General features: G+C 72.7%; 93 protein-coding genes and 3 tRNA genes (2 of these 96 only partly in view). 46 read left to right on the top strand and 50 right to left on the bottom strand.

Translation table 11 applies throughout. The features are described 5' to 3' along the window. A protein-coding gene (locus AC07A4_RS08725) for a sensor histidine kinase (protein WP_478594920.1) crosses the window boundary here: on the bottom strand, positions 1 to 126 show its 5' end (the start). The gene continues 1,029 nt to the left of window position 1, outside the view; 126 of the gene's 1,155 nt are visible here — the first part of the coding sequence; it begins with the start codon at positions 124 to 126; the stop codon falls past the left edge of the window. 144 nt (positions 127 to 270) lie between these two features. On the opposite strand from AC07A4_RS08725, the gene AC07A4_RS08730 reads away from it, so the two are divergent. From AC07A4_RS08730 to AC07A4_RS08750, 5 genes are all read left to right on the top strand, one after another. Continuing rightward, a complete protein-coding gene (locus tag AC07A4_RS08730) occupies positions 271 to 903 on the top strand; it encodes a hypothetical protein (RefSeq protein WP_478594922.1) in 633 nt (210 codons plus the stop codon). Further along, the gene (locus AC07A4_RS08735) at positions 900 to 2,048 is read left to right on the top strand and encodes a PAS domain-containing sensor histidine kinase (RefSeq protein WP_478594925.1); all 1,149 of its coding nucleotides are present in this window, start codon (positions 900 to 902) and stop codon (positions 2,046 to 2,048) included. Before AC07A4_RS08730 ends, AC07A4_RS08735 begins: the two co-directional genes overlap by 4 nt. Next, complete coding sequence (locus AC07A4_RS08740) at positions 2,045 to 2,722, top strand: response regulator transcription factor (RefSeq protein ID WP_478594927.1); 678 nt, start codon at positions 2,045 to 2,047, stop codon at positions 2,720 to 2,722. The genes AC07A4_RS08735 and AC07A4_RS08740 overlap by 4 nt, the downstream gene beginning before the upstream one ends. A gap of 416 nt (positions 2,723 to 3,138) precedes the next feature. Next, complete coding sequence (gene wecB, locus AC07A4_RS08745; RefSeq protein WP_478594929.1) at positions 3,139 to 4,287, top strand: non-hydrolyzing UDP-N-acetylglucosamine 2-epimerase; 1,149 nt, start codon at positions 3,139 to 3,141, stop codon at positions 4,285 to 4,287. A gap of 45 nt (positions 4,288 to 4,332) precedes the next feature. Further along, on the top strand, positions 4,333 to 5,685 hold the full coding sequence (locus AC07A4_RS08750) for a glycosyltransferase family 2 protein (RefSeq protein ID WP_478594932.1): 1,353 nt from the start codon (positions 4,333 to 4,335) through the stop codon (positions 5,683 to 5,685). An 81-nt stretch (positions 5,686 to 5,766) separates the two neighbouring features. On the opposite strand, the gene AC07A4_RS08755 is transcribed toward AC07A4_RS08750, so the two are convergent. Next, positions 5,767 to 8,391, bottom strand: a complete 2,625-nt coding sequence (locus AC07A4_RS08755) for a valine--tRNA ligase (RefSeq protein ID WP_478594935.1) — start codon at positions 8,389 to 8,391, stop codon at positions 5,767 to 5,769. 164 nt (positions 8,392 to 8,555) lie between these two features. Between AC07A4_RS08755 and AC07A4_RS08760 the strand changes: the two genes are divergently transcribed. After that, positions 8,556 to 9,515 carry a hypothetical protein gene (locus AC07A4_RS08760; protein WP_478594938.1) on the top strand — a complete coding sequence of 320 codons (960 nt, stop codon included), beginning with the start codon at positions 8,556 to 8,558 and terminating at the stop codon, positions 9,513 to 9,515. Between the two features lie 57 nt (positions 9,516 to 9,572). Further along, positions 9,573 to 10,580 (top strand): hypothetical protein, encoded by a 1,008-nt coding sequence (locus tag AC07A4_RS08765; protein ID WP_478594940.1) that lies wholly within the window; start codon positions 9,573 to 9,575, stop codon positions 10,578 to 10,580. A gap of 110 nt (positions 10,581 to 10,690) precedes the next feature. On the opposite strand, the gene clpX is transcribed toward AC07A4_RS08765, so the two are convergent. From clpX to AC07A4_RS08790, 5 genes are all read right to left on the bottom strand, one after another. Continuing rightward, complete coding sequence (clpX, locus tag AC07A4_RS08770) at positions 10,691 to 11,977, bottom strand: ATP-dependent Clp protease ATP-binding subunit ClpX (RefSeq protein WP_030673850.1); 1,287 nt, start codon at positions 11,975 to 11,977, stop codon at positions 10,691 to 10,693. Between the two features lie 198 nt (positions 11,978 to 12,175). After that, on the bottom strand, positions 12,176 to 12,847 hold the full coding sequence (locus tag AC07A4_RS08775) for an ATP-dependent Clp protease proteolytic subunit (RefSeq protein ID WP_478594944.1): 672 nt from the start codon (positions 12,845 to 12,847) through the stop codon (positions 12,176 to 12,178). A gap of 105 nt (positions 12,848 to 12,952) precedes the next feature. Then, complete coding sequence (locus tag AC07A4_RS08780) at positions 12,953 to 13,558, bottom strand: ATP-dependent Clp protease proteolytic subunit (protein WP_478595912.1); 606 nt, start codon at positions 13,556 to 13,558, stop codon at positions 12,953 to 12,955. A gap of 355 nt (positions 13,559 to 13,913) precedes the next feature. Next, entirely contained in the window at positions 13,914 to 15,323 is a 1,410-nt protein-coding gene (tig, locus tag AC07A4_RS08785) for a trigger factor (protein WP_478594946.1), read from the bottom strand. Positions 15,324 to 15,508: 185 nt separating this feature from the next. Then, positions 15,509 to 15,585, bottom strand: a tRNA-Pro gene (locus tag AC07A4_RS08790). 147 nt (positions 15,586 to 15,732) lie between these two features. Between AC07A4_RS08790 and AC07A4_RS08795 the strand changes: the two genes are divergently transcribed. Beyond that, positions 15,733 to 15,803 (top strand) — tRNA-Gly (locus AC07A4_RS08795). A 100-nt stretch (positions 15,804 to 15,903) separates the two neighbouring features. Here the strand turns inward: AC07A4_RS08795 and AC07A4_RS08800 are convergent. Continuing rightward, positions 15,904 to 18,024, bottom strand: coding sequence for a protein kinase domain-containing protein (locus AC07A4_RS08800; protein WP_478594948.1), 2,121 nt, complete (start codon positions 18,022 to 18,024; stop codon positions 15,904 to 15,906). Between the two features lie 40 nt (positions 18,025 to 18,064). Continuing rightward, on the bottom strand, positions 18,065 to 18,259 hold the full coding sequence (locus AC07A4_RS08805) for a hypothetical protein (RefSeq protein ID WP_478594951.1): 195 nt from the start codon (positions 18,257 to 18,259) through the stop codon (positions 18,065 to 18,067). Positions 18,260 to 19,051: 792 nt separating this feature from the next. Between AC07A4_RS08805 and AC07A4_RS08810 the strand changes: the two genes are divergently transcribed. Continuing rightward, entirely contained in the window at positions 19,052 to 20,251 is a 1,200-nt protein-coding gene (locus AC07A4_RS08810; RefSeq protein ID WP_478594953.1) for an acyltransferase family protein, read from the top strand. 205 nt (positions 20,252 to 20,456) lie between these two features. Here AC07A4_RS08810 and AC07A4_RS08815 read toward each other — a convergent pair whose 3' ends face one another. From AC07A4_RS08815 to AC07A4_RS08825, 3 genes are all read right to left on the bottom strand, one after another. Further along, positions 20,457 to 22,904: an FtsX-like permease family protein gene (locus AC07A4_RS08815; protein WP_478594956.1), complete on the bottom strand. Its 2,448-nt coding sequence runs from the start codon at positions 22,902 to 22,904 to the stop codon at positions 20,457 to 20,459. After that, positions 22,901 to 23,731: an ABC transporter ATP-binding protein gene (locus AC07A4_RS08820; protein WP_478594959.1), complete on the bottom strand. Its 831-nt coding sequence runs from the start codon at positions 23,729 to 23,731 to the stop codon at positions 22,901 to 22,903. The genes AC07A4_RS08815 and AC07A4_RS08820 overlap by 4 nt, the downstream gene beginning before the upstream one ends. Before the next feature lie 261 nt (positions 23,732 to 23,992). Further along, the gene (locus AC07A4_RS08825) at positions 23,993 to 25,177 is read right to left on the bottom strand and encodes a PP2C family protein-serine/threonine phosphatase (protein WP_478594961.1); all 1,185 of its coding nucleotides are present in this window, start codon (positions 25,175 to 25,177) and stop codon (positions 23,993 to 23,995) included. 164 nt (positions 25,178 to 25,341) lie between these two features. On the opposite strand from AC07A4_RS08825, the gene AC07A4_RS08830 reads away from it, so the two are divergent. After that, the gene (locus AC07A4_RS08830; RefSeq protein ID WP_478594963.1) at positions 25,342 to 26,577 is read left to right on the top strand and encodes a GNAT family N-acetyltransferase; all 1,236 of its coding nucleotides are present in this window, start codon (positions 25,342 to 25,344) and stop codon (positions 26,575 to 26,577) included. On the opposite strand, the gene AC07A4_RS08835 is transcribed toward AC07A4_RS08830, so the two are convergent. Together AC07A4_RS08835 and AC07A4_RS08840 are read right to left on the bottom strand one after the other, a co-directional pair. Further along, a complete protein-coding gene (locus tag AC07A4_RS08835) occupies positions 26,574 to 27,410 on the bottom strand; it encodes an Fpg/Nei family DNA glycosylase (RefSeq protein WP_478594965.1) in 837 nt (278 codons plus the stop codon). The genes AC07A4_RS08830 and AC07A4_RS08835 overlap by 4 nt on opposite strands. Positions 27,411 to 27,577: 167 nt before the next feature. After that, positions 27,578 to 28,063 (bottom strand): ribose-5-phosphate isomerase, encoded by a 486-nt coding sequence (locus AC07A4_RS08840; protein WP_478594968.1) that lies wholly within the window; start codon positions 28,061 to 28,063, stop codon positions 27,578 to 27,580. 225 nt (positions 28,064 to 28,288) lie between these two features. Here AC07A4_RS08840 and AC07A4_RS08845 point away from each other — a divergent pair, with 225 nt between their 5' ends. After that, on the top strand, positions 28,289 to 29,740 hold the full coding sequence (locus AC07A4_RS08845) for an amino acid permease (RefSeq protein WP_478594971.1): 1,452 nt from the start codon (positions 28,289 to 28,291) through the stop codon (positions 29,738 to 29,740). A 276-nt stretch (positions 29,741 to 30,016) separates the two neighbouring features. Next, on the top strand, positions 30,017 to 31,330 hold the full coding sequence (locus AC07A4_RS08850) for an FAD-binding oxidoreductase (RefSeq protein ID WP_478595915.1): 1,314 nt from the start codon (positions 30,017 to 30,019) through the stop codon (positions 31,328 to 31,330). On the opposite strand, the gene AC07A4_RS08855 is transcribed toward AC07A4_RS08850, so the two are convergent. Then, positions 31,314 to 31,907, bottom strand: a complete 594-nt coding sequence (locus tag AC07A4_RS08855) for a biotin transporter BioY (RefSeq protein ID WP_478594973.1) — start codon at positions 31,905 to 31,907, stop codon at positions 31,314 to 31,316. The genes AC07A4_RS08850 and AC07A4_RS08855 overlap by 17 nt on opposite strands. 246 nt (positions 31,908 to 32,153) lie before the next feature. Here AC07A4_RS08855 and AC07A4_RS08860 point away from each other — a divergent pair, with 246 nt between their 5' ends. From AC07A4_RS08860 to AC07A4_RS08870, 3 genes are all read left to right on the top strand, one after another. Beyond that, a complete protein-coding gene (locus AC07A4_RS08860) occupies positions 32,154 to 33,605 on the top strand; it encodes an amino acid permease (protein ID WP_478594975.1) in 1,452 nt (483 codons plus the stop codon). Between the two features lie 286 nt (positions 33,606 to 33,891). After that, positions 33,892 to 35,298, top strand: coding sequence for an amino acid permease (locus AC07A4_RS08865; RefSeq protein WP_478594977.1), 1,407 nt, complete (start codon positions 33,892 to 33,894; stop codon positions 35,296 to 35,298). A 226-nt stretch (positions 35,299 to 35,524) separates the two neighbouring features. Next, positions 35,525 to 36,175: a superoxide dismutase gene (locus tag AC07A4_RS08870; RefSeq protein WP_478594979.1), complete on the top strand. Its 651-nt coding sequence runs from the start codon at positions 35,525 to 35,527 to the stop codon at positions 36,173 to 36,175. A gap of 151 nt (positions 36,176 to 36,326) precedes the next feature. On the opposite strand, the gene AC07A4_RS08875 is transcribed toward AC07A4_RS08870, so the two are convergent. Next, entirely contained in the window at positions 36,327 to 36,980 is a 654-nt protein-coding gene (locus AC07A4_RS08875) for a mycothiol-dependent nitroreductase Rv2466c family protein (RefSeq protein WP_478594981.1), read from the bottom strand. A 145-nt stretch (positions 36,981 to 37,125) separates the two neighbouring features. Here AC07A4_RS08875 and pepN (AC07A4_RS08880) point away from each other — a divergent pair, with 145 nt between their 5' ends. Next, positions 37,126 to 39,699, top strand: a complete 2,574-nt coding sequence (gene pepN / locus AC07A4_RS08880) for an aminopeptidase N (protein WP_478594982.1) — start codon at positions 37,126 to 37,128, stop codon at positions 39,697 to 39,699. 203 nt (positions 39,700 to 39,902) lie between these two features. On the opposite strand, the gene AC07A4_RS08885 is transcribed toward pepN (AC07A4_RS08880), so the two are convergent. Then, positions 39,903 to 40,985 (bottom strand): S1 family peptidase, encoded by a 1,083-nt coding sequence (locus AC07A4_RS08885; protein ID WP_478594984.1) that lies wholly within the window; start codon positions 40,983 to 40,985, stop codon positions 39,903 to 39,905. A gap of 311 nt (positions 40,986 to 41,296) precedes the next feature. On the opposite strand from AC07A4_RS08885, the gene AC07A4_RS08890 reads away from it, so the two are divergent. Continuing rightward, positions 41,297 to 42,394, top strand: coding sequence for a hypothetical protein (locus AC07A4_RS08890; protein ID WP_478594986.1), 1,098 nt, complete (start codon positions 41,297 to 41,299; stop codon positions 42,392 to 42,394). A 153-nt stretch (positions 42,395 to 42,547) separates the two neighbouring features. Here the strand turns inward: AC07A4_RS08890 and AC07A4_RS08895 are convergent, their stop codons facing one another. From AC07A4_RS08895 to AC07A4_RS08910, 4 genes are all read right to left on the bottom strand, one after another. Beyond that, the gene (locus AC07A4_RS08895; protein WP_478594989.1) at positions 42,548 to 43,705 is read right to left on the bottom strand and encodes a serine hydrolase domain-containing protein; all 1,158 of its coding nucleotides are present in this window, start codon (positions 43,703 to 43,705) and stop codon (positions 42,548 to 42,550) included. Between the two features lie 55 nt (positions 43,706 to 43,760). Beyond that, positions 43,761 to 44,921, bottom strand: coding sequence for a serine hydrolase domain-containing protein (locus AC07A4_RS08900; RefSeq protein WP_478594991.1), 1,161 nt, complete (start codon positions 44,919 to 44,921; stop codon positions 43,761 to 43,763). Between the two features lie 126 nt (positions 44,922 to 45,047). Beyond that, the gene (locus AC07A4_RS08905; protein ID WP_478594993.1) at positions 45,048 to 46,802 is read right to left on the bottom strand and encodes a TIGR03767 family metallophosphoesterase; all 1,755 of its coding nucleotides are present in this window, start codon (positions 46,800 to 46,802) and stop codon (positions 45,048 to 45,050) included. Positions 46,803 to 47,148: 346 nt separating this feature from the next. After that, the gene (locus AC07A4_RS08910; RefSeq protein WP_478594996.1) at positions 47,149 to 47,715 is read right to left on the bottom strand and encodes a CGNR zinc finger domain-containing protein; all 567 of its coding nucleotides are present in this window, start codon (positions 47,713 to 47,715) and stop codon (positions 47,149 to 47,151) included. A 137-nt stretch (positions 47,716 to 47,852) separates the two neighbouring features. Here AC07A4_RS08910 and AC07A4_RS08915 point away from each other — a divergent pair, with 137 nt between their 5' ends. The 4 genes from AC07A4_RS08915 (at position 47,853) to AC07A4_RS08930 (ending at position 53,367) form a co-directional block, all read left to right on the top strand. Then, the gene (locus AC07A4_RS08915) at positions 47,853 to 48,317 is read left to right on the top strand and encodes a VOC family protein (RefSeq protein WP_478594998.1); all 465 of its coding nucleotides are present in this window, start codon (positions 47,853 to 47,855) and stop codon (positions 48,315 to 48,317) included. A 41-nt stretch (positions 48,318 to 48,358) separates the two neighbouring features. Beyond that, positions 48,359 to 49,237 (top strand): pyridoxamine 5'-phosphate oxidase family protein, encoded by an 879-nt coding sequence (locus tag AC07A4_RS08920; protein WP_478595001.1) that lies wholly within the window; start codon positions 48,359 to 48,361, stop codon positions 49,235 to 49,237. 56 nt (positions 49,238 to 49,293) lie between these two features. Continuing rightward, a complete protein-coding gene (locus AC07A4_RS08925; RefSeq protein WP_478595003.1) occupies positions 49,294 to 49,740 on the top strand; it encodes an NUDIX hydrolase in 447 nt (148 codons plus the stop codon). A gap of 345 nt (positions 49,741 to 50,085) precedes the next feature. Then, complete coding sequence (locus AC07A4_RS08930) at positions 50,086 to 53,367, top strand: S8 family serine peptidase (RefSeq protein ID WP_478595004.1); 3,282 nt, start codon at positions 50,086 to 50,088, stop codon at positions 53,365 to 53,367. An 82-nt stretch (positions 53,368 to 53,449) separates the two neighbouring features. Here AC07A4_RS08930 and AC07A4_RS08935 read toward each other — a convergent pair whose 3' ends face one another. From AC07A4_RS08935 to AC07A4_RS08945, 3 genes are all read right to left on the bottom strand, one after another. Beyond that, positions 53,450 to 54,946 carry a M28 family peptidase gene (locus AC07A4_RS08935; RefSeq protein ID WP_478595006.1) on the bottom strand — a complete coding sequence of 499 codons (1,497 nt, stop codon included), beginning with the start codon at positions 54,944 to 54,946 and terminating at the stop codon, positions 53,450 to 53,452. A gap of 185 nt (positions 54,947 to 55,131) precedes the next feature. After that, positions 55,132 to 55,911 carry a hypothetical protein gene (locus AC07A4_RS08940; protein WP_478595009.1) on the bottom strand — a complete coding sequence of 260 codons (780 nt, stop codon included), beginning with the start codon at positions 55,909 to 55,911 and terminating at the stop codon, positions 55,132 to 55,134. Next, complete coding sequence (locus AC07A4_RS08945; RefSeq protein WP_478595010.1) at positions 55,908 to 56,435, bottom strand: RNA polymerase sigma factor; 528 nt, start codon at positions 56,433 to 56,435, stop codon at positions 55,908 to 55,910. The genes AC07A4_RS08940 and AC07A4_RS08945 overlap by 4 nt, the downstream gene beginning before the upstream one ends. Before the next feature lie 272 nt (positions 56,436 to 56,707). Here AC07A4_RS08945 and AC07A4_RS08950 point away from each other — a divergent pair, with 272 nt between their 5' ends. Then, on the top strand, positions 56,708 to 57,718 hold the full coding sequence (locus AC07A4_RS08950; RefSeq protein WP_478595012.1) for an aspartate-semialdehyde dehydrogenase: 1,011 nt from the start codon (positions 56,708 to 56,710) through the stop codon (positions 57,716 to 57,718). 290 nt (positions 57,719 to 58,008) lie between these two features. Next, entirely contained in the window at positions 58,009 to 58,515 is a 507-nt protein-coding gene (locus AC07A4_RS08955) for a DUF1203 domain-containing protein (RefSeq protein WP_478595014.1), read from the top strand. 7 nt (positions 58,516 to 58,522) lie between these two features. Here the strand turns inward: AC07A4_RS08955 and AC07A4_RS08960 are convergent, their stop codons facing one another. Further along, on the bottom strand, positions 58,523 to 59,425 hold the full coding sequence (locus AC07A4_RS08960) for a LysR family transcriptional regulator (RefSeq protein WP_478595017.1): 903 nt from the start codon (positions 59,423 to 59,425) through the stop codon (positions 58,523 to 58,525). Positions 59,426 to 59,547: 122 nt separating this feature from the next. Between AC07A4_RS08960 and AC07A4_RS08965 the strand changes: the two genes are divergently transcribed. Continuing rightward, positions 59,548 to 60,732, top strand: a complete 1,185-nt coding sequence (locus AC07A4_RS08965; protein WP_478595019.1) for an MFS transporter — start codon at positions 59,548 to 59,550, stop codon at positions 60,730 to 60,732. Positions 60,733 to 60,742: 10 nt separating this feature from the next. On the opposite strand, the gene AC07A4_RS08970 is transcribed toward AC07A4_RS08965, so the two are convergent. After that, entirely contained in the window at positions 60,743 to 61,177 is a 435-nt protein-coding gene (locus AC07A4_RS08970; RefSeq protein ID WP_478595021.1) for an ATP-binding protein, read from the bottom strand. A 235-nt stretch (positions 61,178 to 61,412) separates the two neighbouring features. Here AC07A4_RS08970 and AC07A4_RS08975 point away from each other — a divergent pair, with 235 nt between their 5' ends. Next, positions 61,413 to 62,264 (top strand): helix-turn-helix domain-containing protein, encoded by an 852-nt coding sequence (locus AC07A4_RS08975; RefSeq protein ID WP_478595023.1) that lies wholly within the window; start codon positions 61,413 to 61,415, stop codon positions 62,262 to 62,264. 9 nt (positions 62,265 to 62,273) lie between these two features. Further along, positions 62,274 to 62,486, top strand: a complete 213-nt coding sequence (locus tag AC07A4_RS08980; protein ID WP_478595025.1) for a DUF397 domain-containing protein — start codon at positions 62,274 to 62,276, stop codon at positions 62,484 to 62,486. On the opposite strand, the gene AC07A4_RS08985 is transcribed toward AC07A4_RS08980, so the two are convergent. The 5 genes from AC07A4_RS08985 to AC07A4_RS09005 form a co-directional block, all read right to left on the bottom strand. Then, on the bottom strand, positions 62,443 to 63,729 hold the full coding sequence (locus tag AC07A4_RS08985; protein WP_478595027.1) for a flavin-dependent oxidoreductase: 1,287 nt from the start codon (positions 63,727 to 63,729) through the stop codon (positions 62,443 to 62,445). The genes AC07A4_RS08980 and AC07A4_RS08985 overlap by 44 nt on opposite strands. Then, positions 63,726 to 64,496, bottom strand: a complete 771-nt coding sequence (locus tag AC07A4_RS08990) for an ABC transporter ATP-binding protein (RefSeq protein ID WP_478595029.1) — start codon at positions 64,494 to 64,496, stop codon at positions 63,726 to 63,728. The genes AC07A4_RS08985 and AC07A4_RS08990 overlap by 4 nt, the downstream gene beginning before the upstream one ends. Positions 64,497 to 64,626: 130 nt before the next feature. Continuing rightward, entirely contained in the window at positions 64,627 to 65,385 is a 759-nt protein-coding gene (locus tag AC07A4_RS08995; protein WP_478595031.1) for an ABC transporter permease, read from the bottom strand. Beyond that, positions 65,385 to 66,326, bottom strand: a complete 942-nt coding sequence (locus AC07A4_RS09000; protein ID WP_478595033.1) for an ABC transporter permease — start codon at positions 66,324 to 66,326, stop codon at positions 65,385 to 65,387. Before AC07A4_RS09000 ends, AC07A4_RS08995 begins: the two co-directional genes overlap by 1 nt. Next, on the bottom strand, positions 66,323 to 67,285 hold the full coding sequence (locus AC07A4_RS09005; RefSeq protein WP_478595036.1) for an ABC transporter substrate-binding protein: 963 nt from the start codon (positions 67,283 to 67,285) through the stop codon (positions 66,323 to 66,325). The genes AC07A4_RS09000 and AC07A4_RS09005 overlap by 4 nt, the downstream gene beginning before the upstream one ends. 311 nt (positions 67,286 to 67,596) lie before the next feature. Between AC07A4_RS09005 and pepN (AC07A4_RS09010) the strand changes: the two genes are divergently transcribed. Continuing rightward, positions 67,597 to 70,164, top strand: a complete 2,568-nt coding sequence (gene pepN / locus AC07A4_RS09010) for an aminopeptidase N (RefSeq protein WP_478595038.1) — start codon at positions 67,597 to 67,599, stop codon at positions 70,162 to 70,164. A gap of 321 nt (positions 70,165 to 70,485) precedes the next feature. Here pepN (AC07A4_RS09010) and AC07A4_RS09015 read toward each other — a convergent pair whose 3' ends face one another. Next, the gene (locus tag AC07A4_RS09015) at positions 70,486 to 71,406 is read right to left on the bottom strand and encodes an EamA family transporter (protein WP_478595041.1); all 921 of its coding nucleotides are present in this window, start codon (positions 71,404 to 71,406) and stop codon (positions 70,486 to 70,488) included. Positions 71,407 to 71,516: 110 nt separating this feature from the next. Between AC07A4_RS09015 and AC07A4_RS09020 the strand changes: the two genes are divergently transcribed. Next, entirely contained in the window at positions 71,517 to 72,101 is a 585-nt protein-coding gene (locus AC07A4_RS09020) for a MarR family winged helix-turn-helix transcriptional regulator (protein WP_478595043.1), read from the top strand. 119 nt (positions 72,102 to 72,220) lie between these two features. Here the strand turns inward: AC07A4_RS09020 and AC07A4_RS09025 are convergent, their stop codons facing one another. Genes AC07A4_RS09025 through AC07A4_RS09035 form a run of 3 tightly spaced genes read right to left on the bottom strand, consistent with a single transcriptional unit; the run spans position 72,221 to position 74,886 of the window. Beyond that, on the bottom strand, positions 72,221 to 72,460 hold the full coding sequence (locus tag AC07A4_RS09025) for a hypothetical protein (RefSeq protein ID WP_478595045.1): 240 nt from the start codon (positions 72,458 to 72,460) through the stop codon (positions 72,221 to 72,223). Positions 72,461 to 72,520: 60 nt separating this feature from the next. After that, complete coding sequence (gene malQ, locus AC07A4_RS09030) at positions 72,521 to 74,641, bottom strand: 4-alpha-glucanotransferase (RefSeq protein WP_478595048.1); 2,121 nt, start codon at positions 74,639 to 74,641, stop codon at positions 72,521 to 72,523. 8 nt (positions 74,642 to 74,649) lie between these two features. After that, the gene (locus tag AC07A4_RS09035; protein WP_478595050.1) at positions 74,650 to 74,886 is read right to left on the bottom strand and encodes a hypothetical protein; all 237 of its coding nucleotides are present in this window, start codon (positions 74,884 to 74,886) and stop codon (positions 74,650 to 74,652) included. Between the two features lie 441 nt (positions 74,887 to 75,327). Here AC07A4_RS09035 and AC07A4_RS09040 point away from each other — a divergent pair, with 441 nt between their 5' ends. Further along, positions 75,328 to 78,282: a beta-N-acetylglucosaminidase domain-containing protein gene (locus AC07A4_RS09040; protein ID WP_478595052.1), complete on the top strand. Its 2,955-nt coding sequence runs from the start codon at positions 75,328 to 75,330 to the stop codon at positions 78,280 to 78,282. Between the two features lie 106 nt (positions 78,283 to 78,388). Here AC07A4_RS09040 and AC07A4_RS09045 read toward each other — a convergent pair whose 3' ends face one another. Continuing rightward, positions 78,389 to 78,925 (bottom strand): HNH endonuclease, encoded by a 537-nt coding sequence (locus tag AC07A4_RS09045; RefSeq protein ID WP_478595055.1) that lies wholly within the window; start codon positions 78,923 to 78,925, stop codon positions 78,389 to 78,391. 288 nt (positions 78,926 to 79,213) lie between these two features. Between AC07A4_RS09045 and AC07A4_RS09050 the strand changes: the two genes are divergently transcribed. From AC07A4_RS09050 to AC07A4_RS09110, 13 genes are all read left to right on the top strand, one after another. Further along, entirely contained in the window at positions 79,214 to 80,302 is a 1,089-nt protein-coding gene (locus tag AC07A4_RS09050) for a mechanosensitive ion channel family protein (protein WP_478595057.1), read from the top strand. A gap of 295 nt (positions 80,303 to 80,597) precedes the next feature. Further along, a complete protein-coding gene (locus AC07A4_RS09055; protein WP_478595060.1) occupies positions 80,598 to 81,779 on the top strand; it encodes an ROK family transcriptional regulator in 1,182 nt (393 codons plus the stop codon). 83 nt (positions 81,780 to 81,862) lie between these two features. Next, positions 81,863 to 83,203 (top strand): ABC transporter substrate-binding protein, encoded by a 1,341-nt coding sequence (locus tag AC07A4_RS09060; protein ID WP_478595063.1) that lies wholly within the window; start codon positions 81,863 to 81,865, stop codon positions 83,201 to 83,203. Positions 83,204 to 83,216: 13 nt separating this feature from the next. After that, positions 83,217 to 84,149: a carbohydrate ABC transporter permease gene (locus AC07A4_RS09065; RefSeq protein WP_478595066.1), complete on the top strand. Its 933-nt coding sequence runs from the start codon at positions 83,217 to 83,219 to the stop codon at positions 84,147 to 84,149. A 7-nt stretch (positions 84,150 to 84,156) separates the two neighbouring features. Continuing rightward, positions 84,157 to 85,068 carry a carbohydrate ABC transporter permease gene (locus AC07A4_RS09070; protein WP_478595069.1) on the top strand — a complete coding sequence of 304 codons (912 nt, stop codon included), beginning with the start codon at positions 84,157 to 84,159 and terminating at the stop codon, positions 85,066 to 85,068. Positions 85,069 to 85,075: 7 nt separating this feature from the next. Then, positions 85,076 to 86,341 (top strand): 6-phospho-beta-glucosidase, encoded by a 1,266-nt coding sequence (locus AC07A4_RS09075; protein WP_478595072.1) that lies wholly within the window; start codon positions 85,076 to 85,078, stop codon positions 86,339 to 86,341. Then, the gene (locus AC07A4_RS09080) at positions 86,332 to 87,309 is read left to right on the top strand and encodes an N-acetylglucosamine kinase (protein ID WP_478595074.1); all 978 of its coding nucleotides are present in this window, start codon (positions 86,332 to 86,334) and stop codon (positions 87,307 to 87,309) included. The genes AC07A4_RS09075 and AC07A4_RS09080 overlap by 10 nt, the downstream gene beginning before the upstream one ends. Before the next feature lie 504 nt (positions 87,310 to 87,813). Next, the gene (locus tag AC07A4_RS09085) at positions 87,814 to 89,277 is read left to right on the top strand and encodes a hypothetical protein (protein ID WP_478595077.1); all 1,464 of its coding nucleotides are present in this window, start codon (positions 87,814 to 87,816) and stop codon (positions 89,275 to 89,277) included. 44 nt (positions 89,278 to 89,321) lie between these two features. Then, complete coding sequence (locus AC07A4_RS09090) at positions 89,322 to 90,359, top strand: glutamate ABC transporter substrate-binding protein (RefSeq protein WP_478595079.1); 1,038 nt, start codon at positions 89,322 to 89,324, stop codon at positions 90,357 to 90,359. A gap of 85 nt (positions 90,360 to 90,444) precedes the next feature. After that, on the top strand, positions 90,445 to 91,767 hold the full coding sequence (locus AC07A4_RS09095) for a hypothetical protein (RefSeq protein ID WP_478595081.1): 1,323 nt from the start codon (positions 90,445 to 90,447) through the stop codon (positions 91,765 to 91,767). Continuing rightward, entirely contained in the window at positions 91,760 to 94,360 is a 2,601-nt protein-coding gene (locus AC07A4_RS09100; protein WP_478595084.1) for a serine/threonine-protein kinase, read from the top strand. The genes AC07A4_RS09095 and AC07A4_RS09100 overlap by 8 nt, the downstream gene beginning before the upstream one ends. Before the next feature lie 2 nt (positions 94,361 to 94,362). Further along, positions 94,363 to 95,757, top strand: a complete 1,395-nt coding sequence (locus tag AC07A4_RS09105; protein ID WP_478595085.1) for a protein phosphatase 2C domain-containing protein — start codon at positions 94,363 to 94,365, stop codon at positions 95,755 to 95,757. A gap of 126 nt (positions 95,758 to 95,883) precedes the next feature. Beyond that, complete coding sequence (locus AC07A4_RS09110) at positions 95,884 to 97,227, top strand: vWA domain-containing protein (RefSeq protein ID WP_478595087.1); 1,344 nt, start codon at positions 95,884 to 95,886, stop codon at positions 97,225 to 97,227. A gap of 413 nt (positions 97,228 to 97,640) precedes the next feature. Here AC07A4_RS09110 and AC07A4_RS09115 read toward each other — a convergent pair whose 3' ends face one another. Beyond that, positions 97,641 to 97,811, bottom strand: a complete 171-nt coding sequence (locus tag AC07A4_RS09115; protein ID WP_478595962.1) for a hypothetical protein — start codon at positions 97,809 to 97,811, stop codon at positions 97,641 to 97,643. Here AC07A4_RS09115 and AC07A4_RS09120 point away from each other — a divergent pair. Further along, entirely contained in the window at positions 97,732 to 99,759 is a 2,028-nt protein-coding gene (locus tag AC07A4_RS09120) for an FHA domain-containing protein (protein WP_478595917.1), read from the top strand. The genes AC07A4_RS09115 and AC07A4_RS09120 overlap by 80 nt on opposite strands. 45 nt (positions 99,760 to 99,804) lie before the next feature. On the opposite strand, the gene AC07A4_RS09125 is transcribed toward AC07A4_RS09120, so the two are convergent. Continuing rightward, positions 99,805 to 100,794: a methyltransferase domain-containing protein gene (locus AC07A4_RS09125; protein ID WP_478595089.1), complete on the bottom strand. Its 990-nt coding sequence runs from the start codon at positions 100,792 to 100,794 to the stop codon at positions 99,805 to 99,807. A gap of 85 nt (positions 100,795 to 100,879) precedes the next feature. On the opposite strand from AC07A4_RS09125, the gene AC07A4_RS09130 reads away from it, so the two are divergent. Further along, a complete protein-coding gene (locus AC07A4_RS09130) occupies positions 100,880 to 101,284 on the top strand; it encodes a globin (RefSeq protein WP_478595091.1) in 405 nt (134 codons plus the stop codon). Between the two features lie 65 nt (positions 101,285 to 101,349). On the opposite strand, the gene AC07A4_RS09135 is transcribed toward AC07A4_RS09130, so the two are convergent. The 7 genes from AC07A4_RS09135 to AC07A4_RS09165 form a co-directional block, all read right to left on the bottom strand. Further along, the gene (locus AC07A4_RS09135) at positions 101,350 to 102,036 is read right to left on the bottom strand and encodes a DUF8010 domain-containing protein (protein ID WP_478595094.1); all 687 of its coding nucleotides are present in this window, start codon (positions 102,034 to 102,036) and stop codon (positions 101,350 to 101,352) included. Beyond that, positions 102,033 to 102,467, bottom strand: coding sequence for an acyl-CoA thioesterase (locus AC07A4_RS09140; RefSeq protein ID WP_478595096.1), 435 nt, complete (start codon positions 102,465 to 102,467; stop codon positions 102,033 to 102,035). The genes AC07A4_RS09135 and AC07A4_RS09140 overlap by 4 nt, the downstream gene beginning before the upstream one ends. A 1-nt stretch (position 102,468) precedes the next feature. Further along, positions 102,469 to 104,133, bottom strand: a complete 1,665-nt coding sequence (ettA, locus tag AC07A4_RS09145) for an energy-dependent translational throttle protein EttA (protein WP_478595098.1) — start codon at positions 104,131 to 104,133, stop codon at positions 102,469 to 102,471. Positions 104,134 to 104,313: 180 nt separating this feature from the next. Beyond that, a complete protein-coding gene (locus AC07A4_RS09150; protein WP_478595919.1) occupies positions 104,314 to 105,714 on the bottom strand; it encodes an LAETG motif-containing sortase-dependent surface protein in 1,401 nt (466 codons plus the stop codon). A 309-nt stretch (positions 105,715 to 106,023) separates the two neighbouring features. Then, positions 106,024 to 106,614, bottom strand: coding sequence for a single-stranded DNA-binding protein (locus tag AC07A4_RS09155; RefSeq protein ID WP_478595101.1), 591 nt, complete (start codon positions 106,612 to 106,614; stop codon positions 106,024 to 106,026). Positions 106,615 to 106,841: 227 nt separating this feature from the next. Continuing rightward, complete coding sequence (locus AC07A4_RS09160; RefSeq protein WP_478595103.1) at positions 106,842 to 108,866, bottom strand: YfjP family GTPase; 2,025 nt, start codon at positions 108,864 to 108,866, stop codon at positions 106,842 to 106,844. A gap of 5 nt (positions 108,867 to 108,871) precedes the next feature. Further along, the gene (locus AC07A4_RS09165) at positions 108,872 to 110,497 is read right to left on the bottom strand and encodes a dynamin family protein (protein ID WP_478595105.1); all 1,626 of its coding nucleotides are present in this window, start codon (positions 110,495 to 110,497) and stop codon (positions 108,872 to 108,874) included. A 308-nt stretch (positions 110,498 to 110,805) separates the two neighbouring features. On the opposite strand from AC07A4_RS09165, the gene AC07A4_RS09170 reads away from it, so the two are divergent. Beyond that, a tRNA-Arg gene (locus AC07A4_RS09170) sits at positions 110,806 to 110,878 on the top strand. A 186-nt stretch (positions 110,879 to 111,064) separates the two neighbouring features. On the opposite strand, the gene AC07A4_RS09175 is transcribed toward AC07A4_RS09170, so the two are convergent. The 5 genes from AC07A4_RS09175 to AC07A4_RS09195 form a co-directional block, all read right to left on the bottom strand. Continuing rightward, positions 111,065 to 111,379 carry a hypothetical protein gene (locus AC07A4_RS09175; RefSeq protein WP_478595108.1) on the bottom strand — a complete coding sequence of 105 codons (315 nt, stop codon included), beginning with the start codon at positions 111,377 to 111,379 and terminating at the stop codon, positions 111,065 to 111,067. 282 nt (positions 111,380 to 111,661) lie between these two features. Then, positions 111,662 to 112,045 (bottom strand): RRQRL motif-containing zinc-binding protein, encoded by a 384-nt coding sequence (locus tag AC07A4_RS09180; RefSeq protein ID WP_478595111.1) that lies wholly within the window; start codon positions 112,043 to 112,045, stop codon positions 111,662 to 111,664. Next, positions 112,045 to 113,103 carry a DUF2637 domain-containing protein gene (locus tag AC07A4_RS09185; RefSeq protein WP_478595114.1) on the bottom strand — a complete coding sequence of 353 codons (1,059 nt, stop codon included), beginning with the start codon at positions 113,101 to 113,103 and terminating at the stop codon, positions 112,045 to 112,047. Before AC07A4_RS09185 ends, AC07A4_RS09180 begins: the two co-directional genes overlap by 1 nt. Further along, positions 113,096 to 113,425 carry a hypothetical protein gene (locus AC07A4_RS09190; RefSeq protein WP_478595117.1) on the bottom strand — a complete coding sequence of 110 codons (330 nt, stop codon included), beginning with the start codon at positions 113,423 to 113,425 and terminating at the stop codon, positions 113,096 to 113,098. The genes AC07A4_RS09185 and AC07A4_RS09190 overlap by 8 nt, the downstream gene beginning before the upstream one ends. Then, entirely contained in the window at positions 113,422 to 113,754 is a 333-nt protein-coding gene (locus AC07A4_RS09195) for a hypothetical protein (protein WP_478595119.1), read from the bottom strand. Before AC07A4_RS09195 ends, AC07A4_RS09190 begins: the two co-directional genes overlap by 4 nt. An 832-nt stretch (positions 113,755 to 114,586) precedes the next feature. Here AC07A4_RS09195 and AC07A4_RS09200 point away from each other — a divergent pair. After that, positions 114,587 to 114,934, top strand: partial view of an XRE family transcriptional regulator gene (locus tag AC07A4_RS09200; RefSeq protein ID WP_478595121.1) — the beginning only. The gene runs 660 nt beyond the window's last position; only the first 348 of its 1,008 coding nucleotides appear in the window; it begins with the start codon at positions 114,587 to 114,589; its stop codon lies beyond the right edge, outside the window.

The following is a 114,934-nucleotide window of genomic DNA, read 5'->3' on the forward strand; positions in this document are numbered from 1 at the left end:
GGACAGACAGGCGAGCGCGGTGAGACCATCGAGGACCCGGGGTTCGCGTGCGCAACGCCGAGCGAGGCGGCGACACCTGGCCACCGCCTGACTGAGCGCCGTAGCAGCGGCGGGCCGGTCCTGCATATCCTCTCCATCATCGCTGAGGTCTTTGCCTCGGCACATCAGACTTTCGGCCCTCCTGCCCGTGGCGCCCCGCCCGTACGACAACGGGTGTACTCCCCGGCGCGGCTGCCCCGCCACCGCGCGCCCCGGCGTTCCAATCGGACCATGTGGTATGCCCAGAATCCGGGTCGCCGGACCCGTCAGCTCGCCGGTGACGCGGCCGCCCTGCTGTGGACCGCGCTGTGGACCGCCGCCGCGCTCGTCGCCTACCGGCTTGCCGTGCTGCTCACCCGCCCCGGCCCCGACTCGGGCGTCGCCTCCTCCGGGTCGCCCGCCGCGCGCCTGCCCGTCGTCGGCGACGACGTGGGCGCCGCCCTGCGCTCGGTGGTGGGCTTCGCCGACGCCGTCGACCCGATGACGCTGCGCGCCGGGCTCGCGGTGACCGCCGCGAGCCTGTTCCTGCTGCCCATCGCCCTCGTCCTCGTCGCCTGGCTGCCGCGCCGCGCGCGCTGGGTGCGGCAGGCGGCCGCCGCCCGTGAGCTCGCCGCCTTCGCCAACGGGCGCGAGCTGCTCGCCCTGCGCTCGCTCCTGCGCCCCCTGGACGAGGTGGCCGCGACCGCCGCCGCCCTCGGCGACGCCACCCCCGGCAGCCTCGCCGAGGGCTGGCGCCACGCCGACCCACGCACCCTCGACGCGCTCGCCGACGCCGAACTGGAACGGCTCGGCCTCGACCCCGCACCCGGCCTGGAGCCGCCCGGCCCGCTCCTCGCCTCGCCCGCGGGCCGGTCGCCCGCATGACGGCGGAGCCCCGGGGGCTGCACGCCCCCTTCTCCGAGGCCGTCCTTCGGGCGATCCCGCTGGGGGCGCTGCTCGTCGGGGACGACGGCCGGATCGTGGCGTCCAACCCGCAGTTCGCGGAGATCTGCGGGCTGCACGACGTCGACACCTCCACCGGGGCGCCCGCCGACCCCGTCGCGGACGCCGTGGCGCGGCTGCTGCCCGACGACTCCGCCCCCTCCCCGCGGACACTGCGCAGCCAGTTCGTCCGCAAGGCCGAGGTACGCCTGAGGGACGGCCGTACGCTGCGCCGCAGCAGGCAGCCCATCGACGCGGGCGAGCTCCGCCTCGGCGTGCTGTGGCTCGTCGAGGACGTCACCGAGCAGCTCCGGTACGAGGCCGATCTGCACCGGCACATCGACACCCTGAACGAGCTGGCCCGCGAGCGCGCCGAGTTCGCCGCCCGCACCTCGCACGAGCTGCGCACCCCCCTGTCGACGATGCTCACCTTCTGCGAGCTGCTCACCGACCCCGGCCTGGGCGCCCTCGACGAGGCGCGGCGCGAGTACCTGGACACGATCCGGCGCGCGGCCACCCGGATGCGGGACATGGCCGACGGCCTGCTGCACCGGTACGCGCAGGCCGCGGGCGGCGCCCCGCCGTCCTTCGCGCCGCTCGACCCCGGCCCGCTGCTCACCCGCCTCGTGCACGACATCACCCCGTGGGCCACCCGTGACGGCGTCTTCGTCGCCCTCGACCTGCCCGGCGGCGAGCGGCCCGGGCTGGTCGCCGACGCCGGGCAGCTGGAGCGGGCGCTGACCGCGCTGCTCGACAACGCCGTGAAGTTCACCCCCGCGGGCGGCACCGTCACCGTCACCGCCCGGCCGCACCCCGGACCCGACGGCGCCGAGGGCTGGCGGATCACCGTGGCCGACAGCGGCATCGGCATCCCCAAGGAGTTCCACGAGGAGGTCTTCACCGAGTTCGTACGCGCCCCGAACGCCCGCCGCGGCGGCTACCCGGGCACCGGGCTCGGCCTGAGCGTCGTACGGGACGCCGTGCGGCTGCACTCCGGGACCACCGCCGTGCACAGCGCCGAGGGGCACGGCACCGGCGTCGAGGTGTGGCTGCCCCTGTCCGGGCCGCCCGGGACCGGCGCGGCATGACCCGGCTGCTGCTCGTCGAGGACGACCCCGACCTGGGGCTCGCCCTGCGAGTGCTCTTCACCCGCGCCGGGTACGAGGTGGTGGCCGCCGACGACGGCCAGGAGGCCCTGCGGCTGCTGTTCGCCCGGCGGCCCGCCCTGATGGTGCTCGACCTGGTCCTGCCCGGCCTGGACGGCTGGGACGTCCTTGACCGCACCCGGGACCTCACCGACCTGCCCGTGCTCATCCTGTCCGGCCGCACCAGCCCCGCCGAGCGCGTCCGCGGCCTGCGCTCCGGCGCCGATGACTACCTCTGCAAGCCCTTCGACCACGTGGAGCTCCTCGCCCGCGTCGAGGCGCTCCTGCGGCGCTCCAACCCCGAGCAGTGGCGCGGCGACTACGTGGAGGCGGGGCTTCGGCTCGTGCCGGAGCGGCGGTCGGCCGTGTGGCAGGGCCACGAGACTCGGCTGAGTGCCATCGAGTACCGGCTGCTCGAGGTCCTCGTCCGCAACCGGGGGCGGGTCGTCACCACCGAGCAGCTGCTCGACCTCGTCTGGGACGATCCCGGTGGGGGCGGGCGGGAGCGGGTGAAGTTCGCGGTGCTCCGCCTGCGGCGCAAGCTGGCCGTCGGTGAGGGGGCCGACCCCTTGGAGTCGGTGCGGGGCCTCGGCTACCGCTACCGCGGCGAGGGCTGACCCTCGCGGGGCGCCCCAGGCCCGCCCCTTCCCGAACCATGGGGCTCCGCCCCCTGTCACCCCCGAAAAGCATCGGCCTTCGGCCTCGTCCTCAAACGCCGGACGGGCTGAATCGTGCCGGTTGCGGCGACAGTTCTAGCCCGTCCGGCGTTTGAGGACGAGGCGCGGAGCGCCGAAAGGCTTTGAGCGGGGGAACGGGGGCAGCCGCACCCGGATCGGGAAGGGGCGGGCCTGGGGCGCCCCGCGAGGGACCTTGGTCCCGGCGGCGGGGGACCTGTGGGCCAGGGCCTTCGGCCCGAAAAGGCGCGGCCGCGGGCGCCGCAACCGTTGGGCAACCGAACACGAGCCGCCCCCGCAACCCACACCCCACAAGCTCCTGGTTCCGCCCAGCCACCCCCGCCCCGCCAGGAGCCCCGTTGCACGCCGCCCCCACCCTCCCGCCCCGCTCCGTCGCGGTCGTCATCGGCACCCGCCCCGAACTGGTCAAGATCGCCCACCTGGTCCGCCTCCTCGGCCCCGCCGCGCACCTCGTCCACACCGGCCAGCACTACGACGCCGCCCTGTCCGGCCAGTTCCTCACCGAGCTCGGCCTGCCGGAGCCGACGCTGCTTGAGGGCGTCGGCGGCAAGCCCCGCGCCGTCCAGATCTCCTCGGCCCTGGCGCAGCTCGACGCCCTGTTCGCCGAGGAGCCGCCGCTGGCCGTGGTCGTCCAGGGCGACACCAACGCGGCCCTCGCGGGGGCCCTGGCCGCCAACGCCCGCTCCCTCCCCCTCGTGCACGTCGAGGCGGGCCTGCGCAGCCACGACCGGGCGATGCCCGAGGAGCACAACCGGATCGTCATCGACCAGCTCGCGGACGTGCTGTGCGCGGCCACCGAGGACAACCGCGACCTGCTGCGCGCCGAGTCCGTCCCGGCCGGGCGGATCACCGTCACCGGCAACACCGTCGTCGAGGCCGTCCAGGAGCACCTGCCCGCCGCCGACGAGCGCGCCGCGCTGCTCGCCGCCCACGGCGTGAGTGCCGACCAGTACGTCCTCGCCACCGCGCACCGGCCCGAGAACACCGACGACCCGGACGCGCTGCGCGCCATCCTGACCGAGCTCTCCGCGCTCGCCGCCGACCTTCCGGTCCTCTTCGCCGTGCACCCGCGCACCCGCGCCCGCATCGAGGCCGCCGGGCTCACCCCGCTGCTCGCCCCGCTCACCGAGCTGGCGCCGCTCGGCTACGGCGCGTTCCTGGCCCTGGCCCGGCACGCCGCCGTCATCGTGTCCGACTCCGGCGGCATCCAGGAGGAGACCACCGTCCTCGGCCGCCCCCTGGTCGTCGTGCGGCGCTCCACGGAGCGGCCCGAGGCGATGGACGCCGGTTTCGCCGACCTGGTCGCCCCGGGCCGGGAGATCGGCCGCGCGGTGCGCCGCCGCCTCGCCGAAGGCCGGGCGGGCCTCGACCACCTGGCCGCGCTGCCCTCGCCGTTCGGCGACGGCCTGGCCTCCCAGCGCATCGCCGTCCTGCTCGGCGCGCTCGCCGCGGGCCGCACCGAGCGCGAGCTCATCCCCGCCGCCTGACCCCGCTCCGCTCCTCCCCCGTCCCCCCACGCGTACGAGGCCCGCATGCTCACCCCCACCGTCCTGCTCTACGTCCTGCCCTTCTTCCTCCTCGCCTGCTTCCTGCTGTACTGGGCGGGCGCCCGGCACGCCTACGTCCGGCGCCCCGAGACGCCCGAGGGCGACTCCGCGCCGTTCGGCTGGCACTTCTTCGTGCCGTGCCGGGACGAGGAGACCGTCATCGGCACCACCGTCAGCCAGCTGCGGGCCGACTTCCCCGCCGCGCACGTGTGGGTCGTCGACGACGACAGCGAGGACGCGACGGCGGCCGTCGTGACCGCGATCGCCGACCGCGACAGCCGGGTGCACCTGGTCTCGCGCCGCCGCCCCGACGCCCGTATCGGCAAGGGCGCCGCCCTCAACTCCGCGTACGCGGCCCTGAACGCGTTCCTGCCCAAGGACACCGACCGCGCCCAGGTCGTCGTCTGCGTCGTGGACGCCGACGGGCGGCTCGCGCCCGACGCGCTCGCCCGTGTCAGCGGCACGGCCGGGTTCGGCGACCCCGAGGTGGGCGGCGTGCAGGTCAGCGTGCGGATGCGGAACGTCGACGACGAGCGCCTTCCGCTGCCCGAGCGCGGCCGTCTCGCCAACGCCGTGGCGCGGCTCCTGGTGCGCATGCAGGACATGGAGTTCGCCGTGTCCAACGCGGGCATGCAGCTCCTGCGCGGCCGCACCGGCTCCGTGGGCCTCGGCGGCAACGGCCAGTTCACCCGTCTGACCGCGCTCGACCACATCGCCGCCGCCGAGCGCCGCCCCTGGCAGCGCGACGCGCTCCTGGAGGACTACGAGCTGGGCCTGCACATGATCCTCGGCGGCTACCGGGTGGCGCACATCGCCGACACGTACGTCTCCCAGGAGGGCCTGCCGCGCCTTCGCCGCTTCCTCACCCAGCGCACCCGCTGGGCGCAGGGCAACCTCCAGTGCGTGCGGTACGCGCCGCGCATCGTCTCGTCCCGGCACTACTCGGGCCGCGGCGTCCTGGAGACCCTGTACACGTTCATGCAGCCGCTCGCGCACGTCGCGACGCTGGTGCTCAGCCTGCTGCTGCTCGGTCTTGTCGTGGTCGGCGGCTCGCTCAGCGACGCCTTCCTCAGCGCCTGGCCGCTGATCCTGGTCCTGTCCGCGTTCTCGGTCCTTCCGTTCGTGGCCTGGGGCCCGCTCTACCGCCGTGACTTCGCGCCCGACCGCTCCCGGCTCACGGGCCTGCTGTGGGGTCTCGCGCTGTGGGTGTACGCGTACCACGTGTTCATCGTGGCGGCGCGCGGCTTCCTGCGGCTCCTGCGCGGCCGCAACGGCTGGGCGAAGACGCGGCGCAACGCGGAGGCGGTCGGTACGGGACCCGTCGCCACGGAGGCGTAACGGCCGCGGGGGGCATGCGAAAGGCGCCCGGAACTCCAGTGAGTTCCGGGCGCCTTTCGCATACGTACGAGGCGAACCGCCTTACGCCGCCGGGAGGCTGTCCAGCTGGGCCCGGAGGCGGGCGATGTCCTCGTCGGCCTTGGCGAGGCGGCCGCGGATCTTGTCGACCACCTGGTCCGGGGCCTTCGCGAGGAACGCCTCGTTGCCGAGCTTGGCGGTGGCCTGCTGGCGCTCCTTCTCCGCGGCGGCCAGGTCCTTGGCGAGGCGCTTGCGCTCGGCCGCCACGTCGATCGTGCCCGACAGGTCGAGCGCGACCGTGGCGCCCGCGACCGGCAGCGTCGCCGTCGCCGCGAAGCTCTCGCCCTCCGGCTGGAGGCGCAGGAGCTGGCGGACGGCGGCCTCGTGCGGCGCGAACGGCGTGCCGTCCAGGGTGAGTCGGGCCGGGACCTTCTGGCCGGGCTGGAGTCCCTGGTCGGCGCGGAACCGGCGGACCTCGGTGACCAGGTCCTGGAGGGAGAGGATCTCCTTCTCGGCGCCCGCGTCCCGGAAGCCGCTGTCGGTCGGCCAGTCGGCGATCACCACGGACTCGCCGCCGGTGAGCGTGGTCCACAGGGTCTCCGTCACGAACGGCACGACCGGGTGGAGCAGGCGCAGCGTGACGTCGAGGACCTCGCCGAGGACGCGCTTGCTGACCTCGGCGGCCGGGCCGCCCGCCATGAACGTGGTCTTGGACAGCTCCACGTACCAGTCGAAGACCTCGTCCCACGCGAAGTGGAAGAGGGCGTCGGAGAGCTTCGCGAACTGGTAGTCCTCGTAGAACGCGTCGACCTCGGCGACCACCGTGTTCAGGCGGGAGAGGATCCAGCGGTCGGTGGCCGACATCTCGGCGGCGTCCGGCAGCGGGCCCTCGACGGTGGCGCCGTTCATCAGCGCGAAGCGGGTCGCGTTCCAGATCTTGTTGGCGAAGTTGCGGGAGCCCTGGACCCAGTCCTCGCCGATCGGCACGTCGACGCCGGGGTTGGCGCCGCGCGCGAGGGTGAAGCGGAGCGCGTCGCTGCCGTACTTGTCCATCCAGTCAAGGGGATTGACGGCGTTCCCGAAGGACTTCGACATCTTCTTGCCGAACTGGTCGCGGACCATGCCGTGCAGGGCGATGGTGTGGAACGGCGGGGTGCCGTCCATCGCGTACAGACCGAACATCATCATCCGGGCGACCCAGAAGAAGAGGATGTCGTAGCCGGTGACCAGGACGGAGTTCGGGTAGAACTTCGCGAGGCTCTCGGTCCGCTGCGGCCAGCCGAGCGTGGAGAACGGCCACAGGCCGGAGGAAAACCAGGTGTCGAGGACGTCGGTGTCCTGCGTCCAGCCCTCGCCGGTGGGCGGCTGCTCGTAGGGGCCGACGCAGACGACCTCGCCGTTCGGGCCGTACCAGACGGGGATGCGGTGGCCCCACCACAGCTGGCGCGAGATGCACCAGTCGTGGAGGTTGTCGACCCAGTCGAAGTAGCGCTTCTCCATCTCCTGCGGGTGGATCTTGACCTGGCCGTCGCGGACCGCGTCACCGGCGGCCTTGGCGAGCGGGCCGACCTTGACCCACCACTGCATGGACAGGCGCGGCTCGATGGTGGTCTTGCAGCGCGAGCAGTGGCCGACGGAGTGCGAGTACGGCCGCTTCTCGGCGACGATGCGGCCCTCGGCACGCAGCGCGCCGACGATGGCCGAGCGGGCCTCCAGGCGGTCCAGGCCCTGGAAGGGGCCGGGGACGGTGATGATGGCGTGCTCGTCCATGACCGCGATGTTCGGCAGGTCGTGGCGCTGGCCGATCTCGAAGTCGTTCGGGTCGTGGGCCGGGGTCACCTTGACGGCGCCGGTGCCGAACTCGGGGTCGACGTGCGTGTCGGCGACGACGGGGATGGAGCGGTCGGTGAGCGGCAGCTTGATCTGCTTGCCGACCAGGTGCTTGTAGCGCTCGTCCTCGGGGTGCACGGCGACGGCCGTGTCACCGAGCATCGTCTCGGCGCGGGTGGTGGCGACGACGATGGTCTCGTCGCCTTCCCCGTACTTCATCGACACCAGCTCGCCGTCGTCGTCCTGGTACTCGACCTCGATGTCGGAGATCGCGGTCAGGCAGCGGGGGCACCAGTTGATGATGCGCTCGGCGCGGTAGATCAGCTCGTCGTCGTAGAGCCGCTTGAAGATCGTCTGGACGGCCTGGGAGAGGCCCTCGTCCATGGTGAAGCGCTCGCGGGACCAGGCGACGCCGTCGCCGAGGCGGCGCATCTGGCCGGAGATCTGGCCGCCGGACTCGCCCTTCCACTGCCAGACGCGCTCGACGAAGGCCTCGCGGCCCAGGTCGTGGCGGGACTTGCCCTCCTTGCCGAGCTCGCGCTCGACCACGTTCTGCGTGGCGATGCCCGCGTGGTCCATGCCGGGCTGCCACAGCACCTCGAAGCCCTGCATGCGCTTGCGGCGGGTGAGGGCGTCGATCAGCGTGTGCTCGAAGGCGTGGCCCAGGTGCAGGCTGCCGGTGACGTTCGGCGGCGGGATGACGACGGTGAAGGGCTCCTTGTCGCTCGCCGCGTCCGCGTCGAAGTAACCGCGCTCTACCCAGCGCTCGTACAGCGCCCCCTCTACCTCGGCCGGCGCGTACTGCGTCGGGAGTTCGGGGGTGGTCGCTGAGGGCTGCTGCTGAGAGTTCTCGGTCACGGGCCCAGTTTAGGGGTGTCACAGACTGGTCCCGAAACCAGAATCTTCAGTAACGGTTGCGGACCTGGGGGCCACGGCGCTCCACCCGTCGGTCAGGATGTCGGAAGCACATAAACGCGCGGGGCACACGCAGGCGCGCAGACGCGTTCGAGGGGGACCCAGTCATGAGCTTCAACCAGCCGGGCCCGTACGGGGGCCAGCAGCCCGGTCCGTACGGTGGTGGCCAGCCTCAGCAGCCGGGTCCGTACGGCGGTGGCCAGCCGGGCCCTTACGGGCAGCAGCCCCCGCAGCCCGGCCCCTACGGGCAGCCCCCGCAGGCCCCGCCGCCCGGTTACGGCTACCCGCAGCAGGCTCCCCCGGGCGTCCCGCCGCAGCAGCCGTACGGGCAGCCGCAGGGTCCGTACGGGCAGCCGCCGCAGGCCCCCTACGGGCAGGTCCCGCCGCCCCCGCCGCAGGGCGGCGGCAAGAAGACGGGGCTGATCATCGGCGCGGCGGCCGTGGTGGCCGCGATCGGCGTCGGCGCGTACTTCGTCTTCGGCGGCGACGGCGGCGGCTCCGGCTCGGTCTCGGACGACGGGCCCCACCAGCTGGTGTCCCCCGCGTCGGTCGGCGAGTTCCAGAAGGAGGTGTCCTCCGGCTCCTCCGGCGGCCCGCTGAGCGGCGCCGACGAGGAGGACGCCGCCGAGGTCGGCATCAAGAACGCAAAGCAGGACGAGACGGACTACAAGTCCGGGGACGGGCTCAAGGCGAAGAAGCTGAGCGTGGTCGGCATGTGGGGCGAGATCAGCGACCCGGAGAAGACCATCGACGACGCCTTCGACAAGCTGCACGAGGAGTCCCAGAAGGACAGTGACGACAAGGAGAACGTCACGTGGGAAGGCAGTCCCACGTCCGTCTCTCCCAGCGGCCTGGACAACGCGCTGATGAAATGCCAGACGGTCAAGGTCACCGAGGGCAGCAAGGGTCTGGAGATCCCCATCTGCGCCTGGGCGGACCGGAGCACCTTCGGCTTGGTGACCGCCACCGACACCGCCGCGTTCGTGACCGGCGGCGACAACATGTCGCAGGACGACGTCGCGGAACTCGCGGCCAAGTACCGCGAAGCGGCCCGCGTGAAGAAGTGAAGAAGTGACGCACGCGCGGCCCGTAAGAAGCAGCAGTAACGGAGGGAACCCCCAGTAATGAGCTACAACCAGCCGGGCCCGTACGGCGGCCAGCAGCCCCAGCAGCCGGGGCCGTACGGCGGCGGCCAGCCGGGCCCCTACGGGCAGCAGCCGCCGCAGCCGGGGCCCGGCTACGGCTACCCGCCCCAGGCCCCCCAGCAGCCGGGCTACGCCTATCCGCCGCAGGCCCCCCAGGGCGTGCCGCCCCAGCAGCCGCCGTACGGTCAGCCGCAGGCCCCGTACGGGCAGCCGCCGCAGGCCCCCTACGGGCAGGTCCCGCCCCCGCCGAGCGGAGGCGGCGGGGGCAAGAAGACCGGTGCCATCATCGGCGCGGTGGCCGTGGTGGCCGCGATCGGCGTCGGCGCGTACTTCGTCCTCGGCGGCAAGGACGGCGGCTCCGGCTCGGTCAAGGACGACGGCCCGCACAAGCTGACGGCGCCCGCGACGGTCCTCGGCGACTACACGAAGAAGGAGTCCAAGGAGGACTCCATGAGCTCGGAGAGCCGCGCGAAGGCCGAGAAGAACGGCGTGAAGAACGCCAAGGACATCGCGGCCCAGTACGAGTCGGGGTCCCAGGACAACCCGCTGTCGAAGAAGCTGGTGCAGTTCAACGGCATCTACGGGGAGATCGACGACCCGGAGAAGGTCGTCGACTACATGTTCACCAGGGCGGAGGACGGCTTCTCCGAGGAAGAGGACTCACCGTCCGGCTCCGGCACCAGCGGCGGCAAGAAACTCACGCCGGTCGGCGAGCCCAAGTCGTACAACCCCTCCGGGCTCGACGGCGCGATCATGAAGTGCCAGGAGATGAAGTTCGAGGGCCCCTCCGACACGGGTTCGTCGTCGGCCGGGTCGCAAGGGCCGAAGAACATGACACTGCCGGTGTGCATCTGGGGCGACAACAGCACGATCGGCGTCGTGATCACGACGGACGTGGCGAGCGTGCTCGGCGGCAAGAGCCCCGACCTGGAGGACACCGCGAGCACCGCGGCCAAGTTCCGCAAGGAAGTCCGCGTCAAGATCTGACCCTGTCGGGGTCAGCCACCTGACGTCACGTCACATCACCTCAGCCACGAACGAAGGGGGCGCCCAGCGAGTTCAACTCGCTGGGCGCCCCCGGGCGTTCGTGGGTGTGGCTACGCCGACTTCTGTTCCCCGGCGCCCGGACCTCGCACCTCGCGCGGCACCAGGGTCGGGTTGACGTTCGAGTGGACGACGTCCGCCGTGATGACGACGCGGGCCACGTCCTTGCGGGACGGCACCTCGTACATCACCGACTGGAGGACCTCCTCCATGATGGCGCGCAGGCCGCGCGCGCCGGTCTGGCGCAGGATGGCCTGGTCGGCGATGGCCTCCAGGGCCTCGCGCTCGAAGTCCAGCTCCACACCGTCGAGTTCAAACAACCGCTGGTACTGCTTCACCAGCGCGTTACGCGGCTCTACGAGGATCTGGAGCAGGGCCTCGCGGTCGAGGTTGTGGACCGAGGTGATGACCGGGAGGCGGCCGATGAACTCCGGGATCATCCCGAACTTCACCAGGTCCTCCGGCATGATGTCCTCGAACTGGTCCTTCTCCTCCAGCTCCCGCTTGGAGCGGATGGTGGCGCCGAAGCCGATGCCCTTCGCCCCGGCCCGGGCCTCGATGATCTTCTCCAGGCCCGCGAAGGCGCCGCCCACGATGAACAGGACGTTCGTCGTGTCGATCTGGATGAACTCCTGGTGCGGGTGCTTGCGGCCGCCCTGCGGCGGGACCGAGGCCGTCGTGCCCTCGAGGATCTTGAGCAGGGCCTGCTGGACGCCTTCACCCGATACGTCGCGCGTGATCGACGGGTTTTCGCTCTTGCGGGCGACCTTGTCGATCTCGTCGATGTAGATGATGCCCGTCTCGGCCTTCTTGACGTCGTAGTCGGCGGCCTGGATGAGCTTCAGGAGGATGTTCTCGACGTCCTCGCCGACATAGCCCGCCTCCGTGAGCGCCGTCGCGTCCGCGATGGCGAAGGGGACGTTCAGCATGCGGGCGAGCGTCTGGGCGAGCAGCGTCTTGCCGGAGCCGGTGGGGCCGAGCAGCAGGATGTTGGACTTGGCGAGCTCGATGGCGTCCTCGCGGCCCTGAGCGCCGCCGTTCTCCCCGGCCTGGACGCGCTTGTAGTGGTTGTAGACGGCGACGGAGAGGGCCTTCTTGGCGGGCTCCTGACCGACTACGTACCCCTCGAGGAACTCGTAGATCTCGCGGGGCTTGGGCAGTTCCTCCCAGCGCACCTCGCTCGTCTCGGCGAGCTCTTCCTCGATGATCTCGTTGCAGAGGTCGATGCACTCATCGCAGATGTACACGCCGGGGCCTGCGATGAGCTTCTTGACCTGCTTCTGGCTCTTGCCACAGAACGAGCACTTGAGCAGATCGCCGCCGTCACCGATGCGTGCCACGGTGTGCTTCCCCTTCGCCTGGGAGACGCCGTTGGTCCAGCGGCTCCTGGTGCCTTGTATCCGACGGTACCTTGCCTGGCCCCCCGTTCGGGCCCCCCTTGGCGCGGTTCGCTGCGACACCAGGTCACGAAACTACGCGGACCGGTACGGACCGAGCCAAGGGGCGGGCAGATGGTGCTGTGGTTCCCCGGACGTCGCTCAGGCGACCGCGGAGTTGTTCATCTTGCGGGTGGAGATGATCTGGTCGATCAGTCCGTACGCCAGCGCGTCCTCGGCGGTGAGGATCTTGTCGCGCTCGATGTCGTCGCGGATCTTCTCGATCGGCGTGGTGGAGTGCTTGGCCAGCATCTCCTCGAGCTGCGTGCGCATGCGCAGGATTTCGTTGGCCGCGATCTCCAGGTCGGAGAGCTGCTCACGGCCGGTGCCGCCGGAGGGCTGGTGGATGAGGACCCGGGCGTTCGGCAGGGCCATCCGCTTGCCGGGCGTACCGGCGGCGAGCAGCACGGCCGCGGCGGAGGACGCCTGGCCCATGCAGACCGTCTGGATGTCCGGCTTCACGAACTGCATCGTGTCGTAGATCGCCGTCAGCGCGGTGAAGGAGCCGCCCGGGCTGTTGATGTAGACCGAGATGTCCCGGTCGGGGTCCATCGACTCCAGGCACAGGAGCTGCGCCATGACGTCGTTGGCGGAGGCGTCGTCGATCTGGACGCCGAGGAAGATCACGCGCTCTTCGAAGAGCTTCGCGTACGGGTCGTACTCGCGCACGCCCTGCGAGGTGCGCTCGACGAAGCGCGGGATCACATAACGGTTGTCCACCTGGGGGCCGGTGTGCAGGCCCGTGGGCTGGCCGCTGACAGGGAAGCTGTTCATGTGAGGTGTTCCGTCCTGGTGATGAGCGTGGGCTTGGTCGGCTGGGGCGGGCCTTGAGGCTCCGGCCCCGGTCGGGTGCCTGGAGAAGGCCCCTCGGACGCCTTGTCAGGCCCCCGTGCCGCCGCCGCCCGGAACACCGGAAGCGGCGCTGATGATCTCGTCGATGAGGCCGTACTCCTTGGCCTCCTCGGTGGTGAACCAGCGGTCGCGGTCACCGTCCTGGATGATCCGCTCCACCGTCTGGCCCGAGTGGCGGGCGGTGATCTCGGCCATGCGCTGCTTGGTGCGCAGCAGATACTCCGCCTGGATCTTCACGTCGGACGCGGTGCCGCCGATGCCCGCGGAGCCCTGGTGCATCAGGATGTCCGTGTGCGGCAGGGCGAAGCGCTTGCCCGCGGTGCCGCCGGTCAGCAGGAACTGGCCCATGGAGGCGGCCATGCCCATGCCGATGGTGACGACGTCGTTCGGGATGTACTGCATGGTGTCGTAGATCGCCATGCCGGCGGTCACCGAGCCGCCCGGGCTGTTGATGTAGAGGTAGATGTCCTTCGACGGGTCGGCCGCGAGGAGGAGCATCTGCGCCGTGATCTTGTTCGCGATGTCGTCGTCGACCTGCTGGCCGAGGAAGACGATGCGCTCGCCGAGCAGCCGGTTGTAGACATGGTCGCCGAGGCCACCACCGATGGACGGCTCACCGGCTGCGTAAGGCATCAGATTCGTCACGTATCCACCTGCTCGTCTCTGACGGCTCCGGCCGTCTCAGCATCTTCGTTCTGAGGGCAACGACTCCACTGCCCCCGTATCCATGGACCCTAACGCGCGGGTCCCTTCGACGAATCCCGCAAGGGCAACTGTTCGCTGTGAGCGCAGGTAGCACGGCCGGGGGCAGCGCCCCGAAGGGGCGCGGGACTGTGTCGATATGCGGCTCCGCCGCGTGGGCGCGCTCAGCCCCCACGGACCCACCCCGCGACGAACCCCCGCCGGGCAGACGCTGCCGCCCCACAGGGGCGTGAAGGGCCCCCGGAACGTGTGTTCCGGGGGCCCTTCACGACGTACAGCGGGAGGATCAGGCCTCGGACTTCTCCGCGCCACCCTCGACGGAGTCGCTGGCGGCGGCCTCGGCCTGCTCACCCTCGACGGAGTCGGCGGCGTCGGCCTCGTCCTCGTCGTCGTCCAGGTCGACGACCTCACCGTTGGTGTCCTTGACCGTGGCGGCCTCGACGACGACCGCGAGGGCCTTGCCGCGGGCGACCTCGCCGACCAGCATCGGGACCTGGCCGCCCTCGACGACGGCCTGGGCGAACTGGTCGGGGCTCATGCCGGAGGACTGCGCGCGACGCATGAGGTGCTCGGTGAGCTCCTCCTGGTTCACGTTCAGCTTCTCCTTGTTGACGAGCTCGTCGAGGACGAACTGCGTCTTGATGCCCTTGACCGCCTGCTCGCGGGTCTCGGCGTCGAACTCTTCCTCGGTCTTGCCCTGGATCTCCAGGTACTTGCCGAGGTCGAGGCCCATCTGGCCGAGCTGGTGGTGCTCCAGGTTGTGCTTGCGGGTGCGGATCTCGTCCTCGAGGAGCTTCTCGGGGACGGGGACCTCGACGATCTCCAGGAGCTTCTCCAGGACGCGCTCCTGGGCCTGCGTGGCCTGGTCGAACTGGCGGGCCGTCTCCAGGCGCTTGCGGCTGTCGGCCTTCAGCTCGTCCAGGGTGTCGAACTCCGACGCCAGCTGCGCGAAGTCGTCGTCCAGCTCCGGCAGTTCGCGCTTGGCGACCTGGGTGACCTTGACGGTGACCTCGGCCTCCTTGCCCGCCGCGGAGCCGCCCTTGAGCTCGGAGGCGAAGGTGGCCTCGCCGTCGGCCGACAGGCCCTTCACGGCGTCGTCGATGCCCTCGAGGAGCTCGCCGGAGCCGATGGTGTACGAGACGCCGTTGGCGATGCCGTCGGCGAGGACCTCGCCGTCGACCTTGGCCTCCAGGTCGATCGTCACGACGTCGCCGTCCTCGGCGGCGCGCTCGACCGGCGAGGTGGACGCGAAGCGCTCGCGCAGGTCCTCGACGGCCTTGTCGACGTCCTCGTCCGAGACCTCGACGGCGTCGACCTCGACCTCGATGCCGGAGTAGTCCGGGATCTCGATGGTCGGGCGGACGTCGACCTCAGCGGTGAAGTTGAGGGTCTCGTTGTCCTTCAGCTCGGTGATGTCGACCTCGGGCTGGCCGAGGACGTTGAGCTCGGCCTCGTTGACCGCCTCCGTGTAGAACTTCGGGAGGGCGTCGTTGACGGCCTCCTCCAGCACAGCACCGCGGCCGAACCGCTGGTCGATGACGCGGGCCGGGATCTTGCCCTTGCGGAAGCCCTTCACCGTGACCTGCTGGTTGATCTTCTTGTACGCCGCGTCGAGGCTGTCCTTGAGCTCCTCGAAGGGCACCTCGACAGTGAGCCGAACCCGGGTCGGGTTCAGGGTCTCCACGGCGCTCTTCACGGTTCGGTCTCCTTGGTGGGCTGACTGCTTGGATTCTGCCCGGTCGAGAGACACACGGGCACACAGCTTGCATAGTAACGGCACGCGGGAGCCGACCGACAATGCGATCTTGAAAGAAGGGCCGCGGAGCGCCCGGGAAAGGATCGTCGCCCGGGGAACTGGCCACTGAGCTGGAGAGATCCTGCTGGTCGGGGTGGCGGGATTTGAACCCACGGCCTTCCGCTCCCAAAGCGGACGCGCTACCAAGCTGCGCCACACCCCGTCGGTGCGACACGTAGGGTACATGCCCGCAGGCAGTGCGGCGCCCGCTTATCGGGGGCGCGCGAGGGGGGTGTGCGGCGAGGCGCCGCGACCCGCTACGATGCGTGTCGTGCCGCGCTCACGACCCACGGGTCGCCGCGCGAGCTGTGCGGGCGTAGCTCAATGGTAGAGCCCTAGTCTTCCAAACTAGCTACGCGGGTTCGATTCCCGTCGCCCGCTCTCAGCAGGAACATGCAGGTCAGAGCCGGTCTCCAGATACAACGGAGACCGGCTCTCCGCGTTCCCGGAGCAGTTCTCGCGGCGGTTCTCTCGGCAGGGGTCAGGGGTTGCGTACGTCGACGCTGTACACGGAACGGATGCCGTAGGGGACGTAGAGGGCGTCGCCGATGAGGGTCAGGGGGGAGCCGGGCTGGGCCGAGTCGGACAAGATGTCGCTGCTGCGGGCCGGGAGGGACCAGTCCACGGCTCCGGTGTCGCGGTCCAGGGCGGCGAGACGGCCGCTGGAGGACGACAGGAAGACGTGGTCCGGCCCGGCGAGCGGCGGGCCCGGGTTCTCCACGCCGGAGTCGGTGCTCCACAGCTGGCGGCCCGAGCGCAGGTCGACGGCGCGGACGCTGCCGTTCCAGAGCCGGTAGTAGACGGTGGTGCCGCTGAGGGTGGCGGTCGCCGCCGTGGGCTGGCGGTGGGAGAGGCGCACGGATCGGACGGCCCGGCTGCCGGAGGTGTCGATCGTGGTCAGGGTGCGGTGCGCCTCGTCCGGCGCGTTCTCGGCGAAGACCAGGCGCCCGTCCGCCTGCCCGAGCAGCAGGAGCGGGCGCGGGGCCCGGACCGTCCAGCGCGACTCGCCCGTGGCCGGGTCCAGGCGCGTGACGCGGGTCTCCTTCGGCGACAGGCAGATCAGATAGCCGTGGCCGTCGGCCGCGGCGAACCCGCAGGTGTCCGGATCGGGCAGGGGGTGGCGCCAGCGGGGCTTCCCCCCGGCCCGGTCGGCGAGCAGCGCGTACTCGCCGCCCTTCGCTCCGTAGAGCGTGAGGACTCCGCCCTTCACGGCCGCCACCTCCTTCAGCTCCTCGTCGGCGTTGAGCGGCCCCAGCTCCTCCAGACCGCCCTGGGGCACGCGCTTCCACAGCACATCCCCGGTCAGGCTGTCGAGGGCCTGGAGCTCGATGACCGGGTCGGGGGGCTCGGCGCCTTCGCGCCCGGTCGCCTTGTCCCGGTAGACGTACACGCGCTTCCGGTCGGCCGAGGCGCCGAGAACGGCGCCGTCCCCGGCCATGCTCGCCGGGCTCCCGGCGGCCGAGCTCCAGGCGATCTCGCCGGTGGCCGGGGAGAGCCGAGCGGCCTTCACGCCGCCGCCCGCGCACACCAGCCCGCCCCGAGCCACGAGGCAGCCGCCGAAGGGGTTTTCCGTGCCGCCCTGGACGCGGACCTGCTTCACCTGCCAGGCCCGCCACCCCGGCGGCAGCGCCCCGGCCTTCGTGTCGTCCGTCCCGAACCACTGGACCAGGCCCGCCGTCAGCGCGGCGGCCAGCACGCCGCCCACCGCCCCGGCGATGAGCCGTCTGCGGCGGCGCGGCGAGCGGGGTGAGCGCGGCGCGGGCTCCGGTGGCTCCTCGGGGCGCGGCGGCGGCGCTTCGCCCCGGAGCAGGGCCAGGAGCTCATCGGGGGTCGGGCGCTCCTTGGGGTGCTTGGCCAGGCACAGGGCGACAAGGTCGCGCAGCTCGACCGGTATGTCGTCGAGCCTGGCCTCGCCGTCGACCACGCGGGTGGCCGTCTCGTACGGGGAGTCGTCGTCGAAGGGGCCGCGGCCGGTGGCCGCGTAGCCGAGGACGGAGCCGAGGGAGAAGACGTCCGAGGCGGGGCCGACGTCGCGCGGGGACGTGAGCTGCTCCGGGGACATATAGGGCGGGGTGCCCATGACGCGGCCGGTCTGGGTGAGGGCGTCGCCCGCGAGGGCCTCGGCGGCGCGGGAGACGCCGAAGTCAATGACGCGGGGGCCGTCCTCGGCCAGCATCACGTTGGCCGGTTTCAGATCACGGTGGACCACGCCCACGCGGTGGATGTCGCGCAGCGCCTCGGCGAGGCCCGCGGCGAGCTCCACGAGGCGGGCGGCGGGGAGTGGGCCGTTCCGCTTTATGTGGGTGCCCAGGTTCTCACCCGGAATGTAGAGGGTCGCCATCCACGGGCTCGGGGCGTGCGCGTCGGCGTCCACCACCGGTGCCGTGAAAGCGCCGCTGACCTGCCGCGCGGCCTCGACCTCACGGCGGAACCGGGTGCGGAATTCCGGGTCGTCGGCGTACTGGCCGTGCACGACCTTGACCGCGAGGCGCCGCCCGGAGGCGGAGCGGGCGAGATAGACGACGCCCATGCCGCCCGAGCCGAGGCGGTCCTCGATCGGATACCCGCCGACCTCTTTCGGGTCGGTCTCCCGCAGCGCCACCGCCCTCCCCCCGTGCGTCGCCATGGCAGGCCGTCAGGCGTCAGAACTGTATGTCGCCGATTGTCTCCGCCAGGGAGTTGAGAAGATCCTGGATGTCGGGGGCCGCACCCGTGGAAGCGAGGGTGAAGCCGAAAGTCGCGGCGACGATGGCGGGCCACACCTTGATGTTTCCTTGGCGCACCATCAGGACAAGGACGATCGCCAACAGCAGTACCACTGATAGTGAAATGGCCACACTGATCACACCCTAGGTCGGTCGCTCTCCCGCCCGGGGGGTACGACCCCGCACACCCCCGCCAGAAACCATCGTGCCACCAACAGGGCCGCGCTATGCGGCCGGTGACACATCGTCGGCCACGCGTTGACCAGTAACGCACGCGTCCCGCCCGTGCCAGTGGGGCCGTGCCGCACGGGCCCGGTCGCGGGTCACCGGCGTCCGCACGACAATTCGACGGCTGCGCCGACGGGCGAATTCGACCTGATCGTTTCCATGGCCGAGCGCCGCAGGGCCGCTCGAGAGTCAACGCCCGGCCAACGTCCCGTCGCCCGTACACGGGGCCGTTCGCCCCTTACCGTTCACGGCAATTCGTCCGCCCGTGACGCACACGCCAAAGAGGCCGCCATAACCCGCCACGGGTTGATCAACCGGACATTTCACCGGAGTCACCCGCAGGCGTTATGCACGATTTAAGCGGTACGAGTCGTGATGTATCGGACAGATATCCCGGCCACTTCCGGGGCACCCGTACCCCTAATGCGGGAATCCGGCTAACCGGTCGGCTAACACACCGAGGCGCGCTGTCCGGAGTAACACCCGGGCGTCCGGACGGGGTTGTCGGCAATACACCGCTATTGAACTGAGAGGAAACCCACACGGAACACGGAGCGATGAGTCAATGAATGAAGACGGCGTTTTACGGGGACACCGACGCGACGCTAGGGTGCCCCAGATGTTCCACGCTGCCATGACCCCCGCAAGCGCAGTGCGGTCCCGGATCGTCTCACCGGGCTCTGGGCGGGAGGGCCTGTGACGCGTCCCGTACCGCCGCACGGCCCGCACCGGACGCCCCTCCCTCCCGTCCGGGAACCGGCCACCGTCACTCCCCCCGGCCCCCGCGACCCCACCGCCGCCCCCACTCCCCCACACACCGCTTCCCCACCCCGCTCCGGCCCCGCCGAGCGCCCCGCCCCCGCGCGCGACGCGTTCTTCGACAACGCCAAGTACCTGGCGATCGTGCTCGTCGCGATGGCCCACGCGTGGGAGCCCCTGACGGATCACAGCCGCAGCGCCGAAGCGCTGTACATGACCGTCTACACCTTCCACATGCCGGCCTTCATCCTGATCTCCGGCTACTTCTCGCGCGGCTTCGACATGCGGTCCGACCGGCTCAAGCGGCTCGTGACCGGCGTCGCCGTGCCATACGTGGTCTTCGAGATCGCCTACACCTTCTTCAAGCGGTGGGCCGACGACGACCCGGGGCAGCCGATCAGCCTGCTCGATCCCTGGTATCTGACCTGGTTCCTGATCGCCCTGTTCGTGTGGCGGCTCACGACCCCGCTGTGGAAGCTCGTGCGCTGGCCCGTGCCGCTCGCCCTCGGCGTGGCCGTGCTCGCCGTCGTCTCCCCCGACATCGGCGACGACCTGGACCTCCAACGGGTCCTGCAGTTCCTGCCGTTCTTTGTCCTGGGCCTGTTCCTCAAACCCGCGCACTTCCAGCTCGTGCGGCGGCGCGAGGTGCGCCTGCTTTCCGTGCCCGTCTTCGCGTGCGCGGTGGCCCTCGCCTACTGGGCGGCGCCGCGGATGACGTCCGTGTGGTTCTACCGGCGCGAGAGCGCGCAGGAGCTGGGCGTGCCGTGGTGGGTCGGCGTCGTGATGACGCTGGCGCTGTTCGGCTGCTCGGTGGTGCTCACCGCGTGCTTCTTCGCCTGGGTGCCACGGCACAAGACGTGGTTCACGGTGCTCGGGGCGGGGACCTTGTACGGCTATCTGCTGCACGGGTTCCTCGCGAAGGGGTCCCGGTTCTGGGGCTGGTTCGACACGTACGCGTGGCTGCACGAGCCGCTGGGCGAGGTGTTCGTGTCCCTGGTGGCCGCGGGCGTCGTGACGCTGCTCTGTACGCCGCCGGTGCGGCGGGCGTTCCGCTTCGCGATGGAGCCGCGGCTTGAGTGGGCGTTCCGGCGGGACGCGACGGCGGTGGCCCGCGAGCGGGCGGCGGGCGGGCGCTAGCGGCGGCGGGGGGCGGGCTGGGACCGGGCCCCCGCCTTGTCGCCGCGGAGCGGCGGAGCGGTGGGGGTGCGGCGGCTGCCGGGTGGAGGCGGGCGGGCGGGAAAGCCTGCCGCGGAGCGGCGGAGAAGGGGGCGGGGAGCCCGGGGGCGCCCATTCACCGGCCCCGCCGCGGAGCGGCGGAGAGGAGGGGCAGCCCGCCCCCGGGTCAGGCGGCCGCCCTCGGCCCCAGCGCCGCCCGCGCCGGGAGCGTCGTCGCGAGCAGGCCGAGGAGGACCGCCGAGCCCGCGAAGGCGGCGTACGTCAGGGGCGGGATGTACGGCGACTCCCCGGTGAGGCCCCGCATCATCGGCACCAGCGTGGCGAGCGCGATGGCCGTGCCGATGACCACGCCCGCACCGGTCACGAGCAGCGCCTCCCAGCGGATCATCCGCATCACCTGGCGGCGCGTCGAGCCGATCAGGCGCAGCGTGCCGAGCTCGCGGCGCCGGTCCAGGACCGTCATCACCAGGGTGTTGGCGGCGGCGATCGCCGCGAAGCCGCCGAGGACGGCCGCCATCACGCCGTTCGCCCAGGCGTTCAGCTCCCGGTCCAGGGACTGGGCACTGCTGTAGCCGTCGCGGTCGTGGACCGTGCCGAGGGGCTTCAGCGCGGCCGCCGAGCCGCCCTTGGCCCAGATCTCCGTGTCCAGGGCGGACGTGACGTGCCGCTTCACATCGGCGGCGGGCAGCGTCACCTCGGACAGGCCGAGGCCGCGCGCGTACGTCGCCGCGACCTTGGGCCGCGCCTTCGTGCCGTCGGGCAGCCGCATCTCGACGCGGTCGCCGGTCTTCAGGTGCGTGGAGTTCGCGAGGTTCGCGTCCACCGCGATCTCGCCCTCGCGGAGGGTGAGCGCACCGGTCCGCACCTTCAGGTCCTGCACCTTGGCCAGGTCCGCGGCGCTGCCCGTGACGCCCTGCGCGCTCGCCGACTGGAGCCAGCGGTCCCCGCCGGAGCCCGCGGGCAGCAGGACGGAGGTCTTCAACAGGCCGACGGCCGACGTCACTTCGGGGGCGCTGGCGGCGGCGCGCACGGCGCCGGGGCCGAAGCCCGCGTCCGAGGTGACGATGTGGTCGGCGGTGATGCCGTCCCGCTGCTGGTCCGCGGCCACCTTCTCCTCGCTGGTGTGCATGAACACCAGGGTGGAGGCGAAGGCCATGGCGAGGACGATGGGGGTGATCGCGGAGGCCAGCCTGCGGGCGTTCGTACGGGAGTTGGCGGCCGCGAGGGACGCGGCGGCACCGGCGCCGCGCAGCGGCAGGCCGAAGAGCCCCGCGCAGGCGCGCGCCACCAGCGGCCCGAGCAGCGCCACCGCCAGCATGAACAGCATGACCACGCCGAGGGCGGCGTTCGCCGCGTCGTCGCCGGTGGAGGTGGCGGCGAGGCGGGCGCAGACGATGCCGCCGACGAGCGCGGCGACGCCGAGCGGCGTACGGATCCAGCCAGGGCGCAGCCGCTCCACGGACGCCTCGCTCAGCGCCTGGCCCGGCTTGATGCGCGAGGGCCTGCGCGCGGCGGCGTACCCCGCGACCAGCGCGGTGACGACGGCCGTGCCCGCGGCCGTGACCAGCGGAATCCAGGAGACCGCGAGGTCCACGGCGGCCGGCACCGCACCCTTGTCCTTGAGCTGCCCGAACCACCAGCTGGCCAGGGCGATGCCCGGCAGGCAGCCGACGACGCCCGCGAGCGGGGCGACGAGCAGGGTCTCGGTGGCGATGGTGCGGCGGACCTGCCGCGGCGTCGTGCCGATCGCGCGCAGCAGCGCGAACTCGCGGGCCCGCTGGCCCACGGACAGCGCGACCGTGCCCGCCGCCGTGAACACGGCGACCATCGCGGCGATGCCGCCGAAGGACCCGCCGATGCCGCTGAGCAGCTCCTTGGCCTCGGTGAGCTGGGGATCCTCCACGCCGCCGCGGTCCTTGCCCGCGTACACCTCGGCCCGGTCGCCGAGGGCCTTGGCCACCCGCGGCTTCAGGGCCGCGGCCGTGACGCCGTCCTCGGGCAGGACCGCGATCGCGTCGATCCGGCCGGGGTGCCCGGAGGCGCGGACCGCTTCGGCGTCGCTGAACCAGACGGTGGGCGCGTGCGGTCCCGCGACCGTGCCGGAGACCCGGACCTCGCGCGTCCCCGCGGCCGTGGTGAGGGTGACGCGGTCGCCGACGCGGGCCTTCGTCCCGGCCAGGACGGCCTCGCCCGCGGCGGGCGCGCGGCCCGCCGTCGGCTTCTCGCCGGTGAAGGCGGTGGCGCCCCAGCCGTGCCCGGTCAGCGCCTTGCCCCCGTCCTTGACGGGGAAGGTGACGTCTGCGACGGCCGTCCGCGCGCCGGGCACCGCGGCCGCCTTCGCGACCAGCGAGCCGTCCAGGCGGGCGCGGTCGGGCAGCGGCTCCGTTGAGGCGCTGTCGCCGCTGCCGAAGTGGGCCCGCTGGTCAGCGGCGGCCACGACGGGCGCGCCCGCGTAGCGCTCGGGCGGCACGGAGGCGCGCAGGCCGGTCTCCAGGAGGATGCCGCACGCGGACACGATCAGCGACGCCATCATCAGCGCCACGAACGTGCCCACGAACGCGGCGGGCTTGAAGCGGACGGCCGCGCGGGCGAGGCCGTTGGGTACGAGGCTCATGCCGCGGCCGCTCCCGCGTACGCGGCCGCCGGTGCGGTCCTCGGCGCGGTGAGCGCCGTCATGCGGTCGGCGATCAGCGCGGCCGTGCCCCGCTCCAGGCGGTCGACGATTCGGCCGTCCGCGAGGAACAGCGTGCGGTCCGCGTACGCCGCCGCGGCCGGGTCGTGGGTGACCATCACAACGGTGGCGCCCATGCCGTCCACGGCCGAGCGCAGCAGGGCCAGGATCTCCGCGGCCGTCGTCGTGTCGAGCGCGCCGGTCGGCTCGTCGGCGAACACCACGTCCGGCCGCGTCACCAGGGCGCGGGCGATGGCCACGCGCTGCTGCTGGCCGCCGGAGAGCTGGCCGGGGCGGCGTCCGCCCTTGTCGCCGAGGCCCACGCGGGCCAGGACGTCGGCCGCGCGGCGGCGGTCGGGGCGGTGGCCCGCCAGGCGCATCGGCAGGACCACGTTCTGCTCGACGGTCAGGGAGGGCAGCAGGTTGAAGGCCTGGAAGACGAAGCCGAGGCGCGTGCGGCGCAGGGCCGTCAGCTTGTTCTCGCTCATGCCGGTGATCTCGGTGCCGCCGAGGCGGACCGTGCCCGCCGTGGGGCGGTCCAGGCCCGCCGCACACTGCAGGAACGTGGACTTGCCGGAGCCCGAGGGGCCCATCACGGCGGTGAAGCTGCCGCGGGGCAGGGCCAGGTCGACGCCGCGCAGCGCGTGTACCGCGCCGGAGCCGCGGCCGTACTGGCGGCGGACGCCGCTCAGCTCCACCGCCCAGTCACCCGGGGTGCCCTGGGGGCGCGCCCCTGCTTCCCGCTGCTGCTTCTTCTTCCGCAGCCCCATGGCGTGCCCCTTCGGTTGTCCTTGCGTGATGCACCGACCGTACGGAGCGCGGGGGGCCGCGGGACATGAGGTGCACCGGCGAATCGGGGGTGGGGTTTCCCCCACCTGCCCCCGTCAAAGCAACGGCGCTCCGCGCCTCGTCCTCAATCGCCGGACGGGCTAGAACCTGCCGGTTTCAGCCCGTCCGGCGTTTGAGGACGAGCGCGCCAGCGCGACAAGGGGGGCACCCAGAGAGACCTGATCCCCGGCCCGGCCCGAGGGCTACGCGTCGCGGCAGAGGAGGAGGAGCGCCCTGTCGTCGTTGACGTCCTTGGCCACCGCTTCGATGAGATGCCAGGCGGCCCCGTGGAAGCCGCCGGAGACATAGCGGTCGGCCTCGCCGGTGAGGCGGTCGATGCCTTCGGCGATGTCGCGGTCGGCGGCCTCGACGATGCCGTCGGTGAACAGCATGAGGACGTCGCCGGGGCGCAGGGAGCCCTTGACGGGGTCGAACTGGGCGCCGTCGTACACGCCCAGGAGGGGCCCCTCGGCGGCCTTCTCCTCCCAGCGTCCTGTGCCCGCGCTCAGCTGGAGGGCGGGCAGGTGCCCGGCGGAGAGGAGTTCGTAGTCGCCGGTCTCCAGGTCGAGGACGAGGTGGATGGAGGTGGCGAAGCCCTCGTCCCAGTCCTGGCGGAGGAGGTAGCCGTTGGCGGCGGGCAGGAAGGCGTGGGGCGGGAGCGAGCCGAGGAGGCCGCCGAACGCGCCGGACAGGAGCAGGGCCCTCGACCCCGCGTCCATGCCCTTGCCGGACACGTCCGTGAGGACGACCTCCAGGGTGCGGCCGCCGTTCGTGCGGGCGGCGACGACGAAGTCGCCGGAGAAGGACTGGCCGCCCGCCGGGCGCAGCGCCATCTCGCGGTGCCAGCCGCGTGGCAGCTTCGGGAGCTTGCTCTGTACGCGGATGCGCTCGCGCAGGTCGAAGAGCATCGTGCCGCCGCCCCGCCAGGGCACCCCGACCCGGCTGCGGAACTGGGCGATGAGCAGGCCGAAGAAGCCGCAGGCCGCGACGGTGAGGACGGTGCCCGGCGTGACCCGGGCGGGGCCCTCGGTGTAGGGGCCGAGCCGCGCGGACTCCACGATGAGGGCGGTCGCCGAGGCCGCGTACAGGCCGAGCAGGCTGGAGGGCCGCAGGAGCAGCCCGCCCGCGACGATCGGCAGGACGAGCGCGGCCGGGGAGAACCACACGGGGTTGACGATCGTGCACACCGTGATCAGCGGCACGGTGAGGAGCAGGGCGGCGAGCGCCACCCAGTCGGAACCGTCGCCCCGGAAGTAGTCGACACCGGATTTGCGCAGCCCTATGCGGGCCCGGTGCAGCTGCTTCTTCATCCGGGCCGGGAACGTCTCGGCTGCGGCGCGCCGCTCGCGCGGTGCGCGCCGCTCGCGCCTGTCTCGTCGTACCGCCATTGCTCGTGGACCCTATCCACCGGGCCAGGCGCTTCGCACGGGAGGTACCTCTTGTCCCCCTTCAGGGGCACCTCGCCCGTATCTCCGCTCCCAGCGTCCACACGCGCGTTCCGGTACGCGGAAAACGATTCGCCGCGCCCCAGGAGCCCTGGTAGGCATGGCATATGACAGCAGACTTGCGGGAGTTGGACCAGAGCGACGGGGAGCGCTGGTACGGAACGCTTGACGTGGCCTTCGGCGGGGTCGCCGAGGCCCCCGAGGAGCGTGCGCTGTGGCTCTCGCTCCTTGAGTACGACCGCTCCCTTGGCCTGTGGGACGGCGAGGCCTGCGTGGGTACGACGAGCGCCTTCAGCTTCCGGCTCTCCGTGCCGGGCGGGGCCGTGGTGGACGCGGCGGGCGTGACGATGGTGAGCGTGGCGGCCACGCACCGGCGCCGCGGCCTGCTCACCTCGATGATGCGGCGGCAACTCGACGACCTGCGCGAACGCGGCGAGGCCCTCGCGGTCCTGACAGCGTCCGAGCCGGCGATCTACGGCCGGTTCGGGTACGGCGCGGCGACGCGGCAGCTCAAGGCGGAGATCGACACGACCCGGGTGCGCGTCGAGGTGCCCGAGGGCGCGGACGCCGTGCGGCTGCGGTACGCGGACCCCGCCGAGGCCCTTCCGGCCTGCGAGGAGGTGTACGCGCGCGTGGTGCCGGGACGGCCGGGGATGCTCGCCCGGCAGCCGGGCTGGGAGCGGCTCGCCGTGCTCGACCCCGAGCCCGACCGGCACGGCGCGTCGCCGCTGCAGTGCGTCCTCGCGGAGCGCGCGGGCGAGACCGTCGGGTACGCGCTCTTCGCGGTCAAGCCCGAGTGGGACTGGCAGGGCCACAACGGCGAGGTGCGGGTGCGGGCCGTGGAGGCCCTGGACCCGGCCGCGTACGCCGCGCTGTGGCGGTTCCTGTTCGACGTGGACCTGACCTCGAAGGTCACCGTGCACAGCCGCCCGGTGGACGACCCGCTGCTCCAGCTCGTCTCGGACGTGCGGCGCTGTTCCGTCAGCGTGCGGGACTCCCTGTACGTACGCCTGGTGGAGGTGGGTCAGGCCCTGGAGGCACGCGCGTACCAGACGCCGGTGGACGTGGTCCTGGACGTCGAGGACGCCTTCTGTCCCTGGAACGAGGGGCGCTGGCGGCTGACGGGCGACCCGAAGGGCGCGTCCTGCAAGCGCGCCGACGACGAGGCGCCCGCCGACCTCGCCCTGTCCGTGCGCGAGCTGGGCGCGGCCTATCTGGGCGGCGTCACGCTCGCGGAGCTGGCGCGGGCGGGCCGGGTGCGGGAGCTGCGCCCGGGCGCGCTCGCGGAGGCGAGCCTGGCGTTCGGAGCACCGGTCGCGCCCTGGCTGCCCCACGGGTTCTAGCCGGGGGCGCTCCCCCGCTGGCACTCGGGACACCAGAAGAGATTGCGGGCGGCGAGATCGGCGGTGCGGATCTCGCCGCCACAGATGTGGCAGGCCATGCGGGCCCTGCGGTACACGTAGACCTCGCCGCCGTGGTCGTCCACGCGCGGCGGGCGGCCCATCGCCTCCGGAGTGTGCTCCGGGCGCACGGTGTCGATGCGGTTGTGCCGCACGCCCTCGCGCATCAGCTCCACCAGATCGGCCCAGATCGCGGTCCACTGGCCGCGCGTGAGGTCCTTGCCGGGCGTGTACGGGTCGATTCCGTGGCGGAAGAGGACCTCCGCGCGGTAGACGTTGCCGACGCCCGCGATGACCTTCTGGTCCAGGAGCAGGGCCGCGATCGTCGTACGGCTGCGGGAGACGCGGCGCCAGGCGCGCTCCGGGTCGTTCGTCCCGCCCTCCTGGACCGGGCGCAGCGGGTCCGGGCCCAGGCGCTCGTGTATCGCCTGCTTCTCGCCGTCCGTGATCAGCGCGCAGGTCGTCGGGCCGCGCAGATCGCAGTAGTGCCCGGTGCTCGCGAGGCGCAGGCGGACCGTGTCCGTCGGGGGCGGGGCGGGCGTCTCACCCCAGGTGTACTTGCCGAACAGGCCCAGGTGGATGTGCACCCAGCCGGTCTCGGCGAAGCCGAGGAAGAGGTGCTTGCCGTGTGCTTCCGCGGTGGCCAGGGGCTGGCCGGTGACGAGGGCGGCGCTGTCGGAGAACTTGCCCTGGGGGCTGGTGGCGCGCACGGGGTGCCCCTTGAACCGGGCCCGGTGGTCGGCGGCCAGCCGGTGGATGGTGTGCCCCTCCGGCACGGTGGTCCTCCTCGATTACGGGGCGCAATCGGCGCTTCGCGCCTCGTCCTCAAACGCCGGACGGGCTGGAACCACCGGCAGGTTCTAGCCCCTCCGGCGTTTGAGGAGCGGGGTCTGGGGCGGAGCCCCAGTTCGGGAAGGGGCGGGTCTGGGGCGCCCCGCGAGGGTCAGGGCTGCGGGTGGTGGGCCGGGATCGGCGGCAGCTCGCCCGTGGCTTCGTAGCGCGCGAGCATCTCGATGCGCCGGGTGTGCCGCTCCTCGCCGGAGTACGGCGTCGCCAGGAAGATCTCGACGAACTTCGTGGCCTCCTCCGTGGAGTGCATCCGCCCCCCGATGGAGATCACGTTCGCGTCGTTGTGCTCGCGCCCGAGCGCCGCCGTCTGCTCGCTCCAGGCGAGAGCCGCCCGCACGCCCTTCACCTTGTTCGCGGCGATCTGCTCGCCGTTGCCGGAGCCGCCGATGACGATGCCGAGGGCGTCGGGGTCCGCGGCCGTCTTCTCCGCGGCGCGGAGGCAGAAGGGCGGGTAGTCGTCCTGGGCGTCGTAGATGTGGGGCCCGCAGTCGACGGGCTCGTGGCCGTGGGCCGTGAGCCATTCGACGAGGTGGTTCTTGAGTTCGTAACCGGCATGATCGGAGCCGAGGTACACGCGCATGGGTCCGAGTGTGGCATGTGCGGGACGGGGCGAGGGCCGGGGGTCCCGCCGCACCCGCCGCGGCCGCCGATTGGTTCAGGCCAATGCCGTGGCCGGTCATCGTACGTAATCGCTCGTTCACTGAGGATTTCGTCGAATGCAACGATCCGGAGACGGGCCTTTCGTCCGGTACGCCCCTGCGCTTTTAATGCGGGGGCTCGTGCCCGTGAACCAAAGGATCTGCTTATGACGTCGCAACCGTCCCTTGCGAAGGAAGACAGCACCCGCGAAGGACCCGGCAATTCACAGCCAGGCGGCGGCAACGGTGACGGCGACGGCCTGAAGGCCGGTCTCAAGAACCGCCATCTGTCGATGATCGCGATCGGCGGTGTCATCGGTGCGGGTCTGTTCGTCGGGTCCTCCGCGGGCATCAAGGCCGCGGGCCCCGCGATCCTCGTGTCGTACGCCCTCGTGGGCGCCATGGTCGTGTTCGTGATGCGCATGCTGGGCGAGATGGCCGTGGCGCGACCGGCCTCCGGGTCCTTCTCGGCCTACGCCGACCAGGCGCTCGGGCGCTGGGCCGGATTCACCATCGGCTGGCTGTACTGGTTCTTCTGGGTCGTGGTGCTCGCCGTCGAGGCGACCGCGGGCGCCGACATCCTGAACGGGTGGATGCCGGGGGTCCCGCAGTGGGGCTGGGCGCTCATCGTGATGGTGGTGCTCACCGCCACCAACCTCGTCTCGGTCGGCTCCTACGGCGAGTTCGAGTTCTGGTTCGCGGGCATCAAGGTCGTGGCGATCGGCGGGTTCGTCGTCGTGGGCCTGCTCGCCGTGTTCGGCCTCCTGCCTGGCTCGGACAACCCGGGCTCCGGCTTCGCGCACCTCACCGACGCGGGCGGGTTCATGCCCAACGGCGCGGGCGCGATCCTCACCGGTGTCCTGATGGTCGTCTTCTCCTTCATGGGCTCGGAGATCGTCACGCTCGCCGCCGGTGAGTCGGAGGACCCGCAGCGCGCGGTCACCAAGGCCACCAACAGCGTCATCTGGCGCATCGGCGTCTTCTACCTCGGCTCGATCTTCGTCGTCGTCACGCTGCTTCCGTGGAACGACAAGTCGATCGTCAAGGACGGCTCCTACGTCGCCGCGCTGAACTCCATCGGCATCCCGAACGCGGGCACCGTCATGGACGTGATCATCCTGACGGCGGTCCTCTCCTGCCTCAACTCCGGTCTGTACACCGCCTCGCGCATGGCCTTCTCGCTCGGCGAGCGCGGCGACGCCCCGAAGGCGTTCACCCGCACCACCACCAGCGGCGTGCCGCGCATCGCGATCCTCAGCTCGGTCGTCTTCGGCTTCGTCGCCGTGTGGTTCAACTACCTCTCGCCCGACAAGGTCTTCGAGTTCCTCCTGAACTCGTCCGGCGCGGTCGCCCTGTTCGTGTGGCTCGTCATCTGCTTCACGCAGCTGAAGATGCGCGGCATCATCCTGCGCGAGCAGCCGGAGAAGCTCGTCGTGAAGATGTGGCTGTTCCCGTATCTGACCTGGGTCACCATCGGCATGATCTCGTTCGTGATCGTCTACATGCTGTACGACGACGCCGGGCGCAAGCAGATGGTGCTCTCGCTGCTCGTCGGCGGCCTGGTCCTCGGCATCGCCCTGGTGCGCGAGCGGCTGCGGCCGCGCGTCACCGAGAGCTGACCTCCGGCCCCCTCGCCGCCGGTCGGTTCCCACGGAACTCCGCCCACCCGCCCTTCCGGGGCCGGTGGGCGGGGTCGTTTGCGGGGGTGTTCGTCGGCCGGAAAAACTTGACGGCGGTTGTCAGGTTATGGAGGCACAGTGGGCTCCGTCAGCAAGATCAGCGGTTACGCGCACGACGGAGGCACCCCCGTGACACTCAGCGAACTCGGCGAACTCAGCCACCTCACCGCTCAGCGACGCGCCTTCCGGCCCGGTGACGAGGGCTACGACGAGGAGCTGGCCGGGTTCCAGACGGGCTTCGCCCAGCGGCCGGACCTCGTGGTCGCCGCGGCCGGCGCCGACGACGTCGTGGCCGCCGTGCGGTACGCCGCCGCGGCGGGCCTGCCCGTCGGCGTCCAGGCCACCGGGCACGGGCTGCCGGACGCGGCCGCGGGCGGCGTGCTGATCTCCACCCGCCGCATGGACTCCGTGGAGATCGACGCGCGGGCCCGCACCGCTCGGATCGGGGCCGGAGTCCGCTGGGGCCAGGTCGTGGCGGCCGCCGCGGCGCACGGGCTCGCCCCGCTGAACGGCTCGGCGCCGGGCGTGGGCGCCGTCTCGTACACCCTCGGCGGCGGACTCGGCATCCTGGCGCGCGAGTTCGGCTACACGGCCGACCACGTGCGCGCGGTGGACGTGGTGACCGCGGACGGCGAGCCGCGGCACGTGAGCGCCGACAGCGACCCCGAGCTGTTCTGGGGGCTGCTCGGCGGCGGCGCGACCCTCGGCGCGGTGACCGCCCTGGAGGTCGGCCTGGTGCCGGTGACGCGGCTGTACGGCGGCGCCCTGGCCTTCGACGGCCGCGCGGTCGACCCGGCGGCGGTCCTCGACGCGTACGCCTCCTGGACCGCGACCGTGCCCGACGCGCTGACCTCGTCGGTGGCCGCCCTCGTCTACCCGGACGTCCCCCAGCTCCCGCCGCACCTGCGGGGCCGCTATCTGATCACGGTGCGCGTCGCCTACACCGGCTCGGCGGCGGAGGGCGAGCGCTTGGTGGCGCCGCTGCGGGCGATCGGGCCCGCCATGTCGGACTCGCTGCGCGAGCTGCCGTACACCGAGAGCCACACCATCCACAGCGACCCGGACTTCCCGCACGCCTACTACGGCGAGAACCGGATGCTGAGCGGCCTCGACACCGGCGCCGTCGCGCGGATCCTGGACCTCACCGGGCCCGCCGCGGACCACATGCACGTCGTGCAGCTCAACCACCTGGGCGGGGCGCTCACCCGTCCCGTGGGCGGCGCGGACAACGCCGTGCCCCACCGCGAGGCGGGCTGGCTGCTGCGGCTCCTTTCGCCGCTGGAGGGCACGGACCGCGCGCGTCTGCGGGCGTTCTACGGGGACGCGTTCGGCGCCGTGGCCGGGCAGACCGTCGGCCGGTCCCTGAACTTCACGTTCGCGAGCGGCGACCGCCCCGAGGGCCTGTACGACGCACAAACGCGAAAGAGGCTCGCCGGGCTGAAGGCCACGTACGACCCGGCGAACCTCTTCAGGCGGAGCTACGCCGTCGGTGACGGCGGCGGTGTCAGCGGAGTCAGCGCTTCTCGTTGAGGAACTTCCACGCCAGGGGAAGCGCGCCCATCGCGAGGGCCGCCTTGAGGGCGTCCCCGATGAGGAACGGCGTCAGGCCCGCCGCGACGGCCGCGCTCAGCGACATGCCGGTGGAGGCGGCCAGGTAGGGCACGCCGACGGCGTAGATGATCGCGGAGCCGAGCACCATCGTCCCGGCCGTGCGCGCCACGCTGCGGTCGGCGCCGCGCCGGGCCAGGGAGCCCACCACCGCGGCGGCGAGCATCATGCCGAGGACATAGCCGAGCGAAGGCATCGAGAAGCCGGACTTGGCCTCGGCGAACCACGGCACGCCCGCCATGCCCACGAGGGCGTACAGCGCGAGCGAGAGGAAGCCGCGGCGGGCGCCGAGCGCGGTGCCGACGAGCAGCGCGGCGAAGGTCTGCCCGGTCACCGGCACCGGGGAGCCCGGCACGGGCACGGCGATCTGGGCGGCGATCCCGGTGAGCGCGGCGCCGCCGAGCACGAGGGTGGCGTCGCGCAGCCGCGAGGCCGGGATCAGGTCGGCGAGGACCTGGCCGGGGCGGCCGGAGGAAGGGGCGACGGCAGCGGTGGTCATGGGACTCCGTCCGGTGGGTGCGGCGGTGGGACCCTGCGACGCTATCCCAGGCGGGGCGGGCGCATCAGGAGAGCTTGAGCACAAAGGCCCCCGGCACCGCTTGGTGGGCTCCACACAAAAGCCCGTGCCACTCACCGCCGCGGGGTGATGCTCGTCACTGAGGTCGGCCCGCTTTTGCGCGCGGGACCCTCGCCCGGAGAGACTGTGGACACCCGCTAAATCTTCAGAGCCCGAGAGTACGCCGCCATGCAGCACCATCCGCCGCCCGCCACCGCGGCCCCCGGCGACGGCGGCCGCTCCGCGCGCCCCGCGGACCCTGCTGACCCGCTGCGCCAGGAGGCCGAGCCGCTCGGCGGCGGCCTCAAGCAGCGGCATCTGACCATGCTCGGCCTCGGCGGGGTCATCGGCGCGGGCCTGTTCGTCGGCTCGGGCGCCGGGATCGCGGTGGCCGGGCCCGGCATCGTCCTGTCGTATCTGATCGCGGGCGCGCTCGCGATGTGCGTGATGCGGATGCTCGGCGAGATGTCCGCGGCGATGCCCGCGTCCGGTTCGTTCTCGGTGCACGCCGAGCGGGCGCTCGGCCGGTGGGCCGGGTTCTCCGTCGGCTGGCTGTACTGGTTCCTGCTGGTCGTGGTGCTCGCCGTGGAGGCGACGGGCGCGGCGCGGATCGCGCACGCTTGGGCGCCGGGCGTCCCGCAGTGGGGCTGGGTCCTCCTGTTCATGGTGTTCTTCACCGGCGCCAACCTCACGGCCGTGAAGAACTTCGGCGAGTTCGAGTTCTGGTTCGCCGCCCTGAAGGTCTTCGCGATCGTGGCGTTCCTGGTCCTCGGGCTGCTCGCGGTCTTCGGGGTGCTCCCCGACACCGACCCGGTGGGCCTGACCAACCTCACCGGCCAGGGCGGCTTCCTGCCGCACGGCTGGGACGGGGTCGTCTCCGGTGTGGTCGTGGTCCTCTTCGCCTTCGGCGGCCTGGAGATCGTGACGATCGCGGCCGCCGAGTCCGACGACCCGGTGCGGTCCGTGGCCCGCGCGGTGCGCAGCGCCGTGTTCCGCATCCTCTTCTTCTACGTCGGCTCGATGCTGGTCATCGTGACGGTGCTGCCGTGGACGGCGCAGCGGGCGGGCGTCAGCCCCTATGTGACGGTCCTCGACTCGGTCGGGGTCCCTTCGGCCGGGACGCTCATGAACATCGTGGTGTTCGTGGCGCTCCTGTCGTCCCTGAACGCCAATCTGTACGGCGCCTCGCGCATGGTCTTCTCGCTCGCCGAGCGCGGCGAGGCCCCCAGGGCGCTGCTCGCGGTGACGCGCGGCGGGGTGCCGCGGCGGGCGGTGCTGGCCTCCGTGGCCTTCGGCTTCGTCTCGGTGCTGCTCAATCTGAAGTGGCCCGAGTCCGTCTTCCTCTATCTGCTCAACTCCGTCGGCGCGGCGCTGCTCTTCGTGTGGGCGCTGATCGCGCTTTCGCAGCTGCGGCTCAGGCGGCGCATCGAGCGCGAGGCGCCGGAGCGGCTGACCCTGCGGATGTGGTGCTTCCCATGGCTGACGTGGGCGGCGCTCGCGGCGATGGGCGTGGCGGTCGCGCTGATGCTGCGGGACGACGCGGCGCGCCCGCAGCTGCTGTGGTCCTCGGGCGCCACGGCGGCGGTGATCGCGGTGGCGTGGCTGCGGGAGTGGCGGCTGCGGCGCCCGCGGCGCACGTAGCGTGCGGCACCGGGCTCTTCACAACGTACGTAACTCCGCTACGAACAACGCATGACGCGGACGGGACGCCACGGCCGCCGAAGCACCGGCAGATGACGTGAATGTGATCGCCATGTGAAGAAGTCTTCACCTTGTGTGAGCGTCGTGTCCGTATACCGGTCAACTGTTCCCTGTGAGCGGTGCCAGTGCTCAGACTGTGGGCCACTTCCCCCGGTGGTTCCCCCTGTGGTTCCCGCGTGGTCCCCACGCCCCCTCGTCACACCCCCGCTACCGAACAGGGACGCCCATGTCTCAGACGTCCGTGAAAGACGCCCCACCCCAGACCGACGCGCCCCTCGGGCACGGTCTCAAGCAGCGTCATCTGTCGATGATCGCCCTCGGCGGCGTGATCGGCGCCGGGCTCTTCGTGGGCTCCGGGAAGGCCATCGCCGCGGCGGGTCCCTCGATCATCCTCGCCTACACGCTCTCCGGCGCCCTGGTCATGCTCGTCATGCGCATGCTGGGCGAGATGGCCGCGGCCAACCCCGCGTCCGGCTCCTTCTCCGTGCACGCCGAGCGGGCGATGGGCCCCTGGGCGGGCTTCACGGCGGGCTGGTCCTTCTGGTTCCTGCTGTGCGTGGCCGTCGGCCTGGAGGGAATCGGCGCCGCCCAGATCGTGCACGGCTGGGTGCCCGGCGTGCCCGAGTGGGCCTGGGTCGCCCTGTTCATGCTGATGTTCTGCGGCACGAACCTCGCGGCGGTGAAGAACTTCGGCGAGTTCGAGTTCTGGTTCGCCGCCCTGAAGATCACCGCGATCGTCCTCTTCCTCGTCATCTGCGTGCTCGCGATCCTGGGCGTGCTCCCGGACACCGACGCGCCCGGCACCGCCAACCTCACCGGGCACGGCGGCTTCATGCCCAACGGCGTGGACGGCCTCATCGTGGGCCTGCTCGCCTCGGTCTTCGCGTACGGCGGCCTGGAGACCGTCACCATCGCGGCGGCCGAGTCCGAGCACCCCGTCCAGGGCGTGGCCAAGGCCGTGCGCACGGCGATGTGGCGGATCGCGGTCTTCTACATCGGCTCCATGGCCGTCGTGGTCACGCTCCTTCCCTGGACCTCCGAGGAGGTCGCCACCAAGGGCCCCTACGTCGCCACGCTCGACCACCTCGGCATCGACGGCGCGGGCCAGATCATGAACGTCGTCATCCTCGTCGCCCTGCTCTCCGCCATGAACGCCAACATCTACGGCGCGTCCCGCATGGCCAACTCCCTGGTCCAGCGCGGCCAGGGCCCCAAGGCGCTCGGCCGGCTGTGGAGCGGGGTGCCGCGGATCGCGGTCCTGACCTCGTCGGTCTTCGGCTTCCTGTGCGTGTTGCTCAGCTACTGGCGGCCCGACGACATCTTCCAGTGGCTGCTCAACACCATCGGCGCGATCATCCTCGTCGTCTGGTTCTTCATCGCCACCGCCCAGCTGCGGCTGCGCAAGAAGCTGGAGCGCGAGGCCCCCGAGACGCTGGTCGTGAAGATGTGGTTCTACCCCTGGCTGACGTACGTCGCCCTGGCGGGCATGGCCACGGTGTTCGTCCTGATGGCCCGCGAGGAGGAGACCCGTACGCAGCTGTACTACACGGGCGGCCTGACGGTGCTCCTCATGGTGATCGGCTACGTCCGGCAGCGGACGCTGGAAAGCCGCGAGCCCGCACCCCGCGCCTGACCTGCGCACCCTGACGGCCGAAGGCCCGGTCCACCCTCCGTGGACCGGGCCTTCGGCCGTCCCGCGCACCCGCCATCGGACCCGCGCCCTAGGACGAAGGGCTGATCAACTTCCCGACGGTGCTGCTGCTAGCCTGCACTTGCACATAGGTCGCAATAAGAGGTGCGCCGCGGCGCCGCGCAACACGGCGCGGCAGGCACGCAGAGCACTGTCGGAGGGCTCACGCATGGCCATTTACACGCTTCCGGAACTTCCGTACGACTACGCGGCGCTCGAGCCGGTGATCAACCCGCAGATCATCGAGCTCCACCACGACAAGCACCACGCCGCGTACGTGAAGGGTGCGAACGACACCCTGGAGCAGCTGCAGGAGGCGCGCGACAAGGAGACGTGGGGCGCCATCAACGGCCTGGAGAAGAACCTGGCCTTCCACCTCTCCGGCCACATCCTGCACAGCATCTACTGGCACAACATGAACAGCCCGAAGGACGGCGGCGGCGGCGAGCCGCTGGCCGCGGACGGCGTGGGCGAGCTCGCCGACGCGATCACCGAGTCCTTCGGCTCCTTCGCCAAGTTCAAGGCCCAGCTGACCAAGGCCTCGGCGACCACGCAGGGTTCGGGCTGGGGCGTCCTCGCCTTCGAGCCGCTCAGCGGCCGCCTGATCGTCGAGCAGGTCTACGACCACCAGGGCAACGTCGGCCAGGGCTCCACGCCGATCCTGGTCTTCGACGCCTGGGAGCACGCCTTCTACCTGCAGTACAAGAACCAGAAGGTGGACTTCATCGAGGCCATGTGGCAGGTCGTCAACTGGCAGGACGTGGCCAAGCGCTACGAGGCCGCCAAGCAGCGCGTGAACAGCCTGCTGCTGGCTCCCTGACACCGCCGCACCCCGGAACGTCCTGCCTCGTGATCGTCTTCTCAACCTTCGCGTCGGCAGGCGGATAGCGGAAAGGCCCCCGCGAGGACGTGACTCGCGGGGGCCTTTTCGCGCGCTTCGCCCGGCCCTCAGCCGAAGCCGTCCGTCGACATCAGTCGAAAATGGGACCCTGCGTGCGCGTGCGCTTGATCTCGTAGAAGCCCGGCGTCGACGCCACGAGCAGCGTGCCGTCCCAGAGGCGGGCCGCGGCCTCGCCCTTGGGGGCGGGCGTGACGACCGGGCCGAAGAAGGCGACCTGCTCGCCGTCCGCGCCGGGCACGGCGATGACGGGCGTGCCGACCTCCTGGCCCACCTTCTCGATGCCCTCGTGGTGGGAGGCGCGCAGCTCGGCCTCGTACGGCGTGGAGTCCCAGTGGTCAAGGAGGGAGTCCGGCAGGCCGACCTCCTTCAGGGCACCCGCGACGGCCTCCTTGGTGGGGCCCTCGCCCTGGTTGTGGAAGCGGGTGCCGAGCGCGGTGTACAGGTCGCCGAGCACCTCGGCGCCGTGCTCCTGCTGGGCGGCGATGACGACCCGGACCGGGCCCCAGGCCTGGGTCTCCATGAACTCGCGGTATTCGTCGGGCAGCTCGTCGAGCTTGTCCTCGTTCAGGACGGCGAGGCTCATCAGGTGCCAGCGGACCTCGATGTCGCGGACCTTCTCCACCTCGAGGACCCAGCGCGAGGTCATCCAGGCCCACGGGCACAGCGGGTCGAACCAGAAGTCGACGGGGGTCTTCGCACCGGACTCGGCAGGGGTCTTGGACATGTCTCTCCCTAGGGAATGTGTTCGGAGCCTGGCCAGGGCAACGCCGGGGGTGCGGCAGGGCATTCCCGGATGTCCGCCGACCGGGCCACGTGCGAGGATCAGAGGCATTCGAACGAGTCATGCGAGCCACGAGGGAGTGCCGCCCGTGCCCGGTGAGAATCTGTCCCGCGACGAGGCCCAGGAGCGGGCCGCGCTGTTGTCCGTCGAGGGGTACGAGGTCTTCCTCGACCTGCGCTCGGCGGTCGGCGCCAGCGACGGCGAGGAGCCGCGCACATTCCGCTCCGTCACCACGATCCGCTTCCGCTGCGCCGAGCCGGGCGCGGCGAGCTTCGCCGACCTGATCGCACCGAGCGTGACGGCCGTGTCGCTGAACGGCAAGGACCTGGACCCGTCCGAGGTCTTCGACGGCTCCCGGATCGCGCTGGAGGACCTGCGCGAGGAGAACGAGCTCGTGGTGGACGCCCAGTGCGCCTACAGCCGCACCGGCGAGGGCATGCACCGCTTCGTCGACCCGGAGGACGGCGAGGTCTATCTGTACACGCAGTACGAGCCCGCGGACTCCCGCCGCGTCTTCGCGAACTTCGAGCAGCCCGACCTGAAGGCCCCCTTCCGCTTCTCCGCGCAGGCCCCCGAGGGCTGGACGGTGTGGAGCAACGGCGCCGGGGAGCAGGCCGACGGCGTCTGGCAGTTCGCCGAGACCAAGCCCATCTCGACGTACATCACGGCGATCGTCGCGGGCCCGTACCACTACGTGACCGATTCCTACGAGCGCGTCCTCGAGGACGGCACCCGCCTGGAGATCCCCCTCGGCGCCCTGTGCCGCAAGGGCCTGGCCAAGCACTTCGACGCGGACGACGTCTTCCTCGTCACCAAGCAGGGCCTGGACTTCTTCCACGACCACTTCGACTACCCGTACCCCTTCGGGAAGTACGACCAGGCCTTCGTGCCGGAGTACAACCTGGGCGCGATGGAGAACCCGGGCTGTGTGACCTTCCGCGAGGAGTTCATCTTCCGCGGCAAGGTGACCCAGGCGTCCTACGAGCGCCGGGCCAACGTCATCCTGCACGAGATGGCGCACATGTGGTTCGGCGACCTGGTCACCATGCGCTGGTGGGACGACCTGTGGCTCAAGGAGTCCTTCGCCGACTTCATGGGCTCCTTCTCCATGGTCGAGGCGACCCGCTTCACCAACGGCTGGATCACCTTCGCCAACAACCGCAAGGCGTGGGCCTACCGCGCCGACCAGCTGCCCTCCACCCACCCGGTCACGGCCGACATCCGCGACCTGGAGGACGCCAAGCTGAACTTCGACGGGATCACGTACGCCAAGGGCGCGTCGGTGCTCAAGCAGCTCGTGGCCTACGCCGGGCGGGACGCGTTCCTGGAGGGCGCCCGCCGCTACTTCAAGCGGCACGCGTACGGGAACACCGTCCTCGGGGACCTGCTCACGGTCCTGGAGGAGACCAGCGGCCGTGACATGACGGCCTGGTCGCGGGCCTGGCTGGAGACCGCGGGCGTCAACTCCCTCACCCCGCGGGTCACCCTGAACGCGGAGGGCCGCATCACGGAGCTCGCCGTGCTCCAGGAGGCGGCCGAGAGCCACCCGACCCTGCGCCCGCACCGCGTGGCCGTCGGCCTGTACCACCGCTCGGACGCGGGCGACCTGGTGCGGTACGCCCGCGCCGAGGTCGACGTCGAGGGCCCGCACACCACGGTCGCGGAGCTCGTCGGCGCCGAGGCGCCCGCGCTCGTCCTGGTCAACGACGACGACCTGACGTACTGCAAGATCCGCTTCGACGAGACCTCGCTCGCGACCCTGCGCGAGCACCTCGGCGAGCTCACCGACCCCCTCGCCCGGGCCCTGTGCTGGTCGGCGCTGTGGAGCCTCACGCGCGACGCCCTCATGCCCGCGCGGGACTTCGTGGACCTGGTGCTGCGCTTCGCCGGGCGCGAGACCGACATCGGCGTCCTGCAGATGCTGCACGCCTGGACGAACACCGCCCTGACGCACTACGCCGCGCCCGCCTGGCGCGAGGAGGGCGGCCGGCTGCTCGCCGAGGGCGCGCTCAGGGAACTGCGGATCGCCGAGCCCGGCAGCCAGCACCAGCTCACCTGGGCGCGGTTCTTCGCCGCCGTCGCCTCCTCGGAGGCCGACCTCCAGCTCCTCCAGGGCCTCCTGGAGGGCACCGCCAAGATCGACGGCCTGGAGGTGGACCAGGAGCTGCGCTGGGCGTTCCAGCACCCGCTCGCCGTGCGCGGCCTGGCCGACGAGCAGGAGCTCACGGCGGAGCTCGCCCGGGACGACACGGCGTCCGGCAAGCGCCACCAGGTCCGCTGCCTCGCCGCGCGCCCCTCGGCGGCGGTGAAGGACCAGGCGTGGGCCTCCGTCGTGGAGTCGGACGCGCTGTCCAACGCGCTGGTGGAGGCGACGATCGCGGGCTTCGCCCAGCCCTCCCAGCGGGAGCTCACCGCCGCGTACGCGCCGAAGTACTTCGAGGCGATCGAGCGCGTGTGGGCCGAGCGTTCCATCCAGATCGGCATGGATGTCGTACGGGGTCTGTTCCCGCACCTCCAGGACAGCCCCGCCACGCTGGCCGCGGCCGACACCTGGCTGTCCACCCACGCCTCGGCCCCACCGGCCCTGCGCCGCCTGGTCCTGGAGTCCCGGGACGACCTGGCCCGCGCCCTACGCGCCCAGGACTGCGACGCGGCCGCGTAGGCGCCACTCGGGCCGCGCCCCGAAGGGGCGCGGGGAACTGCGCGACCAGCCACAACGAACCCGCGGACTCCAGACGGCATGACGCGGCAGATCCAGCGGAGCACCGAGCGCCCCCGGGCCGAGGCCGACAACCGACCCCGGCCCGGGGGCTGCCCGGACCGTCCGGGGCTACCCGGGGGCACCCCGGGACTGGAAACCAGGCGTCAGCCGATCTGCGCCCCGTAGCGAGACAGCGCGTCGACGACCGGCGCGAAGAACGTCTGGCCGCCGCTGGAGCAGTTCCCGCTGCCACCGGAGGTCAGCCCGAGCGCGCTGGTGCCCGCGAACATCGAGCCCCCGCTGTCCCCGGGCTCGGCACAGACGTTGGTCTGGATCAGTCCGCGGACGGTGCCCTGCGGGTAGCTGACGGAGACGTTGAGCCGCTGCACGGTGCCGCCGTGCAGCTGCGTGGTGCTGCCGCTGCGCTGCACCCGCTCGCCGACGACGGCCTGGCGGGCCCCGGTGATCTGCTGGGAGCCGCCGTTGTAGAGGTTGACCTCGCTCGGGTGCGCCACGTTCGCGGTGTAGCGCACGATGGCGTCGTCGCGCCCGGGGAAGCCGTAGTCCTCGACCACTCCGATGACCGGGCCGCCCTGGGTCTCGGACCAGCTGGTGCCCGCGAGGGCGGCGCAGTGGCCCGCGGTGAGGAAGTACGGCTGGCCGTTCTTGACGACGTTGAAGCCGAGCGAACACCGGCCGCTGGAGCTGTAGATGGCGTCGCCGCCGCGGATCAGCGGCTGGAACTTCCCCGCCGTCCGCTCCAGGACGGCCTTGCCGTCCTGCGCCGCCACCCGCTGCTTCAGCCGGTCGAGGGCGGCGCCCTTGACGGTGGAGTCGGCGGTGACGACGACCTTGTTGGCGACCGGGTCGAGGCCGCGTGAGGTGCCGGGCACGGCTCGCTCGTCCAAGTCCCGCTGGACGCGTTCGAGCTGGGCCTGGGAGTGGGTGACGGTCCTCGGCTCGGCGCCGGCGGCGCGGACCCGGCCGGCCGCGGCCTCGTCGAGGACGTTGACGACGAGCTTCTTGGCGGCGGCGTCGTAATAGGCGCCCGCCGTGCGGCTCGTGGAGCCGGTCAGGGAGTCGGCGAGCTTGCCCGCCGCCGTGGCGCTCACGGTGTCCGGAGTGGGGTCCGGAGCCGCGGAGCTGGCGGCCGCCGTGGTGAGGGTGCCGGCGACGAGGGCGGCGACGCCGACTCCGGTGAGGACGAGGCGTCGGGTGCGTGCTCGGTGGGTGCGTCGGGTGGACACTCAGTACCTCCATGGGGGGATGGAGCCGTCCATGGCGGACGCGGCTCCGGGGGAGTTACCGGTTCGCGGCACGAACGACCGACGGGTCACGTCGCGTCCATGCCAAGTATCGCGCCGAGTATGACAACGGTGTCGCCCGTCCACAAGGGCGTGCCACAAGAATGCGGACGCCCCCCATCCGCCTCGCACCACCCCCGAACCAGACCTTTTCGGTACTCGAACTCCCGTACTTTAGGACGGGCTTGTCCTGCTTTGTCGACGGGACGGTAACAGCGGTTAGGGGGCGGAACAGCGGTGGGAATGGGCACGGCATGAACCACAACACCCCGCTCTCCCCCCGCCCGCTGCGCCACCTCGCCGACGTCCAGCGCCGCGTCATGAGCGCCGCCCAACTGCGCGACCACGGCGTCGGCGCCGCCGACGTCATCGCGCACTGCCGTCAGGGCGGCCCCTGGCAGCAACTCCTTCCCGGCGTCTACCTGCTCCACCCAGGACCGCCCACCAGCGAGGAGCGGCTGCACGGCGCGCTGCTGTACGCCGGGCGGCCACCGGCCGGGCCGAGCCGGGGAATTCCGGCGCAGCCGCGCCCCGGCGAGCCGCACGCCGCCTACGCCGACGCGATGATCACCGGCCTCGCCGCGCTGACCCTGCACCGCTTCTCCGCCACGCCGCCGCTGCTGTCCCTGGACCACATCGACGTCCTCGTCCCGCGCACCCGGCGGCTGCGCTCCACAGGCTGCGTCCGCCTGGTGCGCGCGCCCGCCCTTCCGACACCGCAGCAGGTCACCGGGGTGCCGGTGGCGCCGGTGCCGCGCGCGCTCGCCGACGCGGTGGCGAGGCTCGCCGACGCGGGCGCGGTGCGGCGGCTGCTCACCGAGGCGGTGCGCGGCGGGCACTGCGAACCGGCCGCCGTGGTGCGCGAGTTGAACCGGGCGCGGCTGCTCAGCCGCCCGCACGTGGTGGACGCCGTGGACTCGCTGCTCGCCGAGGGCCGTGCGATCGCCGAGAGCCGCCTGTACGCGCTGGTGCGGGACCACGGCCTGCCCGACCCGCTGTGGAACGTGGACCTGCGGCTTCCCGGCGGCCCTCACCTGGGTGGCGTGGACGCCTACTGGCCGGACCAGGCGGTGGCCGTGGAGCTGGACACGCGGGCGCCCCGCCAGCACCGCCAGGGCCGTCCGGGTCATCCGGGCCGTCCGGACTTCAAGGAGAGCCCGGAGGACGACGCGCTGTGGTCCGAGTACGCCCGCAAGCGCGAGCACTTGGAGCGGCTCGGCATCACGGTGGTCCACATCACCCCGAAGAAGCTGCGGGACACCGCGGAGCAGCAGGCCGCGGTGGTGAGGACGGCCCTGATGGCGGCGGGTGACCGGGAACCGGCGGCGTATGTCGCGGTGCTGCCCCGGTAGTCGGCCCCCTGGCCTGGGCGGGCCCCCTGGCCTCGGCGGGCCCGCACGGCTGGGGGCTTCGCCCCCTCTCCCCCCTTCGTTGGCGCTTCGCGCCTCGTCCTCAAGCGCCGGACGGGCTGGAACTGCCCGTCCGGCGCTCCTGTCCAGACCGGCTCACCCGCCCCCGCAGAACTCCGCGTTCACGATCTCCTCGTGGCCCGGTGACCAGTCGCCGTTGAAGTTGAACGCGAGCGCGTGGGTGCCGTCCGTCGTCGTGAGGGCGAGGGTGACCGAGCCGTGGATGCCGCCGCCGTGGCCCCAGACGACCGTGCCGCAGGGCAGTTCCAGGCGGAGCAGGCCCAGGCCGTAGCGCGCGTTCTTGGCGCGGACCGTCGTCTTCATCTCGGTGAGCTGCCGCCTGGGCAGGAGCGTGCCGCGCAGCAGGGCCGTGTAGAAGCGGTTGAGGTCCGCCGCGTTGGAGATCAGGTCGCCGGAGGCGCCCGCCACCGCCGGGTTCAGCTCCGTGACGTCGTACGTCGTGCCCTTGGGGTCGTCGGACAGCTTCGCGTACGCGCGCGAGCTCGGCCGGGGCAGGGTGGGCGCGGTGCCGGGCGTCGACGTGGCCCGCAGGCGCAGGGGGCCGATGAGGCGGCGGTGGATCTCCCGCGCGTACGACCGTCCCGTGACCTTCTCGATGAGCATGCCGGTGACGACGTAGTTGGTGTTGGAGTAGCCCCAGCCCTCGCCGGGTGCGAAGGCGGGCCGGTGGCGCAGGGCGATCGCGACGAGGTCGGCGGGCTGCCAGGTGCGGAAGCGGTGGTGGCGGAACTCCGGGGTGTAGTACCGGCGCAGGACGTCGGGGTCGTCGGTGTAGTCGAAGATTCCGCTGGTGTGGTTGAGGAGCTGGCGGATCGTGATCCGGTCGCCGTCGTGGCCGTTGCCCTCGACCAGGCCCGGCAGCCACCGGCCGACCGTGTCGTCCAGGTCGAGCCGTCCCTCCGCCGCCAGTTGGAGCACCACCGTCGCCACGAACGTCTTGGTGATGCTGGCCGCGCGGAAGCGGTCGTGCGCGCCGCGCGGCGTCTGCCTCCTCAGGTCGCCGACGCCCGCGGCGGCGCTCCAGGAGCCGTGCCGGTCCCGGGCGTGGGCGCTCACGCCCGGGACGCCGCCGCGGACGGCGGCCGCCAGGGCGGCCCGGGTCCCCTGGTGGCGCTCGGCCGCGGCGGGCGTGGCGAGCGCCGGGCCCGCCAGGGCGCCCGCCGTCACCGCGACCACCGCGGCCGACCGCAGCGCGCTCCGGCGCTTCGGCGTGCGGCGCCCGGACACCTTCATGGCTCGCGTCCCTTCGTCGGCCGGGGCGGCGGCCGAAGGACCGGCCTCTCAGCCCCTACGCACCGCAGAACTCCGCTTCGGCCACGGAGTCACGGTCGGCGTCGGGACCGTTGAAGTTGACGGCGAGCGCGTGGCGGCCGTCCTCGCTGGCCATGGCGAGTGACGTCGAGCCGTGGATGTCGCCGAGGTGGCCCCAGACGGTCGTGCAGGACAGCTTCAGGCTCTCCAGGCCGAGGCCGTAGCGCATCCGCGCCTCGTCCCCCTTGGCGACGGTCTTCTTCATCTCGGCCAGCTGCTCGGCGGGCAGGAGCCTGCCGCCGAGGAGGGCGCCGTAGAAGCGGTTCAGGTCCGCCGACGTGGAGATCATCGAGCCCGCCGCGCCGAACAGGGACGGGTTGAGCTCCGTCGCGTCGTGGAGCTTCTCGTCGCTCTCGTCGACGAACAGCATGTACGCGCGGCTGCTGGGCTTCGGCATGGTGGGCCGCGTGTGCGGGACGTAGGTGTGCCGCAGCTTCAGGGGGCCGATGACGCGGCGGCGGATCTCGTCGCCGTAGCCGCGTCCGGTGGCCTTCTCGATGACGAGCTGGAGGATTCCGTAGTTGGTGTTGGAGTAGTGGAAGACCTCGCCGGGCGCGCCGTACGGCTGGTGGCGCAGGGCGATCTCGATGAGCTGCTGGGGCGTCCAGGTGTCGTACCGGTGCTTGAGGAAGGCGCGGCCCGCGACGCGCTTCAGGAAGTCCTCGTCCTCGGCCACTTCGAAGATTCCGCTGGTGTGGTTGAGGAGTTGGCGCAGGGTGATCCGGTCGCCGTCGTAGCCGTTGCCCTCGACCAGGCCCGGCAGCCACCGGCCCACCGTGTCGTCCAGGTCGAGTTTCCCCTCGGCCGCGAGCTGGAGCGCCACCGTCGCCGTGAACGTCTTGGTGATGCTGGCCGCGCGGAAGTGGTCGTGGGTGCCGCGCGGGGTGCGCTTGTCCAGGTCGCCGACGCCCGCGGCGGCGTTCCAGGTGCCGCCCGCGTCCCTGGCCTGGGCGGTGGCGCCGGGTGCGAGCCGGTGGACGGCCGCGTTCAGGGCGCGCTCGGTGGCGTCGTGGTGCCCCGCGTGCGCCCCGGTCGCGGGAGCCGCGGCGGCTGGGGCGGCGAGGGCCCCCGCCGCCAGGGCCACCGCCGTGGCCGCGCCCGCCAGGCTCGTCCGTACGTTCAAGACGCGTGCGTTCATGAAGGGTCCCCCCGTGCTGTCCGTGCCGCTCTGGTGTGCGGCGCTTGCGCCGATCACCGGCGAATCGGCTGAAGGGACCCGCCGCCGGGGGCGGGGGTTGAGGACTCTTCGGCGGTTGGGCTGGTTTCAGCCCTTGCGCAGCACGAGTTCGGTGTTGCGGTCGCCCGGTTCGCCCCCGAGCGCGGGCTTGGCGCCCGGGGCGTTGAAGGCCAGTTCGCGGTAGAGCGCGGCGAGGCCGGTCTGGGACAGGTCGGCGAAGTCCGTGCGGTGCGGGGCCGCGGACTCGATCAGGGTGGTGAAGAGGGACAGGGTGCCGTCGTGGTTGTCGACCAGCTCGATCACCCGCGCCAGCTGCGGGAAGTCGACGTGCGAGGCGGTGGATATCTCCCAGAAGGTGCCGTGCGGGGTGATGGCGTTCTTGTGGCTGTGGCCGTTCACCCAGGCGAGCACCGAGCGGTGTCGGCCGAGCAGCGCGGTGAGTTCGTCGCCGCCGTGCCGGGCCTCGCGCGGGTGGTTCGGGTCGGTGCGCAGATTGCGCATCGACCGGCTGGTGTGGTGGCTGAAGACGATGACGTACGACGCGTCGCCGCCCCTCTCGACGGCTTTCAGCGTCCGTTCCAGCCACCGCAGTTGGCTGGTTCCGATCGATCCCTCGTAGTGGCCGCCCGGGTCGGTGGTGTCCAGGCTGACGCCGATGACGTCGTCGGTGATGCGGAAGGAGTAGTACTGCGTGCGATTGGCCAGGTTCTCCGCCGTGTAGCCGTGGCCGACGGGGCCGCGGCCCGTGTGCGCCGGGTCGAGGTGGGCCTTGACGTACTCGGCGGGTGTGAAGGGGGCGCGGGCCTCGTCGGGGGTGACGGGCCGCATGCGCCGGGCCTCGGACCGAAGGAGTTCCTTGAAGCGGGCGCCCTTGGGGTCCTGGCCCTTCTTGACGGCCTTCCACAGGGCGGCGCCCCGGGCCTCGTCGAGCTCCATCAGCTTGCGGCCGCCGACGGCGAGGTCGGCGAAGTAGGAGTCGCCGGGGGCGTAGCAGCCGCCGGGCAGGCCGTCGTGGTTGCCGACGGTGGAGTACCAGGGGAGGTTCAGGCCGGGGCTGTTGACCTGGCGGATCGCGGCGTCGAGGTAGCCGCGCAGGCGCGGGAAGCCCTGGCGCTTGTCGGCGTCGCGCAGGGCGGCGTCGGGGTGCCAGTACAGGTTCAGGCCGCTGTTCTGCACGCCTTCGTAGTGGCGCGGGTCGCCGGAGTTGGGGGTGACGCGGCCGCCGCTCATCACCTTCAGGAACCAGTCGAGTTCGGTGCGGGAGTTGTTGTCGGTGTTGTCGCCCGTCGTCATCACGAAGTGCAGCGGGGCGCCGGTCGCGGGCGCGCCGCGCAGCGCGTTGACCCGCTCGACGAGGGACACCGCGCCCGCCACGGACAGGGCCTCCTGGGGCCGCCAGGCGCTCGCGGTCTGGGCGCGCAGGTACTCGTACCGCAAGGGGTGCTGGACGTCCACCAGGTGCAGGTCCGTGAACTGCACGAACGCGGCCAGCGGGGTGCGCCGTTCCTCCCGGCCGCGGTGTGCGGGCGCGAGGTCGGCGCGGGTGACGCGCCGCCAGGCCGGTCCTTCGCCGAGGCGCCGGTAGCCGCTCGCGCCGCGCGGCGCCGCCGTGCTGGCCAGGGTGGTGCCCGCGCGGTAGGGGGCGAGCGGGGCGGCGGGGGCGCGCCGGGACAGCGCGAGGGGCGGCTCGGCGGCGGCCGCGCTGCCTGAGCCTGAGGCGCCGGGGCCGAGGGCGTAGCCGATGCCCGCGGAGACGGAGACGGCTCCGGTGGCCGCGAGGAACGCGCGGCGGTTGACGGCGGCGGTGGCGGTCGCCGTGGCGACCGTGCGTGTGCGCGACATGGCGCGTCTCCCCGAGTGCGAACGCGTCGGCAGTGGTCGCGGGGAGGCGTGGCCGCCGGGTCCGGCGGCGGCATCCCCGCTCGTACTGGATCGTTGGCAGCGGGGGTGACCTGCGCGTTAACGAGGCCGCAACGGGTGGCGCCGATCACCGTAAGTGGATCAGGGTGTACGTGGCCTGTGCATGGGGCTCTCGCCGAGTTGCGGTGAGTTGGTCACTCGGCGTTCATGTCTTGGGGTAGTTCCCCCCGCCCGCCCTTCAGCCTTCGGCGCTGCCGCCGTCGCCCGGCCGTCCGTACGGATGGGGCTGCGCCCCTCTCCCCCCTTGTTGGCGCTTCGCGCCTCGTCCTCAAACGCCGGACGGGCTTTTTGCTCGCGCGTAGTGGCGGGACGCCTTGGCTCGGTTGCCGCAGGCCGCCATGGAGCACCAGCGGCGGGTGCCGTTGCGGGAGGTGTCGAAGAAGTGCAGGACGCACGCCTCGTGGGCGCAGCCGCGGATGCGGTCGGGGGCGGTGTTCAACAGGTGCAGGTAGTCGCGCGCCGCGAGCCAGGCCGGGCCCCAGGACGGGTCGTCGAACTCCGCCTCCTCTGCTGGCCCTTCGGGCGTCAGGCGGGCCCGGACGCGGCCGTGCGCGAGGACCGCGTCGAGGCGGGCGACCGCCGCCGCTTCGCCGCCCGGCTTGCCCGGCAGGTCGACGAGTCCGGCGAGGGCGTCGCGGGCGCGCAGCACGTGCCGCAGGGTGCCCGCGTCGGCGGCGAAGCGCCCGTCGAGGGCGTTCGCGGCGAGCCAGACCGCGAGCCCGTCGGCGTCGGCGAGGAGGTCCTCGCGGGCGCCGTCGTGCATCCAGCGGGTGTTGAGCAGGTCCAGGGAGAGGGGCTCGCCGGTGAGCGGGCGGGGGTCGTGGACGGCGGGCATGGGCGTTCCCTTCTGCGCTAACCAGTCAAGGGTACGTGAGCGGTTGACGCTGTCGATCTCTAACCTTTAACATTACTTTCAACGGTTAGCCCCGCTCGGGGCTGACCCATTCGCCGCACGGCACCTAGGGGAGAGCCATGACCGCGACCAGCGCGCCGCGCACCGGCCACATCGGCCTGAACGTCACCGACCTCGACCGCTCGCTCGCCTTCTACCGGGACGTCCTGGGGTTCGACGTGATCGGGGAAAGCGGGAAAGAGGCAGGGGACGGGCGCCGCTTCGCCTTCCTCGGCCGCGAGGGCGCGCTCGCGCTCACGCTCTGGCAGCAGGCGAAGGGGGCGTACGAATCCGGGCGCGCGGGCCTGCACCACCTGTCGTTCGAGGTGGACACCGTGGCCGACGTCCGCGCCCACGAGCGCGGACTGAGGGAGTACGGCGTGGAGTTCGCGTACGAGGGCGTCGTGCCGCACGGCGAGGGCGCGGCCTCCGGCGGGATCTTCTTCCACGACCCGGACGGCACCCGCCTGGAGATCTTCACCCAGTCCGGCGCCGACAGCGGCACGGCACCGGTCTCGGCGGCGCCGACCTGCGGGTTCTTCTAGCGGCCGCACGGACAGAGGCCTTACGGACTTCGCGGGAGAGGGTGTCCACCGTGACCCGATTCGACCCCTACCACCAGGGCTCGCGCGCCGTGCAGGACCGCGTGGGCGTGCGGGAGCTCGCCGACCACGTCGGCCGGTCCATCGCGCCAGGCATCCGGCCCGTCGCCGCCGCGTTCCTGGCGCTCCAGCCGATGCTCGTCGTCGGCGCGCGGGACCCGGACAGCGGGCGGGTGTGGGCCTCGCTCCTCACCGGCGACCCCGGCTTCGTCCGGGCCACGGGGGCGCACCAGATGTCCGTGGCGGGCGGTCCGGTGGCGGGCGATCCGCTCGCGGCCGCCCTCGCCCGCCCCGGCACCCCCGTCGGCACGCTCGCGCTCGACCCGCGCACCCGGCGCCGGATGCGGCTCAACGGCCGGGCCCGGCCCACCCCGCGCGGCCTCGCCGTCGAGGCGGAGCGGGTCTTCGCCAACTGCCCCAAGTACCTGCGGCGGCGGGATCTGTCCGGCGCGCGCCGCGCCGCCGCTCCCCTCGCCCCGCACCGCTCCGGCCAGCTGTCCCCAGCCCAGCGGGAGTTGATCGCCACCGCCGACACCTTCTTCGTCGCCACCGTGCGCGACGGCGGCGCCGAAGCCAGCCACCGGGGCGGCGAACCCGGCTTCGTCCGCGTCGACTCCGCCCGCGAACTGAGCTGGCCGGACTACGCGGGCAACGCCATGTTCCTCACCCTCGGCAACCTCACCGCCGACCCCGGCGCCGGGCTGCTGTTCCTCGACTGGACCACCGGCACGACCCTCCAGCTCACCGGAACCGCCCGCACCGACTACGGCCCCGACGGCGAGCGCACCGTCCGCTTCACCCTCACCGAGGCCGTGTCGACGCCCGCCGCGAGCCCCTGGACCTGGACCGCGCCCGAGCGGTGACCGGCAGTTGGGTAACAGTCCGTGCCGAACCGGTGTACGCGGTCTAACGTCGGCGCGTGCACAAGGAACTCCGGGTGGCGGCCTACGCCGTATGCGTACGGGACGGATCGGTGCTGCTCGCGCGCTGGGTCGCGAGGGACGGCAGCAAGCGGTGGACGCTGCCCGGGGGTGGCATGGACCACGGGGAGGACCCCTACGACACGGTGATCCGGGAGGCCGACGAGGAGACCGGGTACGTCGTGGAGCCGGTGGCGCTGCTCGGCGTGGACTCGCTGCGGCGGCGCTATCCGAGGCGGCTCGGGGCCGTGGCCGACTTCCATGGGGTGCGGATCGTGTATGAGGCGCGGGTGGTGGGGGGTGTGTTGCGGAGCGAGGCGTCGGGGTCGACGGACCTGGCGGCGTGGCATCCCCTCGACGGGGTGCCCGATCTGGACCGGGTCAGTCTGGTCGACGTGGGCCTCTCCCTGTGGCGCGAACGCCCGGTGAGCGGCCACCTGGCCTGACCCGCGTGGGACGCCCCAGACCCGCCCCTTCCCGAACCATGGGGCTCCGCCCCCTGTCACCCCCCCCGAAAGGCAACGGCGCTTCGCGCCTCGTCCTCAAACGCCGGACGGGCTGGATCTTTCAGCCCCTCCGGCGTTTGAGGAGCGGGGTCTGGGGCGTCCCACGCGGGCAAAGACCGTTATGCGGCGGCTTGTTCCGGATGGCGTATGGCGGAAGTACGCCACACCCGCAACCAACGCCAGGCAGACCTCCCCAAAACTCACCCCTTACGTAAAGCTGAGCGGTCATCCGGCCCCGATTTCCGGACCCTTTCGATCACCTCGAATTCACGTACAGGGATGCAGATGACCCCCAGACCCAGCGGAGCGAGACGCACCACCGCCCGCCTCGCCACCGCGATAACCGTCGCCGCCGCACTGACCGCGGCGGCGCCCCTCCCTCTGGCCTTCGCCGCCGAGACGCCGCCCCCGGCCCCGGCGCCCAAGTCGGCCGCGGCCAAGCTCGGTACGGCCGACGCCGAGCTGCTCGCCGACGCGAAGGCGGAGGGGGAGAAGACCGTCACCATGATGGTGGCGACCGAGCCCGGCGCGACCGAGCGGGTCGCGGAGCAGCTGGACGCCGTCAAGGGCGGTTCGGTGGGCCGGACGTACGACAAGCTCGGCTACGTCCGCGCCTCCGTGCCGACCGCGAAGGCCGACGCCGCGATCAAGGCGGCGAGCAAGCTCACCTCGGTGCACGGCATCGACCTGCGGCACGAGATCGAGCTCGACGACCCGAAGCCGCAGAGCGCGAAGGGCGCCAAGCCCGCGCCGGGCGCCGCCGCCGCGCCCGGCAAGGACACGCCCGCCAAGAACCCGTACAACCCGTCCTTCGAGACCGGTGCCGTCGACTTCGTGAAGAAGCACCCGAAGGCCGACGGCCGGGGCGTCACGATCGGTGTCATCGACTCGGGCGTCGACCTCGGGCACCCGGCGCTGCGCAAGACCAGCACCGGCGAGCGCAAGATCACCGACTGGGTGACGGCGACCGACCCGATCGTGGACGGCGACGCCACCTGGCGGCGGATGACCAACCCCGTCAGCGGGCCGACGTTCACGTGGGACGGGGACACGTGGAAGTCGCCCGCCGGAGCCTTCCAGGTCAGCCGGTTCCGCGAGGCCGCCACCACCGGCGGTGACGCCAAGGGCGACCTCAACCGCGACGGCGACACGACCGACACCTGGGGCGTGCTGTACGACCCGGCCGCCGGTACCGTCCGCGTCGACCTGAACGACAACAAGGACTTCACCGACGACAAGGCGATGAAGCCCTACGGCGACAAGCACCAGGTCGCCTACTTCGGCAAGGACGACCCGGCCACCGACGTCGCCGAGCGCGTGCCGTTCGTCGTGGAGATCCGCAAGGACGTCCCGACGGACCCCTACGGCGGCGACTGGGTCGGCAAGAAGGCCGACTTCGTGAACATCGGCCTCATCGAGTCCGAGCACGGCACGCACGTCGCGGGCATCACCGCGGCCAGCAAGCTGTTCGGCGGGAAGATGAACGGCGCGGCGCCGGGTGCGAAGATCGTCTCCTCGCGCGCCTGCACCTGGTCCGGCGGCTGCACCAACGTCGCGCTGACCGAGGGCATGATCGACCTCGTCACCAAGCGCGGCGTCGACATCGTCAACATGTCGATCGGCGGCCTGCCCGCGCTCAACGACGGCAACAACGCCCGTGCGGAGCTGTACAAGCGGCTCATCGACACCTACGGCGTGCAGCTGGTGATCTCGGCGGGCAACGAGGGTCCCGGTGCCAACACCATCGGCGACCCGGGCCTCGCCGACCACGTCATCTCCGTGGGCGCGGCCATCTCCAAGGAGACCTGGGCCGCCAACTACGGCTCCGAGGTGGCGAAGAAGTACGCGATGTTCAACTTCTCCTCGCGCGGTCCGCGCGAGGACGGCGGCTTCCAGCCGCTGATCACCGCCCCCGGCTCCGCCATCAACACCACGCAGACGTGGCTGCCCGGCGGCCCGGTCGCCGAGGCGGGCTACCAGCTGCCCGCGGGCTACTCGATGCTGAACGGCACGTCGATGTCGTCGCCGCAGGCCGCGGGCGCGGCCGCGCTCCTGCTGAGCGCCGCCAAGCAGCAGCGGATCGACCTCACCCCGGCCAAGCTGCGCACCGCGCTCACCTCTACCGCCGACCGCATCCCCGGCGTGCAGGCCTATGAGCAGGGCACCGGGCGGATCGACGTCGTGGGCGCCTGGGACGCCATCAAGGGCGGCGCCAAGGCGCACGAGTACACCGTGAAGGCGCCCGTCGACACGGCGCTCGAGCAGGAGCTGAAGAAGCCCGGCACCGGTCTGTACGACCGCGAAGGCGGCCTGAAGGCGGGCGAGAAGAAGACCTACAAGGTCACCGTCACCCGGACGACCGGACCGCGCGGCCCGGTGCGCCACGAGCTGAAGTTCGCCAACAACCACGAGGGCACGTTCCGCCTCGTCAACCCGTCCACGATCTGGTTGGCCCGCGACAAGCCGGTCACGGTCAAGGTCGAGGCGAAGCCGAAGTCGGCGGGCGTCTCCAGCGCCCGGCTGACCGTGAACGACAAGCGCACCCGCGGCATCGACCACCAGATCATGACGACCGTGGTGGTCTCCAAGGAGCTCGCGAAGCCGAAGTTCACGTTCCAGGCCAAGGGCTCGGTGCAGCGCAACAGCACGAAGTCGCACTTCGTGACGGTCCCCAAGGGCGCCAAGAGCCTTGAGGTCGCGCTCGGCGGGCTCGCGGACAAGAGCCAGACGCGGTTCATCTCCGTGCACCCCTACGGCCTGCCGTCCGAGGAGACCTCCTCGCTCGTCTGCTACCCGAACTTCCCGAACCCGGCCAACACGTGCCGTCCCGACCTGCGGTCGTACAAGGACCCGACGCCGGGCGTCTGGGAGATCGAGGTCGAGTCGCGCCGCACGTCGCCGGTGCTCGACAACCCGTACACGCTGGACGTGTCCGCGCTCGGCGTGTCCTTCGCCCCGGCGCCGCAGAAGGTCGACGAGGCCAAGGTCGGCGCGGCAACCCCGGTCACCTGGAAGGCGACGAACGACTACGCCGCGGTGGACGGCAAGCTGAAGGGCGGCTCGCTCGGCTCGGCCGTCACCGCGCGGCCCACCGTCAAGCAGGGCCAGAAGCAGACCACGACGGTCGTGGTGCCCGAGGGCGCCGAGCGTCTGGACGCCGCGATCGGCGGCACCTCGGACGCCCGCGCCGACCTCGACCTCGCGGTCCTCAAGGACGGCCGGGTCGTGGGTCAGTCGGCGGACGGCGACTCGGACGAATCGGTGAGCATCGCCAAGCCCGCCGCCGGCACTTACACGATCGAGGTCGCGGGCTACTCCATCCCGTCAGGACAGACCGCGTACGACTACCGTGACGTGTTCTTCTCCGCGTCGCTCGGCCAGGTCAAGGTCGACGAGGCCAAGCCGGTGAAGCTCGCCAACGGCGAGAGTGCCACCGTCGCCGCGGAGCTCGTCGCGGGCACGCCCGCCGCCTCCGGCCGGGTGCTCTTCGGCGAGGTGAACCTCCTGAACGCGCGCGGCACCGTCGCGGGCACCGGCACCGTGACCGTCGCGAAGGTCACCGAGTAACCGGGACGACATGCGGAAAGGGGCGGGCACCTGGTCCAGGTGCCCGCCCCGTTCGCGTGCGGACGGAGAGTACCGCGCCGGGTCAGCGCTTCAGCGAGCCGAGGTCCTGCGCGTAGATACCGACCGCGTTGGCGATGACGTCGACGTTCACGTCGAAGATCTTGCGGTCGATGTTCTTCAGGGTGTCGCCGTTGCCGTGGTAGTTCGGGTCGTACGGCTTACCGGCCTTGCCGCCCGCCTTCGCCGCCTGCTCCGCGGTCTTCAGGCCCTCGGCGCCGGTGAAGGTGCCGCCCGCGGGGATGCCCTCGGCGATGAAGGGGCCGTAGTCGGAGCGGCCGTCGAAGTCGGTGCCCCAGTGCGGGACCTTCTTCTTGTCGAGGAAGCCGTTGATGAGCTTCTCGATCTGGGCGGAGCCCTTCGGGCCGGGGCCCGAGCCGACGTTGTCGGAGTTGTCGCCGTCGTAGACCAGCTCGGCGCCGTTCGGCGAGCCGATCATGTCGAAGTTCAGGTACAGCTTGATGTTCTTCTTCTGCTTCGCCGTCAGCGACTTCACGTAGTGGTCGGAGCCGAGCAGGCCGAGCTCCTCGGCGGACCACCAGGAGAAGCGGACCTTGTTGGCGAGCTTCTTGCCGCCCTTGGTCGCCTTGGAGAGCTTCTCGGCGACCTCGATCAGACCGGCCGAGCCGGAGCCGTTGTCGTTGATGCCCGGGCCCTCGGTCACGGAGTCCAGGTGGGCGCCGAGCCCGACGACGCGGTCGGCGCGGCCGCCGCGGGTCTCCGCGATGACGTTGCGGGTCTTGTGCGGGACAGCCTTGGTGGCGACGTCCAGGGAGACCTTCACCTCGCCCTGGGCAACCTGCTTGGCGAGCGCCTCGCCCTCGGCCAGGGTGATGCCCGCGGCCGGGATGTGCGCGTTGTCCGGGGTCTCCAGGTTGCCCTTGACGGGCTGGTCGCCGGAGTGGTTGTACAGGAGCAGGCCGATGGCGCCGGCCTTGGTCGCGGCGGCCTCCTTCTCGGCGAAGGTGCAGGTGCCGCGCTTCACCAGCGCGATCTTGCCGGTGAAGGTGTCGGAGGTGTAGTCGTCGGCCTCGCAGCCGGGGGTGTCGTCGACGCGGGCCGCGGCGAGCGGGGCCTGGATGCCGCCCTCGGGCGTGGCCTTGCTGAAGTCGAAGGCCACGGCGTTGAGCTTGCGGGCCTCGGGCGACAGGACGGCGGCGCCCTGGCGCAGGGTCTCGGACTCGTAGAACGTGAAGTCCTGGTACGCGACCTTGTAACCGGCCTTCTTCAGGCGGTCGTACACGTACTTGGTGGAGGCCTTGTGCCCCTTGGTGCCCGCGGCGCGGTTGCCGCCGTTCTTGTCCGCTATCTCCTGGAACTTCTCCAGGTGGCGGTAGGCGCTCTTGCCGGACGACGTCGCCACGAGCTTCTTGGCGAGCTTCTTCGCCTTCTGCTCCTGGGTCGTCGGGTGCGGCTTGGGGGCGCCCTGCGCGCCCGCCTGGGGTGCGGCGGCGAGGAGGACGGGGACTGCGACGGCCGCGGAGACGAGAGCGGCCGTCGCGCGGCTGCGGGGTGCGCGCACGGGATTCCTTCCATGGGGGGTGCGGTGATCCTCAGCGATCGCGGGTGATCACCTCTGATCGCGGTGGAAGGAAGTTAGCCCGGACAAAGCACAGTTCAAAGGCATTAATGGCCGGTGCAACACCTACTTCACTCAACTGTCACCGGAACTCAGCACTCCGGAACTCGGCCTACCGGCACCGGAACTCAGCACTCCAGCCCGCGTGCTCCCGGCAGCGCCTTCGTGATCCACCGCCGGTCCTTCGCGATCTCCTTGCCCGTCGACCAGGTGTCCGGCGAGGCCTCGCCGCGCGGGATGCCGATCAGCGCGCGGTCGCCCGCCCGCAGCCGCGGGTCCACGTTCACGTCCATCACGAACGTCACCTCATCGGGCGCCTTGGCGGGTTTGTACGAGCGGGTCACGTCCAGCGTGATCCGGTCCTCGGTGCCGCCCGGCAGCGTCTCCACGCTGCGCACCGTGCCCTCGACGATGAGGCGGGCGCAGGCGACGTAGCCCTCGGGCGACTGCTTGGCCCCGTCGTCCTCCACGCCCCCGCCGCCGTGTTCGATGTCCGAGTCCGCGTCGCTCCGCGTGTGCTTGGTGTCGCCCGCGCCCGCGTCGGCGTCACCGCCCGCGCCGTCCCGCGCGCCGAGCCACACCACGCCGCCGATGAGCCCCGTCGCGAGCACGGCGGCGAGGACGAACAGGCCCCGGCGCCAGAGCGCCCCGGACCTCGGGCCGCGCACCGGCCGCGCGGGCGCGGGCGGCCCGTCGCCGGGGTGCCGCGCCAGGGTGTCCCCCACCGCCCGCAGCCCCGCGCGCAGCGCCGCCACGTCGGCGGCGGCCGCCGCGTGCTCGGCCATGAACGCGGCGTCGGCGCGGGCCTCCGCGGGCACGGGGGCGTCCGTGACCGCCAGCGTCAGCGCGTCATCGGGGCCGTGCCGCCGGTCCCGGCCTTCGTCGTGCGTGCCGTGCGCCACGGTCACACCACCTCTCCCTCGTGCAGCCGCGTGCGCAGCATCCGTACGGCCGAGTGCAGCCTGCTCTTGACCGTGCCCTCCGGGATGCCGAGTTCGGCGGCTATGTCCCGTACCGCCAGGTCGGCGTAGAAGCGGAGGATCACGACCTGCCGCTGGCCGTCCGGCAGTTCGTCCAGGCCCTGCGCCACGGCGAGCGACAGGACGCGGGACTCGGCGCCGTCCTCCTCCGGGCGCTCGGGGCGCAGCGCGGCGAGGCGTTCGCCGAGCCGCTCCTGGCGGCGGCGGGCCCGGTGCCAGTCCATGGCCCAGTTCGACGCGACCACCGCGGCCCAGGCCGCCACGTCCCGCGGCGCGTGCTCCCCCTTGGCCGCCCGCTCCAGGAGCCGCAGCCTGACCTGCTGCACACCGTCCTGAAGCTCGCCGTACGGGACCCCGCCGAGCGACAGGACGGCCCGCACCCGGTCCTCCTGCGCGGCGTCGAGCGGATCGGCCGCGTCACGCGCCGGGCGGCGCGGTTTCCTGCGCAGCAATGCCCCTCCCTCTCTCCGTCCCTCTCTCCGGTGCCCCCGAGGGGTCCCCCCGTTTCCCCTACGACGCGGGAGTCGGCGGAAACGTTCGCCGGGGGGCGGAGCGGATCACCGACGGAGGAGGCGTACGTCACACCTTCGCCGCCCGTGACCCGTCTCACCTGGTGGTTAACCCCTCAATGAATTGGACAGGCGCCCCGGGGTCGCCCGCATCATGGAGACACTGGAAGCACAGCAAGGCATCCAAGGGATACCCGAGGGATAGGGAGTCGCCCGTGAAGGTCGGAATCGTCGGAGCCACCGGTCAGGTCGGTACGGTCATGCGCAAGATCCTCGCCGAGCGGGAGTTCCCCCTCGACGAGCTGCGCCTGTTCGCCTCGGCCCGCTCGGCCGGGACGGTCGTGGACGGCGTGACCGTCGAGGACGCCTCGACGGCCGACTACACGGGCCTGGACATCGTGCTGTTCTCGGCGGGCGGCGCCACCTCCAAGGCGCTGGCCGAGAAGGTCGCGGCCCAGGGCGCCGTGGTGATCGACAACTCGTCGGCGTGGCGGCGCGACCCCGACGTACCGCTGGTCGTCTCCGAGGTGAACCCGCACGCCATCGCGGACCGCCCCAAGGGCATCATCGCCAACCCGAACTGCACGACGATGGCCGCGATGCCCGTCCTGAAGCCGCTGCACCTGGAGGCCGGGCTCACCTCGCTGGTCGTCGCCACCTACCAGGCGGTGTCCGGCTCCGGCCTCGCGGGCGTCGACGAGCTCTACGGCCAGATCGAGAAGGTCGGCGCGGATGCCACGAAGCTCACGCACCACGGCGAGGCCGTCGACTTCCCCGAGCCGGACAAGTACGTCGCGCCGATCGCGTACAACGTCCTGCCGATGGCGGGCTCCCTCGTCGACGACGGTCTGAACGAGACCGACGAGGAGCAGAAGCTGCGCCACGAGTCCCGGAAGATCCTGGAGATCCCCGGCCTCAAGGTCTCCGGCACCTGCGTCCGCGTGCCCGTCTTCACCGGGCACTCCCTCCAGGTCAACGCCCGCTTCGAGCGCCCGATCAGCCCCGAGCGGGCCGCGGAGATCCTCGCGGGCGCCGAGGGCGTCGTCCTCACCGACGTGCCCACGCCGCTGGGGGCCGCCGGGCGGGACGAGTCCTTCGTCGGGCGCATCCGCCGCGACGAGACCGTGGAGAACGGCCTCGCGTTCTTCATCTCCGACGACAACCTGCGCAAGGGTGCGGCGCTGAACGCGGTGCAGATCGCGGAGCTCGTCGCCGCGGAGTCCTGACCGGACGGGGGTGCGGGCGTCTTTCGGCGCTCCGCGCCTCGTCCTCAAACGCCGGACAGGCTGAATCTTCGCGCTGCGCGCTCGTCCTCAAACGCCGGACGGGCTGGATTGTTCCGGCCTGGGCTGGATCATTCGGGTGCGGGTGTTTCAGCCGCGATGCGGCAGGTTTCCAGCCCGTCCGGCGTTTGAGGACGAGGCGCGGAGCGCCGATGGGGCGGTGACGCGCGCCCGCAGAGTACAGGTCCGGAATCCGCCAGCTTTGGGGTGTGATGGGGCGGGAGGGTGGGGGCATGACTCTCGACTTCCAGCCGCGCCCCATTCGCCCCGACGTGCTCGCGCAGCTTCGTGACACCGATGACGCGGGTCGCGCCTGCGTGCCGTACGTGGACGACGAGGGCGGCTCCCCGCTGCGCTGCTGTCTGCGCCCCATCCGCGCGGGCGAGCGCGTCGCTCTCGTGTCGTACGCGCCGCTGCGCCGCTGGGCGCGGGAGACCGGCGCGGAGCCGGGCGCGTACGACGAGCAGGGGCCCGTCTTCATCCACGCGGACCCGTGCGCAGGTCCGGCCGGGGAGCCGGGCGCGTACCCGTTCGTCCGGGCGGGAGCGCTGCGCGCGTTCCGCCGGTACGACGCGCGGGGCCGCATCGTCGGCGGGCGTCTCCTGGAGATCCCCGAGGACACCACGGCGGGCTTCGACGCCGCCTTCAAGGAGGCGTTCGCCGACCCCGGGGTCGCGCTGGTGCACGTCCGCGCCGTCGAGTACGGCTGCTTCCAGTTCGAGGTGCGCCGCCCGGCGTAGCGGGGCGTCAGGCCGCTTCCGGCACCGAGGTGGCGTCCGCCACCGCCCGCGCGAACGCCCGTACCCGCTCCGTCTCGGCGTCCCGGTGCCAGACCATGCCGAGCACCGAGTCCGCGAGGCCCTCCACCGGTACGAAGACGACGTCCTCGCGGCCGTGGTAGGACGCCGTCGGGCGGCACAGCAGCATCGCGCCCCGCTCGGCGGCGACCAGGGTGAGGCCTTCCTGGAGGGTGCGCACGGCGGGGGCGGGCACCGCCGACGGGGCGTGCGCCTCGCGCCAGTAGCCGGGAGCCGGGGCGCTCGCCGCGATCAGCGGGGTGTCCCGCAGCTCCTCGGCGCGCAGCGAGGACCGGGCGGCGAAGGCGTGGCGCACGGACACCGCGACGGTCTGCTGCTGGCGGGAGAACAGCGGCCCGAGGACGAGGTCCGGCTCGGCCACCGGGAGCAGGACGATCGCCGCGTCCACCTCGCCGTGCCGCACCGCGCCGAAGGGGTCCGAGAACGGCACTTCGGCGATCTCCGTGACGCACGCCGGGTGCCGCTTCTGGAACGCGGTGATCGCCCGCATCAGACGGGCGTCGGCCGTGCCCTGGAAGCCGATCCGCAGCCGCCCCTCGACGCCCCGCGCCGCCTCCTTGGCCCGGTCGACGACTCCGGCCAACTCCTGGTACGCGGGCATCAGTTCCGCGCGGAACCGCTCCCCCAGGGGGGTCAGCCGGACCCGGCGGCTAGTACGCTCCACGAGGCGGGCGCCGATGCGCTGTTCCAGCGCGGCGAGCAGTTGGCTGACCCGGCTCTGGGAGACGTAGAGGCGCTCACCGGCCCGCCCGAAGTGCAGTTCGTCGGCGAGCACGAGAAAGCACTCCAGCTCGCGGATCTCAATGCCGCCGCTGACCCCGATGTCACCCATACCGTTCCGCTCCAGCCCGTCCCGCGGCCCTGACCTCGCCGCCGGATCGATAAGTCCTGCTCATTCAAGGATGAGATCTTCGGCGTTGTTCCCGATGGGCCCGCGGGCGTTGTCTTGTGCCCATGGAAACTCTGACCCAGACCCCCCACACGGACACCGGGCGGCGCTCCCTGCCCCTGTCCGTCATCGCCGTCGCGGCCGCCACGTTCTCCGTCGTGACCACGGAGATGCTGCCCGTGGGCCTGCTGACCTCACTCGCCTCCGGGCTGCACGTCTCGGACGGCACCGCGGGGCTCACCGTGACGCTGCCCGGCGTCGTCGCGGCCATCGCCGCGCTGCTGCTTCCGGTCGCGGTGCGCGGCGCGGACCGGCGCACCGTGCTGTGCGGCCTGATGCTGCTGCTCGGCGCCGCCAACCTGCTCTCCGCGCTCGCGCCGTCGTTCGCGGTGCTGCTCGTGGCGCGGTTCGTCGTCGGCCTGTGCATCGGCGGCGTCTGGGCGGTCGCGGCCTCGCTCGCGGTACGCCTGGTGCGCACCGAGGCGACCGGGCGCGCGACCGCCGTGATCTTCAGCGGGATAGCCGTGGCGTCCGTGCTCGGCGTGCCCGCGGGCACGTTCCTCGGCGAGCTCGCCAGCTGGCGCTGGGCGTTCGGCGCGGTGGCCGCGCTCGGCCTGGGCGTCGCCGTGCTGCTCCGCCTGGTCCTGCCGCCGCTGCCGCCGACGGAGCCGGTACGCCTCGGCGCCTTCCCCGCGCTGCTTCGCCTGCCCCGGCTGCGCGCGGGCCTGATCGCCGTGGCACTGCTCGTCGTCGGCCACTTCGCCGCGTACACCTATGTGCGGCCGGTCCTTGAGCGGGTGCCGGACGTCGGCGCGGGCCTGATCAGCGTGCTGCTCCTGTCGTACGGCGTCGCGGGCATCGCCGGGAACTTCCTGGGCGGCACCTTCGCGGCCCGCGATCCGCGCCGCGCCCTGCTGATCATCTCGGCGGTGCTCGCCGCCGTGGTCCTGCTGCTCGTGCCCGCTGGCGCGTCCCTGGCCGCGTCCGTCGCCCTCCTCGTCGCCTGGGGCCTCGCCTACGGCGGTGTCTCCGTCTCCTCCCAGAACTGGGTGATGGCGGCCGCCCCGCACGCCCGCGAGGCCGCGTCCGCGCTCTTCGCGGGCATCTTCAACATCTCGATCGCCCTGGGCGCCCTGGCCGGCGGCCGGGTGGCCGACGCCCTCGGCGCCACGGACGTCCTCTGGCTGGGCGGCGGCCTCGGCGTGCTCGCCCTCGCGGTGGTGGCGCTCGCGGGGCGGCGCCGGGCGTGAGGCGCCGCCGCTACGCCGCGCCGAGTTCGCACCACACGTACTTGCCGGTGTCCCCGCCGCTCGGCAGCGGATACCAGCCCCAGGTGTCCGCGCAGCAGCGGACGAGGTCCAGGCCCCGCCCGTCCTCCGCGTCACAGGGGGCGGCGCGGAGCGTGGGCGCCGGGGGGCTCGGGTCGGCGTCCCAGGCCGCGATGCGCAGGACTCCGTCGGACCACAGCAGGCGGAAGGCGACGGGGCCCTTGGTGTGGCGCACGGCGTTCGAGACGAGTTCCGTGGCGAGGAGTTCGGCGACGTCGGTGATCGCGCCGAGCTCGTGCACCGCGAGGATCACGCGGAGGGTTCGGCGACAGACAGTAACCGCGCAGAGGTCGCGCGGAATGTGCAAGGTGTACTCCCAGGGCTCCGCCACGGGGAGGGGGTCCGGCTCGTTGGCTTCTTCGTACATGCGTGAACTCCCTTGATGGGCAGAGGAGTTGGGTGCGTGCGACGAGTGCGGGGCGGTGATCGTGTCACGCCCGCCCTGGCGGGGCGGGGTGGTGCTCTTCCGGGGTCCCGATGCCTCGTAGCGTTGCGACGCATCACTGACGGTATGCCTGAAAATTATGACCGCGCAACCATTTCGCGTAATCTGACACCCGAACGAGGAACCCCGCAGGGCGAGTTGGACCAAGGAGCCGTTGATGGCGACGAGGCGGAACCCCAGCGCGCGGCAGGTGCGCCTGGGAGTCGAACTGCGCAGGATGCGTGACGCTGCCGGGCTGAAGGCGACCGAGGCCGCGGCACTGCTGGGCGCGAGCTCCGTCCAGATGAGCCAGATCGAGGCCGGGGTCGCGGGCGTGAGCGAGGAGCGGGTCCGCCGCCTCGCGGCCAACTACGCCTGCGCGGACGCCGCGTTGGTCGAGGCGCTGGTGGCCATGGCCACGGATCGGACTCAGGGCTGGTGGGAGGAGTATCGCGGGGTGCTGCCGACACCGTTCCTCGACCTCTCAGAACTGGACCACCACGCCCGGTTCCGGCACGACGTGACGGTCATCCACATCCCCGGACTCCTCCAGACCGAGGCCTACGCCCGCGCCCTGTTCGCCTTCATGCACCCCGAGTTCCCGGAGAGCGAGCTGGAGCCCCGGGTGAGCCACCGGATGAAGCGGAAGGTCATCATCGAGGGGCCCGCCCCGATCCCGTACGAGACGGTGATCCACGAAGCGGCGCTGCGCATCCGCGTGACCGACCGGGCCGGGCACCGGGCCCAGTTGACGCGTGTCCTTGAGGTGTCGGACTCGGACCACGTGACGGTGCGGGTCATCCCCTTCGACCTGGACGGCTTCGCCGGTGCCGGGAGCTCGATGGTGCACTTGGGCGGGCCGGTGGCCCGCCTCGACAGCGTGGTGCGCGACGCCCCGCACGGCACCGTCTTCCTCGACTCCGCAGCACAGCTGGAGCACTTTCGAAAGCTCTTCCGTAAGGTGGAGACGGCGGCGCTCAGCCCCGAGAAGTCACGTGACCTCATTCACCGGTTGGCCAAGGAAGTGTGAGGCACCACCATGACCACCCGCACGGACTGGCAGAAGTCGTCGTTCTCCGGGGGCGGCGAGGGCAACGACTGCATCGAACTCGCCACCGCGTCCGGCACGATCCGGCTCCGCGAGAGCGACGACCCCGCCACCGAACTCACCACCACCCCCACCGCCCTCGCCCACCTCATCGGCGCCCTCAAAGAGACGGCGGGCCCACCCCCCACGACCCCCTCCCGTTGAGCTCCGCCACATCCGTTCCCGTGGTCCAGTGATACGAGGCCTCAAGCTCCGCCAGTTCCTCCGGGGTGAGGACGTCCTCGACGCGGTCGAAGCCCTCCGGCGCGCGTTCGGCGACAGCCGCGAGGTAGCGGTCGGCGGGCATCTGGCGGTTGGCGAGGACCAGGGCCGTGGTGGCCTCGCGGCGGACCTCCTCGTAGGCGCGAAGGCCCGTCACCCGGTCGGGGTCCGTCGCGGCGAGGCAGCGGGCCAGGACGCGGGCGTCGAGGATCGCCTGGGAGCCGCCGTTGGAGCCGACGGGGTACATGGGGTGCGCCGCGTCGCCCAGGAGCGTGACGGGGCCCTTGCCCCACCACGGCAGGGGCTCGCGGTCCACCATGGGGTACTCCAGGATGCGGCGGGTCGCGGCGAACAGGGCGGGGACGTCCAGGTCGCCGATGCGCCAGCCCGCGTAGTGCGGCAGGACCTCGGAGAGGCGGCCGCTGCGGTTCCAGTCGGCGGAGCCGGGCCCCCGCGCCGGGTCGGCGGGGAAGCGCACCTCGGCCACCCAGTTGAGCAGCGCGCGCCCGCGCAGCTCGGCCTCGCGCGATACGGGGTAGACGACCAGCTTGGCGTGCGCGTTGCTGCCCGCGACGGCGACCGTGCGGCCGCCGAGGACGGGCTGCCACTCGGTCACGCCCCGCCACATCCGGATGCCGTTCCACAGCGGGGGCCCCTCGCCGGGGTGCAGCCGGGAGCGGACCGTGGAGTAGAGGCCGTCCGCGCCGATCAGGGCCCGCACCCGCACCGCGTGCTCCCGGCCCCGCGCCACGTCCCGCAGCACGACCCGCAGCGCGTCGCCGTCCTCCATGAAGCGCACGAACGCCGTGCCGGTGACGACGGCCCGGTCCCCGAGGCGCTGGCGCACCGCGTCCAGGAGGATCATCTGGAGCGTGCCCCGGTGGATGGAGTACTGGGGCCAGTGGTAGCCGAGCGCGAGGCCGCGCGGCTCGCCCCAGATGCGGTTGCCGTGGCGGTCGTAGTGGACCATCTCGGCGGTCTGCACGCCGGTCGCGGCGAGCGCGTCGCCGAGGCCGAGTTCGGTCAGCTCCCGCACGGCGTGCGGCAGCAGGTTGATGCCGACGCCGACGGGCCGCAGCTCGTCGACCGGCTCCACGACGCGTACCCCGATGCCCGCCGCGTGCAGGCTGAGCGCGGTGGTCAGACCGCCGATGCCCGCGCCCGCGACCAGTACGTCCACGGTCATGGCCGCCGCACCGCCCGTCCGACCTCGGCCCGCAGGCGCACGAACTCCGGGAGCCCGCGGGTGGCGATCTGGTCGCGGGGCGCGGGCAGTTCGACGCTCAGCTCGCGGTGGACGCGGCCGGGGGCGCCGGAGAGGACGACGACGCGGTCGCCGACGTACACGCTCTCGTCGATGTCGTGGGTGACCAGGAGGATCGTCATGCGCCCCTGGGGCGCTGGCCCGCCGCGGACCGTGAGGAGGAGGTCCTCCAGGTCCTCCCTGGTCTGCGCGTCGACCGAGCCGAACGGCTCGTCCATCAGAAGCAGCGCGGGCCGGTAGGCGAGCGCGCGGGCGATGGCGACGCGCTGCTGCATGCCGCCGGACAGCTGCCACGGATATCTGCCCGCCGTGTCCGCGAGGCCGACCTGGGCGAGCGCGTCGTGGGCGCGCTCGCGGCGCTCGGCGCGGGCGAGCCCCCGGCGGCGCAGCGGCAGCGCCACGTTGTCGCGGACGGTCAGCCACGGGAAGAGCGAGCGTGTGTAGTCCTGGAAGACGACGGCCAGGTCGTCCGGTACGCCCTCGACGGCGCGCCCGTCGACAGTGACGCGGCCCGCGCTGGGGCGCTGTAAGCCCGCCACGCACCGCAGCAGCGTGGACTTGCCGCAGCCGGACGGGCCGACGATGCTGACCAGTTCGCCGCGGTCCACGAAGAGTTCGACGCCGTCGAGGGCCTTCCGGACGGCTTGTCCGTCGTCGTAGCGATGGCTGAGCCCCGTGATGTCCAACATCCCCTGCTCCCCCTGTACCCCTGGTGCCAACTACCACGTGGTCTATGAGAATTGAGTGCTCACGTGCTCCAGGCGTTCCCTTGGCCCCGGGTGAACCGGTTGCGAGGGGAACGGCGGGCGCCCCCGCGCCCTAGGTTCGGGTGCCCCGTGCTCCCCGGTGCCAGGCGAGTGCCTTCCGCTCCACGAGCAGGAAGGCTCCGTTGAGTACGCAGCCGACGGCGCCGAGCAGCAGGATCGCCGCCCACAGCTGGTCGGGGCGGAACTCCCGCTCGGCCGCGTTGAGCCGGGAGCCGATGCCGTCGCCGGACCCCATCAGCTCGGCGATCACCATCAGGATCAGGGCGAAGCCGAGCGCGACGCGAAGCCCGGCGAAGATCTTGGGCGCGGCGGCGGGCAGCACCACGTGGCGCAGCAGCGCCGGGCCCGTGACGCCGAAGACGCGCGCCGAGTCCAGCTGTACGGGCTCCACGGAGCGCACGCCGTCGGCCGTGTTGAGGAGCACCGGCCAGACCACGCCGAAGACGATGGTCGCCAGTTGCATGGACGTGCCGAGTCCGAAGGCGACCGTGAAGAACGGGATGAGCGTGGGCGGCGGCACGGCCCGGCCGAACTGCAGCACCGGATCGAGGAGGTGGAAGGCCACCGGGGAGAGCCCGATGACCACCCCGACGCCGATCCCCGCCACCCCCGCGATGGCCCACCCGAGCAGCAGGTGCCCGAGGCTCGGCAGGAGGTCGTCGAGGGGCAGATCCTGGGCCAGGACCCGCACGATCCGGCTGGGCGGCGGGAAGTAGATGTCCTCGGCCCGCCGGGCGGCCCCCTCCCAGCACACGACCAGAACCGCGAGCAGCCAGCCGCGCAGCAGCAGAAAGCGCAGGGCAGCGGCCATCACTCAGCCCGTCCGGCGTTTGAGGACGAGCGCGAAGCGCGATGACCGGGGCCCCGGGGGGCGGAGCGCCCCGGGCTCGGGACGGGGCGGGTTTGGGGAAACACCACCCGCCCCACCCCCACGAGCCCCGCGTTCGCCGCCACCCCGAGCGCCCCCGCCCACACCGCCCCCGCCACCATCAGGTCCGGCCGCCCGCCCCCGGACTGCGTCTGGAGCAGATACACGCCGAGCCCGGAGTCACCCCCGGCCCGCAGCTCCGCGCTGACGGCCACGATCAGCCCCACGGACGCGGCGATCCGCACACCGGTCAGGACGAAGGGCCCGGCGCTCGGCAGCGACACGCGGGCCAGGACGGCCAGCGGCCCGAAGCCGAAGGAGCGCAGGGTCTCCTTGGCGACGGGGTCGACGTCCCGCAGCCCGTACAGGGTGTTGAGGAGGATCGGCCACAGCGACGCGTAGCAGACCAGCGAGCGCTCCACCCGGACCGGTTCGACGAACACCAGGATCGCCAGCGGGATCAGCGCCACGGACGGCACGGGCCGGGCCAGTTCGACGACGGCGAGGCTCGCGGCGTCCAGGCGCGGCAGGGAGCCGAGGAGCAGCCCGGCGGGAACGGCGCAGGCGACCGCGAGCCCGAGGCCGCCGAGCCAGGCGGAGACGGTGGTGCCCAGGTGGCCGAGGAAGCCGTCGTCGGCGGCCATCCCGGCGGCGCGGCCGAGCACGGAGGTGGCGGGCGGCAGCGCCTGGCGGTCGAACACCCCGGCGCGGGCGATGACTTCGACGACGAGCACGGCGCAGCCGACGCCGAGCGCCCCGAGCAGCGCCCGCCCCCACCGGGTCGCGGTGAGCGCACGGGCGCGCGGCGGCGGCCCGGGGCGCGCCCGGCCCGGCACCGCCGCGCCCGCCGCGCGGTCCCCCTCAGCCCCCTTCGGCACGGTCACGGCCCCGTACGCACCAGCAACGGCTCCACGTCGAGGTCCCGCTTCAGATAGCCGAACTCCCGCATCAGCTCGACCACCCGGCGCAGGCGGGCCGGGTCCAGGGCCACGGGATAGCCGCCGAGGTGCAGCTGGGCCGCCTGTTCGGGGGTGATCCTGGTGTAGCCGGGGAGGGTGGCGACGACCGTGGAGCGGTTGGCGGCCTGCTTCTGGGCGCGGGCCATGGCCCGCTGGAAGGCCGCGACGGTCTTCGGGTTGTCCTTGACGAACGACGCCGTGGCCGCGTACCCGGCGATGGGGAAGCCCGCCGTCGGCGGCTTGCCCAGGTCGGCGACGACGCGGCCGGTGCCGGACTCCTCGATCGCGCTGACGAACGGCTCGACGGCCTGCACGGCGTCGACGCTGCCCGCCTTCAGGGCGGTCTCCATGTTCGGCATGTCGATCTCGGCGAAGCTGTCGTCGTCGTCGAAGGTGACGCCCTGCGCCCGGCCCGCCTCCTGCACGAGCAGGGCGCTGACGTTCCGCTTGGTGTTGACGCCGATCGTCTTGCCCTTGAGGTCCTTCAGCGTCTTCGCGGACGAGTCCGCGCGCACCAGGACCGCGTGCGTCCTTGGCGCGGAAGCGAAGCCGTCGGCGACGAAGCGCACGTCGACGGCCTTGCCCGCGTGCGCGAGGAAGTACGAGACGTAGTTGCCGAAGGAGATGTCGAGCGCGCCCGCGCGCAGCCGCGCGACGGACTCGGCGCCGCCGCTGAGCGTGGACGTGCGCACCGTGAGCCCCTCCGCCTTGAAGAAGCCCTTGCTGATCGCCAGCTGGAGCGGCGCGGTGTCGGCCACGGGCATGGTGCCGACGGTGATCCGGGACTTCTCCGGGCCCTTGCCGTCGCCCCCGCCCCCGCCGCCGTCACCGGAGCCGCCGCAGCCCGCCGTGGCCGCGACAAGCAGCACCAGGGCGGGGAGCACCGCTCTGACCGGCGCGGGTCTTCGGGGTGCGGCCCTGCGCGGGGCGCCGCGTAACCGCCCCGGAACCCGTGCTGCCCGTGCCATACGCACCCGCTCCCGCCCGTGTGTCCCACCGCTCGGAGGCCGGCCACGACCGCCGCCCGGCCTGAGCCGACGCGCGGATGCTAACGGCCGCGCGGGCCGAGAACAATGGGCCAGGACCGGCCGCCCGGCACCGGGGGCCCGGAGCCTGGGCGGCCCCGGGGCGCCACGTGGAAGGATGGCCGTAAACATCGCAAAGACTCCGTACGTCGCATCGAGGAGATGACCGCGTGCCCGGCACCAATCTGACCCGTGAAGAGGCGCAGCAGCGGGCGAAGCTGCTGACCGTTGACTCCTACGAGATCGATCTCGACCTCTCCGGAGCGCAGGAGGGCGGCACCTACCGCTCGGTGACCACCGTGCGCTTCGACAGCGCCGAGGCGAACGCCGAGACGTTCATCGACCTGATCGCCCCGGCCGTGCACGAGGTCGTCCTGAACGGGCACGCCCTTGAGGTCGGCGCCGTCTTCCGCGACTCGCGCATCGCCCTGCGGCACCTGCACGAGGGCCGCAACGAGCTGAAGGTCGTCGCGGACTGCGAGTACACCAACACCGGCGAGGGCCTGCACCGCTTCGTCGACCCGGTCGACGACCAGGCCTACCTGTACACGCAGTTCGAGGTCCCCGACGCGCGCCGCGTCTTCGCCTGCTTCGAGCAGCCGGACCTGAAGGCCGCGTTCCAGTTCACCGTGAAGGCGCCGAGCGGCTGGACGGTGATCTCCAACTCGCCGACGCCCGAGCCGAAGGACGACGTCTGGGCCTTCGAGCCGACGCCCCGCCTTTCGACGTACGTCACCGCCCTGATCGTCGGCCCGTACCACGCGGTGCACTCCTCGTACGAGAAGGACGGGCAGGTCGTGCCGCTGGGCATCTACTGCCGTCCCTCGCTCGCCGAGTTCCTCGACGCCGACGCGATCTTCGAGGTGACCCGGCAGGGCTTCGAGTGGTTCCAGGAGAAGTTCGACTACCCCTACCCGTTCAAGAAGTACGACCAGCTCTTCGTGCCGGAGTTCAACGCGGGCGCGATGGAGAACGCGGGCGCGGTGACGATCCGCGACCAGTACGTGTTCCGCTCGAAGGTCACGGACGCCGCGTACGAGGTGCGGGCCGCCACGATCCTGCACGAGCTGGCCCACATGTGGTTCGGCGACCTCGTGACCATGGAGTGGTGGAACGACCTGTGGCTGAACGAGTCGTTCGCCACCTACGCCGAGGCCGCCTGCCAGGCGTACGCGCCGCAGTCGAAGTGGCCGCACTCCTGGACCACGTTCGCCAACCAGATGAAGACGTGGGCCTACCGCCAGGACCAGCTGCCGTCCACGCACCCGATCATGGCGGACATCCGGGACCTGGACGACGTCCTCGTCAACTTCGACGGCATCACCTACGCCAAGGGCGCGAGCGTCCTGAAGCAGCTCGTCGCCTACGTCGGCCAGGACGAGTTCTTCGAGGGCGTGCGGGCGTACTTCAAGCGGCACGCGTTCGGCAACACCCGGCTGAGCGATCTGCTCGGCGCCCTGGAGGAGACCAGCGGCCGGGACCTGACGGCCTGGTCGAAGAAGTGGCTGGAGACCGCGGGCATCAACGTCCTGCGGCCCGTCGTCGACGTCGACTCCTCCGGCACCATCACCTCCTTCGCCGTGAAGCAGGAGGCCCCGGCCCTGCCCGAGGGCGCCAAGGGAGCGCCGACGCTGCGCCCGCACCGGATCGCCATCGGCCTGTACGAGCTGGACGACGCGTCCGGCAAGCTGGTGCGCACCGACCGCGTCGAGCTGGACGTCGACGGCGAGCTGACGGCCGTGGAGGCCCTGGTGGGCCGGGCCCGCCCGGCGGTGATCCTGCTCAACGACGACGACCTGTCGTACGCGAAGGTCCGCCTGGACGCCGAGTCCCTCGCCGTCGTCACCGAGCACCTCGGCGACTTCGAGGCCTCGCTGCCGCGGGCGCTGTGCTGGGCGTCGGCCTGGGACATGACGCGCGACGCGGAGCTGCCGACGCGCGACTATCTGTCGCTGGTCCTCTCCGGCATCGCCAAGGAGTCCGACATCGGCGTGGTGCAGTCCCTGCACCGGCAGGTGAAGCTCGCCCTCGACCTGTACGCCGACCCGGCGGGCCGGGACGCGCTGCTCGCCCGGTGGACCGAGGCCGCCCTGGAGCACCTGCGGGCGGCCGAGCCCGGCGGCGACCACCAGCTGGCGTGGGCGCGGGCGTTCGCCGCGACCGCGCGCACCGACGCCGACCTCGCCCTCCTTGAGGGGCTGCTCGACGGCTCCGAGACCATCGAGGGCCTGGCCGTGGACACCGAGCTGCGGTGGGCGTTCGTGGGGCGGCTCGCGGCGACGGGCCGGCTCGACGAGGCGGGCATCACCGCGGAGTTCGAGCGGGACAAGACCGCGGCGGGCGAGCGCCACGCCGCCGCCGCGCGGGCCGCGCGGCCGACGCCCGAGGCGAAGGCGGCGGCGTGGGCCTCGGTCGTCGAGTCCGACACCCTGCCCAACGCCGTGCAGGAGGCGGTCATCGCCGGGTTCGCGCAGACCGAGCAGCGGGAGCTGCTGGCGCCCTACGCGGACAAGTACTTCGCCGCGGTGAAGTCCGTGTGGGAGTCCCGTTCGCACGAGATGGCGCAGCAGGTCGTGGTCGGGCTCTACCCGGTGGCGCAGGTGTCCGCGGCGACGGTGTCCGCCACCGACGCGTGGCTGGCGGCGGCCTCGCCCTCGCCCGCCCTGCAGCGGCTCGTCATGGAGTCCCGGGCCGGGGTCGAGCGCGCCCTGCGGGCGCGGGCCGCCGACCGGGGGTAGCTCTTCTTGGTTCGGGTGCGGGTGGGTGGGCGGTCCCCCGCCGCTACCGCGGCGGGATGCTTCCCACCCACCCACCCGTGCACCCCTGAGCTGCGAAACGGCGGCCTCGACGCGTGGCGCTGCGGGTGGGTGCACATTTTCGCCGTACCTCGCTGTGGGCAGCTGGGCCGCCCAGAGGGCGAGGGGGGTACCCCCTGCTCGAGCGAAGCCGAGAGCTTGGGGGAGGGTGGGCACAGCGCCTCAGCCGCCGGGTGACCGGCACAGGCCAGAAGGGCCGTAACCGTGGCGACCCACGGTTGCGGCCCTTCTCCGCTGGCCGGGCTACCGGCGCACCGCCCCACCGGCCACGCTGACCGTCTCGGCGGCTTCCACAGGCGCCGTCTTGGCCGCGCCCCCCGCCTTGAGCTGGCCGAACAGCGTCGCCCCGAAGGCCACGGCCATGCCCACGAGCTGCACCGCCGTCAGCGCCTGGCCGAGCGCCGCCCACCCGATGACCGCGGCGGTCAGCGGCGAAAGGGGGCCGAGCAGGCTGGCCTGGGTCGCGCTGAGCTGTCCGATGCCGCGGAACCACAGCCAGTACGCGACGGCCGTACCGGCGATCGACAGGTAGACGTACCCCGCGATGTTCTGGCCGTCGAGCGCGGGCGGCGCGCCCTCGACCAGGAAGGCGACGGGCGCGATGAGCAGGCCGCCGATGGTCAGCTGCCAGCTGGTGAGCGCCAGCGGGCCGACCCCCTCCGGGCGGCCCCACCGCTTGGTGAGGACCGTGCCCGTGGACATCGAGGCGGTGGACGCCACGGCGGCGATGAGGCCGATCGCGTCGAGGCTCCCGGTGGCCTTGAGCACGACGAGGCTGACGCCGAGCGCCGCCACGACCCCGGTGAGCACGGTCCGCGTGCTCGGGCGCTCGGTCAGGAGCAGCAAGGAGAGCCCGGCGACGAACAGCGGCCCGACGGAGCCGACGACCGCGGCCATCCCGCCGGGGAGGCGGTAGGCGGACAGGAACAGGAGCGGGAAGAAGGCGCCGATGTTCAGGGCGCCGAGGACGGCGGCCTTGCCCCACCACACCCCTCTGGGCAGCCGTCTGGCGAGCAGCAGCAGGAGCAGCCCCGCGGGCAGCGCCCGCATCATGGCCGTGAACAGGGGCCGGTCCGCGGGCAGGAACTCCGTGGTGACGGCGTAGGTGGAGCCCCAGGTGATGGGCGCGTAGGCGGTGAGGAGGATCGTGGCTGCGCGGTTCATGGAAAGTAGCTTACCTCTAAGCTACTTATCGTCAACCCACTTACTTCAAAGTCACTCACATTCAAGCTGCTTACTTGCAAGCGTCTGGCTCCTCGGCGGATACTCGCCCTATGCACTCCACGGACACGACGGATACGACGGACACGACGGATACGACTGGCACTGGCACTGGCACGGGCGCTGCCCCCGCCGTCGACGCCCCCGACGGCGTCGACGCGATCATCGGGCAGTGGGCCGTCGTCCGACCCGAGCTGGAGACGACACCCATGGAGATCTACGGCCGCGTCTACCGCGTCGCCCAGGCGGTGGGCGACCGCGTCGAGAAGGCGTACCGCGAAGTCGGCACCACCCGGGGCGAGTTCGACGTCATCGCCACGCTGCGCCGCCACGGGGAGCCGTACACGCTCTCGCCGCGCCAGCTCTCCGCCACTCTGATGCTGACCACCGGCGGCATGACGGGGCGGCTCGACAAGCTGGAGCGGGCCGGGCTGCTGCGCCGCTCACCCGATCCGCACGACCGGCGCGGGCTCCAGGTGACGCTCACCGACGCGGGCCGGGAGCTCGTCGACCGGGCCGTCGTCGCCGGCCTTCAGGCGCAGCGCGAGGCGCTCGCGGCCGCCGGGCTCGACGAGGACGAGACCGCTCAACTGGCCGGGCTGCTCAGGAAGCTGCTCACGGGCGCCGCGCCCGCCTGACCGCGGCGCGCGCCCGTACGGACACACGTCGAGGGCGCCCCGCGGCGGCGCACCGGAAGGACGAGGCCTTCAGGGGTGCGTCGCCGAGGGGCGCCCTCGACGTACGAAGTGCGGGCGGATCAGCCCTGCTTCGGCTGCTTGCGGGACTTGTCACCCACCATGACCAGGCCCGCGATCACCAGGAACAGGACGATCGGTGCCGCGACGAACAGTCCGAGCGTCTCGACCACGCTCAGCTTGGGAGCCGGGTCGTCGCCGTCGTCGCGGGTGAGCGCGAGCGCGGGGGACGACATGAGCAGCATCATCAGCGTCGTACCGGCAGTGACAGCACCGGCGCGCAGGGCGTTCTTCTTGTCCACGATGCCAACGTAGCGAACCGCTCCCAGGCCCGCGCGCCCGGGGTGCCATCAGGGGCGCTCTCAGGGGACGCCGCCCCGGCCCCCGGAGGCGCGCGAGGCCCTCAAGACCCTGAAGACATCGAGCAGCGCGTGCAGGCGCGGGGACGCGGTGAGCTCCTCCAGGGACACCGGGCGGCCCTTGGCGTCGGCGATGGGCAGGCGCCAGTTCGGGTACTGGTCCCAGGTGCCCGGCAGGTTCTGCGGGCGGCGGTCGCCGACCGCGTCCGGCAGCCAGACGCCGACCAGGCGCGCCGGGGTGGCGAGCAGGAACCGGTGCACCGCGCGGACCTCGTCCTCCTCGCTCCCGCCGCCGCCCGAGAGCAGCTCCAGACGGCAGAACAGCGCCAGCCACTCGCGGACCTCGGCGGCGGCCCCGGCGCGCTCGGCGACCAGCGGGCGGGTCAGCAGGCCGAGGTCGTGGCGGAGCCGGACGTGGTCGCCGGTGACGCGGGCCGCCGTCGACGGCAGGTCGTGCGTGGTGGCGGTGGCCAGGCAGTCCGCGCGCCAGGACTCCGGCGGCAGCGGCAGGCCCGTGCCCGTCCAGTCCCGCTCGAACCACAGCACGGAGGTGCCGAGCACACCGCGCTCGCGCAGCGCCTCGCGCACGCCCGGCTCGACGGTGCCGAGGTCCTCGCCGAGCACGAGCGCGTCCGCGCGGTGCGCCTCCAGGACGAGGACCGCGAGCATCGCCTCGGCGTCGTAGCGGACGTACGTGCCCTCCGTGGGCGGGCGGCCCGCGGGCACCCACCACAGCCGGAACAGGCCCATCACATGGTCGATCCGGACCGCGCCCGCGTGCCGCAGCGTCGCCCGCAGCAGCTCGCGGAACGGCGCGTACCCGGACTCGGCGAGCCGGTCCGGGCGCCACGGCGGCAGGCCCCAGTCCTGGCCGCGCGCGTTGAACGCGTCGGGCGGCGCGCCCGCCGACATCCCGGCGGCGAAGTGCCGCGCCTGCGCCCAGGCGTCGGCGCCGTCCGGGTGCACGCCGACGGCCAGGTCGTGGATCAGGCCGATGCCCATGCCCGCCTCGCGCGCGGCCCGCTGGGCGGCGGCCAGTTGCTCGTCCGCGTACCAGGCGAGCCGCGCGTGGGCGTCGACGCGGTCCAGCAACTCCGTACGGGCGCGGGCGGTTTCCCCGCTGTCGGGGTCGCGCAGCGGCGCGGGCCAGGAGCGCCAGTGCGGGCCGTGGCGCTCGGCGAGCGCGCACCAGGTGGCGTGCGCCTCCAGGGACGCGCCGCGCTCGGCGAGGAAGTCGCTGTAGGCGGCGCACCGGCCTGGCCCGAGCGGCACCTTCCCGATCAGCTCGAACGCCGCCGCCTTCACCTCCCCCACGGCGTCCCTGTCGATCAGCTCCCCCTCGTCGAGCACGGACCGCCGCAGCGCGTCGGCCCGCTCAAGGAGGACGGTCGCGCGCTCCCGGTCGGCGCCGCGCAGCTGCGCGAACTCCGGGACGTTCTCCACTCGTACGTGTAAGGGATCGGGGAACCGTCGCGACGACGGCCGGTACGGCGAGGGGTCGCCCCTGCCTCCCGGCGGCGCGGGCACCGCCGCGTGCAACGGGTTCACCTGCACGAACCCGGCGCCCGCGGCACGCCCCGCCCACGCCGCGAACTCCGCGAGGTCACCGAGGTCGCCCATGCCCCAGGAGCGGGCGCTGAGCAGGGAGTACAGCTGGACGAGGAATCCGTAGGCGCGCCCGCGGGGGCCCGGGGCGCGGCGCGGGGCGACGATCAGATGGACGTCGGCGGCGGCCCCGTCCGGGGCGGCGGCCCGCAGCCGGTGGACGCCGAACGGCAGCGCCGGGGGCGCGTCGGGGGTGTGCCAGTCGAGGGTGTCGCCCTGCTCGGTGCGGGCGCTCAGGCGCGTGCCGGGCGGGAGGGCGTCCAGAGGGCAGGGGGCGGCGGGGTCCGGCGCGGCCTCGTCCGCCGCCCAGAGGACCACCGTCGGCGGTAACAGGCGCTCCCGCAGGGCGGCTTCGCGGGCCGCCAGGGCGTCCCGGACCGCCTCGGGGGTGCTCGCGTCGACGTCCAGGGCCGCGAGGGCCGCGACCACGGCGGCGTCGGATGCCGGAACCGTGCGGTCCGGGGACGGCGCGTACGAGGTGGCGACCCCGTGCAGCGCGGCGAGGCGGGCCAGGGACACCCGGCCCCCTAGAACCGGGCCGGGTCCACGCCCGCGGCCGTGCCCGTCGAGGTCGGCTCGCTGGTCAGGGGGGCGGCGTCGGTGAGCGGCGGCTCGCTGGTCAGCGGGGCCGCGGCGGCGAGCGGGGGCTCGCTGGTCAGGGGCGGCTCCAGGCAGCCGCAGGAGCAGGAGCCCTCGAGTCCGGAGTCGGGGTGCGAGACCTGCGGGGGCAGGGCGGGCGGAAGAACGTTCGCCGAGGCGGGCATGGGGCGCTCCCTTTTTGCGGCTGGCCGGTGTCGGTGACCGCAGATTTACCCACTGGGGGCGGGGGCAGACGTAAACGGTCGCGGAACGTGTCCCTGGTCACACGCGAAGCGCCCCAGACCCGCCCCTTCCCGATCCGGGGGCGGCTGCCCCCGTCCCCCCGCTCAAAGCTTTTCGGCGCTCCGCGCCTCGTCCTCAAACGCCGGACGGGCTGAATCCGTCTCAGCCACGGCCGGAGATCTTCAGCCCGTCCGGCGTTTGAGGACGAGCCGCGAAGCGGCGATACGGGGGTCCAGGGGGCGGAGCCCCATGGTTTCGGGAAAGGGGCGGGATTGGGGAGCCCCCGGCAGGGCACCCACCCGCGTTGACACTGAGCCCGCCGCAGTGGTGAGGTCAGAGCTCTACGTGACCGGTCGAGTGAGGACAGTGACGAGGAGGGGGCCATGCGACTGCGGCACACCAGGGGCGGCGGCGCGGCCGCCCTCGCGGCGGCGGTCATCGCGGGCACCCTCACCGCCACCACACCCCCCGCGACCGCCGCCCCGCCCGACACCCCCAGGGCCCCGGAGACACCGAGGCCCACCACGGATCCGCCGGCGGTCTGGCCCCGGCCCCACACGCTGGAGCGGGGCACGACGGGCCCGGTCACCGTCGGCGACACGGTGGTCCTCGTGACCGGAGGCACACCGGACCCGCACGCCGTCGAGGCGCTGCGCACGCTGCTGCGCGCGGCGGGCGCCCGCGAGATCACCGAGGTCCGCGACGGCGCCCCCCTGCCGCCCGGCGCCCACCTGGTGGTCCGCGCGGACGGCCCCGGCGCGGCCGAGGCGCTGCGGGCCCTTGGGTCACCCCCGCGCGCGGACCTGCCGGACGGCGGGTACCGCCTCGCGGTGGGCGAGGTGGCGGGCCGCGACACGGTGGCCCTGGACGGCGTCGGCCCGGACGGCCTGTTCCACGCCGCCCAGACGCTGCGGCAGCTGGCGGACCCCGCGACCCGCCTGATCCCCGCCGTGCGCGTCCGCGACTGGCCCGCCACGGCGGTGCGCGGCCTCACGGAGGGCTTCTACGGCACGCCGTGGACGCCCCGGCAGCGCCTGGCGCAGCTGGACTTCATGGGGCGGACCAAGCAGAACCACTACCTGTACGCGCCGGGCGACGACCTGTACCGCCAGGCCCGCTGGCGCGAGCCGTACCCGGCGGCGGCGCGCACCGCGTTCCGCGCGCTCGCCGAGCGCGCGGCCCGCAACCACGTGACGCTCGCCTGGGCCGTCGCCCCCGGCCAGGCGATGTGCCTGTCGTCCGAGCGGGACGTGCGCGACCTGACGCGCAAGATCGACGCCATGTGGGCGCTCGGATTCCGGGCGTTCCAGGTGCAGTTCCAGGACGTGAGCTACAGCGAGTGGCACTGCGGCGAGGACGCGGAGGCCTTCGGCTCGGGCCCGGGGGCGGCGGCGACGGCGCAGGCGCGGGTCGCGAACGCCGTGTCCCGCCATCTGGCGGAGCGGCATCCGGGCGCGCGGCCGCTGACGCTGATGCCGACGGAGTACTTCCAGGACGGCTCGACGGCGTACCGAAAGGCGCTCGCCCGGGGCCTCGACGAGGGGGTGCGGGTGGCGTGGACGGGCGTGGGCGTGGTGCCGCGCACCATCACGGGGCGTGAACTCGCGGGCGCGCGGCGGGCGTTCGGCGGGCATGAGCTGGTCACGATGGACAACTACCCGGTGAACGACTTCGCCCAGGACCGGGTGTTCCTCGGCCCCTTCACCGGCCGTGAACCCGCCGTCGCGCAGGGCTCGGCGGGGCTGCTCGGCAACGCCATGGAGCAGCCCGCCGCCTCCCGCATCCCGCTGTTCACGGCCGCCGACTTCGCCTGGAACCCCCGGGGTTACCGGCCGCGCGACTCCTGGCACGCGGCGATCGAGGACCTGGCGGGCACCGACGCCAAGGCGCGCGCCGCGCTGCGGGCGCTCGCGGGCAACGACGCCTCGTCGGTGCTCGGGGCCGAGGAGTCGGCGTATCTGCGGCCGCTGGCGCGCGCGTTCTGGACGGCCCGCACGACGGCCGACCCGGCCCGCGTCGAGGCCGCCGCGCGTCCGCTGCGGGCCGCCTTCGGCGTGATGCGCACGGCGCCCGGGCACCTCGCGGGCACCGAGCTCGCCGACGAGGTGGCGCCCTGGCTGGAGCAGTTGGCGCGGTACGGGACGGCGGGCGAGGCGGCCGTCGACATGCTGGTGGCGGCCGCCCGGGGCGACGGCGCCGCCGCCTGGGACGCGGCCCGGACCCTGCGGGGGCTCCGCGCCGGGCTGCGGTCCGGCGGGGTGACGGTCGGCAAGGGGGTCCTCGGCCCGTTCCTGCGCCGCGCCGAGCGGGCGTACGCGGCGTGGGCGGGCCTCGACAGCGAGCACGCCGTGGCCGGGCCCGGCAGCCGCTGGGGGCGGGCGCGCCCGCTGGCCGCCGTGACCGCCCTGACGGACCCCGGCACCCGGGGCGCGGTCGAGGCGCACGTGCCAGGGCGTGGCTGGCACCGCCTGGCCGCCCTTGCGCCTTCGGGGTGGACGGAGGTCCGCCCGGGCGCGGAGGTGCGGGCCGACGCGGTGCGGGTGACCGGGCCGGACGGCGCCGGGGGCGCGGGCGCGGTGCGCCATCTCGCGCCGTGGTTCGCCGACGGGCCCGCCGCGCGCCTGGCGCTGGCCCGCGCGGACGTGGACGTGGAGATCGGCGGCGGCCCGGAGCGGGTGACGGCGCGGCTGCTCGCCCGGCGCCCGGACGACGTGCGGGGCGCGCTCGGCGTGGGGGCGCCCCGGGGTGTGGAGGTGCGCGCGCCCCAGGCGGCGGTCCTTCCGCGCGGCGCGGAGGTCGAGGTGCCGCTCGACGTGAGCGTCCCTGCGGGGACGCGCGCGGGCACGTACGAGATCCCGGTGACGTTCGCGGGCGCGTCGCGGACGGTGGCGGTGCGGGCCTTCCCGCGCACCGGCGGGCCCGATCTGGCGCGGCGCGCGCGGGCCTCGTCGTCGGGCGACGAGACGGGGGACTTCCCCGCGTCGGCCGCCAACGACGGCGACGCGGCGACGCGCTGGTCGTCGCCCGCGACCGACGGCGCCTGGTGGCAGGTGGACCTCGGGGAGCCGGTGCGGCTCGGCCAGGTGGTGCTGCGCTGGCAGGACGCGTACGCGGCGGCGTACCGCGTGCAGACATCGGCCGACGGCAGGACATGGCGGTCGGCCGCGACGGTCCGGGACGGCCGGGGCGGGCGCGAGTCGGTGCGCATGGACGCGCCGGGCACCCGTTTCGTGCGGGTGCAGGGCGAGCGGCGGGCGACGCGGTTCGGCTACTCGCTGTGGTCGGTGGAGGCCTACGCGGTCGCGGACCAGGGCGAAAGCCCAGGTCCGCGCCGGTGAGACACCCGTACGGCACTCTCGTACGGCACCCTCGTGCGGCAGCCCACACGGCTGCCTCGCGACTGCCCGTACGGCAGCCCGTACGACAAAGGCCCGAATCGATCCCCTAGGCGGAGATGCCGTCGATCCGGGCCATCGCGTCGTCCGCGCCGAACGGCTGCAAGTACGGCAGCCAGCGCGGGTCCCTATGCCCGGTGCCGATGATGCGCCAGGCCAGACCTGTGGGCGGGGCTGGTTTGTGGCGCAGGCGCCAGCCGAGCTCGAGCAGGTGCCGGTCGGCCTTCACGTGGTTGCAGCGGCGGCAGGACGCCACCACGTTGTCCCAGGCGTGCTGGCCCCCGCGGCTGCGTGGGATGACGTGGTCGACGCTGGTTGCGACGCCACCGCAGTACATGCACCGGCCGCCGTCGCGGGCGAACAGGGCACGGCGGGTCAGTGGAACGGGCCCCCGGTAGGGGACCCGCACGAAGCGCTTGAGCCGGACCACGCTGGGTGCGGGCAGGGTGCGGGTCGCGCTGTGCAGGAAGGCGCCGGACTCCTCGAGGCAGAGTGCCTTGTTCTCCAGGACGAGGACGAGCGCGCGGCGGAGCGGTACGACGCCGAGGGGCTCGTACGACGCGTTGAGGACCAGGACATGCGGCACGGATGCCTCCTTGTACGCCGGCGGCGCGTGGCTCGCGCCGGGACGATCTGTAGTCAGTTTCCCCTCATGCCTGGTCGCGGCGCCACCATGTGCCGGTAACGGCCTTGAAGTGTTTTCGACCACACCCCACTGGTGACACGTTTCCCCACCGGTGACGAGGCGGGGCTCACAGTGTGAGCACCGCCTCTCCGTCGAACATGGCAACGATCGGCACACGATGCCCCGTTAGTGTGGTGTGCCTGCCCGGTGCATCTTCTGGGCAGACCGCTATGCCTGGAGGTACCCGCCGTGTTCCTGTCCGTGCTCTCGGCCGCCGGGACGGACCCGGACCCGACGAAGACGCAGAAACCCGTCGCGCCCACGCTCGACGACGCGCACGAGAGCGCCCAGAACGCCGCGAGCTGGGTCGAGGAGAACTGGTCCACCTGGCTCGCCATCGGCCTGCGCATCCTGCTGATCGTCGTGATCGCGATGGTCCTGAGGGTGCTGGTGCGGCGCGCCATCACCAAGCTGATAGACCGGATGAACCGCACGGCGCAGGCCGTGGACGGCACCGCGCTCGGCGGCCTCCTGGTGAACGTGGAGCGGCGGCGGCAGCGCTCGCAGGCCATCGGCTCGGTGCTGCGCTCGGTGGCGTCGTTCCTGATCCTGGGCACGGCCGCGCTGATGATCCTCGGCACCTTCGAGATCAATCTGGCGCCGCTGCTCGCCTCCGCCGGTGTCGCGGGCGTCGCGATCGGCTTCGGCGCGCGCAACCTGGTCACGGACTTCCTCTCCGGCGTGTTCATGATCCTGGAGGACCAGTACGGGGTCGGTGACTCCATCGACGCCGGTGTGGCCTCCGGCGAGGTCATCGAGGTGGGCCTGCGGGTCACCAAGCTGCGCGGCGACGACGGCGAGATCTGGTACGTCCGCAACGGCGAGGTCAAGCGGATCGGCAACCTCTCGCAGGGCTGGTCCACGGCCGGGGTCGATGTGACGGTGCGCCCGGACGAGGACCTGGACAAGGTCAAGCGGGTCCTCGGCGAGGTCGGCGACGCGATGAGCAAGGACGAGCCCTGGAACGAGCAGCTGTGGGGCCCGATCGAGGTGCTCGGCCTGGACAGCGTGCTGCTCGACCAGATGGTGGTGCGGGTGGCCGCCAAGACGATGCCAGGCAAGTCGCTCGGCATAGAGCGGGAACTGCGCTGGCGGATCAAGCGGGCCTTCGACGCGGAGGGCATCCGCATCGTGGGCGGCCTGCCGCTCGCCCTGGAGGAGGCGCCCGCCGCCGACCCGACGGCGGGCATGGCGGCGCCGTCCGCGTACGCGTCGGCGACGTCCCCGCAGTCGATGACGGCCTCGCCGATACCGCCGCCGACGAACCTGTCCAAGTAGCGTCCGCCGTCCGTCGCGGATGCGCGGAGCGTCCGTCCGCCGCGGATGCACGGAGCGTCCGTCCGTTTTCGGACACACTCGCCGTCTCCCGCGTGGGGGCGCCCCGCACCACAGGGGCGCCCCCACCGGCGTTTCCCCGGCGACCGCGCGCCCCCGCAGGTAACGACTTGGTTGCCTCGGGGGCGCCCGCTATTGACGGGTCCTTCACGGCGGCTTACGTTCCTCGCAACCAATAGGAAGCCTTCCTAACAGTGCTGTGGGGAGGCGGGCAGCCGAAGGGCAGGTGTCGCCAGCGATGGCCGGAACCACCCCATCCAACGGGTCGCCCGGCGTGCCGGGCACGCCCCGCGTGCTCCGCGCCATGAACGACCGCGCCGCGCTCGACCTGCTCGCCGCCCACGGACCGCTCACCCGCACCCGCATCGGCGAGCTCACCGGCCTGTCCAAGCCCACCACCTCGCAGCTGCTCAGCCGCCTGGAGAGCGCGGGCCTGGTCCGCACCACCGGCCGCGAGAGCGGCAGGCCGGGCCCGAACGCCGTCCTGTACGAGATCGACCCCACCGTGGGCCGCGTCGCCGCCCTGTCCGCCGACCCCACCGGCCTCACCGCCCTGGTCGCCGACCTCACCGGCACCGAAGTGGGCCGCTTCCGCGTCGAGGCCGACGCCATCGCCGAGGACGTCCGCCACCGCACCGCCCAGCTCGTCGTCGAGGCCGTCGACGGCGCCCTCGCCCAGGCCGGGCTCGGCCACGACGACCTGCGCGCCACCGTCATCGGCACCCCCGGCGCCATCGACCCCCACACCGGCCAGCTCCGCTACGCCCCGCACCTGCCCGGCTGGCACTCGCGCACCCTGCGCGCCGAACTCGCCGAGGTCCTCGGCACCCCGGTCACCATCGAGAACGACGTGAACCTCGCCGCCATCGCCGAGCAGTACGAGGGCGCGGCCCAGGACCACGACGACTTCGTGCTCGCCTGGCTCGACGAGGGCGTGGGCGCCGCGATCGTGCTCGGCGGCACCCTGCTGCGCGGCGCGACCGGCGGCGCGGGCGAGATCGGCTACATGCCGGTGCCGGGCGCCCCGCTGCTTCGCGGCGGGCCCGGGGCCGCGCCCGGCGCGTACCGGGGCGGCTTCGAGAGCCTCGTCTCCGGCTCCGTGGTCCGCGGGCGCGCGGGCGGCAAGCCGCTCGCCGAAGCGCTCGCCGACGCCGCCGCGCGCGACGAGCTCGCCCGCCACATCGCCACCGGCATCGCCGCGGTCGTGGCGGTCGTCGACCCCGAACTCGTCGTCCTGTCCGGGCAGGTGGCCCAGGCGGGCGGCGAGGAGCTGCGCCTGCGCGTCACCGAGGAGCTGACCGGCCTCGCCCTGCCGTGCCCGCTCCTGCGCATCAGCGAGCTGGACGGCGACCCGATCCTCACCGGCGCCCTGCGCACCGCCCTCACCCAGGCCCGCGACACGCTCTTCGACACGGCCTGAGCCACCCCGCCCCGGGGCCAGGACCGGGCCCCGGCACCTGCCCCGCGCCTCCCCGTCTCCCCCTCCCGCAAAGGAAGCCCGCCATGCCGCGATGGCGCATACGCGCACGCGTGCCGGTCGCGCTCGCCGCCGCCGGACTGCTCCTGTCCGGCTGCGCCAACCCGAGCACCGGCAGCGACGACGACGATCCGACCAAGCCCGTGACGCTGAAGTTCTGGCACGGCTGGTCGGCGCCCGGCGAAGTCAAGGCGATCAACGAGAGCATCGAGCGGTTCGAGAAGCTGCATCCGAACATCGATGTGAAGGCCACCGGCAACGTCACCGACGCCACCATCAACCAGGCCCTCAGGGCGGGCGGCGGCGAGGCCCCCGACGTGGTGGTCTCCTTCACCACCAACAACGTCGGCCAGTACTGCGACTCCGGCATGTGGGTCGACCTCGACCCGTTCATGAAGAAGACCGGGCTCGACAAGAAGAAGACGTTCCCCCAGACCCTGCTCGACTACACGAGCTACCGGGGCACCCAGTGCGCGCTCCCGCTCCTCGCGGACGCGTTCGGCATGTACTACAACAAGGAAGCCTTCGCCGAGGCGGGTGTCGCGCGCCCGCCGCGCACCATGTCGGAGCTGAAGGCCGCGGCGAAGAAGCTGACCGTGCGCAGCGGCAAGGACTCGTACAAGCGGGTCGGCTACATGCCCAACTTCCGCCTCTACCAGGGCAGCCCGGACCGCCTCTTCGCACAGTGGGGCCCGAAGTACTTCGACGCCGACGGCAAGTCCCGGCTCGCGAAGGAGCCCGGCGCGTACGACTACTACAAGACCACGAACGGTCTGATCGACGCCCAGGGCGGCTTCGACGACCTGGAGAAGTTCCGTCTGACCTTCGGCGACGAGATGTCCAGCCAGAACGCCTTCCTCACCCAGAAGGTCGCCATGCTCCTGGACGGCGAGTGGCGCGGGCTGATGCTCAAGGACGCCAAGGCGAAGTTCGACTGGGGCGTGGCGCCCCTGCCGGTGCCCGACGACCAGGCCGACACCTACGGCCGGGGCTTCATCACGGGCACCGTCGCGGGCATCGCGCACAGCAGCAAGCACCAGAACGCCGCCTGGGAGCTGGTGAAGTTCCTGACCGCCGACACCGACCAGGTCGTGGACTTCGCCAACGCCATCCACAACGTGCCGTCCACCTTCGCGGCCCTCAAGTCCCCGAAGCTGGACGCCGATCCGAAATTCCGCACCTTCTTCAAGATCCTGCGGAGCGAGCACAGCCAGGCCCTGCCCCCGACCACCAACGGCAACTCCTACGTCAACTCGTTCGGGGACTTCTCGTACGGGGTCGAGGCGGGCCACCAGAAGAACCTGCGCGAGGGCCTGAAGAAACTCGACGACCAGATCGACGCCGACAACCTCCAGTCAGAGAACTGAGGAGGGCACCGCCATGGCCACACTCTCGCCCCCGGCGCGCCGCAGACTGCGCGTGCTCGGCTTCCTCTCCCCCTGGCTGATCGGCTTCAGCGTCTTCTTCGCGTACCCGCTGATCGCCACCGTCTACTTCTCGTTCATGCACTACAACCAGATCAAGGAACCCACGTTCGTGGGCCTGAAGAACTGGCGGTACGTGTTCGAGCAGATGCCGCTCTTCGGCCCGGCCCTGTGGAACACGCTGTGGCTGGTCGTGGTGATGGTGGCCCTGCGCGTGGTCTTCGGGCTCTCGCTCGGCCTGCTCGTGACGAAGATCAAGAGCGGCGTCGGGTTCTTCCGCACCGCCTTCTACATCCCCTACCTGGCCCCGCCGGTGGCGGCCACCGTCGCCTTCGTCTTCCTGCTCAACCCCGGCACGGGCCCGGTCAACGAGATCCTCGCCAAGGTCGGCATCGACGCGCCCACCTGGTTCAACGACCCCAACTGGGCCAAACCGTCCCTGGTGATGCTGTCCCTGTGGGGCATCGGCGACCTGATGGTGATCTTCATGGCCGCGCTGCTCGACGTACCGAAGGAGCAGTACGAGGCGGCCGAACTCGACGGCGCGGGCTCCTGGGCGAAGTTCCGGTACGTCACCTGGCCCTCGATCACACCGATCGTGATGTTCGCCGTGGTCACCGGGATCGTGCAGACCATGCAGTACTACACGCAGGCCCTGGTCGCCGGGAAGATCGCCTCCGGCGTCAACATCGGCCCGGGGTCGGTGATCCAGCCCGGCTACCCCGACCACTCGACGCTCACGGTCCCCCAGCTCGTCTACTCGATGGGCTTCCAGAACTTCAACACCGGCGCCGCGTGCGTGCTCTCGCTCGTGCTCTTCGCCATCGCCATGGCCGCGACCCTGCTGCTCATGCGCAAGCGCTCGGGCCTGCTCTCGGCGGAGGACTGATCCCACCATGACTTCCACGACACTCAGCGCACCCGCGTCCCCCTCGACGGAGTCCTCCGCGCGCCAGCGCGGACCGGCCGCCGCCCGCGCCCGCCGCAAGCGGATCCTGCACTGGATAGCCGTGCACACCGTGGCGATATCCGTGGCGCTCCTGTTCATCCTGCCCTTCGTGTTCGTCTTCCTGACGTCCGTGATGAGCGACTCCCAGGCGATGAGCGGCGACCTGTGGCCGTCGTCCTGGCACTGGGAGAACTACAAGACCGTCTTCGAGACCGACGGCTTCCTCACCTGGTGGCGCAACTCCCTGCTGTACGCGGGTCTCGGCACCCTGTTCACGGTGTGCTCGGCGATCCCCGTCGCCTACGCGCTCGCCAAGTTCCGCTTCCGGGGCCGCCGCACCGCGATGCTGCTCGTCATCTCGACGATGATGCTGCCGCCGCAGGTCATCGTGATCCCGATGTACCTGGTGTGGGCCCAGCAGTTCCACCTGTCGGGCACGCTGTGGCCGCTGATCATCCCGATGGCGTTCGGCGACGCGTACTCGATCTTCCTGCTCCGGCAGTTCCTGCTCACCATCCCCCAGGAGTACATCGAGTCGGCGCGCGTCGACGGCTGCGGCGAGTTCAGGACGCTGCTCACGATCATCGTGCCGATGGCCAAGCCGGGCATCGCGGCCATCGCGCTGTTCCAGTTCTTCTACTGCTGGAACGACTACTTCGGCCCGCAGATCTACGCCGCCCAGGACCCGGGCTCGTGGACGCTCTCCTACGGCCTGGAGTCCTTCAAGAGCGCCCACATGGTGAACTGGAACATGACCATGGCGGCGACCCTGCTGGTCATGGCTCCGGTCATTGTCATCTTCTTCTTCGCACAGAAGGCCTTCGTCGAAGGCGTCACCCTCACCGGAGTAAAGGGCTGAGACACCCATGAAGCTCGCAGTGGTCGGCGGAGGCTCGACCTACACACCCGAACTCATCGACGGATTCGCCCGGTTGAGGGACACCCTGCCGATCGAGGAACTCGTCCTCGTCGACCCGGCGAAGGACCGCCTCGAACTCGTCGGCGGCCTCGCCCGGCGCATCTTCGCCAAGCAGGGCCACCCCGGCCGGATCGTCACCACCTCCGACGTGGACGCGGGCGTCGCCGACGCCGACGCGGTCCTGCTCCAGCTGCGCGTCGGCGGCCAGGCCGCCCGCCAGCAGGACGAGACATGGCCCCTGGAGTGCGGCTGCGTCGGCCAGGAGACCACCGGGGCGGGCGGCCTCGCCAAGGCCCTGCGCACCGTCCCCGTCGTCCTCGACATCGCCGAGCGCGTGCGCCGCGCCAACCCGAACGCCTGGATCATCGACTTCACCAACCCCGTCGGCATCGTCACCCGCGCGCTCCTGCAGGCCGGGCACAAGGCGGTCGGCCTGTGCAACGTGGCGATCGGCTTCCAGCGGAAGTTCGCCGCACACCTGGGCGTCGAACCCGGCCGCGTGCACCTGGACCACGTGGGCCTGAACCACCTCACCTGGGAGCTCGGCGCGCGCCTCGGCGGCCCCGACGGCGAGAACGTGCTGCCCAAGCTCCTCGCCGAGCACGGCGAGGCCATCGCCGCCGACCTGCGCATGCCGCAGCGCCTCGTCGACCGCCTCGGCGTCGTCCCCTCCTACTACCTGCGCTACTTCTACCAGCACGACGCGGTCGTGGAGGAGCTGCGCACCAAGCCCTCGCGGGCCGCCGAAGTGGCCGCGATGGAGCAGCAGTTGCTGGAGATGTACGGCGACCCGTCCCTGGACGAGAAGCCCGAGCTGCTCGCCAAGCGCGGCGGCGCCTTCTACTCGGAGGCGGCCGTCGACCTCGCCGCGTCGCTCCTCGGCGGCGGTGGCAGCCCGTACCAGGTGGTCAACACCCTCAACGACGGAACCCTGCCCTTCCTGCCCGACGACGCGGTGATCGAGGTGCAGGCGTCGGTGGACGCGCGGGGCGCGCGGCCGCTCGCGGTCCCCGCCCTCGACCCGCTGTTCTCCGGCCTGATCGCGAACGTGACGGCGTACGAGGACCTGGCGCTGCACGCGGCCCTGCACGGCGGCCGCGAGCGCGTCTTCAAGGCCCTCCTCGCGCACCCGCTGATCGGCCAGTACGACTACGCGGAGCGCCTGACGGACCAGCTGATCGCACACAACCGGGAGCACCTGGCGTGGGCCTGAGTTCCGTGCTCGCCATCGACGCGGGCAACAGCAAGACCGACGTCGCGGTGGTCGCGGCCGACGGCCATGTCGTCGGCACGGCCCGCGGCGGCGGGTTCCGGCCGCCGCAGGACGGCGTGGAACCGGCCGTGGACGTCCTCGCGGACGCCGTGGACCGGGCCCTCGCCCAGGCCGGCGCGGCCTCGGTGGGCCACGTCTCGGCCTGCCTGGCCAACGCGGACCTCCCGGTGGAGGAACGGGAGCTGGCGGACGCGCTGCGCCGCCGCGGCTGGGGTACGAGCGTCAGCGTGCGCAACGACACCTTCGCGGTGCTGCGGGCGGGCCTGCTCGAAGACGCGGAGCCGCGCGGCGTGGCCGTGGTGTGCGGGGCGGGCGTCAACTGCGTGGGCATGCTCCCCGACGGGCGCACCGCCCGCTTCCCCGCCATCGGCAAGATCTCCGGCGACTGGGGCGGGGGCGGCGGGCTCGCCCAGGAGGCCCTGTGGCACGCGGCCCGCGCCGAGGACGGGCGCGGCGGGCCCACCGCCCTGATGCGCGCCCTGCCCGCGCACTTCGAACTCCCCTCCATGTACGCCCTCATCGAGGCCCTGCACCTCGGGCACATCCCCGCGGTGCGCCAGCACGAGCTCACGCCCGTCCTCTTCGCCGCGGCGGCGGACGGCGACGTGGTCGCGGGGGCGCTGGTGGACCGGATGGCGGAGGAGGTCGTGGCCATGGCCACGGTGGCCCTCGCCCGCCTCGGCCTCCTTGAGGAGGAGGCTCCGGTGCTCCTCGGCGGCAGCGTGCTCGCCGCGCGCCACCGGCGCCTGGACGACGGCGTCCGGCTGCGCCTGGCCGAACGGGCCCCGAAGGCCGTGCCCCGCGTCGTCACGGAGCCGCCGGTGCTTGGCGCGGCCCTCCTGGCCCTGGACCACGTGACGGCGGCCCCCGCCACGTACACCCGCCTCCGCACCCACTACACCCCCTGACCCCGGGTGTCCTCAATCGCCGGACGGGCTATCTCCCACCCGCCCACCCTTACACCTGCGGCTGCCTCCGCACTCCCCGACCTAGCGGCTCTCGGGTGGGTGGGTGGGTGGGAAAAACAGCCGGAGCAGGCGCACATCCAGCCCGTCCGGCGCCTGAGAACAAGCGCGCAAGCGCGGTGATCCAGCCCGTCCGGCGCTTGAGGACAAGCGCGCAGCGCGGAGATCCAGCCCGTCCGGCGTTTGAGGACGAGGCGCGGAGCGCCAAAGCGGTTGAGCGGGGGAACGGGGGCGGCAGCACCCGGAGCGGGAAGGGGCGGGCCTGGGGCGCACCGCGAGGGAACCGAACACCCGCTCCCCGCGTGTTCCAAGATGCCCCGCCCACCCCCGATCCGCACAAGATCGGGGCAAGCCCTGTGCGGATCCCCACCCCGGCGGCGATACTTGCCGCCGAGCACCGATTCCAAGCCCGGGGGCCAGGGGGGCGAGGACACGGCGCCAAGCCCGATGACCAAGGGGGAGGTCGAGGCCCAGGTGACACACCCACCCGCAGCACCCGAGGCACCACCACCGCCCAAGACGCCCGCACCCACACCGGCGCCCACCCCGCCGAACACGCCCGCGCCCGCCCCCACCCGCGCCACCGCCTGGTCCGAAGGCGTGGACCGCCTCCGCAGGGCCGCGGTCACGGAACCGGGCAGGCTGCGCGTCATCGGTGCCGTACTGGCCGCCCTGGTCGTCGTGTTCGGCGCGGTCACCGCCTGGGAGACGACGTCGCGCGCGGACGCCGCGGACCGCGTCCTGAACCGCAGTCAGCCCCTGAGCACGGACGCCGCCGCGATCTACCGCTCGCTCGCGGACGCCAACACGGCCGCCTCCACCGGCTTCCTGGGCGGCGGCCAGGAGCCCGCGCACATCCGCGAGCGCTACCAGCGCGACATCGACCGGGCCAGCGAGAAGCTGGCGAGGGCCGCCGCGAACGCGGGCTCCGGCGGCGACGGCTCCCCGGCCGCCGCGATCAGCGAACTCAACAAGCTGCTCCCGCGGTACACGTCCCTGATCGAGCGGGCCCGCGCCAACAACCGCCAGGGTCTGCCGCTGGGCGGCGCCTATCTGCGGTACGCGAACACGACGATGCAGAGCGACATGCTCCCGGCCGCCGAGCGGCTGTACAAGGCGGAGAACGAGCGCCTGGACGACGACTACGGCGACGCCAAGCCGTATCCGTGGATCTCGCTGGCCCTCGGCGCCCTCGCCCTGGGCGCGCTCCTGTGGGCCCAGCGCCGCAACTTCCTGCGCACGAACCGGGTGTTCAACGCGGGCCTGCTCGCCGCGACCACGGCGGGCGTGGTGGTCCTGCTGTGGCTCGTCGTCGGCCACTCCGTGGCCCGCGCGCAGCTCACCGAGTCCTATGACGACGGCGTACGGTCCCTGAACGTCCTGAACGACGCCCGGATCAGCTCCCTGAAGGCCCGGGGCAACGAGAACCTGACGCTGGTCAGCCGCGGCGCCGAGACGGTCAGCGTGAACGGCACGGTGAAGGACAAGTTCGACGTCGGCTACCAGGACCAGATGAAGCGGCTCGCCGGGGACTCTGGTCTGCTTTCGCAGGCCGCGCGCCTGGCCGATGACGACCAGGGCGAGGGCCCGGTGGCCAAGGCCGCGAAGAACGTGACCGCGTGGAAGGCTCGCCACAAGGAGGCCCGCGCCAACGACGACGCCGGGGACTACGAGGGCGCGCTCGACAAGATCATCGGCACCAAGAGCGCCGGTTCGACGGGCGACTTCTTCGACGGTGTGGACGCGGCCCTCGACACCGCGCTCACGCACGAGCAGCGCGAGTTCCAGCGGGCCGCCGAGAACGGCAAGGACGCGATGACGGGCCTGCCCGTGGGCGCCGCCCTGCTCGCGGTCCTCGGCGCGGCCGCCGCCGTGATCGGCATCGGCCGCAGGCTTTCGGAGTACAGGTGACCAGGGCCGGCGGGGCCAACGGGCAGAGGGGAGGCACGCGGACGATGCGTACGCGACGTGGCGGGGACGGGCCGGGCGGCGGCCGGGGCGCGGTGCGGCTGCGCGGCTGGGGAGGCGTCGCCACGATGGCGCTCGCCTGTCTCCTCGCGACCGCCCTCGTCCTTGTCCTGCCCCGGCTGAGCGACGGCGAAGGGCGCCGGGCGAGCGCGGGCCCCGGCGACGGCGCGGACCGGGTCACGCAGCAGGCCGCGCCCGCGCGCGCAGAGAAGTGCAAGACGCCGGAGGCGAGCCTGCGCCCCGACGACAAGGACGGCCCCGTCCTCGAAGCGATCAAGAAGCGCCCGGTCAGGAAGCTGATCGTGGGCGTCGACCAGAACAGCTACCGCTGGGGCTACCGCGACCCGAACAAGGAGGAGGACAGGGGCGAGCTCGAGGGGTTCGACATCGACCTCGCGCGCGAGATAGCCCAGCGCCTGCTCGGCGACCGGAAGGCGGTGATCTTCCGCGCCATCCCCACCAACCAGCGCGTCCCCGCCATCCAGCAGGGCCAGGTCGACATGGTCGTCCGCACGATGACGATCAACTGCGAGCGGATCAGGGACGTCGCCTTCTCCACCGCCTACTTCCAGACCGGCCAGCAGGTGCTCGCCCCGAAGTCCTCCAGCGTCACCGGCTACGACGATTCCCTCAAGGGCAAGAAGGTGTGCTCGGCGGAGGGCTCCACGGCGTGGGAGGCCCTCAAGGCGAAGAGCTTCGGTGCCGACATCAGGACCACGGTGCCGAACCAACTCGACTGCCTGGTAAGGCTTCAGCTGGGCGAGGTGGACGCGGTGGTCACCGACGGCGCGCTCGCCGCTGGCCAGGCCGCGCAGGACCCGACGGTCACGCTGAAGGGCAAGCCGTTCACCAAGGAGTACTACGGCGTGGCGATGAAGAAGGGCTCCGACGACTTGGTGCGGCGCGTGAACGACGTCCTGGACGACTACCGCGCGGACGGCTGGAAGCAGTCGTACGCGAAGTGGCTCGCCAAGGACCTCGGCGACAGCTCGGACACGCCGCCGAAGCCGAAGTACAAGGACTGAGAAGTACGACGGAGCACGGCACGGAAGCACGAGCGCTGCGGCCAGACCGGCCAAGCAGCGGCAACGCACAGCGGAGAGGTGATCGATGAGCGTCGCGGGACCCCCCGGCCCTGTGATGGACCGGGACGAGGTGGACCGTGCGCTGGCGCGCCTCGACGCCGAGCACGAGGCGATCGAGACCTCGCTCCTCGCCCTGCAGGACCACGCGGGCCGCCGCCTCCTGGAAGGCGCCGGTCTCACCGGCACCACCGAGGAGCGGTGGTTGGCGACGGACCGTCAGATCACGCTCCTGTGGACGTACTTCGACGCGTACGCGGGCGCCCTGCGCACCGCCCGCGAGGTGCGCGAGCGCAGGCGCTGGCCGAACCGCGACGACCTGACGGAGCTGACGCTGCTGCTGCGCGGCCAGAGCGTCACGGTCGCGGGCGGCTCCGCGTCGGGCGCCGCCGCGAGCATTACGGGACCGGCGAAGCTCACCGAGCGCTTCTCCCTGGAGGAGCTCGTCGCGCGCATGAACGACCTGTACGCGCACTCCCTGGACACCGTCGTCGCCGCCGACGCCGTGTGGTCGGCGCTGCCCGCCCGCATCGACCTGCTCGCCGCCGAGCTCCAGCGCACCCGCCAGCTCGCGCACTCCGTGGGCGTGCGCCCCGGCGAGCACCCCTCGGGCGACGACCTGGAGGCCATCACCCAGGAGCTGACCCTGCTGCGCCAGCAGGTGGTGTCGGACCCGCTGGCGTTCTGGCAGCCCGCGCCGGGCAGTTCGGCCCCCGGCGGCGGCCGCCCGCACACCGACCGCTACGACACCGCAGCCCGCGCCCTGGAGGACGTGCGCCGCGAGATCGACGCCGTCCTCACCGTCCGCCAGGACGCCGAGGCCCGCCTCGGCAAGCTGCGCGACCTGCTCTCGCGCGCGGACCGCACCCTCGCCGAGGCCCGCTCCGCGCGCGGCGAGGTCCTCGCGAAGATCGCCGCGTCCGAGGTGCCCGCCGTCTCCGGGCCGCCGACGGCCCTGCAGGAGCAGCTGGCCGCGGCCGCCGACTACCGCAGGAACGGCCAGTGGCACCGCCTCTCCCCGCTCCTTGAGTCCCTGGAGCGCAAGGCCGAGGACGAACTCCTGCGCGCCCGCGAGTCGCTGACCGCCGTCACGGCGCCGCTCGCGGTCCGCGCGGAGCTGCGCGGCCGCCTGGACGCGTACAAGGCGAAGGTCGCCCGGCACGGCCTCGCCGAGGATCCGCTCCTCGTCGAGCGGTACGACACCGCGCGCCGCATGCTGTGGAGCGCGCCCTGTGACCTGCGCGTCGCCGAACAGGCGGTGCTGCGCTACCAGCGGGCCGCCGCCGAGGCGCTGGCCCCCAGGGTCCCCCAGCCGGGCGGGCCCACCGACCGCAGGGGGACGTATGAGTGAGCACAGCAGCGGGCAGCGTCCGTGCCAGCGGCCCGGGTGCACGGGCGCGTACGAGGACGTCGGCGGCGGCGAGCTGTACTGCGACACCTGCGGGCTCGCCCCCGTGGTGTCGCCGCACGGCATGGTGGGCTCCCCGGCGACGGGCGTCACCGGCGGCGGCAGGGAGGGCCGCGGCACGGGCGGCACCGGCGGTTCGGGCCGTTCGTCGGCCAGCTCCCGGTCCTCGCGCGCCAGTTCCCGCACCTCGCGCTCCCAGTCCTCGCGGCGCTCGGTCTCGGGCCGTCTGTCGCGCTCCCTTTCGGGGCGCGCCTCGGGGCGGTCGGTGTCGGTGCGCAGTTCGGGCTCGACCACCAGCGGGTCGGCGCGCTCCCGGCTCGGCGTGGGCCTGGTCGCCGTGCCGCAGGTGCCGCGCCCCGACCCGCGGCACGCGGTGCGCAGCGACCCGGAGGTGCCCGAGCGCAAGCGGTTCTGCTCGCGTTCGGACTGCGGCGCCCCGGTGGGCCGGGCGCGCGGCGACCGGCCAGGGCGCACGGAGGGCTTCTGCACCAAGTGCGGGCACCCGTATTCGTTCGTGCCGAAGCTGAACCCGGGCGACGTGGTGCACGGCCAGTACGAGGTCGTGGGCTGTCTCGCGCACGGCGGCCTCGGCTGGGTGTACCTCGCCGTGGACCGCGCGGTCTCCGACCGCTGGGTGGTCCTCAAGGGCCTGCTCGACACCGGTGACCAGGACGCGATGGCGGCCGCGATCTCCGAGCGCCGCTTCCTCGCCGAGATCGAGCACGCCAACATCGTGCGGATCTACAACTTCGTCGAGCATCTGGACCAGCGCACCGGCTCCATGGACGGCTACATCGTCATGGAGTACGTGGGCGGCAAGTCCCTCAAGGAGATCGCCAACGGCCGCCGTACGGAGGGCGGCAGACGCGACCCGCTGCCGGTCGAGCAGGCCTGCGCGTACGGCATCGAGGCCCTGGAGGCGCTCGGTCATCTGCACAGCAGGAACCTGCTGTACTGCGACTTCAAGGTCGACAACGCCATCCAGACCGGTGACCAGCTCAAGCTCATCGACATGGGCGCCGTGCGCCGCATGGACGACGACGAGTCGGCGATCTACGGCACGGTGGGCTACCAGGCGCCCGAAGTCGCCGAGCTGGGCCCGTCCGTCGCCTCCGACCTGTACACGGTCGCCCGCACCCTGGCCGTCCTCACCTTCGACTTCCAGGGCTACACCAGCGTCTTCGTGGACGCGCTGCCCGACCCCGACCACATCGAGGTCTTCCAGCGGTACGAGTCGTTCTACCGCTTCCTGGTCCGTGCCACCGACCCCGACCCGGCCCGCAGGTTCGCCTCCGCGCAGGAGATGGCCGAGCAGCTCACCGGCGTCCTGCGGGAGGTCGTGGCGCTGCAGAGCGGCAAGCCCCGGCCCGCCCTTTCGACGCTGTTCGGGCCCGAGGTGAAGGTGACGGACACGCAGCTGTTCGAGGACGTGGAGGGGGAGGTCTCGGTCCTCGGCAGGCGGGGCGCGCCCGGCGGCGCGGGCGCGGCCGCTGCCGGAGCCCCCGGGCGGCCCGGCGGCGCGGCGGGGGAGAACGGCGCCGACGCCCCGGTGCCGGTGCGGCCGCTGGACGCGCCCGCCGTGGCCCTGGCCCTTCCGGTGCCCCGGGTGGACCCCACCGACCCCAACGCGGGCTTCCTCGCCGGGCTCGTGGACTCCGCGGGCGGCGGCGAGCTGATCGCCGCGCTCCAGGCGGCGCCCGCGCGCTCGGCCGAGCTGCGCCTGCGCGAGCTGCGCGCCCGCCTCACGCTCGGCGAGCACGGCCCCGCCGCGCACGCCCTTCAGTCCCTGGAGAAGGAGTACCCCGACGACTGGCGGGTCGTCTGGTACCGCGGCGTCGCCTCCCTCGCCACCGGCGACCAGGAGAACGCGGCGCTGTCCTTCGACGCGATCTACGACGCGTTCCCCGGCGAGCCCGCGCCGAAGCTCGCCCTCGGCGTCTGCGCCGAGGTCCTCGGCCAGCTGGACAACGCCGCCGAGTACTACCGCCTGGTGTGGACCACCGACCCGAGCTACGTCAGCGCCGCCTTCGGCCTCGCCCGGGTGCAGCTGGCCACGGGCGAGCGCGCGAGCGCCGTGCGCACCCTGGAGTCGGTGCCGGAGTCGTCGATCCACTACACGGCGGCCCGGGTCGCGGCGGTGCGGGCGCGGCTGCGCCAGCGTATGACGTTGGCCACGGCGGGCGGCCCCGGCGCGGAGTTCCTGGGTGATCTGACGGCCGCAGCGGGGCAGGTGGAGGCGCTCGCGGGCTTCGGGCTCGACGCGGTCCGCAGGGAGCGTCTCGCGACCGAGGTGCTCGGCACCGCCCTTGACTGGGTACTCTCCGGTAGGCACTCCGGTCACGCGACCGCGCCGTCGCCGGTCTCGGGCGACAGCACGTCACGGACCGTACTGCTCGGCAGCGACCTGGACGAGCGCGGCCTCCGGTTCGGCCTGGAGCGCGCGTACCGGACGCTCGCCCGGCTCGCCCCGAGCGGCGAGGAAAGGATCGACCTGGTGGAGCGGGCAAACCGTTTCCGCCCCCGGACGTGGGTGTGAGGATGTCGCAGATGCACCAGATGTCCGCGTGCCCCAGCTGCGAGTGGCCCCTGGACGCGGGCGACTTGTACTGCGGCGCGTGTGGCTACGACCTCTCGGCGGTCCCGGTACCGCCGGACGACCGCCCCACGCTCGTGATCAACGGCTTGCCCCGCTCCGCCGCCGCGGAGCCGCCCGCGGCCGCCGCCGAGTGGCCCGCGACCCCCGACGGCACCCGGGGCGCGAGCGACATCGGCACGGGGACCACGCAGGACGCGGACGACGTGCGCGTACGGGACAGCCGCGACGCCCACGCCCAGGGCGACGCGCGGGGCAGCGCGCCCGGCGAGGCACACGGCGGCGCGCGCGAGGAGCCCCGGCACGAGGCGCCGCGGCACGCAGGTGAAGACGGTGCCGCGCGGGAGCCCGACGACTACCCGCTGCCCGCCCCCGCGCCCCAGCCCGCCGCTGCCGCCGCACCCGCCGCCGCACCCGCTCCGGCGGCCAAGGTCTGCGTCGCCTGCCGCGCGGGCGCCGTCGCGCCGGACGGCTACTGCGAGAACTGCGGGCACGCCCAGCCGCGCGAGCGCGACCACATGGAGCAGGAGCTCGGCCCGGTCGCCGCCGTCAGCGACCGGGGCCTGCGCCACCACCGCAACGAGGACGCCTTCGCGATCTCCGCCACCGCCCTGCCCGACGGCTCGCCCGCCGCCGTCGCCATCGTCTGCGACGGCGTCTCCTCGGCGACCCGCCCCGACGAGGCGTCCCTGGCCGCGTCCCGCGCCGCCGAGGCGCTCCTGCGGGCGGCCCTGCCGCGCGGCGTCCACCCGCAGCAGGCCATGCACGAGGCGATCGTCGCCGCCGCCGAGGCCGTCAACGCGCTCGCCGACGAGCCCACCTCGGCCCGCGAGCACAAGCCGCACCAGAACGCGCCCGCCTGCACCCTGGTCGGCGCCGTCGTGACCAACGGCACCCTCGTCGTCGGCTGGGTCGGCGACAGCCGCGTCTACTGGGTGCCCGTCGACCGCACCGGACCCGCCGTCCGCCTCACCGAAGACGACTCCTGGGCCGCCCAGATGGTGGCCGCGGGCCTGATGAACGAGGCCGAGGCGTACGCGGACGAGCGCGCCCACGCCATCACCGGCTGGCTCGGCGCCGACGCGTACGAACTGGAGCCGCACACCGCTTCCTTCAAGCCGGACCGCCCGGGTGTAGTGGTGGTGTGCACCGACGGCCTGTGGAACTACGCGGAGGCGGCAGAGGAGATGGCCGCGGCCGTGCCCGTCGACGCCGCGCTGCGGCCGCTGCACAGCGCCCAGGCCCTCGTCGGGCACGCGCTCGACGGCGGGGGCCACGACAACGTAACAGTGGCGGTCCTGCCGTTCCCCGCCGCGCCGCGAGGGGCAGGATCGGCCTAGCGGTCAGGGCGCGACAGCGCGCCCGCGCCGGGACGCGGCCCGAGGCGGGCCGCCGTACGCCCGCACTTCATCCGTGCGCCCACCGTGTGGGAGCGCCGTGGGAACGCCTGAGGGGGAGCAGCAACCATGGCCAATTTCTCGAAGTCGACCGTCCCGCAGTTCACGGTCGACGTCTACCAGAACGAGTACCTCCCGGAGGGCGGCCGGGAGGTCAACGCGATCGCCACGGTCACCTCGACCGGCGGCGGCACCCTGGGGGCCGCCGTCAGCGCGCCACACCTGTACGGCTCGGGCCAGGGCCCGGACGCCGCCGTGGTGGTCATGGTCGACTGCTCGGGCTCGATGGACTACCCGCCGACCAAGATGCGCGGCGCCCGCGACGCCACGGCCGCCGCCGTCGACGCCCTGCGCGACGGCGTGCACTTCGCCGTCGTCGGCGGCACCCACGTCGCCAAGGAGGTCTACCCCGGCGGCGGCCGCCTCGCCGTCGCGAGCCCGCAGACCCGCGCCCAGGCCAAGGAGGCCCTGCGCCGCCTCAGCGCGGGCGGCGGCACCGCCATCGGCACCTGGCTGCGCCTGGCCGACCGGCTGCTCGCCGCCGCGGACGTGTCGATACGGCACGGCATCCTGCTCACCGACGGCCGCAACGAACACGAGTCACCGGACGCCCTGCGCGCCTCGCTCGACGCCTGCGCGGGCCGCTTCACCTGTGACGCCCGCGGCGTCGGCACCGACTGGGAAGTGAAAGAGGTCACAGGTATCGCCTCGGCGCTGCTCGGCACCGCCGACATCGTCGCCGATCCGGCGGGCCTGTCCGCGGACTTCACGCGGATGATGGAGGCGGCCATGGGCAAGGAGGTCGCCGACGTCAGCCTGCGGCTGTGGACGCCGATGGGCGTGGAGATCGTCTTCGTGAAGCAAGTGGCGCCCACCGTCGAGGAGTTGACCGACCGGCGCACCGAGGCCGGGCCCCGCGCGGGCGACTACCCGACCGGATCCTGGGGCGACGAGTCCCGCGACTACCACATCTGCGTCCGCGTCCCCGGCGCCGAACTCGGCCAGGAGATGCTCGCGGCCCGCGTCTCCCTGGTGGTGCCGGGCGCCGACGGCGGCGTCCAGACCCTGTCCCAGGGCCTGGTGCGGGCCGTGTGGACGGACGACATGGCGGCGTCCACCTCCATCAACCCGCAGGTCGCCCACTACACCGGGCAGGCGGAACTGGCCCAGGTGATCCAGCAGGGCCTCGACGCCCGCAAGCTCGGCGACCTGGACGGCGCAACGGCCAAGCTCGGCCGGGCCGTTCAGCTCGCGAGCGCCTCCGGCAACGAGGACACCGCCAAACTGCTCGCGAAGGTGGTGGACGTCGTCGACGCCACGACAGGTACTGTTCGATTGAAGGCGCGCGTCGCCGAGGCCGACGAGATGACGCTCGAGACGCGCTCGACGAAGACGGTGCGCGTGAAGAAGTAACGCGCCGCGGGCACAGCGCGCGGCGCGGGAGAAGAGCCGGACGACGTGGCCGTCGTCATACGACGTCAGGGAACGTCGTGATACGACGGCGCGGTACGTCTTACGTTTACATCGGTACGCCGGTGCGGCTGCGCGTCCGCGCGTAGCGTCTGTACGTCCGGTGCGCGCCTGTACTCCTGGTGCGCGTCCGGCCGTACCGCACCGCCGTACCACCGCACCACCGCACAGCCAGAGCACGTGGCCCTCGGGCCGCCGAAACGGCCCTCGGGCCGAAGAAGGAGAGGGGGAAGCGCCGACATGCCGACCTGCCCGAACGGACACCAGTCGGGTTCCGACGACTGGTGCGAGGTCTGCGGTCACCGCATGGCTGGTGCCGTACCACCGCCGCCTCCCCCGCCGCCCCCGGCGTACGGCTATCCGCAGCCCGCGTCGGGGCAGCCAGGACCGCCGCCCGGTCCCGGGCGCCCGCACCTCTCGGCGGTGCCCGACGCCCCCGAGCCCCAGCTGTGCCCGCAGTGCCGCACCCCGCGCGAGGCGAACGCCCCGTTCTGCGAGGAGTGCCGCTGGAACTTCCTGACGAACACGGCGACGTCGTACACCCCCGCGGCGCCCAACCCGCCCCTGCCGACGTCTCCCGGGATGCCGGGGGGCGCGGGCGGTCCTGGCGGGCCTGGGCCTGCCAGGCCCGGGTTCGACGGACCTGGCCGTCCCGGGGGGCCGGGTGGGCCTGGCGGGCCTGGCGGGCCTGGTGGCCCCGGCGGTCCTGGGTTTGACGGGCCCGGTGGGCCTGGCCGACCCGGGTTCGACGGACCTGGCGGTCCCGGCGGGCCTGGCGGTCCCGGCGGGCCTGGCTTCGACGGGCCTGGCCGTCCCGGTTTCGACGGGCCCGGTGGGCCTGGGGGGCCTGGACGTCCCGGTGGGCCTAGGGGCCCTGGCGGGCCTGGTGGTCCTGCGTTTGACGGGCCTGGCGGGCCCGGTGGGCCTGGCGGGCCTGGGCGTCCCGGTTTCGGTGGCCCGGGTGGGCCCGGGTTCGACGGGCCCGGTGGGCCCGGGGCGTCCGGTCCTGGTGGGCCGGGTGGCCCGGCTGGGCCTGGCGGGCCCGGTGGGTCCGGTCCCTTCGGTGGACCTGGCGGTCCCGGTGGCCCGGGTGGTCCGGGTGGGCCTGGCGTGCCCTCCGGTCCTGGTGGACCTGGCGGCCCAGGTGCGCACGGCGGTCCCGGTGGGCCCGGCGGTCCCTTCGGCGGCCCGGAGCGCCCCGGTCCGGGGGGCCACGGCGGCCCTGGGGGTCCCGGTGCGCCCGGCGGCCACGGTGGCCCGGGTGGTCCCGGCGGCCTGAACGGCCCGGGGGGCCCGGGTGGGCCCGGCGCGCCCTCCGGTCCTGGTGGACCTGGCGGACCTGGCGGCCCGGGTGCCCACGGCGGTCCCGGCGGTCCGGGTGGACCCGGCGGCCCCTTCGGCAGCCCGGAACGCCCTGGCCCCGCGGGCGGTCCCGGTGGACCCGGTCAGGGTGCCCCCGGCCCGTTCGGTGGTCCCGGCGGTCCTGGTGGCCCCCATGGCCACGGCGGTCCCGGTGGACCCGGTGCACCCGGCGGCCCCAATGGTCCGGGTGGGCCCGGCGCCCCTGGTGGTCCCGGCGGTCCCGGCGGCCCCAACGGCCCTGGCAACCCCAACGGCCCCGGTGGCCCCGGTGGCCCCAACCCGTCCCACCAGTTCCCCCCGTCCGCCGGTTCCGGCGGCCCGCAGGCCCCTGGTGCGGACTCCTTCGACTACCAGGGCTCCCGGCCCTCGCAGGTGAACCGTCCGGCCGAGCCGATCCCGCCCTTCGGCGGCGGCCCGTCCGCGACGCCGACGCCCGGCGGCCCCGGTGGCCCCGGCGGCCCCGGTGGCGACCAGGGTCCGAGTGCCGCGCAGGCCTTCCAGCAGGGCCCGCCCGCGTTCCCGCGCGAGACCGGCGCCCCGCAGGGTCCCCCGCAGCCAGGGCCCGGCCCTTCGGGTCCGGGAGCCGGTGGCGCGGACGACTGGGTGCTCTCGCCGCCCGCCGCCGGTGCGCCCGGCGGCCCGGGCGGCCCCGGTCAGCCGTCGGGCGGCCCGCAGGGCTTCCCCGGCGCCGGTGCCCCGCGGTCGCCCGGGACCTGGTCCGTGACCGTCGGCCCCGACCGTGAGTACTTCATGGCGATGATGCAGCGCAGCGGCCCCGAGGCCGCGGGCCTGAACCTGCCCGCGTACTCGCCCGAGCAGCACCGCCCGCTGGTCGGCAACCAGATCGCCATCGGCCGCCGCCGCCACTCCACCGGCGACACCCCCGACATCGACCTGTCGGTGCCGCCGGAGGACCCGGGCGTCTCGCACCAGCACGCGCTCCTGGTCCAGCAGCCCGACGGCGGCTGGGCGGTCGTCGACCAGAACTCCACCAACGGCACCACCGTCAACGGCGGCGAGGAGCCCATCCAGCCGTTCGTCCCCGTCCCCCTCCAGGACGGCGACCGGGTGCACGTGGGTGCCTGGACGACCCTCACCATCCGGCGCGACTGACACCCCGGCCCCGGCCGGACCCGAAGGGCCGTACGCCCGCCGCCGTCACAGCGGCCAGGCGTACGGCCCTTCGGGGTCATCCAGCCACGCCCACGCGTACTCCCCCCGTACCGTCACCCCGAACCGCTCCCGCACCGGCCGTCGCTCCCGCTGCCACAGCGCGAGCGCCTCATGCGGATCGAGCGTCCCCGCGGTCAGCTCGAGCAGGAAGCGGAACAACTCGCTCTGCAGCGCCCTGCGCGGCAGCCCGCCGATGTACGGCTCGTGCGGCGGCCGGCCGCTGCCGCCGCGCAGCGGCACGAAGTACGCGGGCGTGTGCAGGAACCGCCCCTCCGCGTGCTCGGCGTCCCGCACCCGCAACGCGATGAGACCGGTCGCGAGCGGCGCGAGGACGAGGGCTCCGGGGCGGCACTGCGCGAGCCACGGCCGGGGCACGGAGGCCAGCGTGCACGTCGCGATGATCCGGTCGAACGGCGCCCGCCGCGCACACCCCGCGGCACCGTCCCCCGTCACCACCGTCGGCCGGTACCCGGCGGCGGCGAGGTGCCCGCGGGCCGACTCGGTGATCTCGGGGTCCAGGTCCACGGTCGTCACCCGCCCGTCCCCGAGCCGGTGCGCGAGCAGCGCCGCGTTGTACCCCGTACCCGCCCCGATCTCCAGGACGTCGTACGCCCCGCCGTCGCCGACCCTGAGCTCCACCAGCATCTTGGCCATGAGCGAGGGCTGGCTGCTGGAGGAGACCAGGTCCCCGTCCCGCACCCGCGTGGCCAGCGGCGCGTCCGCGTACGCCCCGCGCAGCCAGCGCGCCCGCCGCACCGGGTCGGGGTCCTCGCCCCATAGCCGCTCATAGCCCCCGGCCGCGCTCACGTAGTAGTAAGGCACGAACAGGTGCCGCGGCACCTGTTCGAAGGCGGCCCGCCAGCCGGGGTCGCCCGCGAAGGCACCGCCGGCCTCGATCTCCCGCACCAGAGCGTCCCGCGCCTCGGCGACGAGGACGGGGTCGGGTTCGTCCCTGAGCGGAGCATGCGCACCCATACCCCCACTGTGCTGCTCCCGGCGGCCCGATGCGAGTGGTCCTAAGCCTTCCGTCCTCGGCCGCGACGTCTGAGACCATGGAGGCGTGAATGAGATTCCGCGCGGCACGCTTCAGGAGCAGACCTTCTACGAACAGGTCGGCGGCGAGGAGACCTTCCGGCGCCTGGTGCGCCGCTTCTACGAGGGCGTCGCCGAGGACCCCCTGCTGCGGCCGATGTATCCGGAGGAGGACCTGGGCCCGGCCGAGGAGCGCCTCGCGCTGTTCCTGATGCAGTACTGGGGCGGTCCGCGCACCTACAGCGACAACCGCGGCCACCCCCGCCTGCGGATGCGCCACGCCCCCTTCGCCGTCGACCGCGCGGCCCACGACGCCTGGCTCAAGCACATGCGCGACGCCGTCGACTCCCTCGGCCTCTCCGAGGAGCACGAGCACACGCTGTGGAACTACCTGACGTACGCGGCCGCCTCCATGGTCAACACGGCGGGCTGACCACCCGCTCCGGTCACCGGACACCGGCCACCAGTCATGGGTCGGCCAGGTGACCGGTCAGCCGGTCAGCTGGGCGTGACCGACAGCGACCCGACGCCCGCCTGACGCAGGGCGACCGACCCGTACGGCGTGCGCAGCCGCAGCCACACCCCCGCCTCGAGCAGCGTCAGGTCCTCGCCCCGCAGGAACCCCAGGGAGTGCGCCGCGTGCGTGGCCCGCACCGGCATCCCCGTCCCCGCGACCGTGCGGGACCAGATCTCCCGGCCCACCCGGTCCAGCTCGGCCCGCACGCGCCGCTCCGGCGCCAACTCCTCGACCCGCGCCCGGAACTCGGTGACGGCCCCCTGCACCAGGTCCCGCAGCGCGGACGCCGACGGCAGCCCGGCGACCTGCCGCCAGCCGCCCCGCGGCGGCAGCACCCCCGCCCACGGCGGTCCGGTCACCGCCGCGGGGACGACCACGGTGCCCGCCGTCTCCACGACCTGCGCCGACTCCCCCACGGACTCCAGGAGTTCACCAGCCGACACCGTCACGTCGAGCGAGGTGTCGAGCCCGTGCTCGTACGGCTTGGCGAGCCGTGCCGTACGGATCGCGAGCACCTCGAACGACGGCGGCCGCCCGAACACGGCGAGCGTCTCCCCGGCCGCCTGCAGCCGGACCGCGGCCGCCTTGTCGTAGTGGATCAGGCGGGCCAGGAAGGCGGCGAGGTCCCCCGCCTCCCCGGCATCCGCGAAGTGCAGCCGCACGGTCATGCGACCAGCGCCTCCGCACCACCGGCGGAGTCGTCCTGGTATCCCTCCAGGACGGCCCGCTCCTCGGCCGTGATCCGCCGCGGCCGCTGCGCGCTCAGGTCGAACGGCACGACCACCGTCGACGCCCGCGCGTACACCTGCCCGGCGTCCTTGATCTCGTACGAGATCGTCAGCGAAGCGGCGCCTATCTTCGTCACCCACGACTCGATGGTGACCGGCTCGTGCCGGTGCACCAACGGCCGCAGATAGTCGATCTCGTGCCGCGCCACCACGGACCCTCCGCGGAACGACGGGCCGTCGTCCGACGAGAGCCGGAACATGAAGTCGATCCGCGCCTCTTCCAAGTACCGCAGGAAGACCGCGTTGTTGACGTGCCCGAAGGCGTCCATGTCCGACCACCGCAGTGGGCAGCTGTACAGATGACGGGCCATGTCAGCCCCGGGTGAGCTTCTTGTACGTGGCACGGTGCGGACGGGCCGCGTCCGGGCCGAGGCGCTCGACTTTGTTCTTCTCGTACGACTCGAAGTTGCCCTCGAACCAGTACCACTTGGAGTCGCCCTCGTAGGCGAGGATGTGCGTGGCGACCCGGTCGAGGAACCAGCGGTCGTGGGAGATGACCACAGCCGCACCGGGGAACTCGAGCAGCGCGTTCTCCAGCGACGACAGCGTCTCGACGTCGAGGTCGTTCGTCGGCTCGTCGAGGAGCAGCAGGTTGCCGCCCTCCTTGAGCGTCAGCGCGAGGTTGAGGCGGTTGCGCTCACCACCGGAGAGCACACCGGCAGGCTTCTGCTGGTCAGGACCCTTGAATCCGAAGGCGGAGACGTACGCCCGCGAGGGCATCTCGACCTGGCCGACGTTGATGTAGTCGAGCTCGTCGCTCACCACAGCCCAAAGGGTCTTCTTCGGGTCGATGTTGGCGCGGCTCTGGTCGACGTAGGAGATCTTGACCGTCTCGCCGACCTTGATCTTGCCGGAGTCCGGCGTCTCCAGGCCCTGGATCATCTTGAACAGCGTGGTCTTGCCCGCACCGTTCGGACCGATGATGCCGACGATGCCGTTGCGCGGCAGCGTGAAGCTCAGGTCATCGATCAGGACCTTGTCACCGAAGGCCTTCGACAGGTTCTCGACCTCGACGACAATGGACCCGAGCCGCGGCCCCGGCGGAATCTGGATCTCCTCGAAGTCCAGCTTCCGCATCTTGTCCGCCTCGGCGGCCATCTCCTCGTAACGGGCGAGGCGCGCCTTGGACTTGGCCTGACGCCCCTTGGCGTTGGACCGCACCCACTCGAGCTCTTCCTTGAGCCGCTTGGCCCGCTTGGCGTCCTTCTGCCCCTCGACCTTGAGACGCGTGGCCTTCTTCTCCAGGTAGGTGGAGTAGTTGCCCTCGTACGGGTGGGCGCGGCCGCGGTCGAGCTCCAGGATCCACTCGGCGACGTTGTCGAGGAAGTACCGGTCGTGGGTGACCGCGACGACGGCGCCGGAGTACTGGGAGAGGTGCTGCTCCAGCCAGTTCACGGACTCGGCGTCGAGGTGGTTGGTGGGCTCGTCGAGGAGGAGCAGGTCGGGCGCCTCGATGAGGAGCTTGCAGAGCGCGACACGGCGCTTCTCGCCACCGGAGAGGTTCACGACGGGCCAGTCGCCGGGCGGGCAGCCGAGCGCGTCCATGGCCTGCTCGAGCTGGGCGTCCAGGTCCCACGCGTTGGCGTGGTCCAGGTCCTCCTGGAGCTTGCCCATCTCTTCCATGAGCGCGTCGGAGTAGTCGGTCGCCATGAGCTCGGCGACCTCGTTGAAGCGCTTGAGCTTGCCCATGATCTCGGCGGCCCCGTCCTGCACGTTCTCCAGGACCGTCTTCGACTCGTCGAGCTGCGGCTCCTGCATGAGGATGCCGACGCTGAACCCGGGCGACAGGAACGCGTCACCGTTGGACGGCTGCTCGAGCCCCGCCATGATCTTCAGCACCGTGGACTTACCAGCGCCGTTGGGACCCACGACACCGATCTTCGCGCCGGGCAGGAAGCTCAGGGTGACATCATCAAGAATCACCTTGTCGCCGTGCGCCTTGCGCGTCTTGCGCATGGTGTAGATGTACTCAGCCAAGAGGAACCGTCCGGCAATCAGTGTGTGGGCAGATACACCCCATCTTGCCTGACGGCCACCCCCCGGCGAAAACCGGATAGCCGTGCGGCCCGCTGGGGTCCCGGGGGCGTGGCCCGGTGTGCCGGGCCGCACACCCCCGGCGTGTGGTGCTCGCTGGGTGATCGTGGTGTCACGGTGTGTTCAGTCGTCGGTCGCGGGCGCCGCCGGGTCCTTCCTCTTGCGCAGCAGGAACACCGCGCCGCCGCCGACCACGACCAGGGCGATCGCGATCCCGGCTATCAGCGGTGTCGCGTTCGATCCGCCGGTCTCCGCGAGGTCGCCGCCGGAGGAGCCGCCCGCAGATGCGGGGCGAGGCTGGGGCGCGGCCTTGGCCTTGCCGGCGACGCTGACCGCGTTGCCCTCGGTCCGGCAGTCCAGGACGCCCATGAAGCGCTTCTCGAAGCCGCCGGGGCCGGTGATCGTGAAGTCGTAGGGCTGGTCTTCCTGCAGCGGTATCGTCACCGTGCGTGTCTCACCGGCCTTGATGGTGTGCTTGAACCTCATCAGGCGGAAGGTGAACGGCGCGTCTCCCTTGTTGCTCGCCGTGATGTCCACGCCGCGCGCGGCGCAGTTCTTCTCCGCGGACAGCGCCGGTATCGCGCCCTTCTTCGCCCAGTGCGCGGTCGCCGTCGCGGACACCGTCGACTCGCTGGAGCCCGCGAGGATCTGTGTCTGGCTGCGGGTCTCGGAGGTGAAGGCCCGCCCGACCGGCACGGTCGTCGACGCCTGCACGTCCAGCGAGGCCATGCCGTCCGGCGTGCCCTTGGGGACCGCGAAGTACAGCTTGCTGCCGTCGGCCGCGGACTTCACCGGCTTGCCGTTCTTGCCGACGACCTTCACCCCGGTGGTCGAGTCCGCGGGCGGGATGACGGTCACGCTGTCCGCGTCCGTCCGCACCGTCACCGGGCCGAGGCGCTGCCCCGCGTGCCCGGACACGGCGGGCGGGTCCAGCGTCAGGGACGCCTTCGGCTCGGAGCTGCGGCGGGCGCTGCGCTCCAGATAGTCCGCGAGCTTCTCGGCGCTCGGGTCCACCGCCCGCACCTTGGACTTGACCGACTTGTCCGAGTAGCGCCAGATCGCCACCTGGGTGCCGGCCGCGGCCGTCTCCTCGGTGAGCGAGCGCGCGCCCGCCTTGTGCGCCAGTGCCGCGAGGTCGTTCACCCGGGGGTAGGAGTGGCGCAGGATCCAGCGGATCTTGCCCGCGTCGCGGTTGCCGTGCAGCGAGGTGCCGCGCCACGGGGTCTCTTTGTACTGCGCGTCCTTCTGTGTGGGGTTGTGGATGTCGACGCAGTACGTCTGCAGGGTGCCGCCGTTGTCGACGGACATCTCGAACAGGCCGGCGGGGACTCTCTGACTACCGCCCCGCTCGTGGATGACCGCCTGGCCGTGGGTCTTCAGGCCGTCCAGGGTGGCGGTGGCCCCGCCCCGGTACGGCGGGGCGTCCGTCGCGACGGACGCCGCCGCGGTGGCCGTCACGCCCGCCGAGACGAGCCCGGACGCGACCAGCGCGGCGGCGAGGCGCACGGCGCCCCGGCTCCGTATGGACAACGCAGCAAACACAGAATTCCCCTCCGGGCGGAACCGATTCACATGGGGGGGACGGGTTCCGCCAGCAGACCCAACCGAGCAGAGTCACCTGCCGACCGCTCCGCCTCGGGCCTCACGAGCCCCACGGAGCCACGCCCGGCATCCTAAAGACGGGGCGCATCCCGATTCCCGGTGCTGCCGTCTGATAACCGATCCGAATCGGAATCGTTATCCCCAACGGCCCTTCTGAGCTGGGCATATCGACAAATCCATGGTTCCGCTTCCCCTGGTGGAGGCGCGGTGGCAACCATGGGGTGCCCGGCTTCAAGCCACCCCTGCGGGCTCCGGAACTGATTCCGTCTCAGCCGCCGACACTGTTTCCGCCGCCGCTGTTTGCCGCGCCGCTGTTTCCCTCGCCGCCGCGGGTGTTTCCGCCGCGTCCCCTGCTTCCGGTTCTCCCAGTCCTCCCTGTTCTCCCTGTTCTCCCAGCGGTGTCGCCGATTCCCACGCCGGTTCACCCTGGCCGGTCGGCGGCCGCTCCGCCGGGAGTTGCCCCGGGCGTTTGGCGCGGCGGAACGCGGAGGTCCCCCGCGACAGGTCGTGGCCGATCGCGAACGCGTCGATGTCCACCGACAGCCAGTGCTGCCCGCCGCGCTCCTCGTCCCTGACCTTCAACCTGCCCTGCACGATGACCTGTTCGCCGAGGGCCACCGAGCTCTGGACGTTCACCCCGAGGGTGCGCCGGGCCCAGACCGTGAAGAAGTTGGTGTGTCCGTCCGCCCATTCGTTGCGCGCCCGGTCGAAGTGCCGTGGTGTCACCGCGATCCGGAAGCGGGTGACGGCGCCGGACGGCGTCTCACGGAACACCGGTGTCGTCGCCACGTTCCCCACCACCGTCACCAGCGTGTCGTTCATCGTCGAACCCCTCCCTCGTCCACCGCGTGCGGGCCCCTCCCGCGTCGGCGGCGGTCGCCACGACCGCGGTTCCAGACTGCGCCGCCGACGCCGGGCCCGCCGAGCGCTGTGTCCTACCCACCGGTTGTGGACAACTCCGTCACCCGACGGGGTCGCTCCGCTTTCACCGCCGCCGGTCGGCGATGGGCCGGGGCCGCCCCTCGCCCCCCTCGCCCCCTCGCCCCCGCTCACCCCCGCCGGGCCACCCGCACGTACTGCTCCCGCACCTCCCGGTACCGCAGCAGCTCGGCCGCCACCGGATCGAGCACCCGGGCCCGGCCGCACCCCGCAGCCGCCTCCCGCAGGCGGCGCTCCGCCTCGAAGCCGTACCGTCGGGCGGGTCCCCGGGCCGCGATCCGGCTCAGCCACTCCACGCACGGGCCGCCGAGGATGCCCACGAGCATCAGCAGCACGGGCACCCCCAGGTTCGGCGTCGCGACGCCGACGATCTGCGCCACCAGCCAGAGCCCGCCCACGGCTTGGAGCAGCGTCATCGCCGCCTGCGCGAGCACCGCGACGGGCCACCACCCGGGCCGCGGCGGCCTTCCCCGCGGCAGCCCGGCCCGTACCGCCAGTTCGTCCAGGGCCTCGGGCAGCCCTTCGGCGCCCCGGGCCGCCGCCTCCCGCACGGCCTGCCCCCACGGCGCGGGCAGGCCCGACGCCGCCTCGTCGGCCACCGTGCGCACGGCGTGCTCCACGCGCGCGCGTGCCGTGCACTCCTCGTCGACGGGGGTGCGCGGGGCGGACGTGAGGGTCGCGAACGGGGTGCGCCGCGCCTCGTACCAGCGCCACAGCCGCAGCCACGGCGTGCCGCAGGCCTTGTTCGCGTGCCTGCGCCAGGCCCGCTCGGCGGCCTGGCCCGCGGCCGCGGCGCCCACCGCCTCCGCGAGCCGGTCGGCGAACTCCTCGCGCGCCTCCTCGCTGAGCCCGGCCCGGCCCCGGCCCGGCCCGGGTCCCGCCTCGGCCGCGTACACCGGGCGCAGCCGCGCCGCCGCCGCGTCCAGGTCCGCCTCGACGCGGCGTGCGGCCGCGCGGCGCTCGCGCGTGACCTGTCCGAGCGCCTCGCGCAGTTCGCCGACCCCCTCGCCGGTCAGCGCGGACAGCGCGAGCACCGTGGCACCCGGTTCGCCGTGCTCGCCGAGCGCGACGCCGTCCTCGTCGAGCAGTCGCCGCAGGTCGTCGAGGACCTGGTCGGCGGCGTCCCCGGGGAGCCGGTCCACCTGGTTGAGGACGACGAACGTGACCTCGGCGTGGCCTGCCATGGGACGCAGATAGCGCTCGTGCAGCACCGCGTCCGCGTACTTCTCCGGGTCGACGACCCAGATGACGGCGTCGACGAGGCGGAGGATGCGGTCCACGTGCGCGCGGTGGTCCTCGGCCGCCGAGTCGTGGTCGGGCAGGTCGATGAGGACGAGCCCGTCGAGCGACTGGGCGTCGGCCCCTTGGAGGGGCCTGCGGCGCAGCCGCCCCGGGATGCCGAGCCGGTCGAACAGGCTCGCCGCGCCGTCCGTCCAGCTGCACCCGATGGGCGCGGCGGTGGTCGGCCTGCGCACCCCGGTCTCGGAGATCATGACGCCCGCGAGCGCGTTGAAGAGCGTCGACTTGCCGCTGCCGGTGGCCCCGGCGACGGCGACGACGGTGTGGCGCCCGGAGAGCCGCCGCCGGGCCGCGGCCTCGTCGAGGACCTGCCCGGCCTCGGCGAGCGTGGCGCCGTCAAGCCGTGTGCGCGAGAGCCCGATGAGTTCGCGCAGCGCGTCAAGGCGGGCGCGAAGCGGCTCTTCGTAGAGGGCGGTCACCTCGTGCGGCGTGCCGTTCCCGGAACCGACGGACTGCCCAGAGGCGACCGTTCTCCCGGAGGAGCCGGACGCCTCGTACGTACCAGACGTCTCGTACGCGCCGGAAGACTCGTACGTGCCGGACGGCTCGTACGTGCCGGACGGCTCGTACCCGGAAGGCTGCTCGTACGCGGCCGAACCGCCGCCCCCGCCCCCGCCCCCACCTTCGGCCCCATCGCCGTTCCCCTGCCCGGCCGCGGGGGAATCGCCCGTCTTCGTAGACCCCCCGTTGCCGGAATCGTTGTCCCCGGTGTCGACGGTGTCGACGGCGCGCCGTGCGATGAGGCCGTCGTCCCAGATGTCGTCGGCCTCGCGCGCGTGGGAGGCGGGTTCGTCGGGCCGGTCGGCCTGGTCGGTGTGGTCCGTCACGGCGGTCACCGCGGTCACCTCTCCTTCTGCAGTACGGACAGCGCGGCGATGAGTTCGGCCTGGGGTTCGGGGTGGACGCCGAGCGCGTCGAGGGGAGCCAGGCGGCGCTCCCGCTCGGCGCCGAGGACCTTGTCCAGGTAGTCGGTGAGCAGCCGTCCCGCGCGGTCGCGCAGCCGCAGCGCTCCGTGGGCGCCGACGCGTTCGGCGAGGGTCTCTCCGGCGGAGCGCGCCCGGCGTCCGCCGAGGAGGGCGGTGGCGAGCAGCGCGGTGAGGGACTCGGGGTCGGGCGGGGCGCTCTTGTCGATGCGGTCGAGGGCGCGCACCTCGTCCTCCACGTACTCCTCCAGGACGCGCCGCCAGCGGCGTACGGCCATCCCGATGCGGTGTTCGACACCGCCCTCGCCGCCCCCTCCCCCCGTGCCACGCGGCGCGAGCGCGGGCAGCCGGGCGGCGGGCTCGCGCCGCCACGCCTCGTCGACGCGGGCGTCGGCGGCGGTGACGGCGCACAGCAGGAGCGTCTCCAGACCGGCTGAGACGGCGTCGAGGAGCTCTCCGGGGCCGCAGTCGAGCGGATAGGCGCGCCAGCGCTTCAGCGCGTCCCCAGCGAGCACGGAGCCCGTCTGGAGGCGCTCGCGTACGCGCGCGTGCTCGCTGTCGTACGCCTCGTCGACGGCGGCGGTGAGCCGCAGCGCGGCGGCGTGCTGGGCGGCGACGGCGCCGGCCAGCTCGGGCATGCGGGAGTTCAGCGAGCCGAGCACGCCCCGGGCGGTGCGGGCGAGCGCGTCCTGCCTGGCGGCGGGTTCCCGCACGCGGTGGGCGAGCCAGTCGCGCAGCGGCGCCACCGCGGTCGAGGGCAGCAGCCCGCCGCCGCCCGTGGACTCGGGCAGCTCGGGCACGGTGAACCGGGGCACGTCCCCGAGCCCGGCCTTGGTGAGCAGCGCCTCGTACTGCCGCGACACCTCGGAGACGACCTGGTGCGGTACGCGGTCGAGGACGGTGACGAGGGTGGCGTCGTGCTCCTTGGCGGTCCGCAGCAGGTGCCAGGGGACGGCGTCGGCGTACCGGGCGGCCGTGGTGACCGTCACCCACACGTCGGCGGCGCAGATGAGCTCCGCGGCGAGGACGCGGTTCTCGGCGACCAGGGAGTCGATGTCGGGGGCGTCCAGGAGGGCGAGGCCGGGCGGCAGCGTGTCGGCGGTCTCCACGCGCAGCTGCCGCTCCTCCGCGCCCTCACCCGCCCCTTCGCCCTCCTGGTCCTGCCGGGGCACCCACACGCGCGTGAGGTGCGGCAGGACGCGGGTCCCGGCGAACCAGTGGTGGTCGTCCGGGTGGCACACGAGCACCGGCGTGCGCGTCGTGGGCCGCAGCACGCCCGCCTCGCTGACCTTCCGGCCCACGAGGGAGTTCACGAGCGTCGACTTCCCCGCCCCCGTGGACCCGCCGACAACGGCGAGGAGCGGCGCTTCGGGGGCCCTGAGCCGGGGCACCAGATAGTCGTCGAGCTGTGCGAGGAGCTCGTCCCGGTTGGCACGCGCGCGTGGCGCCCCCGGCAGGGGGAGCGGAAAGCGTGCGGCGGCGACACGCTCACGCAGGGTGGAAAGCGCGTCAAGCAGTTGAGGCCGTACGTCCAAGGTCACCACATGCGAAGAATGCCCAATTTTGGCGTTTTTCTGAAGCATATGGGCACACCTGCGCGCCGATCGGACACACGTGACGGAAGGGACGAGTGGGGCGCAGGCATAACGAGTGCACAACACCCGGGGCGCCAGGCGCCAAAAGCGGTGCGCGATTCGCACCTGCCTGCGATTATCAGGACCGCTTCACCGAACCTCCACATCACGGCGCGGAGGTGAAGCACCAGGGACCAGGACCCGGGAGCCCTATCCTTGTCCCCGGCAAGGTCACGGACCGGCCCCACACCGGGCTCCAGGCCACCGGCCACCACCCGGCCCCCGTAGCTCAGTGGATAGAGCAGGTGCCTTCTAAGCACTTGGCCGCAGGTTCGAGTCCTGCCGGGGGCGCTCATCTGCGTCATGGTTCGGCCCTCCCGCTGGGAGGGCCTTTTTGCTGGTCAGGGCGCTATCCATCCAACGCAAAACAGCCCCGGCCCCTCCCCCGGTGATCGCGGGGAGAGTCCGGGGCTGTCCGGCTGTCACCGGGTTTCTGCGGGTGGCTGCGGTGAATACGCGGAGAAGTCCTCCAGGGGCTCAGCCCTCCTCCGGCAGCTCGGGGAGGTCGCCCTGCGCCTCCATCCGCCGTTTGAGGTCGGGGATCTGCCCGTTGATGCAGCCCGCGTAGAAGGCGAGCAGGACCGCGACGCTGTTGCCCGCCCAGTAGGCGACCTGCGCGGGCGGCATGCCGTCATTGAGCCACTTGGTCAGGCGGGTGTGCCGGATGTCGTAGATGCGCTTCCCCATCAGGGACTGGTATTCGCGCTCTGTCAGCTCCGCCTTGCGAGCGCTTCCCCAGGCCCGGCGGGTCACCGAACCGGCGAGGATGCCGCCCTTCTCGCCTTGGAACATCCGGTCCCCCGGCTTCAGCTTCTCCTCTCTGATGTGGTCCCGGAGGATCTTCGTCAGCGGTGGCGGACCGGGGACGGTGCGGGTGTCGTCCTCGGCGCCCCGCCGTGCGCAGTGCCTGGCCGGTCAGGGTGGGGCGTTCGGGCACCACGAATACGAACGACTGCTGACGGCGCCCACGCTGACGCGGGATACGAACGGTGGTGGCCCCGGCAGGCACCTTCATGGTGCGGGCCCGGGGCCGGGTACGACTGGACACAGCAAAACTCCAGGAAGTTGAAGGGGTCAGGCGGCGCGCTGTTCCTCGATGGCGACGCACAAGCCGCAGATGCCTTTCGAGCGCGGGATGCAGTAGCCGACATCGCGCCGGCAGCGCGGGCAGGTGCGACGGGCGAGCATCGCCAGCGCGAGCGCACCCCACTTGCGCGAGGTCATCGGACGAACCGGCTTGGCCAGCTCGATCCAGTACAGGTAGGCCACCTGGTGGCCACCGGCACGCCGGTTCACGCGCATCACCTGCGCGGCGATGGGCTGCCCGCCCGGCCGCAGCCCACGGGCGCGGAGCTGACGGCGGGTCGCCAGCCCGTCCGGGGCCAGGCGGAAGGGGTAGGTCGGCACGCCGTAGCGGGCGCCGGACGGGTCGAAGCACTTGCCGTAGGCGCCGGACATCAGCCCACCGCCTCAACCAGCGAAGTATCCACGCTGGCGGAGCGCTTGGAGCGCTGCTCCTGAAGCCGGGAGGACACCCAGCCCAGCGACCAGCCGGTGTCGTCCGCGAGCTGGCGCACCGTGCGCTCCCCCTCACGGAACGAGCGGATGAAGGCGCGCACCTCGCCCTCCGGCATCTTCGTGAACGTCCCCGGTCCGCTGTTCACGTCGCGCGCAGCGGTGTTCACGGAGCGATCCGGAGTGTCCACCACGCCCGCAGCGGGCACACCCGGGAGGGTGCGCTGGCCCTCGCGGACGGCTGTCGGCTCGCGCCGTGAACGCTCAGCCAGTGCCTGCTGTTCACGGCGCCGCGCGTCCTCGCGCTGCTGCTCATGCCGCACGAGGTCGTCGTGTTCGCGCTGCTCACGGCGCATGTCCGCTTCACGAGCGAGGCGTTCACGTTCCATCCGGGCTTCGTGCTCGCGCGCCTCGCGACGCTGTTCCTGCTCGCGCTCGAACCGCTCACGCTCGACCCGGTCAGCGTGTTCGCGTGCGGCCTGTTCAGCGTGTTCACGGGCATGCTGCTCCCGTTCACGCACTGCCCGCGCGCGTTGTTCACGGGCGGCCTGTTCCTCGGCCCGTGAACGCTCGATGCGTTCAAGAGCACGGCCGATCGCGCGCCGGTAGGCCAGCCCGGCCTCCGCCGTGACGATCAGCAGCAGCGGCGCGACCGCATGCACGGCCACCCCGACCAGATCCAGTTTCAGGGCGCTGTCACCGATGTTGAGGAGCAGGGTCATGAGCCCGGTCATCCACCGCAGCACACCCGGCCACCGCCCGCCGCTGCCCCCGAGCCGGGCCACGACCGCATCCAGGCGCACCACGATGACCACGGCCGCATCGACCACGAGCGGCAGGATCGGTGCCGTCCACTGCCACTGGGCAGGCGTGACGCGCTCCACCAGCGGCGTGACCGTCAACACGGAGTACAGCACCGCCCCGCCGGTGATGGCCCACGTGCCCGCGGCCAGCGTGCGCTCCGCAGACTGGATCTGCGCAGGAGTCAGGGACTCACGCATCGCTGCCCCCTGCCCCTGCATCGAGCGCAGCATGGAAGGCAGTCAGATGGACCGACGCGCCCGCGAAGTCGCCACACGCCGTCAGGACCCAGGTCCGGCCGTCGCTCTGCACCCCGAACCGCACGTCCTCACAGGCGATCCCGAGCGCCAGGCGCCAGGGCTCGAAAGACGCGAAGTCGTCGTGCAGGGACAGCTCCAGCCGCTTGGGGAAGATCGGCGAGACATGCACCGACGGGGCCGGCAGGGCGGGAAACTCCGTGGCCACCGTGCGCAAGGCCCGTAGAGAGACCGTAAGCTCCTCAAACGCCAGATCGGCCCTCATGCCGCCACCGCCGCACCCTGCGCACCGCAGGTGCCCGTGCGCCGGACCGTCGCCCGGCGAGCCCGCCGGGCACGCGACGCCCGCCGCGGCAGGTCGCTCGCCCGCAGCAGCGCACGGGCGTAGGCCGCGGCGACCGGGTCGACCTCGCGCAGCTCCACCAGCACCTCGTGGGCCACCGCCAGCCGCGCGGCCCGCCCCTCCTCCGACTCCCCGAACTCGCCGGTGAACAGCTCCGTGTCGAACCCCGCCGAACGCTCAGCGAAGCCCAACGCCAACTCCGTGAACTCCGCTGCCGTAACAGCGACATGACCAGCCACGATGCACTTCATGGATCGTGCTCCTCTCAGACAGGAACGGCCCAAACAGCGGCCCCGGTGTTCGAGCACCGGGGCCGCACGCCGTCAAAGTCGGAACCTCCGGCTCCCCTCAACCCCGTCCGTACGGGACCGCCCCGCAGGGCGCCCGGACGGACGGAGGAGGCAACCGGCGCGGCGCTAGCCGCCGCGAAGCGGTCGAAGGTGACCGGTTGGCCGGAGCGCTCGATCGCGTTCACGGACCGGGGTGGAGCGGCGCCACCGTGCCGGTCGATCACGGCCGCGCCCATCGCTTTCGTCGATTCACCGCCACTCCTTCAGCCCGCTGAACAGGGGATACGCACTGCAAGGGGGACCATGTCCCCACCCTCCGGCCGTTGCTCGCGGTCACCGGGCCACCTCGCCAGTCGGGCCCAAGCCCTGTCCCCTGGCCTTTAGCGGGATCGCAGCGTCCCCGCCCTTTGCTTGGCACACCGTGAATCGGAGGCAACTTCGCCATCTGGTGCGCACCAGTAGAGAAGTATCTGGTGCGCACCAGAGTCAAGCGATTGCGCTGAGCCGAGCCGCGCTCGCCCTCCCTGGTGCAGATCCAGAAGACCGCTTGAGGTAGGGGCGTCGGTAGCCAACAGGGCTTAACTTCCGCCCTGTTAACCCCTGTTGACCTGCGGCAACGTGAGGCATCCTGAAAGAGTCGATGGACGGACCTACTGCCGGGCGGTGGCCTGTGAGTACAGGACTTCGGAGTGCGCGAACGGCGCGGGGCTGGTCTCAGGAGCGACTGGTTCGCGAGATCGAGCAGTACGCCCGACGGCACATCACGGACGTTGCGTCGACGGCGAGTTTGCGTGTGTACGTGTCCGAGTGGGAGAACGGCAAGCGCACGATCTCGGACCGCTACGCGGTAGTCCTGCGGCAGCTTCTCGGCACCACCGACGCGGAACTCCGGGGCGGCCCACTCGTAGCTGCGCCTTCATCCGCCGACGGGTACGACGAACTGCTGAGCCGCATCGATTCAGCGGGCAGCGTCAGCGAATCCATGGTGAAGGCGTTCAACGACCAGACCGAGTTACTGCGCACCATGGACCGCCAGATGGGCGCGGCTGGTCTTGTGGACCAGATGACCGGGCACCTCTCCGCCCTGGAAGACGCGCTGAACTTCACAGTGCTCCCCAGCGCGCGCCGTCCCGTGGCACTC

The organism is Streptomyces sp. NPDC043996, assembly GCF_056435225.1.

Coding starts and splice junctions, on each gene's coding strand:
- AC07A4_RS08975 (WP_478595023.1), top strand. CDS start 61,413: ATGGCGACGAGGCGGAACCCCAGCGCGCGGCAGGTGCGCCTGGGAGTC.
- AC07A4_RS09090 (WP_478595079.1), top strand. CDS start 89,322: ATGCGTACGCGACGTGGCGGGGACGGGCCGGGCGGCGGCCGGGGCGCG.
- AC07A4_RS09015 (WP_478595041.1), bottom strand. CDS start 71,406: ATGAACCGCGCAGCCACGATCCTCCTCACCGCCTACGCGCCCATCACC.
- AC07A4_RS08855 (WP_478594973.1), bottom strand. CDS start 31,907: ATGACCACCGCTGCCGTCGCCCCTTCCTCCGGCCGCCCCGGCCAGGTC.
- AC07A4_RS09055 (WP_478595060.1), top strand. CDS start 80,598: ATGGCCGGAACCACCCCATCCAACGGGTCGCCCGGCGTGCCGGGCACG.
- AC07A4_RS08825 (WP_478594961.1), bottom strand. CDS start 25,177: ATGGCGGTACGACGAGACAGGCGCGAGCGGCGCGCACCGCGCGAGCGG.
- AC07A4_RS08740 (WP_478594927.1), top strand. CDS start 2,045: ATGACCCGGCTGCTGCTCGTCGAGGACGACCCCGACCTGGGGCTCGCC.
- AC07A4_RS08990 (WP_478595029.1), bottom strand. CDS start 64,496: ATGTTGGACATCACGGGGCTCAGCCATCGCTACGACGACGGACAAGCC.
- AC07A4_RS08840 (WP_478594968.1), bottom strand. CDS start 28,063: ATGCGCGTGTACCTCGGCTCCGATCATGCCGGTTACGAACTCAAGAAC.
- AC07A4_RS09020 (WP_478595043.1), top strand. CDS start 71,517: ATGCACTCCACGGACACGACGGATACGACGGACACGACGGATACGACT.
- AC07A4_RS08915 (WP_478594998.1), top strand. CDS start 47,853: ATGACCGCGACCAGCGCGCCGCGCACCGGCCACATCGGCCTGAACGTC.
- AC07A4_RS08980 (WP_478595025.1), top strand. CDS start 62,274: ATGACCACCCGCACGGACTGGCAGAAGTCGTCGTTCTCCGGGGGCGGC.
- AC07A4_RS08905 (WP_478594993.1), bottom strand. CDS start 46,802: ATGTCGCGCACACGCACGGTCGCCACGGCGACCGCCACCGCCGCCGTC.
- AC07A4_RS09125 (WP_478595089.1), bottom strand. CDS start 100,794: ATGGGTGCGCATGCTCCGCTCAGGGACGAACCCGACCCCGTCCTCGTC.
- AC07A4_RS08955 (WP_478595014.1), top strand. CDS start 58,009: ATGACTCTCGACTTCCAGCCGCGCCCCATTCGCCCCGACGTGCTCGCG.
- AC07A4_RS08750 (WP_478594932.1), top strand. CDS start 4,333: ATGCTCACCCCCACCGTCCTGCTCTACGTCCTGCCCTTCTTCCTCCTC.
- AC07A4_RS09065 (WP_478595066.1), top strand. CDS start 83,217: ATGGCCACACTCTCGCCCCCGGCGCGCCGCAGACTGCGCGTGCTCGGC.
- AC07A4_RS08780 (WP_478595912.1), bottom strand. CDS start 13,558: ATGCCTTACGCAGCCGGTGAGCCGTCCATCGGTGGTGGCCTCGGCGAC.
- AC07A4_RS08830 (WP_478594963.1), top strand. CDS start 25,342: ATGACAGCAGACTTGCGGGAGTTGGACCAGAGCGACGGGGAGCGCTGG.
- AC07A4_RS08860 (WP_478594975.1), top strand. CDS start 32,154: ATGCAGCACCATCCGCCGCCCGCCACCGCGGCCCCCGGCGACGGCGGC.
- AC07A4_RS08930 (WP_478595004.1), top strand. CDS start 50,086: ATGACCCCCAGACCCAGCGGAGCGAGACGCACCACCGCCCGCCTCGCC.
- AC07A4_RS08870 (WP_478594979.1), top strand. CDS start 35,525: ATGGCCATTTACACGCTTCCGGAACTTCCGTACGACTACGCGGCGCTC.
- AC07A4_RS08895 (WP_478594989.1), bottom strand. CDS start 43,705: ATGAAGGTGTCCGGGCGCCGCACGCCGAAGCGCCGGAGCGCGCTGCGG.
- AC07A4_RS09190 (WP_478595117.1), bottom strand. CDS start 113,425: ATGAGGGCCGATCTGGCGTTTGAGGAGCTTACGGTCTCTCTACGGGCC.
- AC07A4_RS08875 (WP_478594981.1), bottom strand. CDS start 36,980: ATGTCCAAGACCCCTGCCGAGTCCGGTGCGAAGACCCCCGTCGACTTC.
- AC07A4_RS08765 (WP_478594940.1), top strand. CDS start 9,573: ATGAGCTACAACCAGCCGGGCCCGTACGGCGGCCAGCAGCCCCAGCAG.
- AC07A4_RS08900 (WP_478594991.1), bottom strand. CDS start 44,921: ATGAACGCACGCGTCTTGAACGTACGGACGAGCCTGGCGGGCGCGGCC.
- AC07A4_RS08815 (WP_478594956.1), bottom strand. CDS start 22,904: ATGAGCCTCGTACCCAACGGCCTCGCCCGCGCGGCCGTCCGCTTCAAG.
- AC07A4_RS08735 (WP_478594925.1), top strand. CDS start 900: ATGACGGCGGAGCCCCGGGGGCTGCACGCCCCCTTCTCCGAGGCCGTC.
- AC07A4_RS09185 (WP_478595114.1), bottom strand. CDS start 113,103: ATGCGTGAGTCCCTGACTCCTGCGCAGATCCAGTCTGCGGAGCGCACG.
- AC07A4_RS08775 (WP_478594944.1), bottom strand. CDS start 12,847: ATGAACAGCTTCCCTGTCAGCGGCCAGCCCACGGGCCTGCACACCGGC.
- AC07A4_RS08845 (WP_478594971.1), top strand. CDS start 28,289: ATGACGTCGCAACCGTCCCTTGCGAAGGAAGACAGCACCCGCGAAGGA.
- AC07A4_RS09075 (WP_478595072.1), top strand. CDS start 85,076: ATGAAGCTCGCAGTGGTCGGCGGAGGCTCGACCTACACACCCGAACTC.
- AC07A4_RS09060 (WP_478595063.1), top strand. CDS start 81,863: ATGCCGCGATGGCGCATACGCGCACGCGTGCCGGTCGCGCTCGCCGCC.
- AC07A4_RS09085 (WP_478595077.1), top strand. CDS start 87,814: ATGACCAAGGGGGAGGTCGAGGCCCAGGTGACACACCCACCCGCAGCA.
- AC07A4_RS09180 (WP_478595111.1), bottom strand. CDS start 112,045: ATGTCCGGCGCCTACGGCAAGTGCTTCGACCCGTCCGGCGCCCGCTAC.
- AC07A4_RS09110 (WP_478595087.1), top strand. CDS start 95,884: ATGGCCAATTTCTCGAAGTCGACCGTCCCGCAGTTCACGGTCGACGTC.
- AC07A4_RS08890 (WP_478594986.1), top strand. CDS start 41,297: ATGAACCACAACACCCCGCTCTCCCCCCGCCCGCTGCGCCACCTCGCC.
- AC07A4_RS09195 (WP_478595119.1), bottom strand. CDS start 113,754: ATGAAGTGCATCGTGGCTGGTCATGTCGCTGTTACGGCAGCGGAGTTC.
- AC07A4_RS09095 (WP_478595081.1), top strand. CDS start 90,445: ATGAGCGTCGCGGGACCCCCCGGCCCTGTGATGGACCGGGACGAGGTG.
- AC07A4_RS09040 (WP_478595052.1), top strand. CDS start 75,328: ATGCGACTGCGGCACACCAGGGGCGGCGGCGCGGCCGCCCTCGCGGCG.
- AC07A4_RS09070 (WP_478595069.1), top strand. CDS start 84,157: ATGACTTCCACGACACTCAGCGCACCCGCGTCCCCCTCGACGGAGTCC.
- AC07A4_RS08970 (WP_478595021.1), bottom strand. CDS start 61,177: ATGTACGAAGAAGCCAACGAGCCGGACCCCCTCCCCGTGGCGGAGCCC.
- AC07A4_RS08960 (WP_478595017.1), bottom strand. CDS start 59,425: ATGGGTGACATCGGGGTCAGCGGCGGCATTGAGATCCGCGAGCTGGAG.
- AC07A4_RS08730 (WP_478594922.1), top strand. CDS start 271: ATGTGGTATGCCCAGAATCCGGGTCGCCGGACCCGTCAGCTCGCCGGT.
- AC07A4_RS09140 (WP_478595096.1), bottom strand. CDS start 102,467: ATGGCCCGTCATCTGTACAGCTGCCCACTGCGGTGGTCGGACATGGAC.
- AC07A4_RS08910 (WP_478594996.1), bottom strand. CDS start 47,715: ATGCCCGCCGTCCACGACCCCCGCCCGCTCACCGGCGAGCCCCTCTCC.
- AC07A4_RS09155 (WP_478595101.1), bottom strand. CDS start 106,614: ATGAACGACACGCTGGTGACGGTGGTGGGGAACGTGGCGACGACACCG.
- AC07A4_RS08995 (WP_478595031.1), bottom strand. CDS start 65,385: ATGGCCGCTGCCCTGCGCTTTCTGCTGCTGCGCGGCTGGCTGCTCGCG.
- AC07A4_RS08760 (WP_478594938.1), top strand. CDS start 8,556: ATGAGCTTCAACCAGCCGGGCCCGTACGGGGGCCAGCAGCCCGGTCCG.
- AC07A4_RS09175 (WP_478595108.1), bottom strand. CDS start 111,379: ATGTTCCAAGGCGAGAAGGGCGGCATCCTCGCCGGTTCGGTGACCCGC.
- AC07A4_RS09100 (WP_478595084.1), top strand. CDS start 91,760: ATGAGTGAGCACAGCAGCGGGCAGCGTCCGTGCCAGCGGCCCGGGTGC.
- AC07A4_RS09105 (WP_478595085.1), top strand. CDS start 94,363: ATGTCGCAGATGCACCAGATGTCCGCGTGCCCCAGCTGCGAGTGGCCC.
- AC07A4_RS08985 (WP_478595027.1), bottom strand. CDS start 63,729: ATGACCGTGGACGTACTGGTCGCGGGCGCGGGCATCGGCGGTCTGACC.
- AC07A4_RS08865 (WP_478594977.1), top strand. CDS start 33,892: ATGTCTCAGACGTCCGTGAAAGACGCCCCACCCCAGACCGACGCGCCC.
- AC07A4_RS08965 (WP_478595019.1), top strand. CDS start 59,548: ATGGAAACTCTGACCCAGACCCCCCACACGGACACCGGGCGGCGCTCC.
- AC07A4_RS09135 (WP_478595094.1), bottom strand. CDS start 102,036: ATGACCGTGCGGCTGCACTTCGCGGATGCCGGGGAGGCGGGGGACCTC.
- AC07A4_RS08820 (WP_478594959.1), bottom strand. CDS start 23,731: ATGGGGCTGCGGAAGAAGAAGCAGCAGCGGGAAGCAGGGGCGCGCCCC.
- AC07A4_RS09035 (WP_478595050.1), bottom strand. CDS start 74,886: ATGCCCGCCTCGGCGAACGTTCTTCCGCCCGCCCTGCCCCCGCAGGTC.